The sequence below is a fragment of the Paraburkholderia sediminicola genome, from assembly GCF_046026895.1.
Taxonomy (GTDB): Bacteria; Pseudomonadota; Gammaproteobacteria; order Burkholderiales; family Burkholderiaceae; genus Paraburkholderia; species Paraburkholderia sediminicola_C.
In genome coordinates, this window is sequence record NZ_JAQQEU010000004.1 from 112,507 (window position 1) to 213,722 (window position 101,216).

The following is a 101,216-nucleotide window of genomic DNA, read 5'->3' on the forward strand; positions in this document are numbered from 1 at the left end:
CGGCAGCTATCTGCCGCCCAACCGCGTCACCAATCAGGATCTGGCTGAACGTCTCGCCAGGCAAGGCGTCGAGACGAGCGACGAATGGATCGTGGCGCGCACGGGCATTCACGCGCGCCACTTCGCCGAGCCGGATGTCACGACCAGCGACCTGTCATTGATCGCGGCGCAACGCGCGATCGAAGCGGCGGATATCGACCCGCAGTCCATCGATCTGATCATCGTCGCGACCTCCACGCCGGACTTCGTGTTTCCGAGCACGGCGTGCCTGTTGCAGAACAAGCTCGGCATCAAGAACCACGGCGCTGCGTTCGACGTGCAAGCCGTCTGTTCCGGCTTTGCGTATGCAGTGGCGACGGCGGACAGCTTCATTCGCAGCGGCCAGCATCGCACGGCGCTCGTGATCGGCGCGGAAACCTTCTCGCGCATTCTCGACTTCAACGACCGCACCACCTGCGTGCTGTTCGGCGACGGCGCCGGCGCGGTGATCCTGCAGGCGTCCGAACAACCGGGCGTGCTCGCAAGCGCATTGCACGCGGACGGCAGCCATTCGAACATCCTCTGCACGCCGGGCAACGTGAACGGCGGCGTGGTGGCCGGTAGCGCGTTCCTGCATATGGACGGGCAGGCGGTGTTCAAGCTCGCCGTCAACGTGCTCGAAAAAGTCGCGATCGAGGCGCTCGAAAAGGCCAATCTGAAAGCGGAGCAGATCGACTGGCTGATTCCGCATCAAGCCAACATCCGCATCATGCAAAGCACATGCCGCAAGCTCGGCTTGCCGCAGGAACGCATGGTCGTCACGGTGGGCGAGCACGGCAATACGTCGGCTGCGTCCATTCCGCTCGCATTCGACGTCGCGGTGCGCGACGGCCGCATCAAGCGCGGCCAGAACGTGCTGATCGAAGGCGTCGGCGGCGGCTTCACCTGGGGCGCGTCGGTTATCCGCTACTGATGGCGGCGACGCATCGAGAGGCGCTGCCCGGCAGCGCCCGCGCGCTGGCGTCCTGTCGACGCCGCGCGCCGCCCACATCTGACTAAATCGAATTTGGGGACGATATGAAATTTGCGTTCGTTTTTCCTGGGCAGGGTTCGCAGTCGGTCGGCATGCTCAACGCATTCGCCGATCACGCGATCGTGCGCGAGACGGTTCAGGAAGCGTCCGACGCGCTCAATCAGGACCTCGGCAAGCTGATCGCCGAAGGCCCGGTCGAAGATCTGAACCTCACCACCAATACCCAGCCGGTCATGCTGACCGCGGCCTATGCGATCTATCGCGCGTGGCAGGAGGCAGGCGGACCGAAGCCGGCGCTCGTCGCAGGCCATAGCCTCGGCGAGTACACCGCGCTGGTCGCGGCCGGCGCGCTCGCGTTTCGCGATGCCGTGCCGCTCGTGCGTTTTCGCGCGCAAGCGATGCAGACGGCGGTGCCGGTCGGTGAAGGCGGCATGGCCGCGATTCTCGGCCTCGACGACGACACGGTGCGCGCGGTCTGCGCGGAAGCCTCGGTGGCGGGAGTCGTCGAAGCGGTGAATTTCAATGCGCCAGCGCAAGTCGTGATCGCCGGGCACAAGGCCGCGGTCGAAAAGGCTTGCGAGGTCGCCAAGGCAAAGGGCGCCAAGCGCGCATTGCCGCTGCCGGTGTCGGCGCCGTTCCATTCGTCGCTGCTCAAACCTGCGTCGGATCAGCTGCGCGAGTATCTGGCGAGCGTCGATGTGCAGGTGCCGGCGATTCCGGTCATCAACAATGTCGACGTCGCCGTGGTCAACGAGCCGGCCGCGATCAAGGACGCGCTGGTGCGCCAGGCGGCCGGCGCTGTGCGCTGGGTCGAAAGCGTCCAGGCGATGGCCGCGCAAGGCGTCACGCACGTGATCGAGTGCGGTCCGGGCAAGGTCCTTGCGGGTTTGACCAAGCGCATCGATGGCAACCTGGTCGGCGCGTCGGTACTCGATCCGGCGTCGCTCGAAGAAACGCTGAAGCTCGTGACGGCAGGCTGACGCCTCGTCGTACTGCCGGCGCCGGAAGGCCGGCGCTGAACGGTCGCCTCACGCAACGGCATCAGGAATCAATCAGCCCTCCGAAGGGCATTCGGACTGACAGATGGAAAAGACTCTCGACAAGCAGATCGCAATCGTGACGGGCGCTTCGCGCGGCATCGGCCGTGCGATCGCGATGGAACTGGCGCGTCAGGGCGCGACGGTGATCGGTACCGCGACCAGCGAAAGCGGCGCGACGGCGATCACCGAAGCGTTTAACGCAGCCGGCGTAAACGGCCGGGGCGCGGTGCTCAACGTGAACGACGCGGCTGCGGCAGACGCGCTGATCGATGGCACCGTGAAGGAATTCGGCGCGCTGCACGTGCTGGTGAACAACGCCGGCATCACGCAGGACCAGCTCGCCATGCGCATGAAGGACGACGAATGGGATGCGGTGATCGACACCAATCTCAGGTCGGTGTTCCGTCTGTCGCGCGCGGTTCTGCGTCCGATGATGAAGGCGCGCGGCGGCCGCATCATCAACATCACGTCGGTGGTCGGTTCGTCGGGCAATCCCGGCCAGGCCAACTACGCAGCGGCCAAAGCGGGCGTCGCGGGTATGACGCGCGCGCTCGCACGCGAGATCGGCAGCCGTGGCATTACCGTGAATTGCGTCGCGCCGGGCTTCATCGATACCGACATGACCAAGGGCTTGCCGGCAGAGCAGCAGACCGCGCTGAAAACGCAGATTCCGCTGGGCCGCCTCGGCAGTCCGGAAGATATCGCGCATGCCGTCGCGTTCCTCGCGTCGCCGCAAGCGGGTTATATCACCGGCACGACCTTGCACGTGAACGGCGGAATGTACATGTAGTCACCAAATTCGGTTACTATCCGCGCCTTGACGTGTTTGCAAAAGCGTAAGGCGCATGCCTTGACAGGAACCCGATGCGCTGCTTTTTTGCCGGGTCAAACCTGATAAAATGCGCGCACCTGTATTTTTGAACTTCTTTTCCCTTGGAGGGGTAATGGACAATATCGAACAGCGCGTCAAGAAGATCGTCGCAGAACAACTGGGCGTTGCAGAAGCTGAAATCAAGAACGAAGCTTCGTTCGTGAACGACCTCGGCGCCGACTCGCTCGACACCGTCGAGCTCGTGATGGCCCTCGAAGACGAATTCGGTATGGAAATTCCGGATGAAGAAGCCGAGAAGATCACCACCGTTCAGCAAGCGATCGACTACGCTCGCGCGAACGTCAAGGCCTAAGGTCATTCGCGCCTGCGTTTCTGCGTTGGCGGCGTATGACGCCCTGTCGTGTCGGTTGCCGACGCCAGCAGGGTTGGCGCTTTTTGCCGTGCAGGAGCAAGCGATGTTGACAGCGCAACTTTTCGCGCGATTGCCGACTTAACAGCCACAGGGCACACAGGGCAGATTTCTGTGGCCGCTGTGGCTTTTGCTTTTGTCATCTATGAAAAAGGGGTTACCGTGAGCCGCCGTCGTGTTGTTGTTACAGGCCTGGGGCTGATTTCGCCTGTTGGCAATAATGTTGCCGACGGCTGGGCCAATCTGGTCGCCGGCAAGTCGGGCATTGCCAATATCACGAAGTTCGATGCGACGAACTTCTCGACTCGCTTCGCCGGCGAGGTGAAGGGCTTCAATATCGAGGACTACATCCCCGGTAAGGAAGCGCGCCACATGGATACGTTCATCCACTACGGCGTGGCCGCAGGCATCCAGGCGATGCAGGACAGCGGTCTCGAAGTCACCGACGAGAATTCGGAGCGCATCGGCGTCGTGGTCGGTTCGGGCATCGGCGGTTTGCCGATGATCGAAGTGACGCAAACCGAGTTGCTCAATCGTGGCCCGCGCCGTATTTCGCCGTTCTTCGTGCCGGCGTCGATCATCAACATGATCTCCGGCCATCTGTCGATCAAGTTCGGCATCAAGGGTCCGAATCTCGCTATCGTCACGGCCTGTACCACCGGTCTGCATTGCATCGGCGAGGCTTCGCGCCTGATCGAATACGGCGACGCCGACGTGATGATCGCGGGCGGGGCGGAATCCACCGTGTCGCCGCTCGGTATCGGCGGATTTGCCGCGGCGCGCGCGCTGTCGCAACGCAATGACGATCCGGCTACCGCGAGCCGTCCGTGGGACATTGATCGCGACGGTTTCGTGCTGGGCGAGGGCGCCGGCGTGATGGTGCTCGAAGAGTACGAACATGCGAAGGCGCGCGGCGCGAAGATTTACGCCGAAGTCGGCGGCTATGGGATGAGCGGCGACGCCTATCACATGACCGCTCCGCTGGAAGACGGCGACGGCGCCCGCCGCTGCATGCTGGCCGCGATGAAGAACGCGGGCATCAATTCCGATCAGGTGAATTATCTGAACGCGCACGGCACGTCCACGCCGCTTGGCGACCTGGCGGAAACGACCGGCATCAAGCGCGCTTTCGGCGATCACGCGAAAGACATGGTCGTGAACTCGACCAAGTCGATGACGGGTCACCTGTTGGGCGGCGCGGGCGGTCTGGAGTCGGTGTTCACCGTGCTGGCCGTGCATCATCAGGTGTCGCCGCCGACTATCAACATCTTCAATCAGGATCCGGCCTGCGATCTCGATTACTGCGCGAACACCGCGCGGGAGATGAAGATCGACGTCGCGCTGAAGAACTCGTTCGGGTTCGGCGGCACGAACGGCACGCTGGTCTTCAAGCGCGCCTGATCGCCTGACTGCGGGTGACGCGCCAGTCGACGGCGCCGGCTTTGCCGGCGTTCCACCTTCAGCCGGAAACGTCCGAAAGAGCGACGCAGCGAATCGCGCTGCGTCGCTCTTTCGCCATGCGTGCCGCGGTGCGGATCTTCTTGCTGACGGCAACGTCAACCGCTTATGCCTGTTTCGCGTCGCACCTTGGCGCGTGGCAGGCGCTCCCGTTGACGCTTGCCGTGGCTGCGTCGCTGATGCTTGGCGCGAGGCGGCACGAGCGTGCGCAGCCGGCCGCGCTGAAAATCGGGCAAGACGAGCTGTCGGTGTGGGGACAGGGCGGCAACCTGCTGATGCAGGGACGTATCGCCGGCTGTTCGCAATGGAGCGGCCGCTTGCTGATCCTCGCGGTCCAGCCGGAAGCGGGGGGCGCAAGCACCTTGCTGATTACCGCCGACGCGCTTCCCGCGCCCGTTTTCCGGCAACTTTCGGTGCTGGGCCGACGCGCCGCTGGCGCCTGACTGTAACGACTGTAACCGCTGTTACCGGCGTAACGTGCCCCAATGTTGGGGACGCTACAATGGTGCCCCGCCATGCGCCCTATAGTTAACGGATTTATCAGGTGAGCGAAAAAGAAATTGATCAGGTGCTGGTCGAACGCGTCCAGAAGGGCGACAAGGCCGCGTTCGAGCTTCTGGTCTCCAAGTACCACCGCAAGATTCTCCGGCTGATCTCGCGCCTCGTGCGCGACCCCGCCGAGGTGGAAGACGTCGCGCAGGACGCCTTCATCAAGGCCTACCGTGCGCTGCCTCAGTTTCGCGGGGAATCGGCATTTTATACATGGTTGTACCGAATTGCGGTCAATACCGCAAAGAACTACCTTGCCACCCAAGGCCGGCGCGCGCCGACCTCGACCGAAGCAGATGCTGAAGAAGCTGAAACTTTCTCCGATGCCGACCAACTAAGGGATATCAACACGCCTGAGTCGATGTTGATGAGCAAGCAGATCGCCGAGACGGTCAATGCTGCGATGGCGGTTTTACCGGAAGAGTTGCGCACCGCCATTACTCTTCGTGAAATTGAAGGTTTGAGTTACGAGGAAATCGCTGAGATGATGGGTTGCCCAATCGGCACAGTCAGATCACGAATTTTCCGCGCTCGCGAAGCCATTGCGGCAAAATTGCGTCCGTTGCTTGACACACCTGAAGGCAAGCGCTGGTGAATACCCAGCCGGCCCACGGGGCGCGGGTGCAATATCTGGATTAGTGGTGTCACTATGGGGTATTCGTAAGATGGGGAGCATCATGGGGTCGGTCTCGATGCAATCGCAAGACGGTTCGCGTGGCGAGCGTCTGTCCGCTTTTGTCGACAGTGAGCTGTTCGGCGAAGAGCATCTGAATCTGGACAAGTTTATTTCTGGGCTCGACGGTGACGATCGTGCCGCGTGGTCGCGCTATCACCTGATCGGCGACGCGTTGCGTTCCGACGACCTGGCAATCAGCGCAGCAACGAGCAGCGCGTTCATGAGCGGTTTCGCCGCGCGCCTGGAAAGCGAGCCGCACATGCTCGCGCCCGCCGCCATGCCGGTTGCGCGGCGCTTGCTCGCGTTGCGCCGCCGCGTGGTGCCGGCTTTTGCCGTCGCAGCCGCTGCTGCTACGTTGACGTGGATCGTCGTGCCGCAACTGCAAGGCGTACCGGGCGCGCAGATCGCGTCGCTTCAGACGCGTAGCGATACGGTGCAGCGCATCGCAATGGCGTCGGTGCCGCTGGCAACGGCCCAGCCTATCGCGCAGGACGCGAACATCATCCGCGACGCGAGTCTCGACCAATATCTGGAAGCTCACCAGCAATTCGCGCAACAACCGGTCATGGCGGGCTCGATGCCGGTGATTCGCGCTGCCTCCGTCTCTACGCAGGGCCAATAGTTTGATGCAGACTCTGCGGTTGAATAAAACGACTATCTGGGGGCGGCTGCCGGCATTTCTGTTCTGCGCGGCCGTATTGTTGTCCGCTACACCGCGGGTCTTTGCTCAAACCGCTGATCCGCTCGTCGCCCGTCGGACGGCTGCGGATCTGCTCGATCGCATCCATCAGGCTGCCCAGCAGCAGAACTACGAGGGCGCGTTCGTCTATCAGCGCGGCAACTTCGTTCAGACGTCCCGGATCGCGCATTACTCGACCCGTACGGACGGCGAATTCGAACAGCTCGAAAGCCTCGACGGCAAGCCGCGCAAAATGCTGCGTCATAACGACGACCTCTACACGTTCGTGCCGGAGCGGCGTCTGCTGGTGCTCGAGAAGCGTCAGAATAAAGACGCGTTCCCGGCCCTGCTCGCCGTGAGCGGCGAGCAGGTTCTGTCCGTTTACGAACCCAAACTGCTCGGCGACGACCGCGTCGCGGGTGTCGACAGCCAGGTGATCGAGCTCGATCCGAAAGACGCCTACCGGTTTGCCTATAAGCTTTGGGCCGACAAGAAGACCGGCCTGCTGCTGCGCGCGCAGACACTCGATCCGAGCGGCCAGGTGCTCGAACAGTTGTCGTTTTCGCAGATCCGGATCGGCGTGCCGGTCGACAAGGCTGGCATCGTCAACGGCATTCGTAATACGGCAGGGTGGACTGTCGTGCGTCCGCCGGTCGAGCCGGTCGACATGACCGCGCAAGGCTGGCAGATCGCGCCGACGGTGCCGGGCTTTCACATGATTCGGCAATTGCGCCGGCCGATGGCCGCGCGCGAAGCGGGCCAACCGACCATTCCGGTGGATCAGGCGGTGTTCTCCGACGGCCTCGCGGCCATTTCGGTTTTTGTCGAGCCGGTCGAGAACAACACGCGCAAGGAGGGCTCGGGCAGCAGCGGCGCCACGCACGTGCTCGTCAAGCGGCGGGGCGACTTCTGGATTACCCTGCTTGGTGAAGTGCCCCAGACCACATTGCAGCAATTCGCCGCTGCCATAGAATACAAGGCTCCGAAGTAACCCTCCGAATCCTGAATCCCTCGGCTTGCTACGATATGACGACTCTCTCGGTTCGTAAATTCCTCGCGGCCGCGCTGGTAGCGGCGTGTTTGCCGCTCGCGCCGCACACGGCGTCGGCGGCCCCCGCCGCCAATCTGCCCGACTTCACTGATCTGGTCGACAAGGTCGGACCGGCGGTCGTCAACATTCGCACCACTACGCGCGTGTCGAACAGCGGTCCCCGCGGCGGCCTGCCACCGGGTATGGACGACGGCGACATGTCGGAGTTTTTCCGCCGCTTCTTCGGCATTCCATTGCCGCAGTCGCCGCAATCACCGGGTTCGCCGCGTGGTGGCGACAACGGCGGCGGCAGCGGTGGCAGCCAGGACGCGCCGGATGGCAACGATCCGGAACAGAACAGCGGTGTAGGCTCAGGCTTCATCATCTCGGCAGACGGTTACGTGATGACCAACGCGCACGTCATCGACGACGCTGACACGATCTACGTCACGTTGACCGACAAGCGCGAATTCAAGGCGAAGCTGGTTGGCGTGGACGACCGGACCGACGTCGCGGTGGTGAAGATCAGCGCCGCCAATCTGCCGACCATTACGATCGGCGATTCGAACAAGGTGCGCGTGGGCGAATGGGTGGTCGCGATCGGCTCGCCGTTCGGTCTCGAGAATACGGTGACGGCCGGCATTGTCAGCGCGAAGGGGCGCGATACCGGTGACTATCTGCCGTTCATCCAGACCGACGTGGCCGTCAATCCGGGCAACTCGGGCGGTCCGCTGATCAACATGCAAGGCGAGGTGATCGGCATCAACTCGCAAATCTACAGCCGCACGGGCGGTTTCATGGGCATCTCGTTCGCGATCCCGATCGACGAGGCGATGCGCGTGGCCGATCAGTTGAAGAGTTCCGGCAAGGTGGTGCGCGGCCGGATCGCGGTGGCGATCGGCGAAGTCACCAAAGACGTCGCCGACTCGCTCGGTCTGCCGAAGGCGCAGGGCGCGCTGGTCAGCAGCGTCGAACCGGGCGGTCCGGCGGACAAGGCCGGCGTGCAGCCGGGCGACATCATCCTGAAATTCAACGGCCACTCGGTCGACACGGCAACGGACTTGCCGCGCATGGTCGGCGACACGAAGCCGGGCACCAAGTCGACGATCACGATCTGGCGCAAGGGGCAAACGCACGAGCTGCCAGTCACGATCGCCGAAATGCAGCCGGACAAGACGACCAAGGCGGATCAGAAGAAGCCGCAGCCGCCGAAGCAGCGCGCGACGAATGTGCTGGGCCTCGCCGTCAGCGATCTCCCCGCCGATCAGCTGAAGGCGTTGAAGCTTCACAACGGCGTGCAGGTCGACGCGGCGGACGGTCCGGCGGCGCGTGTCGGACTGCAGAAGGGCGACATCATTCTGCGCGTGGGCGATACGGACGTCGCGAGCGCGAAGCAGTTCGACGATCTGACCTCGCACCTCGATTCGACGAAGATGGTCGCGCTGCTGGTTCGTCGCGGCGAGAATACGCAGTTCGTGCCGATCCGCCCGCGCAGCGTCCAGAAATGACGAAGGCGGCGCCGCTCACGCTCTATGGGCGCGCGTGGTGCCACCTCTGTGAAGACATGCGCGCCGCCCTCGAGCCGTTGCTGGCGGAATTCGGCGCGCAAGTCGACGTGATCGACGTCGACGCCGACCCGCTGGTGGAAGCCCGGTACAACGAACTGGTGCCGGTGCTGGTCTGTGACGGCGTCGAGTTGTGCCACTATCACCTCGACGTAGCGCGGGTCCGTGCCGCGTTAGCCGCACGTGTCGAGGCGGCCTCCCGAGATTGACCGGGACTTCGAGCAGCGCGCCGAACGGCCGCTGTCCACACCGGGTTTCACGCTTCTCCAAAGCCGTCTTTTCTCCCGGCCTTCGCAAGATGCGCCGGGCGGTAGCCTTTTCGGCTAAAATAGATAGGTTTTTCACCTACTTACAAGGCGTGCTCCGCTATTGTCCGAGCGCGCCTTTTTTGCTTGATCGGCACTGAATGGATCATATTCGTAACTTCTCGATCATTGCGCACATCGACCATGGCAAGTCGACGCTCGCCGATCGCATCATCCAGATCTGCGGCGGCTTGTCCGATCGCGAGATGGAAGCCCAGGTGCTCGACTCCATGGATCTCGAGCGCGAGCGCGGCATCACCATCAAGGCTCAAACCGCCGCTCTGACGTATCGCGCCCGCGACGGGCAGGTCTACAACCTGAACATGATCGATACGCCGGGGCACGTCGACTTCTCGTATGAAGTCAGCCGCTCGCTGTCCGCCTGCGAAGGCGCGTTGCTGGTCGTCGACGCGAGCCAGGGCGTGGAGGCGCAGACCGTCGCCAATTGCTACACGGCGATCGAACTCGGCGTCGACGTGATTCCGGTGCTCAACAAGATCGACCTGCCGGCGGCGAATCCCGAGAACGCGATCTCCGAAATCGAAGACGTGATCGGCATCGACGCAACCGATGCAACACGTTGCAGCGCGAAGACCGGCTTGGGCGTTGAAGACGTGCTCGAAGCGCTGGTCGCGAAAGTGCCGCCGCCGAAGGGCGATCCGGAAGCGCCACTGCAGGCGCTGATCATCGACTCGTGGTTCGACAACTACGTCGGCGTCGTGATGCTGGTGCGCATCGTCAACGGCACGCTGCGTCCCAAGGACAAGATCCGCATGATGGCGACCGGCGCGCAGTATCCGGTCGAGCACATCGGCGTGTTCACGCCGAAGTCGAAGAATCTCGAGTCGTTGTCGGCGGGGCAGGTGGGCTTCATCATCGCCGGCATCAAGGAGCTGGCGGCCGCGAAGGTGGGCGACACCGTCACGCAGGTGAACCGTCCGGCCGCGGAACCGCTGCCCGGCTTCAAGGAGGTGAAGCCGCAGGTATTCGCCGGTCTCTACCCGGTCGAAGCAAACCAGTACGACGCGCTGCGCGATTCGCTCGAAAAGCTCAAGCTGAACGACGCGTCGCTGCAATACGAGCCGGAAGTGTCGCAGGCGCTCGGTTTCGGCTTCCGTTGCGGCTTCCTCGGTCTGCTGCATATGGAGATCGTGCAGGAACGTCTCGAACGCGAGTTCGACATGGACCTGATCACCACGGCGCCGACCGTGGTCTACGAAGTCCTGCAGCGCGACGGCACGACCATCATGGTCGAGAATCCGGCCAAGATGCCGGAGCCGTCGAAGATCGAAGAAGTGCGCGAGCCGATCGTCACCGTGAATCTGTACATGCCGCAAGACTACGTCGGCTCGGTGATCACGCTGTGTACACAAAAGCGCGGCACGCAGATCAACATGCAGTATCACGGCCGCCAGGTGCAGCTCACGTATGAAATTCCGATGGGCGAAGTGGTGCTCGACTTCTTCGATCGTCTGAAGTCGATCTCGCGCGGCTATGCGTCGATGGATTACGAGTTCAAGGAATATCGCGCGTCGGACGTCGTGAAGGTCGACATGCTGATCAACGGCGACAAGGTCGATGCGTTGTCGGTCATCGTGCACCGTTCGCAAAGCCAGTATCGCGGCCGCGAAGTGGCGGCAAAAATGCGCGAACTGATTCCGCGCCAGATGTACGACGTGGCGATTCAAGCGACCATCGGCTCGAACATTATTGCGCGCGAGAACATTAAAGCGTTGCGTAAGAACGTGCTGGCAAAATGCTACGGCGGTGACATTTCGCGTAAGAAGAAATTGCTGGAAAAGCAAAAGGCAGGCAAGAAGCGAATGAAGCAGGTGGGCTCGGTCGAGATTCCGCAAGAGGCTTTCCTCGCGATTCTGCGTGTCGAAGACAAATAAGTTGAATAACGGAACGTTATGAATTTTGCGCTGATTCTTTTTGTGCTCGTCATATTGACGGGCGTCGCATGGGTCGCGGACAAACTGGTTTTCCTGCCGAAACGGCGCCGCGCGGCGGAAGCTGCGGTTGCCGAATTCGACCGTCAGCAGGAGCGCATCGGCGAGCGTTTCGCCGACGAAAACGCGGCGCAAACGCGCGCGCGTCTGCGTGACGACAAGCTGCGTCAACCGTGGTGGCTCGAGTATTCGGCGAGCTTTTTTCCGGTGATTCTGGTGGTGTTCGTGGTGCGCTCGTTTGTCGTCGAGCCGTTCAAGATTCCTTCTGGGTCGATGGTGCCCACGCTGCTGGTAGGCGACTTCATCCTCGTCAATAAATTCGAATACGGCATCCGTTTGCCGATTACCAATACGAAGATCACCGAAGGCCGCGCGCCCGCGCGTGGCGACGTGGTGGTGTTCCGTTACCCGAAAGACGAATCGGTCGACTACATCAAGCGCGTGATCGGCGTGCCGGGCGACGTGATCGAGTATCAGGACAAGAAGCTCACGATCAACGGCAAGCCGGTGCCGGAAACGCCGCTGCCCGACTACCTCGACGAAGAACGCCTCGGTTACGCGAAGCAGTTCGAAGAAGATATCGACGGCCGCAAGAACGCGATTCTTAACAATCCCGCCGTGCCGCCGTTCATCGTCGGCGCTGAAGATTTTCCGTATCGGGACAACTGCACGTACAACGCACGCGGCGTGATCTGCAAGGTGCCGCCGGGCAATTTCTTCATGATGGGCGACAACCGCGATAACAGCGCGGATAGCCGTTACTGGGGTTTTGCGCCGGATAGGAATATCGTCGGCCGCGCATTTTTTATCTGGATGAACTTCAGCGATCTCAAACGCATCGGCTCATTCCACTGAGTTTGTCCTCGTCGATCGCCCACCACGCCGCGCAGTTGACCACGCTTCGGTCACGTCAGTCGCGGCGTGTTGTCACGCTACTTTAAGAACCCGCGGTAACGTCGCTTCACCACGCTTTTTCCGCAGGCCGACCCGCGTTTTCGCCGGGTCAGGCGCCCGCGTTATACTCTGCCCATGCCCCTATCTCCGTTGGAAAGCCGTTTGCGCTACGAATTTCGCAATGCGGAATTGTTGCGCCAGGCTTTAACGCACCGTAGTCACAGTTCCACGCATAACGAACGGCTCGAGTTTCTCGGCGACTCCGTTCTGAATTGCGCGGTAGCTGCGCTTTTGTTCCAACGTTTCGGCAAGCTGGACGAGGGCGATCTGTCGCGCGTTCGCGCCAACCTGGTGAAGCAGCAGTCGCTGTACGAAATCGCTCAGGCCCTCAATATTTCGGAAGGCTTGCGGCTGGGGGAAGGCGAGTTGCGCAGCGGCGGCTTCCGCCGGCCCTCGATCCTCGCGGATACGCTTGAAGCGGTGCTGGGTGCAGTGTTCCTCGACGGCGGCTTCGACGCCGCCCAGACGGTCATAAAACGCCTCTACGTGCCGATTCTCGATCACATCGACCCGCGCACGCTGGGCAAGGACGCCAAGACGCTGCTGCAGGAGTATCTGCAGGGGCACAAGATCGCACTGCCCACCTACACGGTCGTCGCCACGCATGGTGCGGCGCACAATCAGCAATTCGAAGTCGAATGCACGGTGCCGAAACTGGACGTGAAGGTGTCGGGTTCCGGCGCGAGCCGCCGCGCGGCCGAGCAGGCGGCCGCCAAGAAGGCGCTCGACGAAGTCATGGCCGCGGCGCCCGCGGTCGTCGCGAAGCCCAAGCGTTCGAAAGGCGCTCGAGCGGCGAAAAACGCCGAGCCGGAGATTGTGCCCGGCGTCACCGGTGTGCAGACTGCGCTGGATTTGCGCAGCCCGGAGCGCAAGCACGAACGCGGTACCGTGCGTGGCGAGCCGCGCGCGGCCGCAGCGGCGGAGTCGGCCGCTGAGAAGGCCGCCGCCGAACGCGCCGGGTCGAGTGCCAGCGGCGCGCCGCTGGCCGTGATTCGCGCCGCGCACGTCGAATACAGCGGGCAGGACAAAGCCGAACGCGCCGAGAAGACCGAGAAATCGGACAAATCGGCTGCGGACAAGCCGTCCGCTCCCGCAAGCGACAAACCCGCCGACAAACCCGCAGCCGACAAACCGTCCGAAGCCAGAACCGAAGCCGCGCCGCACCGCAACGCAGACCGCCAGCGCAGCCGCGAAGCCGCCCCCGGTGCAGCCGGCGTAATCACGCCGGGCGTCCCGGCGCCCACCGAACACGAACCCGGCGTAGCCGACGCGGTGCAAACGCGCGTCGCCGATGCGGGCCATTGATTGCCCTCGGCGCGCGCCATTTCCGCGCGCCGTTCTGAACTTGCCGTAGCCCGAATATGAACGCTCCCACTCCCACTGGTTTCCGCTGCGGCATGGTCGCGATCGTCGGCCGCCCCAACGTCGGCAAATCCACGCTGATGAACGCGCTGGTCGGCCAGAAAGTCAGCATCACGTCGCGCAAGGCGCAGACCACGCGCCATCGCATCACCGGCATTCACACGCTGGAAGACGCGCAGTACATTTTCGTCGACACGCCGGGCTTCCAGACCAAGCACAGCGGCGCGCTGAACCGTTCGCTCAATCGCGCGGTCACATCCACGCTGACCTCGGTCGACGCGATCCTGTTCGTGATCGAGGCCGGCCGCTTCGGCGCCGACGACCAGAAAGTGCTCGACCTGATCCCGCCATCGGTGCCGACGCTGCTGATCGCGAACAAACTCGACCGCGTATCGGACAAGGACTCGCTCTTCCCGTTCATGCAGCAGGTCAGCGCGCTGCGCCAGTTCAACGAGATCGTGCCGCTGTCGGCCAAGCATCCCGACGACATCAAGCGTCTGATGGCGACCGTCAAGCCGTTCCTGCCGGAAGGCGCGCCAATCTACGGCGAAGACGACCTGACCGATCGCAGCGAGCGTTTCCTCGCCGCGGAAATCCTGCGCGAAAAGGTGTTCCGCTGGACCGGCGACGAACTGCCGTACACGAGTACCGTGCTGATCGACAAGTTCGAAACCGAAGGGCGCTTGCGCCGCATTTTCGCGACCATCATGGTCGATCGCGATACGCACAAGGCGATGATCATCGGCCAGAAGGGCGCGAAGCTGAAGCAGATCAGCACCGAAGCGCGCCTCGACATGGAAAAGCTGTTCGATGGGCCGGTCTATCTGGAAACCTTCATCAAGGTGAAGAGCGGCTGGGCCGACAACGAAGCCGGACTTCGTGCGTATGGGTACGAATGACGCGTGGATGACGCTGAATTCCGACGCTGCGCCGGGCGAGCCGGAACCGGCCGCGCCGGCACGCGAGCCGTCCAAACCCGCGCGTGGCGCCAAAAAATCTTCCAGTAAAAGCGCAGAAGGCGCCGAAGGCGAGCCGCGTAAAACACTGGCACGCCGTGCGCCGCGCACTTCCGCTTCCGAATACCGGATCGCGGAACAACCCGCTTTCGTTCTGCATAGCTATCCGTACCGCGAGACCAGTCTGATCATCGACGTGCTGTCGCGCGATCACGGCCGTCTCGCGCTCGTCGCGAAGGGCGCGAAGCGTCCGCACTCCGCGTTGCGCGGGGTGTTGCAGACTTTCCAGCCGCTCGCGCTGTCGTGGTCGGGCAAGTCCGAAGTGCGCACGCTGACCGGCGCCGAATGGGTCGGCGGCATGCTGCCGCTGACCGGCGGCGCGCTGCTCTGCGGCTTCTACGTCAACGAGCTGCTGGTCAAGTTCTGCGCGCGCGAAGACCCGCATCCGCAACTGTTCCACCACTACGTCGTCACGATGACGCGTCTCGCGCACGACGAACCGCCGGTGCAGGTGCTGCGGTCGTTCGAACGCGTGCTGCTGCGCGAAACCGGCTACGCGATGGCGCTCGATCGCACGGTCGCGCGCAAAGCGGTGCTGCCCGAAGGGCGCTACGTGTTCGATCCGGAGCGCGGCGTGCGCGAAGCAGCCGACGACTGGCCCGCGCAATGGCCGGTGGTCGCGGGACAAACCTTGCTCGACATGGAACAGGACGATTACCATCGAGCGCAGACCGTGGCGCAAAGCAAAACGCTGATGCGCTTTCTGCTCAACACCTACCTTGGCGGCACGCCGCTCGCGACGCGCCAGATCCTGATCGACTTGCAGAACTTATGAGCTTCTTTCTTACGTCGCCGACTGTGATTGACCTGGGCGTGAACATCGATCACGTCGCTACGCTGCGCAACGCGCGCGGCACGTCTTACCCCGACCCGATCCGCGCGGCGATGATGGCCGAAGAGGCGGGCGCGGATGTGATCACCCTGCATCTGCGCGAAGACCGCCGCCATATCGTCGACGCCGACGTGCGCAAGCTGCGCCCGCTGTTGAAGACGCGCATGAACCTCGAATGCGCGGTCACGCAGGAGATGCTCGACATCGCCTGTGAAGTGCAGCCGCACGATGTCTGCCTCGTGCCCGAAAAGCGTCAGGAGCTGACGACTGAAGGCGGCCTCGACGTCGCCGGCCAGTTCGGGGCGGTGCGCGCTGCGTGCAAACAGCTCGCCGATGCCAACTCGCGCGTGTCGCTCTTCATCGATCCGGACGAGACCCAGATTCGCGCCGCGCAGGAAGCCGGCGCACCGGTAATCGAACTGCACACGGGCCGTTACGCGGAAGCGCACGATCCCGCCGAACAGCAGCGCGAATACGAGCGCGTGGTACGCGCGGTCGAATTCGGTATGACGCTCGGCGTCAAGGTCAACGCGGGCCACGGGCTGCATTACACCAACGTGCAGCAGATTGCCGCGATCGACGGAATCGTCGAACTGAACATCGGTCATGCGATCGTCGCGCATGCGATCTTCGCCGGCTGGGACAACGCGGTGCGCGAGATGAAGGCGATCATGGTCGCCGCGCGTCTCGGCGCGCGCGCCTGATGCGACCCGAGGCGGCGGACTCGCGCATGGCGATCTACGGCATCGGCACCGACATCGTTCAGGTCAGCCGCGTGGCCGCGGTGATGACACGCACTGGCGGCCGCTTCGCGGAGAAGGTGCTGGGCCCGGACGAACTGCGCGTCTATCACGCGCGCCAGGCCCGCTCGGCGGCGCGCGGCCTGGCATTCCTCGCCACGCGGTTCTCGGCGAAAGAAGCGTTTTCGAAAGCGATCGGCCTCGGCATGCACTGGCCGATGACCTGGCGCGCGTTGCAAACGCTCAACAAGCCGAGCGGCGAGCCGATGGTGGTGGCGTCCGGTGAACTGGCCGACTGGCTCGACGCTCGCGGCATCACGGCGCGCGTCACCATCAGCGACGAGCGCGACTACGCGGTGTCGTTCGTGATCGCGGAGACGGCGCAAGCGGGCGCAACGGACGCGCCGGCCACTGCCGGATAAAAAACACATCGAGCGCGGTCCATGCCGGCCGCATGCTCTTTTGCCCAACGTTTTTTCTAGCGGAATTCGATGAAAACCACTCCCGGACCGGTGATGCTCGACCTGGTCGGCAAAACGCTCGATCACGACGACCGACGCCGCCTTGCCCATCCGATGACCGGCGGCGTGATCCTGTTCGCGCGCCACTACGAGAGCCGCGCGCAGTTGATCGCGCTGACCGAATCGATCCGCGCGGTGCGCAAGGATCTGCTGATCGCCGTCGATCACGAGGGCGGGCGCGTGCAGCGCTTTCGCACCGACGGCTTCACGGTGCTGCCGGCGATGGGCAAGCTCGGCGCGCTATGGGACAGCGACGTGCTGCACGCCACCAAGGTGACGACCGCGGTCGGCTATATCCTCGCGGCGGAATTGCGTGCGTGTGGCATCGACATGAGTTTCACGCCGGTGCTCGATCTGAACTACGGGCAATCGCAGGTGATCGGCGACCGAGCGTTCCATCGCGACCCGCGCGTGGTGACGCTGCTCGCGAAGAGTCTGAACCACGGGCTCGCGCTGGCCGGCATGAGCAATTGCGGCAAGCACTTCCCGGGACACGGCTTCGCACACGCGGACTCGCACGTCGCGATGCCCGTCGACGACCGTTCGCTCGACGACATCCTGCGCGACGACGTAGCGCCGTACGACTGGCTCGGCTTGTCGCTCGGCTCGGTGATTCCCGCGCACGTGATCTATCCGCAAGTCGATGCGAAGCCGGCGGGGTTCTCGCGGTTCTGGCTGCAGGACATCCTGCGCAAGAAACTGCGCTTCGAAGGCGCGATTTTCAGCGACGACCTGTCGATGGAAGCCGCGCGCCAGGGCGGCACGCTGACCGAAGGCGCCACCGCCGCGCTGCAGGCCGGTTGCGACATGGTGCTGATCTGCAATCAGCCGGGCGAAGCGGAGAAGGTGCTGGATGCGCTGCGCTTTACGCCGTCGAAGGAGTCGCGGCGCCGCATCAGGCGGATGCGGCCGCGCGGCAAGGCGCTGAAGTGGAGCAAGCTGGTTGCCGAACCGCAGTATCTGGAAGCGCAGGCGCTGCTGCGCAGCGCGTTCGGATAGGGCGCCGAGGCCGGGCAAAGATGAGGCCGGGCATATATGGCGAGCGGGCAGAATGAAAAACGGCGCCTTGATTAATCAAGGCGCCGTTTTTTTGCGGCCTTCGGTTGGTGAGCCGATCAATCAGACTCAGTTCAACCGCATGCGTTGCAGCTTGTTGTACAGCGTCTTGGGGCTGATTCCCAGCAGCGACGCCGCCCGGTGACGCGTGCCACCGACCGCATCGAGCGTCGCGCGAATCAGCATCTCCTCGACATCCGCGAGCGGCGTGCCGACCGTGACCTGCACGCGGCTGCCGTTCAGATCGCGGCCGTTCGCCGACGCGGCCTCGTCGGCGCGCAACGACTCCAGCACGTCGCCCGACGCCTGATACGCGCGCCGCACGCGGTCCTGCAACTCGCGCACGTTGCCCGGCCACTCGTACGCCAGACACTCGCGCAGGAAGTTCGGTCCAATCTGCTTGGCCACCTCGGACGTGCCGCGCGCGGCCGCCTCGCGTGTCACGTCGTGATTCAATTCGTCGACCACGGCCTGCGCGATCAGCGCCGGATCGTCGCCACGTTCGCGCAGCGGCGGCAGCGTCACCGCAGCCGCTTCGAGACGCAAGGAGAGATCCTGATTCAGACTGCCGTCGGCCACCGCCGCGCGCGCGGACTTGCGGGTCGACGCGACCAGCCGGAAGTCCGTCGCGACCTGATTAGTGCCGCCGACCCGCATGAACGTCTGCGAGTCGAGTGCGCGCAGCAGCGCGTCCTGCTGCGCGCGCGGCAAGTCGGCGATTTCGTCGATGAACAGCGTGCCGCCGCTCGCCTGCTCGAACAGACCCGGCTCGCGCTGCTCGGCGCCGCCGAACGCGCCGCGCTCGTGACCGAACAGCAAACTGTCTAGCGAACGATGCCCGACGACGCTGCCGGCGCCGCGGGACTCGAACGTAACGAACGGACCCTTGCGGCGCCGGCTCATGTCGTGCAGCGTGCGGGCCGCGATCTGCTTGCCGGTGCCGGGTTCGCCGGAAATCAGCACGGCGGCTTCGGTTGGCGCGATATGTTCGATCGTGTCGTACACGTGCTGGATCGCGCCGCTGCGGCCGAGCATCGAGCCGAAGCGTCCGAGTTGCCGCAGCGATGCGCGCAGCGTCTGCACTTCCTCGGTCAGTTCGTATGGACGCGGAATGCGTGCGAGCAGACTGCGCAAACGCGGGATGTTGACCGGCTTGAGCAGGTAGTCCCAGATGCCGTGCCGCAAACCCTCGATGGCGCTCTCGACCGTTGCATTGCCGGTCATCACGATCACAGGCAACGCGCCGCCTGGCGGATGCGCGGGCAAATGCTGCAAGAGGTCGAGCCCGCTGCCGTCCGGCAGATTGAGGTCGACCAGCACGACATCGGGGATGAAGCGCGTCAGCGCTGCCCGGGCCTCGGCAATCGTGGTCGCGGTGTCGACGGAGAAGCCGTCGGCGGCGAGGATGGCGGACAGGCCTGACAGGCTATTGGGATCGTCTTCAACAATCAGGGCGTGTGGCATGGCGAGCGCAATTTTAGATGGATGGATACCCGCTGCGCCGCGCCGCCGCTACCTCGGCTGACGCGCGAAACGGGCGCGATGGCTGGCCGGTACGATCGCTCGGGGAGGCCCGCGTCACAAGGTGGGCGCATGCCATCGCGGCGCACCAGCGGCCGCCTGATTGTTGGCATGAACGTGAGACCTGGCCGGAAAGAAGCCGGGCGCGGCGGGCGGCGAGTCGATTCACGTAGTTCTGGTCCTGTGCTTTGCTGTGACGCGCCCGCTGCGCGCCGTTTCATGACGACAACTCGTCACGGCAACGATGCGCGGGAGGGGCGCCTGTAGTACTTGCATCCGGGCGGTCAGAAATCCCGGTTGCTGTCGAAAAACCGGCGCACTTCGAGTTCCGCCTGTTCGCGGGTTTTGCCGTAGCGTTCCTGGATCAGGCCCGCTAGTTTGTCGGCGCGTCCCTCCGCCTTGGTCAGTTCGTCGTCCGTCAGTTCGCCCCATGCGGTTTTTGCCTTGCCGATCATCTGTTTCCACTTGCCTTCAGCAATGTCGTTATTCATGGCGCATCTCCTGAGTTGAGAAAAATCAGCCGTACGGCATATCTTCAATCAAAGCATGGAATGTGCCACGGACATTTGCCCAAGCTTATCAATGGTTTGTGAACGGCGAAACGGGAGCGCAAGATGGCGAAATGGCAATTTCGAGAATGGCGCCGGTAAAGTTTTCCTTAACCATACACGTCCGCTCCAAAAAGAAAAAGCGCCCAAATTGGGCACTTTCCTTTGCCATTTTTTTCGCGCGGCCGACGTTGCGCCGGCGCGCGTTTTCAGGCTCGCAGGCGCATCAAGCGCGGCTGCGGTACTCGTGCGTACGGGTGTCGATTTCGATCTTGTCGCCGATGTTGCAGAAGAGCGGCACTTGCAGTTCGAAGCCGGTGGTCAGCTTGGCGTTCTTCAACACCTTGCCCGACGACGTATCGCCCTTGACAGCCGGTTCCGTGTAGATGATCTCGCGGACCAGCGTGGTCGGCAGTTCGACCGAGATGGCCTTCTCGTTGTAAAACACGACTTCGCAAGCCATGCCGTCTTCGAGGTAATGAAGGGCGTCGCCCATCATTTCGCTTTCGACTTCGAACTGGTTGTAGTCGGCGTCCATGAACACGTACATCGGGTCGGCGAAGTACGAGTACGTCACTTCCTTGCGCTCCAGCACGACGACGTCGAACTTGTCGTCTGCCTTGTACACGCTTTCCATGCCTGCGCCGGTCAGCAGATTCTTGAACTTCATCTTGACGACGGCGGAGTTACGGCCCGATTTGTTGTATTCGGCCTTTTGCACGACCATTGCGTCTGCGCCGATCATCACGACGTTGCCGGTGCGGAGTTCCTGTGCGGTCTTCATAAAACTGTCCTGTACGAAATAAGTAGCTTCAACTTTTGCTCAACGGCATACGGCGCAAGCGGCTTCGGCGCCTCGCTCACCGCGCGCCGCGCCGCATGGAAGCGGCACCGGGGCTGGAGTGCGAGAGGGCGCGGCCGGCTTGCCGCGGGACCGGCGGAAACAGGCCGCATTGCGCCGCTCTGTGATTTCCGCTATTTCCCGCGATCCGTTACCTGCTTTTTTTACCCTGTGCGGGCGTGTACACGAGTGGCGCCGAGCCACAACATACGTCCCTTTTTTGACATTGGCACCCATCACCCGAAGATTGCGGCGCGTGATGCATGTTTCGATGCCGGATTGGTCAGCGGGCCGACCAGCCGGATTGACCGGGCTCGTTGCTGCGATTCGGGCCGCGCTTGCGTCGTCGGCCGTTGGATAACCGCTTATTTTAACTGAGTTTTTGCGAACACGGCCAGATTTCCGGCGAGGTCGCCCACTTCGGCGAGTTCGCCGGCCCATTCGGCCGCGCGCTCCTTAAGCGCCGCGCAGTGGCGCCGGATTTCGGCCCATTCCGGCTGGCCCGCGCCGTTCCACGCGTGCCAGAAGCGCGCGAGCGCGTCGCGCGCGTCGGCGGGCAGCGTGCGGGCGTAGTGTGCAAGCGCGGCGTCGAGCTTCGGCAGATGAGCGTCGTCGGCTTGCGGATAGATGTGCCAGACGAACGGCTTCGCAGCCCATTGAGCGCGCACGAACGAATCTTCGCCGCGCACGAAATTGATGTCGCTCGCCCACAGCAGCGCGTCGTAGCCGTCCTGCGCGGTGAATGCGAGCGCATGCGCGCGGAGGTTGCCGCGCGTCGCATGCGAGCCCGCGGTAAATGCCGGCAAGCCGAAAAAGCGCGCCACCGCGCCGGAAATGCGGCCTTCCGGCACCAGCAGCACGACCGGTGTGGCGCTGTCGCGCCATTGTTCGAGCAGGCTGTCGACGGCGGGGTTTTCGTAGGCGAACAGCGAGACGACGGTCGCTTCGGCGGACGGCGGCGCGTGGCCGGTGGTTTGCTGCCACCAGGCTTCGCGTGCCGCCGGCGACGCGTCGAAGGCCGCGCGCGCGGCGTCGAGATGCCGCTCCTTCAGGACGCCGCCGGTGCCGGGGCCGAGTCCCGGGAAAAAGAACGTCTTGGTCAGCGCATAGCGCGGATGGGGCGACGGCCGCAGATGAAAATCCGCGACCCAGTCCTCGGCGCTCAGATATTCGAGGTTGAACCAGACCGGCGCGCGCTCGCGCCCGGCCATCGCGGCGACGTAGATCGGCGGCAGTTCGCAGCCGAACGCCTCGATCACGACATCGGCCACTTCGAGCGTGTCGCCCGCATGGGCCGGCTCGCGCCAGTGTTCGACGACGATCCCGCCGACCGTCTGGCGCGCGCGGTCCAGCGCGAGCGACGGGCACAGCTTCTGGAACGCATGCAGATCGTCGACGAACACGCGCACCTGCCAGCCGTGCTCGCTCGCGAGTTGGCGCGCGAGGCGCCAGCACACGCCGATGTCGCCGAAGTTGTCGATCACCGCGCAGAAGATGTCGCAAGCGATCGCGAGGGGGGCAGCGGGCTGTTCGGTGCGGGGGGCAACGGTGGACATGGTGACCTGGATGGCGGTGTCGAACGGTTGGCGCGGCCGCGGTGGTGAACCAGCCCGCGGCGCCGGGACCTCGCAGCGCGGCATCGCGCCGCCGCCCTCGCGCGCGGCCGGAGCGTTGCCGGGTTCGGCACAGCAGGGTTCGAACGCACGCGGAATGTTCTAAACTGGCGATTCTAAAGCCTCGACCACGATTGCGCGCGCCAGTTTCGCCGGGACGCGCGGCACGCGGCGCAAGGCCCCGCGAGACCGTCCCACCCAATCGACCCTGCATGACCGAACCCGAAGCAACCGACACTTTCGAGCCGAAAACAGTGCTCGCCCAACTGCCGCATCTGCCCGGCGTCTATCGTTATTACGATACGCACGGCGCGGTGCTTTACGTGGGCAAGGCGCGCGACCTCAAAAAGCGCGTGTCGAGTTACTTCACGAAGACGCTGCTGTCGCCGCGCATCGCGATGATGGTGACGCGCATCGCGCGCGTCGAGACGACCGTCACGCGTTCGGAGGCCGAGGCGCTGCTGCTCGAAAACAATCTGATCAAGGCGCTCGCGCCGCGCTACAACATCCTGTTTCGCGACGACAAGTCGTATCCGTACCTCAAACTGACCGGTCACAAGTTTCCGCGCATGGCTTATTACCGGGGGGCGGTGGATCGCAAGAATCAATACTTCGGTCCGTTTCCGAGCGCGTGGGCGGTGCGCGAGAGCATCCAGATCCTGCAGCGGGTGTTCCAGTTGCGCACTTGCGAAGATTCCGTGTTCAACAACCGCACGCGGCCCTGTCTGCTGCATCAGATCGGCCGCTGCACGGCGCCGTGCGTGGCGGCCATCAGCGAAGAAGACTATGCGCGGGACGTCGCCAACGCGTCGCGCTTTTTGCTCGGCCGCCAGGGCGAGGTGATGAACGAGCTCGAGCAGAAGATGCACGCGTTCGCGAGCGAGCTGAAATTCGAGCAGGCCGCGGCGGTGCGCAACCAGATGAGTTCGCTGTCGACGGTGCTGCATCAGCAGGCGATCGAAGTCGGCAGCGATAGCGACGTCGACATTCTCGCGGTGGTCGCGCTGGGCGGGCGCGTCTGTGTGAATCTCGCGATGGTGCGCGGCGGCCGGCATCTCGGTGACAAGGCGTATTTCCCCGCCCATGTGGAAAGCGCGTTGACGGCGGATGAAGGCGGTCTGGAAGAGGGCGGCGGCGAAGCGCTGGTCGATGTCGGTGAAAGCGGTGCAAGTCCGGGTTCGGCGGTGGAGCTGGGTGCGAGTGGCGCAGACGAATCGGCCGATGCCGATGCTTCCGACGCGCTCGCGATCGCTCAAGACATGCTATCGGAAGACGAAGAGGCGGAAGAAGCTGAAGATGCGGAGAACGCCGACGCGAACTCCGCCACCTCCGAACCATCGCAGCCGCGCAAAGGGCGCGCATCGAGCGGGATCGAGTCCGAAGTGCTCGAAGCGTTCATTGCCCAGCATTACCTGGGCAATCGCGTGCCGCCGGTGCTGGTGGTCAGCCACGCGCCGGCCACGCGCGAACTGGTCGACGTGCTGACCGAGCAGGCCGGCCACAAAGTGACCGTGCTGCGTCAGCCGCAAGGGCAACGGCGCGCGTGGCTCGCAATGGCCGAGCAGAATGCGCGGCTCGCGCTCGCCCGCCTGCTCTCGGAGCAAGGCTCGCAACAGGCCCGCACGCGCGCGCTCACGGACACGCTCGGCATGGAGTGCGACGACCTCGCGCATCTGCGCATCGAGTGCTTCGACATCAGCCATACGATGGGCGAGGCGACGCAGGCATCGTGCGTGGTGTATCACCATCACAAGATGCAGTCGTCCGAATACCGACGCTACAACATCACGGGCATCACACCCGGCGACGACTACGCGGCGATGCGCCAGGTGCTCACGCGCCGCTACGAGAAGATGGTTGCGCAAGCCGCCGCGAATGCCGCCGACGAAGCCGCCGATTGGCAAAGCGACGCCGCCGCCGATCCGTCGCTCGCGGCGGATGCCGCGCACCCGGCGGCCGCGGGCGGTATTTTGCCGACCATCGTGCTGATCGATGGCGGCAAGGGTCAGGTCGAGATCGCGCGCCAGGTGTTCACGGAGCTGGGCCTCGATACCGGTATGCTGGTCGGCGTCGCGAAGGGTGAGGGCCGCAAGGTGGGTCTCGAAACCCTGATCTTCGCCGACGGCCGCGCGCCGCTCGAACTCGGCAAGGAAAGCGCCGCGCTCATGCTGGTCGCGCAGATTCGCGATGAGGCGCACCGCTTCGCGATCACCGGCATGCGCGCGAAGCGCGGCAAAACCCGCCAGACCTCGCGGCTCGAGGAACTCGAAGGCGTGGGTGCAAAACGGCGTCAACGGCTGCTCGCACGCTTCGGCGGGTTGCGCGGCGTGGTCGCCGCGAGCGTCGAGGATCTGGCGAGCGTCGAAGGGATTTCGCAGGCGCTGGCCGAGCAGATCTATCGGCAGTTGCACTGAACAGGGCGGCGCGGCTCATCGGTCGGGCAGGGGCGGTGAGCGGTCGATGAACGGCGAGCAGGCGGCCGGCACGCGCCCGCTAAAGCACACCCTTGCGGCCCGCGCGCCGCGTTGCTTGTGGCAGGCCTTGTGACACGGCACAATTGCATCTCACTCGTCAGACGCTGCGCCTGCCCATGCCGTTTAATTTCCCGATTTTCCTGACCTGGCTGCGGATCGTCCTGATTCCGCTCGTCGTCGGCGTGTTTTATTTGCCCGACATCATGATGAGCCCCGCGCACCGCAACCTCGCGGCCGCGACGATCTTCATTCTGGCGGCGCTCACCGACTGGTTCGACGGCTATCTGGCCCGCAAGTGGAATCAGACCTCGGCGTTCGGCGCGTTTCTCGATCCGGTCGCCGACAAGCTGATGGTGACGGCGGCGTTGCTGGTGCTCGTGCAGCTCGCGCGGATCGACTCGGCGATTGCGCTGGTGATCGTCGGACGCGAGATCGCGATTTCGGCGCTGCGCGAGTGGATGGCGCAGATCGGCGCGTCGAAGAGTGTCGCGGTGAATTCGCTCGGCAAGTTCAAGACCGTCTGCCAGATGGTGGCGATTCCGATGCTGCTGTTCTACGGACCGTTGCCGTTCGGCGGCGGCGTGGTGGTCGACACGCGCGTGTGGGGCCTGTGGCTGATCTATCTGGCCGCGTTCCTGACGATCTGGTCGATGCTCTACTACATGAAGCTCGCGTGGCCGCAGATCCGCGAGCGCGGCGGCGTCGCGTGATCGTAGTCGACACGCGTCGCGACGGCGTTCGCAAGACCGTGCGAGTGCGCGCGAAGATCGTCGCAGCAGGGCAAGAACTTTTCGTTAAAGACATTCGCAAAAGGGGTTGACACGTTTCAGTCGTTTCTCCATAATCTCGTTTCTCCGATGCACGCAGTTTGAAGCAACGGACGCAATAGCAGAGTAGTTGCGGTCAATAAGGCAGTAGTTAGCAGCACAATGCGGGAGTAGCTCAGTTGGTAGAGCGCAACCTTGCCAAGGTTGAGGTCGCGAGTTCGAGCCTCGTCTCCCGCTCCAGTTTTTGAAGCACCGCGTTGTTTGGCGAAGAGAAGTGCAGCGCGTTGTGAAGCAGGGCAATGCGGGAGTAGCTCAGTTGGTAGAGCGCAACCTTGCCAAGGTTGAGGTCGCGAGTTCGAGCCTCGTCTCCCGCTCCACACATAAGGGGAAGCAGCGCTTCCCTTTTTGTTTGGTGGACCGATCGTTCCGATTGTTCGATTGTCCGCCGGACAAAATCTGCGAGCCTGCAACTAGGTTCCAGTCCGCTTGCGGCGCGATAGCAAAGCGGTTATGCAGCGGCCTGCAAAGCCGTTTAGGCCGGTTCGACTCCGGCTCGCGCCTCCAGTAGTTGAAGTACAGAAAAGCCCCGCCAGTCGGGGCTTTTCGCTTTTCTGGCTCATGGTTTTGCATCTTTCCATCTATGGAAATGTGCCGTCTAAAGTGGTACAAAGCCCTTTCGAACCACTCGATAAAAACGCTAAACCACTCGCATATCGGCTCCTTGGCCGTTTGCGTCAGTTTGCGACGGGCTATGTCCACAAAAAGAATGCGTCCGTCCGGGACGTGGGAATACATCATTCGGCGCAAAGGCATTCTGCCAAAGCCACTTTCCCTGACCTTCGACACAGAGGAGGAGGGCGACGCATACGTCAGGCGTCTAGAGCAGATGCTCGACGCAGGCATACTCCCTGAAGATCTTGTCGCGCGCCGCAGTGATCTGGTGACCGTTGAGGATGCTATTCGCTCATACATGACCAAGGTGTCGCTGCCGGCGTCGGACGTCTCGTTACTCAATGCGCTTGTCGGTCGGTGGACAGGACAACCGCTCACAGGCGTCGACTATCAATGGGTCGAAAGCTGGGTCAAGAGCATGAAGCGTAAAGACGTGATGGCGCCGTCGACCATTCGTCATTACGTTGGTGCGCTGGCTCGATGCTTTGATTGGGTCGTGCGCTCCGGTACACCGTCACTGGCGACCAACCCGCTGCGCCTCCTGCCGAAGCGCTATGCAACGTACACCGACGAAGACTCTGTGGCCGTGCGAGCGCAGGACAAAGCGCCGAGAGAAGATGAGTCGCGTGATCGCAGGCTGCTCACAACCGAAGAGGCGTCAGTGCGGCGAATCCTCGATGGGGAGAAGCCGGAAAACCGTCAACGCGGGCCGGATCTCAACTTCCGGCCGGCGATGGTCTTTCTGTTCGAGCTCGGCCTTGAGTCGGCCATGCGCATGCGGGAGATGTACACGATCGACCTCAGCCAGTTCGACGTCGCGCGCGCGACTGTGTTTCTGGACAAGACGAAGAACGGAAGCAAACGTCAGGTGCCGCTGACGACAGTGGCGATCGCCGCCTTCGAACGGTATCGCAAGCTGGTGATGGCACGTGATGCGGAAATGCGGGGATTCGCTTTTGACAGCGGCCGGCTATTCCCGTGGTGGGACGGCTCGCGAGATAAGAAGGTGCTGGCGGGGATATCGGTGCGCCTGTCAGGGCAGTTCGGACGCATCTTTGATGCTGCAGGTTGCGGGGACTTCAAGTTCCACGATCTGCGCCATGAGGCGACGTCACGGCTTTATGAGCGCACTTCGTTGTCCGATGTCCAGATCGCAAAGATCACGGGACATTCGGACACGAAAGTGCTGATGCGTTACTCAAATCTGCGTGGCAGTGACCTGGCGCTGCGGTTGTGGTGAGTGTCGTCACAGCTATTGATTTGACAAACCAAATGGTCTGGTAGAGTTCGTGAGAAGCGCCATAAATGTGGTCAAGACGAGCGTATTAACTATGCGGAATCGCGTCAATGAAAAAACCTAAAGCGATAGATTTGTTCTGCGGAGCAGGGGGATTAACATTAGGACTGAGGCAGGCTGGCTTCGACGTCGTCGCCGCCGTTGAGCTGGATTCCGTTGCGTGGATGACATATCGGGCGAATCATTCGAGAGTTCACGCAATCAATGACGATATTACGAATATTTCGCCGCGCGGCCTGATGGCTCAACTGGGACTGAAGAAGGGCGAGCTCGACCTTCTTGCTGGCTGTCCGCCCTGTCAAGGGTTTTCGACGCTGCGCACTCGTAACAAGCAATCCGCCGTGTCGGATAAGAGGAACGACCTGATCTTCGAGTTTCTGCGCTTCGTCGAGCAGATGCTCCCAAAAGCCGTGATGATGGAAAATGTCCCGGCGCTGGCAAAAAATGACCGGATCAAAGTGGTACTTGCTCGTCTCCAGACGTTGGGTTATCTCGTGGACGAAAGCACGGTAACTGTGCAAGATGCGTCGGCTTTCGGGGTGCCGCAGCGCCGACGTCGAATGATCATGCTTACGAGCCGGTTGGGGAAGTTGGAACCAGCGAAACGTGTTGCCATGAAGAAAACGGTACGCGAGGTAATTGCGTCGCTTCCAAGGCCTGGGAAGTCGTCGGATCCGCTGCATTCATCGCAGATCCAGCACTCGGAGAAGGTCACGACGCTTATAAAGCACGTACCGAAGGACGGTGGCAGCAGAGCTGATCTTCCTCAGGCGCTCTGGTTGGACTGTCATAAACGGTATCCCGATGGATTTAGGGACGTCTACGGTCGAATGAAGTGGGACGACGTCGCTCCCACGATTACGGGCGGATGCGTCAATCCGTCGAAAGGACGGTTTCTTCACCCCGAGCAAGATCGCGCGATTTCCCTTCGGGAGGCTGCTCTACTGCAGACCTTTCCAGAGAACTACTTCTTCCCTATCGAGATGGGACGAGACCGTGTAGCGCTGATGATCGGGAACGCGTTGCCGCCTGAATTCATTCGCCGCCATGCAAGCACAATTAGAAAACATCTGGACCGAGAGACCAAACATGACTGATAAGACCCTGAAGCTCAATTTTTCTGGCCGCGTCATCGACCACTTGGGTATTCAGATGTATCAAAGCCCGACGGCTGCAATTGCTGAAATGGTGTCGAACGCTTGGGATGCGGACGCGAAGCGGGTGAACGTAGGCCTGCCAAACGAAGATGCGGGTTCAGGCGAGGATTTCGAAATCGTGATCTCCGACAATGGTCATGGCATGACGTTCCAAGAGTGCCAAGATAACTACTTGACGGTCGGTTTCGATCGCCGCGAAGGTGATGCAAAAGCGACCTCTCGAGGCGGACGACCGTTGATGGGCCGCAAAGGTATTGGCAAGTTTGCCGGCTTCGGTATCGCTTCGCAAATCGATGTGCGGACTATCAGCGAGCTAACGGGCGAGTTGACCGCTTTCACTTTGGACTTGGCTGAGATTCGGTCCGGAGGAAAATACATCAACGCCAATGGCCTCAGCATTGTTCCACACACCGTCGAGGGGCCGAACGAAGAAAGGAAGGCTAGTCACGGGACGACGCTCACCTTGCGACGGTTGAAGCTTAACAGGAAGATTTCTGTCGGGCAGTTCATGCGCTCGATGGCGCGTCGTTTCATGGTCAATAACGTCGTGGACGAATTCTCAATCAACGTGAACGAAACGCCGATCCCCGAAGATGAGGATCTTACGGATGTCGAGTATTCGTTCCCGGAAGACTATGAAGAGGATCAAAAGCCGATAAACATGCAGTCCATCGAGGACGGCTGGGGTGTCGAGACGATAGGGTCTGGCCACACGATCCGGTGGCGCATCCTTTTTAAGAAAGACACAATCAAGGAAGAAGGTCTGCAAGGCATTGCAATTTTTGCGCACAAGAAGCTTGCTCAAAAACCGTGCATGTTCAATATTACGGGCGGCTTAACGAGCCAAACCGGGCCGGAATACATGGCCGGTTCGGTTATTGCCAATTTCGTTGACGAGCTGTCGGAAGATGTCATCTCGACCGAGCGGCAGCGACTCAACTGGGAACATGCCGATTTGCGCGCGTTGGAAATATGGGGACAGGCGCGGATCCGTCAACTGTTGGGAATCTGGAAGGAGCGGCGCGGCGCCGAAAAAATGCGCCTACTTAACGAAAAGATCGACGGATTCCGTGACCGGCTCGATAGCCTCGGATACGACTCGAAGACCGTTGAGGCGGCGTTAAAAAGGTTGGCTTCCGTAGAAAAGATCTCGGCAGAGCAGTATCGCGAACTCGGCGGTGCGATCTTGACGGCTTGGGAAGGCGGACGCCTTAAGCACCTCATTCGCGTCATGTCCACGACTGACGAGATGGACGAATCGAGCCTGCTGAAGCTGCTTATCGAAGCAGATACGATTCAGGCTCTCCATACCGCCGAGTCGGTGAAGGCAAAGCTGGAGGCGATTAAGGGGCTGGAAAGACGAATCAACGAGCGACAGATCGAAAATGCAGTCCGGGACTATATCTCCAAGCATCCGTGGTTGATTTCGCCTGAGTGGGAAACCTTCGCCGTTGAAAAGAACGTTCACCACATCGTCCGCGAGGCACACGAAGCGACGAAGAATGCACCTCCACCATCTGGAGAGGAGCCGTTTACCGGACGTGTAGATCTTGTGCTTTCCAGTGGCCATCAGCTGTTGGTAATGGAGTTCATGCGGCCTGGGCTGAAGATTGATCATGACCATGTTGCCCGATTTGAAAACTACATCAATACGATAAGAGAGCGGATCGAGGTCGCGCCGGCGCTGGGTTTCAAGCACGTTTCTGGATACTTGGTGGCCGACAAGTTCCTGTCATCTGACGCGGCAATGGTTCGCAAACTCAAGCGATTGAACGAGGATCAAATGTATCCATTGCAGTGGGTCGACTTGCTCGCGCGTGCAAAGGATCAATGGAAGGAGTTCCTCGACCACTTGGTTGAGCGCGCACCCGAAGATCCGAGGATGATTGCGGTGAAGGCCGATATTGTTAAGGAGGAACTTCTCGAAAGCGTCGAAGCGATTGTGTCTGTGAAATAGTAAGAGTGGCCGATGGACAAGCTGGACAGAACCACGCGAAGTTCATTGATGCGTCGTGTCCGTCGCATAAACACGGGGCCTGAATTGGCTGTCCGTCGGCTGTTATTCTCACAGGGGTATCGTTATCGGCTGCACGGTGTGGCATTGCCGGGGCGGCCGGATATCGTTTTCTCGCGTAGGCGTTGCGTTATCTTTGTCCACGGATGCTTTTGGCACGGTCACGACTGCCCGCGCGGCCGGCCACCAAAGTCAAATGTAGAATTCTGGACGACAAAGCTTGAGCGCAACAGGGAGCGCGACCTGCAGTGCGCCCGCCAATTGGACGAGATGGGATGGCGGGTGCTAGTGGTGTGGCAGTGTGAGTTGGCGGACGTTCCTGCTTTATCCGAGCGTCTGTCGTCGTTCTTGGGTTAGATCTTCGCACGGAAGCGGTGGCAGAATGCGCGGGCGGCGTCCCGGCCGCCGCCTGTCAAGAACTGGAATCTGACGAGCGATTGCCCTTGCGACGCGATCGTCAGTCTCTGGCTCGTGCGCGCCCTGCAGGCGAGCTAGAGACTGCTCCTGCGTTTTCTTCCGGAGGAAGGCGACGACGTCGTCTTCAAGGAATACCCAAGCCCGGCCGATTTTGGCGCCGGGCAGCTCGCCGGTGCCGGCGAGTTTCATCGCCGTGTTGCGGTCGACCTTCAAAAACTCCGCGCACTCAATCAGATCAAACGTTCTCATACGATCATGCTCCCAGCTTGCCGCGCGGCGGCTTGTTGAAACCCTGCCAAAATTTCCATAGCTCGAAAGTTAGTCCGGCTTGCGGCCGGTGCCTGCCCAGCGATGCACCAGTGTTCGTCTAATCGTCGACGCACACTCATCGCGCGGTAGCGCTCGATCCTTCCCGTATCGAGCAGGACGCTGAGCGCGGTCTCGACGGCGGCCTGCGCCGTCGCCAAGGCCGTGATGATCCGTTTCTTCGGCAGAGCACCGTCGCGAGCAAGCAAGCACACGATCTCGGCCTGCAAAGCAACTTGGTCACGTGCCCATTGGCTGTGCCCGTTGACGATCACGGGCACGTATCGTCCGGACCCAATTGATAACCGACCCATATAAATCGTCCTAAAGGTTTTCGCGGGTGCTGCCGACAACCACGGCATGGAAAATAGAAACCCCGATCGAATCCGTCGAGGCAGTCCGCTCGACAAGGAAGCCGAGGCGCTCGGCATCAGCGTAGCGGCTATCCGCAAAGCCCAAGGTAAGTTGAACCCCAGCGACGTTGAAGTCGGTACGCCTGAATTCGGAGCCGTCGAGGAGGCCTTCTTGCGGGACGTGCTTCGCGCATTGGGTGAAGACCCCGACGCCCAGTGGGAACTCGATATTGATGGTCATTGCTGATTGCGCCTTGCTGAGTCCCACGTTGATGGATGCAGCGCGCGATCGAGCTGCATCAATCCCGTTTCGATGGTCAGGCGGGCTTGTTCGGCCCACGTGCGGCACTCCTGTGCCGCTTTGTGCCGGCTATAGCTGCCTACCTCGTCGCGCATGAGGTCGAGCAGTTCGATGTCGGCGCCAAGTGCGATGACCTCAACCAGCTTGCGGATCTCGATGCGAACGGCGTCGATCCGAGCGAGGTTTGCGAGTCGGGAATCCGACTCGCTTTCATTCGTCTGGATAGCTTTTCGCCGCGCGAGCGGCGCTTCGTCTATCTGGATCGCTTTGGCGGGCGTGAGCCCGCTGCTGTTGACGTCGTCATTCGATGCCTGCGCCGGGACGGCGCCAGCGAGGGAAAGCCGTGGGCGCTTGCCCGCCTGTTCCCGCTTACGCGGCAGCGGACGTTGGGTAGAAATGGCCGGGCGAACCATCATTTAGCCACCTCCGCTGCCATTTCCCCGGTCCAGTCGGGATCGGGCGCCGTCCAAAGCTGCTCTAGCCACGCATGCACGCCTGGCATTTCCTTGGCGTTGCGGGTGTTCCACTGATCGAGCTGCTTTCGAAGCGACTGGACCGCAGCGCGGATGGCCTGCCCGCGAGTCGGATACGTCGTGTCAGCACCGCGTAGCTTGCAGGGACCCGATCCAGCGGCGGTGCCGATGGCATAGGACGTCGAGAATATCCATTTACCCAGATCAACCTGTGCAAGGTCGATCTCAACGGGGTGCTTGTTTGTACGCTTGAACAGGGGCGCCTTAAGCGTCTCGCAGTCCGTGTAAACGCCGTGTTCGTTCGGCTTGTGAATTGGATGCTTCGATCGCGTCGTCGAAACCGCATCGAGCAGGTCAGCGTGTGGCGTAAGTGCCGCGTGCACGCCCGCGATCGTACCAGGGGAAAGCTTGCCGAACACGGGATCGTGCAGTACGGACTGCAGAGCCTGCAAAAGTTGCTTTGCTTGCGGGTCCAACGATTTCACCGTGTGCGGCTTTGCAAGCGCCTTCTTTGTAACCTTGGCCTTTCCACCGGCCTTAGCCTGTGCCGCAGCACTCTGAAGCCGTTCAAGCGCCTTATCGCCACCGTGCGTGCGAATCTCGTCAATAGCGAGTGTTGACGAGACAACCTTGTCGCGGACCAGCTTGTGAAGCGCGGCTGGTGCGTTCGCTAGCAGGAGGACGTCGCGAATAGTCTGCTCGGTAATGTTGAGGCGTTTGCAGATTGCGGCATTTGACTCGCCGAGCTCCTGCAACTCGATCACCTTCTCGGCGAGCTGCAACGGCGTGAGCTTTTCGCCGTCATTGTTCGTGATGCCGGCATAAATCAGGTTGACGCGATTAACCGACTTTGCCTCGTCGATCACGATCGGCAAGCGATCGATCATCTTGTCGACGGGCATGCCTTCCAGAATGGCGAGCAACGCAGCATGGTATCGATGCTGGCCTTCGTACACGAAAATCCGGTCTTCACCGCCAACCTTGCGCACGAAGCAGCCGAGCGGTTTCTTTCGATCGTAGCCGTTTGCCTTCATCAGCTCGGCGAGGTGGCGCACGCGATCCTGATCAAGCGGACGGACGTTGTCGCGCGGGTCGTAGTGGATCTGGTCGGGCGGGACGGTCCAAAGGTCAGACGAGCCGCCGCCGGCGGCTTTGACTGCCGCTTTCGTGTTGCCGGTGACGATCATCGCGTCGAGAACGAGTGGGCTTGTCTTAGCCATTGTTGGTCCCTCCCGTCGACGGGATGCCACCAACGTCGGCAAACGTTGCATCTGGTGCGTAGTGAAACAGCGTACCGTCGAACGGAGCGATCGTTGTGCCCGCGAGCCAGTACACGAGGCGCTCGTCGGAGCGTCGGATGGCCTGTCGCACGACCGTAGCGCGCACTAGCATGTGCAGGTCGAGGCGAAGTGCCTGTCGATCGGCGTGGGGCAATGCGGCCTCAACATTGTCGATTGTGAGCGGATCGTGCTGGCTGGCGAAAAGCGCGATCAGGGCTTTGCAGATAGGGGAGAGGTCAGTTGGCATGTTGTCTCCGGAGACGGCCGTACAGGGTGGCGCGCAGGAACGGTCGTGCGAAGCAGAGGGCGCAGAAGAATGCGATGGCCACAACGATGAGCTTGCCGGCGGAAACGCCTGCGAAAAGCCAGAGCACTGTGTCGACGAAGCCAAAGGCAAAGCCGATATGCCGTTGCTGGCCGGCACCCGTGAGAAACCACACGGCGCAGCACGTGGTGATGGCGACGAGGAGGGCGAAGATCACGCGACCTCCTTCGCACTCACGGCTCGTGGCTTGCGCGTTTTCGCTTTGGCGATCGTGCGCTCGGCCAGCGATTCGGCCTGCTTGCGGTGGTTTCTTTTGACGGCCGTCGCGCAGTCGTCCTCGTTAGGGTACGAGATCGATGTGCCGACAACATCGGACCCGTCCAGGATCATGTAAAGCGTGTGGACGCTGCCGGCGAGGGGGCGACGTGCAACAACGTACTTGCCGACCATCACCGGCGTCGTTGCGCGCGGCGCCATCGGGTCGTACTTAACGTATGTGCGCAGGCCGATGGTGTCTCGGCGTGTCGGTTCCTGCGGAACCTGAAGTCTGTGTTTTTGCATGTGGCGTTAATCTGTGTCGCCAGCGGCTAGACGCTTGCCGTCCGGCGTGGGTTGTTCGGATTTCGCGTGCTTCATCCGCAGCTCGGCGCAGTTGACGAGGCAGATTCGCAGCGCAGGGTTCGTGATGGCGGCGACAGGAGAGCCGGCGAGGTGGCGGAGGCGGAATTCCCTGGCGATATCGACATTGGTGACGGGAATCCGGTCTGCCATGTCGCCGCCTAGACGGTGCCGAGGTGGAAGATCACGCCGGGCGTACGGGTGCCCGGCTCCGGCGCGATCAAGGAGGCGATGACCACAAACGCGGCAAATACGAACACGGCACGCCATGCCCATGACTTCTCAAAGTCACTTTGCCGGGAGGGCGCGTGGGCGGAAGGGCGCTCCGCTGGCAGGCCCTGCTCGCGTCGAAGCCACGCTTGGCGGGCCTCGGCGTTCATTTCGATGTTCTTCATAGGGATCTCCGAGTAGCGCGCAGGAATCGCGCGGCGTGGTTCGAAGTATCCTTTGGGGGATATTACGGTGTCAATCCTTAAGAGGATATCTTTTTCCAGAAATGACGCTTTCGTCACGAAAACTGCGACGAAAGATCCTTTGGTTATGCGTTAGAGGATGGTCGAGTCGCGTGCTGACCGTGAGGCGAGTGCCGCAGCAATCAACTGGGCGGCCAGCATGAGTACCGCATCAAGCCACGCGATCTGATTGAAGAAATCGGCAGCCATGAAGCCGATCATGAGGGCTAGGGTGATTCCGATGACGCCTCGCTGGCCGCGACGGGCGGTGGTAGGTGGGGCGCCGTGGGCGCGTACAGCGTCGGTCAGCTGTTGTAGGGCGTCAGCTATTTGGTCCGCGACGTCGGGTTCAATCCCACAGGCGGTCAATTGGATGGTGCCGTCCGGCTTCAGAAGGGCGGATGCGCTGGCGATTGCGCTGTTGCGTGCTTCCCGTTCGGCTAATGACAGCAGATGCTTTCTTATTGACGCCTGGCGGCGGATTCTGTTTATTTCGGTGTCGGTCTGGAGCGAAATTACGTTACTAGATTTACTGAGCTCCTCGCTCTTTTTTCTTGTGATGTGCGTCACGGTCTATGCTCAACGAGTCGTTAGATAATGGTCGTCGAGCAGCGCGCCGTGCGCGCGTCTCCTGTTCTGATGTCGCCTTAACCTTGCCCACGATAGTCACTGTTCCGTCAGCGGCGGCCTGAGTAAATACGAAGTCAGCGAACGACTTGATCTTCTCTTGCTCTGTTTTCGGTAGTCGCGCCAACTTCATTAGGTCTAGATCTAGAGCAGGCTTTTCTTCCGGCTCCGCCAATAGATCGGCGGCAGACACGCCGATCGCATCTGCAATCGCCGCGACGATGCTGATCTGCGTATCCACCTGCCCAGACAGCACGCGTGCTACGGAGCTCTGCGAAATGCCGGCCCGCTTCGAGAGCTTGACCTGCGTGTCGACAAAGGGAATCTCCCGCATGTAGCGCCGGATGTTGTCTGCGAGTACCTCGCGAATTAGTTTCTTTTCCATATCCGAAATGATGCCGAACAGGCAATTCCTTTGCGGGATATGTGGTGCCGCGTTTCCGGTTGCGGAAATATCCTCTAAAGGATATAGTGTCGTCACTTTTGTGCTCCAGAGGTATTCCCATGCGGATACACGAAGAAACAATGCTTGGCACCGTCCTGCGTCGTCTGGACGGCGTAAAAGGCGCCTGGCCTGAAGTCGCCAGGCAAAGCGGCGTGCCCTACCAGACCCTCACGAAGATCGCGTGCCGGATCGTTGCCGATCCACGCGTCTCCACCGTTCAAACCCTGTTCGATTACTTCGCGGGTAGCCCTGAGCAGTCGACGGCGGCCGATAGCACTCACGCGGCGCACTGACGATTTCTTCATAGCGGTTTCGGTCGTTTGGTCATGCTCGCATCGTACGAGCACCAGTGGCCGGTAAACAGTATGAAAAGCCACACATCCAAAGAGAAACGGGGTTCGAATGACCTGCAGATATAGCGGGACCGACTGGCTCGACGTGCTTTACACGTCGGTGCGCAATACGCCTGGGGGCGTGGCTGATGCAGCGTCGTTTCTGGCGAATCGTCGCGGCAAGAGCATCGGCACGGAGTCACTGCGTCTGCGTCTTCGCGGGGAAGGCGAAAACCGCCTCTCGATGGAAATGTTCGAACTGCTGATCGAGTGGATGGAGGAAAAGCGTCAGGCGCAAGCGCGGGACGCAATTCACGCTCTCAACGAACGGTTCGGCTTGAGAGCAAGCGAAGCTGGCGACGCAGAGGATGGCGACGGCATCGATGCGGTCGTTCTCGGTGCGCTGGACCTCGCACGCCAAAGCGGCGTAGTGGCCGGTGAAGTTCACTCGGCCGTCGCTGACGGCAGGATCACTGAACAGGAGGCTGATGCCATAGCGGTCGCAGCGCGCAAACACCAGCGGGGCCTTGATCGTCTGCTCAGGGTGGTTATGCGCATCAGCAAAATCGGACGAGCCTAAGCATGCAGTTCCGGGTCGGAATGGCGTGCTGCAATCAGTACCGCGCTAATGCCGGACTGTGCTGTGACCTCGATCACCAGCTTCATTGCGCGTCAATTGAGCTGGCTCGCCTCGCCGCCCACGCCCCACCTCGGGTAGCCGCATTCCTCTCGACTCTCTTGCCGACCTTTCCGGCCGACATGCTCCTTGTTCGCGCCCGGCAGGTCGGCCATCTGGATGACTTCGTGTTGTCCGCTGCCAGCTATTGCGCAACGCTGCGCACGCGCACCGAGCGCGGGCTTTTCTTTGGCTTCATCGCTGGCTATCTCACCGCACAGCAAATCGAAGTTTTCAAAGCGTCACACGACGCTGAATGGCGTCGGCTTCGTGGCAAATAAAGCAATTACCGGGGGATCCAAAGTGACTTTGTCGAGTACCGCTTCCGCGCTTCGCGCGCGGCATCCGTTCGCGCCCAAATTTGTCGCCTGCGCAGGCCGATTTGCGGCGGGTCGCGCCAGATGGCGTAGCCTTTTCAACGCTGGGTCTGTCCTGATCACGGGTTAAAGCATGGCATCACTTGATCAGATTGCAGCGCAGCTCGCGGCTGCCGGGCACCCCAAGCTTCCCGAAGGTCATCCGCGCGTATCGGACAATGGCAAACCGCACCGCTATGGTCCGGCCAAGAAGTTCTGGTACTCGATCCATCAGGTAGTGCGTAATGGTCAGGTGCTTGGCTACATCGGCGCCTTCGGTCGTTGGGTCGGCGACGATAACGGCGCGCAGACTTTCGAATGGCAGGGCGAGGCGGCAGCACCGGAAGATCTGGCGATCACACGTGCACGTCAGGCTGAGATCGAGCGCGAGGATGAGCGAAAGCGCATTCATGCGGCGAAGATGGCGGCCAATCGAGCCCGGCAGCAGTGGCAACAAGCGTTCGTCGACGGCCAGTCGATCTACCTCGATCGCAAGCAGATCACGCCAGAGGGCGTGCGCTTTGATGCCGAGAGCACGCTGCTTGTGCCCATGTATCAGTATGGTGGCGACGAGCCGCGAATGGTCGGCCTTCAGAAGGTCACGCCCGATGGCGCAAAGCGCTTCAACAAGGGCATGGAAAAGAAGGGCGCTGAGTTTCGCATCGGTGAAATCGGCGTCGACGACCGCATAGCAATGATCGCTGAAGGCTACGCGACTGGCCGCTCGATCCGGATGGCTACGGGCGAACAGATCCCTCTGTCGGTCTGCTTTGACGCAGGCGGAATCCTGCCCGCAGCCCGTGCGCTGCGGGCAGCTTATCCGGACATTCACCTGCTGGTCTGTGCCGACGACGACTGGAAGATCGAGCAGCGCCTGCGGGAACATCTGGCTGCCGACTACGGCTATGAAGGCGAGCTGGTGATCGGTGGCGGCACGGTAGAGATTCAATCGAAGAACACGTCTTACACGCTGCATGCGGAGTACAAGCAGATCAATGGCGGTGTCGAGTACATCGAGCTCGCGGTCTGGAACGACGTCATGCCGGAGCGCACCTGGCGTTTCGAGAACACGGGTCGCAAGCGTGCCGAGGAAGCAGTGGCAGAAGTCGGCAACGCCAGCGTCGTGTTTCCGCGGTTCGCCGCGCGTGGGGACCGCAAGCTGACCGATTACAACGATCTGCATTGCGAGGAAGGCCTGCACATCGTCAAGGCGCAGATTGAGGCTGCGCTGCTCGCGGCGTTGGCTCCTGCTGCGGATGAGATTCCGCCTTTTCCCCACCTGCAGGCCGTCGCGAAACTTGCGGATCCGCTCTACGGCGATGCCGTGGCACTCGTACGTCAGGGCAAGCGCGCGACTGTCTCGGGCGTGCAGCGCGGTCTGCGGATCGGCTATAACCGCGCGGCAGCGTTGATCGAGGCCATGGAGAAGGCAGGCGTCGTTTCGGCGCCGGCCGCGAACGATGTTCGCACGGTAATCGATCCGCATTCGCCTCACCGCGCGACGTCAGCTGACGCGGCCGATGCACACATCGACGCCGAGAACGGTGCATTCACGTGGCGGCAACGCTTGCGGCGGGCTGAGAAGTCGTCAGCGATCCTGCCATCGCTCGACAACGTATTCACCATTCTGTCCAACGATGAAAAGTGGCAAGGCGTTTTCGGCTTCGAGCAGTTCTCGCTGCGCATCATGAAGCTCAAGCCGCCGCCGTTTGAAGGCGGCGAGACCGGCGAGTGGACCGACCGTGACGACGCGCGCTGCGTGCTGTGGCTCGGTCAGACATATTCTTTCAGTCCACGCAGTGACGTCGTCATGGATGCGGCGTTCCTCGTTGCCGATCGCAACCGGTATCACGAAGTGCGGGACTACCTCTCGGCCCTTCAATGGGACAGCGTCCCGCGCTTGCGGTCGTGGCTCACGCGTTACCTGCTGGTGCCCGACAGTGAGTATGTCCAACTGGCCGGCTTCAAGTGGTTGCTCGGCGCTGTCGGGCGCGTCATGCGTCCCGGCTGCAAGATGGACAACGTGCTGATCCTTGAGGGCGTGCAGGACGCCGGCAAGTCGGCGGCGTTCCGGACGCTGTTCGGCCAGCAGTGGTTCACCGACGCGAACATCGTCATTGGCGACAAGGATGCGTTCGCCGTGATGGCCGGCAAGTGGGTGATCGAGCTTGCCGAGCTAGACGCGCTCAGCAAGAGCGATTCATCGAACGCCAAGCGTTTCTTCACCACGGCAGTGGATACGTATCGACCGCCCTACGCGAGGCGGGCGATTGATGTGCCACGTCAAAGCGTCTTTGGCGGCACGGTCAACTTTGACACGTACCTGAAAGATGAATCAGGGAACCGTCGTTACTGGCCGGTTAAAGCTGGCTCACCGCTCGATCTGAAAGGGCTGGCAGACGATCGCGATCAGATCTGGGCGGAAGCCTATCAGACGTATCTCGAATGGGACGCGGCGAACACTGAGGCGGGTGGAACGCTGCCCACGCCGTGGCAAGTCCTGGCAGCTGAAAAGCCGCTGTTCTCCGCCGAGCAGGAAGCCCGCTACGAAGGCGACATCTACGAAACGATGATCGCCCGCCATATCGCCATCCTCGGCGAGGTGACGATGGAGGACATCCTCGGCGACTGCCTGAAGCTTGAGATCGCCAAGTGGACGCCGGCAGAGCAGCGCCGCGTTGGCAAAGCAATGAAGTCCCTCGGCTGGGTACGCAAGCGTAAATCGACCGGCAATCGCGAATGGTATTACACGCCTCCGGATCACGTCGACGCACCGGTTGCCGCGACGCCTGTCGCTTTTGAACAAGCGGAGCACGACGATGACGCACCGCTTTGATGCCAATTTCGTCGCGCCGTTTTGCTTGCTCGCCGCAGGCTGTGGCGCGCGCGTCAGCGTATATCGGCGCGCTACCGATGATATTTCGGCGCGCCGCAAAGCGTCCCATGTCCTGGCGTCCCAAGTGCGTCGCCTCGTATGCGTGCGTGTGATGCGTGCGACGTGCGCGACGTGCAGGCGAGGGTGCGCACGTCGCAGGCGCCCGCGCGCATTCACGACCTTTTTTCATTGGGACATTGGGACATTGGGACGGATAGGAGGTAAGCAGTGATCGACCTGAAAGAGCAAGCCGGTGTCGCGATGAACGTTCGCGGTCAGTTTTCCGATCCGATCGTGGATCCGAAAGTAACTTTGGGCGCGTTGGCGTTCGCTAACGATCTTGGCCGCGCCCTCGTGCGGATGAAATGCGGGCAGGACATTCGACCCGATGCGGTGCGGCGCACGACATTGCTGCTCGCACAGCTGATCCGCCGGTCAGGCAAATTCAATCGCGGAAAATTTACTGGCATTGATGCCGAAGCGATGCGCGAGCGTAAGGCAGGCCAGCGCATCGAGCGCTCGAAGGTTGATATCGTCGAGCGGTTCGCGCTGCGTCTGCTTGTTGAGTGGGTCGACGATCAATGCGTGCGATGCAATGGGCGTGGCGCTATCGGGCGAAATGTGAATCCGTTGCCTGTCTCGTGCGTATGTCCGGACTGCGGAGGGAAGGGCGAACAAGTCACTGAGGAACGCGTGCCGTTCGCCGCACACTCGAACGGTCGCGGCGGGCCAATCGTGTATCGCGAACGGGTTCGATGTGAACGATGTCTTGGTCGTGGTGTGCTGATCACCGTGCCAAAGAAAACCGAAGGGCGACAGATCTGTCCGTGCTGCGGTGGTGATGGGCGAAGGCAGATCGACGAGGCCGCGCGCGCTCATGCGCTCGGCGTGTCACTGCCGGTCTATCGCCGGTCGTGGGTCGATCACTTCAGCGCGATGCTGGCGATAATTGATAAGGTGGACTGGCGAGTCGTAGACACAATGCGCGCACAGCTTCGTCAATGAAACTCTTGCAAACCAAGAATCGATCGAATATATTTCGGCCATCCTTTACCGAGTCACTGGATGAACGGAGCGCCCGCCTACTCGTGGCGCAACCCTTCCCCAGCAGCCACACAGTATTGCGCGAGCGGCGCAACGAACAACATAAACGGCTGCTGGGATTTGCGGGGAGACGTTCGTCCCTGCAAAACAAGATCATCAAAGCCCTGAGTGCGAAAGCCCTCGGGGCTTTGTCTTTTCAGGAGCGTTTATGCATGCAGTCCATAGCCTTCTTCGAGCGTTCGCGCTGCGGTCTTCCATTGTTGATGGCGACACAGGCGGTGCAGCAGCGTCGCCAGCAGTGGCTGGCACAGCAGACGATTCGCCTGCCGACAAACGTGCAGCGTCGGCTACGTCCAACGAGCATCCGTCGCATCAGTGGCTCGATGAGATCGAGACGGAAGTCGGCGCGTGGTTCATTCACAGCACCACGGCGCAGCGTATCCGCTCGCTTGTCGGCAAAGCCCGATCGCATCTGCCCGGTCGCGATGCCACGTAAAGCGCCGACTCCCTGTCGGCACTTCGGTTGCCGCAACGTCGTGACCGAACCGGGCTTCTGTACCGAACACGCTCGCGAACAGACGGGCTGGGTCAGCGACAAGCGACGCGGCAGTCGGCATGCACGCGGCTACGGTGCAGCGTGGGTAAAGCTGCGCGAACTGGTGCTCAAACGCGATGGTGGCCTCTGCCAGCCTTGCCTCCGCGCTCGGCGTGTCACACGTGCGACGCAGGTTGACCACATCAAGCCAAAGGCAGAAGGCGGGACCGACGAGGAATCGAACCAGCAGTCGATCTGCGATGCGTGTCACAAGGCGAAGACGGCACGGGAGAGCGCACGGGCCCGTACGCGTGCGTGATAGCGCTCCGGTACGCCTGCGAAAGTGACTTTGCGCGCGGGGCGTGCCGAGCGCAAGCAAGCGGCGTGGCGGGCGCTACCGAAGGCCGCAATGCCGCTCCCGAAGGTGGTCTAGGCCAGCGAGGCAGGCTGGCCGGGGGGGTGGCCGAAAGTCTGGCGGTCCGCCGGATGGGACCGCGTGTTTAGCCAAATTTTTCTGCGCGCAAGTTATCGAGGGGGGGGTGTCCAAGCGCTCCCTGGCACATATGGGTCAACGTGGTCCGCAACCGGCGCCGGCGGCGCTCAAACTGATTCGCGGCAATCCCGGAAAGCGTCCGATCAACCTGTCGGACGGCGTCAATCCCGAGGTCGCGATTCCCGACGTTCCGCGTCATCTGAACAAGGAGGCGCGCAAGGAGTGGAAGCGCGTGTCTGCGGAGCTCGAGCAGCTCGGGCTGATCAGCCGGCTCGATCGGGCGGCCCTTGCGTTGTACTGTCAGGCATGGGGCCGGCTCGTCGAACTGGAGACCGCTTTCCAGAAGCGGCAGGATCTGCTCGCGGCTGAAGGCAAGACGGCGAGTGAGGCCTTCGTCGATGTGGCACCTTCCGGCTATCGCCAGCAGGCTGTCGAGGTGAGCCTGATTAACTCGCTGCAGGATCAGGTGCACAAGTTCCTGCAAAGCTTCGGGCTGTCGCCGGCGAGCCGCTCACGAGTGACAGCATCGACTAACCAGCTGGCGCTGCCCGGACTGGAACCGGCGAGCAGTGGCTGGGGGCGGTTCGCGAAATGAGCCCAGAGCGCGACGAACCGAACTACGTCGAGATCGCGAACGGCTACATCGACGATGTGCTCTCTGGTCGGATCGTCGCGTGCAAGTGGGTGAAGCTCGCATGTCAGCGCCAGCGTAACGACCTCGCCCGCGCCGGCGCTGGAGACGCAGCTTTTCCGTATCGCTTCGATATCGAAGCGGCGAGTCGCATTTGCAGCTTCGTAGAGCTGCTGCCTCACATCAAGGGCAAGTGGGCACGAACGCGCCAGCGCATCGTGCTCGAACCGTGGCAGATCTTCGTGCTGTCGACTGTCTTCGGCTGGCTGCACGTCGATACCGGGCTTCGCCGCTACCGCCGGGCATACGAGGAGGTCGCCCGCAAGAATGCGAAGTCGACGAAGAGCTGCGGCGTGGCGCTGTACCTGTTCGCCGCTGATGGCGAGCCGGGCGCGGAGGTCTACAGCGCGGCAACGACGCGTGACCAGGCCAAGATCGTTTTCGATGACGCGAAGGCGATGGCATTGCGCGAGCCGGACATGTGCCGGACGCTCGGCATCGAGGTGCTGCAGCATCAGATGCTGGTGCCGGACGATGCGAGCAAGTTCACGCCGCTGTCGGCCGAAGGCAGCACGCTCGATGGCCTGAACGTGCATGGCGGCGTGATTGACGAGCTGCACGCGCACAAGACACGTGCAGTGTTCGATGTGATCGACTCGGCCACCGGCGCTCGCGACCAGTCGTTGCTGTGGATGATTACGACGGCCGGCACAGATCGCACCGGAATCTGCTACGAGCAGCGAACGCACGTGACGAAGATTCTCGGCGGCGTCGTCGAAGACGAGTCGTTCTTCGGGATCATCTTCACGATCGACGATGGCGACGACTGGGCGGATCCGGCATGCTGGCCGAAGGCGAACCCGAACTACGGCGTGTCCGTACTCGCGGACGACATGGAGTCTGCATGCCGCAAGGCGTTGTCGATGCCTAGTGCGGTTGGCAATTTTCTGACCAAGCGGCTCAACGTATGGGTCAACGCCGACAGTGCGTGGATGGATATGCGGGCATGGGACGCCTGTGCGAATCCGGATCTAAGAGTCGAGGAATTCTATGGGCAGCGTTGCTATGCGTCGCTCGATCTTGCGAGCAAGGTCGATATCGCCGCAAAGATCCGGCTTTTTCCGCCTTCAGGTGACCGGCAGAAGTGGGCGATTTTTGGCACGTACTACCTGCCGGAGCGTGCCGTCGAGAACGCACACAACAGCCAGTACGACGGTTGGCGCCGCAGTGGATGGCTGACGGTCACCGATGGTGAGGTGACCGACTTCGATCTGATCGAGGACGGCGTGCGCGAAGACTGCGCGCTTTTCGACGTCGCCGAGGTGCCGTTCGACCCTTTTCAGGCGACGCAGCTGTCGAGTCATCTGCTCGCGGATAACGTTCCGATGGTCGAGATGCGGCCAACCGTGCTGAATTTCAGCGAACCGATGAAGCAGCTCGAGGCGCTCGTGCTCAAAGGTGCGATCGAGCATAGCGGCGATCCGGTGCTCGGCTGGATGATCAGCAACGTCGTGTGCCATCGCGATCAGAAAGACAACATCTATCCGCGTAAAGAGCGGCCTGAGAACAAGATCGACGGCGTCGTCGCGGCCATCATGGCACTCGGACGGGCGATTCTGCCTGGCGAGAGCGACGGGCATTCGGAAACACACGTGGACCTCTAATGTTCAATCCCTTTAAGCGGTGGGCGCAGGCATCGGCCTCGCGCGTCGAGCCGGCGCTCGCTGCTGCGCCGGCGCTAGACGTGCGCAACGACACCGGCGCCGTGACGATGGTCAATTACGAGGAGCTGTCAGACCTTCTCGGGACCGGCACCGGACTCGCGACCGTCAATCCGGATCAGGCGATGCGCACGTCGGCGGTATATGCCTGCGTGCGCCTGCTCGGTGGCGCCGTCGCCTCCATGCGCATGGAGATCTACCGCCGCAACGGCATGGCCCGCGCGCTCGCCGACGATCATCCGCTATGGTGGAAGTTCAACGAAGAGCCCTGCGCGATGATGTCGGCGCCGATGATGTGGGAGTACTTCGTCACTTCGCAGTGCTTCTTCGGCGATGCGTTCGCGCTGCTGATCCGCAATGCGAGAAACCCGACCATCATCGACGAGATCATCCCGCTCGATCCTCGCTCGGTCTGGGTCTGGCTGAAGGATGGGCGGTACTACTACGTCGTGTCGATCCCGATGACCTATGGCGATGAAATGATTCCGGTCGCATTCGACCAGGACGACATCCTGCACTTCACCGGACCCGGCTTCAACCCTCGTACGGGGCGCTCGATGTCAGTGCTGAAGTACGCGGCCAGTCGCGCGGTGCCCATCGCACAGCACGCCGAGGAACTGGCGGACAAGGCCTTCACGAAGGGCAACATGTCCGACATCGTCCTGAGGTTCCCAAAGCAACTTTCGAAGGAACAGCGGGAGGATCTGCGCAATTACTGGGTCAAGAAACACGGTGGCCTCGATAACGTCGGCACGCCGGCCATCCTCGGCGAGGGCGGCGACGTGACGCAATTGCGGATGACGGCCGTCGATGCGCAGCTGCTCGAATCGCGCTCGTTTCAGGTCATCGACATCGCGCGTGCGTTCGGTGTGCCGCCTTTCATGATCGGCGAGACCTCGAAGACGACGAGCTGGGGCTCAGGCGTCTCGGAAATGGGGCGCGGCTTCGTGCTCTATTCGGTGCGGCCGTATCTGAACCGATACGAAGCGGAGATCAATCGCAAGACGTTTCGCAGCGCCCGGTATTACGGCGAATTCGACGTGACGCGTCTCACGCGTGGTGATCCGGCGGCGGAAGCGGCGTACTACCGGCAGGCTGTCGGCGGCTCGCAGGGGCCGGGCTGGATGTCGATCGACGAGGTGCGGTCACGGTTCAACATGCCCCCGCTCGGTGGCGCATGCGCAGGGGTCTATTTTCCAACCGCCCCCGCGTCTGGCGACACCGGCGCAGCAGACGGCAACAAGGGGCCCGCAGGCGGCGACCCATCGCCAAACCCGGATACAACTGATCCTGAGGGGATTCCTGAATGAAAAATAAGATTTTCTCGCTGTTCAACCAGAAAAAGCCGGAGTTTCGGGTCAGTGACGCCGCGGATGGCACCGACATCTACCTGTACGACACGATCGGCGGCTGGTATGGCATCGCCGTGCAGGACGTGATCAAGGAACTGAAAGATGCCAAGGGCGCGGTCAACCTGCGCATCAACTCGCCGGGCGGCGACGCGTTCGATGGCCGGGCGCTGGCGACGGCCATCCAGCAGCACGGCAACGTGACCGCACATATCGACGGCTTGGCTGCGAGCGCCGCGACGTACGTCGCACTCGCAGCGAAAAGCGTCAACATCGCGGACGGCGCTTTCATGATGGTGCACAACGCATGGACGGTCGCAGTCGGCAATGCTGCCGAGCTCGGAGACACGATCGCGATGCTGCAGAAGATTGATGCCAGCATCGCTAGCGACTATGTGGCCAAGACCGGCAAGACCCTTGATGAGGTCAAGGCGTGGATGGATGCCGAAACGTGGTTCACCGCGCAGGAGGCGAAAGATGCCGGCCTCGTCGACAACATCGTTGCGGCCAAGTCTGCTGACAACCGCTGGGATCTCGGCGCCTACCGCAACGCTCCGCGCTCGCTCACTGAGCAGGAACCTGATTATGCGGCGGCCGATCGCGCCCGTCGCGTGCGAATGTTGGAACGCATTGCGTAGGAGTCGCTCCCGCGCATGTCTGGCCGCCAAGAGGCGGCTTTTTTTATGCCCGCGCGTGCGGGCACCTCACTTCGGAGCATTCAATGCCTGTATCAATTCAAGCACTGCGGGAGCGCCGCGTCTCGATGTCCAAAGAGCTGCGCAACCTCGTTGAGAACCACACCGGCTCGGCCTGGGGTGCCGAGCAGCAGATCAAGTACGACGAGCTCGCCCGTGACATCCAAAGCACCGATGCTGAGATCGCGCGTAACCAGCGCGTACTCGATGAGGCGTCGCACGAGTTCGGTCGCGTGCAGAACCGCGCTGATCACAGCGGTCTGTCCACGGACGAGGCGCATGCCAACGTCACGATGGAAAAGTCGATCTTCAACACCTGGCTGCGGGAGGGCCAGGGCGCGTTGAACGAGCAGCAGCGCCAGTACGTCGCGCAGCGCGCAGCAAGCGTGCGTAACGACATGAGCACCGACGTGGCGTCGGGCGGCTATCTGGTGCCGACCGACTTTGCGACGCAGCTGATCGAGGCGCTCAAGGCGTTCGGCGGGATGCGTGCAGTGGCCACCGTGATCGGTACCGGGACCGGCCAGCAGATCCAGTGGCCCACCGTCGACGCGACGGCGCAGGAAGGCGAGATCGTAGGCCAGAACACGCTCGTCGCTGCGCAGGACTTCGCGTTCGGCATGAAGGAAATCAACGCCTACAAGTTCAGCTCGAAGTCAGTCGCCGTGCCGATCGAGCTGCTGCAGGACAGCCGCATCGATCTGGAAGGCTACATCCACACTGCGCTCGCGACACGTATCGCCCGTATCACGGAACGTAAATACATTCTGGGCACGGGAACGAACGAGCCGCAGGGCGCGCTCGTGGCGGCTCCGGTGGGTGCCACGGCAGCGCACGCGACGGACATCCAGTATGACGACCTGGTCGAGCTCGAACACTCTGTCGATCCCGCGTATCGCAGCTCGCCGAAGGTGCGCTGGCAGTTCCACGACCAGACACTGAAGGGACTGAAGAAGCTGAAGGATGGCTATGGTCGCCCGCTGTGGCTGCCGGGCGTCGCCGTGAAAGAGCCCGACACGATCCTCGGCTACCAGTACACGATCAACCAGTACATGCCGGTGGCTGCTGCCAACGCAAAAACGGTTCTGTTCGGGGACTTCACGAACTACCTGATCCGCGACGTGATGCAGGTGATGCTGTTCCGCATGACTGATTCGAACTTCACGATGAAGGGGCAGGTCGGCTTCCTCGCGTTCTATCGCGGTGATGCAGGCAGCATCGATGTGGGCGGTGCGTGGAAGTCGCTGCAGCAGGCTGCTGCGTAATCGCGGCGTATCAGGGGCGGCTCAGGCCGCCCAAAGTCACTTTGGGAGCGTGCAATGGTCCGTGTTATTACGCCACCAGCAGTCACGCCGGTCTCGGTTGATACCGCGAAGGAACATCTGCGCGTCGATGGCACCGACGAAGACAACTTGATCACGTTGCAACTGAAGGCAGCAACGATGCGCGCGGAGAACATCACCGGCCGCGCGCTGATCACGCAGCAACTCGAGGAACGATTCCGCTGCGCCGCCGGTGAGGTCGAGCTCACGCGGTGGCCAGTGCAGTCGGTCCAGTCGGTAACCGTGAATGGCGTCGCCGTCGACGGGTCAACCTACTCATCAGAGCTCGGGGACAACGCCAGGCTTTCCGGCCTGCCTAAAGGTGACGTGGTTGTGACCTATACGGCGGGATTCGGCGACGATGGCGCGACGGTGCCCGAACCGATCCAGCAATGGATTCTGGCGACGGTAGGCACATTCTATGAAAACCGGGAAACGGAGATCGCCGATAACCGTGCCGCCACTGTCAGCCTGTCCTATCTCGACAGTTTGCTCGACAGCTACCGGATCTGGTCGGCGTAAGGAGCGATATGCGCACAGGAAAACTGAACCGCCGGATCACGATCGAGCGCAGGCAGGACAGCAAGAACGGTAGCGGCGGAACGATTTCGGGCTGGATACAGTTCGCCACGCCGTGGGCCGCCATTAACTATCTTTCCGGCATGGAGCGCAACGCGACGCTTCATCAGGGTGGCGAGACAGCGGATGCCCGCACGACGTTCACGATGCGCTATCTGGCTGGGGTCACCGAGACCATGCGCATCCTGTACGGCGGCAAGGCGTTCAACATCCGTTTCATCAATGACGTGCTCGACCGGCACAAGACGTTGATTCTCACCTGCGACACCGGTGCAACGGAGGGTCTGTGATGGCGGCCAGCAACGTTATTTCCGGGCTGCAGGGTTTCAACTCTGCTATTGCCACGCTCAAAGACGACATGCAAAAGAAGGTCGCGTTTTCCGCCGCCTTGATCGGCGCCAACGTGATCAAGCGCGAGGCGAAAGCAATCGCGCTCGCGAAGGGGCTGGAGCAGACCGGCGCGTTGTTGAACAACATCGCCGTCAAGCGCGAAGCGAATCCGCCGCCTGGAGTGGCGCAATTCAACCTAGGCGTGCGGCATGGCCGGGAGCTCGGCAGTAAGGCGAAGGTCGTCTATTCAGTGCGGGCCGACGGCAGCATCAAAAAGACTTACGTCGACGATCCGTTTTACTGGTGGTATCTCGAATTCGGCACGAAGCCGCACGCCGAGGCCGGCGGTCGCGGCCGAAAGCTGGCGTTTGAAGCCGATGGAAAGCCGGTCTTCGCGATGAAGGTCACCAATCCCGGCATTCAGCCGATGCCGTTCATCGGCCCGGCGTTCGAGCATAAGAGCGACGACGCGCTCGCTGCCATGGCGAACCGTGTCGCGCAATTCATTCAGAAAGGGGCGGCATGAACTTGAAGGCCGAGGTGTATGCCGCGCTCGCGGCGATCCTGCCGAACACCCATAACGTCGAACTGCCGCCCAATCCGACGTGGCCGGCGCTTGTCTACACGGTGCATTCGGCCGAGGAGACGGGATGGGTGCTCGGCGGTGGCTACGACCTGCACACCGTGACGGTCGCCATTCTCGGTCGCGACACCGACGAAAACGGTGGGCTGCGCGACCAGATCGTTGAGGCTTTCGAGCAGATGGATGACTTCCTGCTGGTCGAATCCGAAGGCGACAGCGAATACCAGGGCAATGCGGCGGTGTATGCCTACCTGGTGATGATTCAGATGCGAACGACTCGCTCGTAACCCACCAGGCCCGCCGCGCGCGGGCTTATTTCTTAGAGGAACCGTATGTCTAAACTCACACGCAAGACCCTGATTCTGGCGGTCATCGAGACCGTCGTCGGCACCGATGCAGTGCCGACCGCTGCGCTCAATTCAATTCTCGCGCGCAACTGCACGTACACGCCGACCGTAGAGCTGGCGAGCCGCGATGTGATGCGGCCGTACCTCGGGAACAGCGAGCAGCTGCCGGCGGCCATCCACGGCCAGCTCGACTTCGAGATCGAGCTCGCCGGCGCTGGCGTGGCGGGAACGGCGCCCGCGTGGGGTGCACTGATTCAGGCATGCGGATTTTCGGAGACGATCACCGCAGGCGATAACGTCAAGTACGAGCCGATCTCCGACAACCTGCCGACCGTCACGCTGTACTACTACCTCGACGGCCTGTTCCATAAGTTGACGTCGGGCCGCGGCACGGTCGCAATCGACATGACGGCCAAGAGCATTCCGGTGATGAAGTTCAAGTTCACGGGTCTGTACAGCGATGTCGTCGATCAGGCGATGCCGACGGGCGTGGACTACAGCCACTTCCAGAAGCCGCTGGTCGTGAACAAGGTCAACACCCCCAATTGGTCGTTCCAAGGTGTGAGCTCGCCCCTGCAGGCGCTGTCGATCGACGTCGCCAACTCGGTGAATTACCGGAATCTGGTCAAACAGGAATCGGTCGACATCACTGACCGCAAGCCGGCCGGTAGCGCGACGATCCAGCTTGACTCGGTCGCGACAAAAGACTGGTGGGCCGCGGTGCGCGACGCGATTACCGGTCCTCTCACAATCACGCATGGCAAGACCGCCGGCAACATCGTCCAGATCGATGGTCCTGCGGTGCAGGCGACGAACCCGGCATATAGCGACCAGAACGGCACGGCCATGCTCGGCCTGAATCTGACGTTCGTCCCGGTGACCGGCAATGATGAAATCACCATCACGGTGAAGTAAAGCATTCGGTGCGGTGCACACCATAGTTAGCTGCAGCTTTCGGCCCGCGTCACGCGGGTCATCTTTTTTCAGGAAAGACCATGGCATTCAAACTCGCTCAATCGGAAACCTATCAGCAGAAGATCGAAGTCCAGCTCGTCGGAGAGAGCGGCAAGGTGGAAAAGCACGACTTCAAAGTTACTTTCAAGCGCTGCTCCAACGACAGGCTCGAAGATCTGCGCGGCAAGACGGGCAAGGAAGTGCTGCAGGAAGTCGTCACCGGCTGGTCGGGTGTAACCGACGACGATGGTGCCGCGATCCCGTTCAACGAAGAGAACTTCGATGCGCTGCTCCAGATCCCGGCAGCGTCATTTGCGCTGGTGAAAGGTTTCTGGGAAAGCATCGTGGTGGCTCGCGAAAAAAACTGATTGAGGTAGCGCGTCATTGGGCTGGAGATAAGCCCGATGATTTCGCTGCCGACGAATCGGTGGTCGCCGCCCTTGAAGCGGCTGGTGCCCCGCCCGAGGCGATCAATGCGGCGCGTGCGCAGTCGTCGATGGAGCATTGCTATGTGTGGCGCGACAACTGGGAGGTCTTCGAGACCTTCGTCGCGCTGTCGGGGCAGTGGCGGTATCTGGCCAGCCCCATGGGGCCACCTCAGACGCTTGGCCTCGATTACATGCGGGTTGAGTCGTCGCTGCGCCTGATGGGCTTCAGCTCCAAAAAACGCGTGAAGCTGTTCCCTTGGCTTCGGCTGATGGAGGGCGAAGCGCTCGACGTCATCCGTGCGCGGGAAGAAGCGCAGCAGCCCGCCCAGTAGTTGTCCAACGCCCGCCATGCGCGGGCATTTTTACATCCCACGCCTATGCCCTCTCTCGGTTCCCTGATCGCCAAGGTTTCGCTCGACTATGCCGAGTTCGAGCTCGGCGCCGATCGCAGCAGCCAGGCGGCGCTGAAGATGGGCAATGACATCGAGCGTGCCGTCACGCGGGCCATGGGCTCGTACAAAAAAAGCGTCGGCGACATGTCGGCGGCCAATGACGATCTTGGCGCATCAATGGCGCGCGCGTCGGCCGGCGCGGCAGCGCTCGCCGAGTCGGAAGACCAGGCGGCCGCCCGCATCAGGGATATGGTCGCGCGGTCACTGGAAGCCCAACAAGGCTTGCAGCAGGTTGCGTCCGCATCGCAGAGCGCGGCTGACGGCATCGGAGCAGTCGGCGCATCGGCTGATCAGGTCCGCGCGAACGTGGCAGCCCAGACGCAGGCAATGATCGCCGCCCAGCGCGCGACGGTGCTGATGAACGACGAAATGCAGGCGCTGCGCACGACCATGGCGCAGGGCAATGCGACGTTTGCCACGCTCGGCGACCAGTATTCCCGGCTCGACCGCGCAATGGCGACGGGCAAGCTCTCCATGCAGGAATATGACGCTGCGCTCGCCGCACTCGGCAAGGATGAAGATAAGCGCGTCCAGGCACTCAATGCGCTGACATCCAAATATGATCCGCTTGGCTCCGCGACGCGCAAGCTCGCCGCTGATCAGGCGCTGCTCGATGATGCATATAAATCCGGACAGGTGACGACCGCGCAGTATCAGCAGGCGCTCGCCGGCATAAAGGCGGACCAGGCGGTCGTCGAGCTGCGTCGTCTTGCTGATCAGGAAGCGCAGCTTGAGCGTGCATTGAAGTCTGGCACCGTCTCCTCGGCCGACTATAAGAAGGCGCTTGCGGACATTGGCACGAACCGCAGTGCGTTGACGGACGTTGCATCCGCCGCGGACAAGACCGGAAAATCGATGGAAGGCTTCGGCCTGAAAACCGCCGGCGCGCGCAAGGAAGTGGTCGTGCTGGCGCACGAGATGCTCACCGGGAACTGGAGCAACTTCGGCGGTTCGGTCATGGTGTTGGCCGAACGCATGGATCTTATGGAGGTGGCAACGTCCGCCACCGGCCTCGCGATTGCCGCTATCGCTGCTCCGATCATTGCGGTCGGCGCGGCGATGGTGATGGTCTCGCATCAGAACGAGGCAATGAATGATGCCCTGGTGCTGACAGGCAACTATGCTGGCACCACTGTTGACGGACTCCGGTCGATGGCCGAGGCGGCTACGGCCGGCGGGGCTTCGTTCAACACTGCGGCTGATGCAGTGACGCAGCTAGCCGCGACCGGCAGGCTGACGGGCGAAGAGATCTCGGGTCTCGGACAGACGACCGCTGACGTAGCTACCTATACCAGCATGTCGGTCAAGCAGATGGTCGACGAGTTCACGAAGCTGGCTGAAGATCCAGTCAAGGCGTCGGTCAAGCTCAATGATACGTATCACTATCTGACCGCGTCGACGTACGATCAGATCGTCGCGCTTGAGAAGCAGGGCGACGCAACGGGCGCGGCGCAAATTGCTGTCGAGACGTTCTCGAAAGCGATGGATGACCGCACGAAGGACATCGCGGCAAACGAAGGCACCATTCTTCAGGGGTGGCGCGATATTAAGAACATGATCAATGGCGCAATTGAAGCTGTTGGCATGTTCGGCGCGACAGCCACGCCGGGGCAGGTGGTCGGGCAGTTGCAGGCGCGGAAGGCCGCATGGACGCCGAACGGCACATGGAGTGCTGACGACGAAGCAGAACTGCAGAAGGCTATCGCGGCATACGAAAAAGCGAAAAAGGACGCGCACGACAAGGCTGTTAAAGACCGGCAAGAGCAGGAAGTGATCGACGCGAAGCACTCGTATGACACTTGGAACAGCCAGTTCGCGACGCCTGCCGAAAAGCGCGCGAAGGAAATCCAGACCTACATTGATACGATCGCCACGCCGCTCAATTTGAGCGCAGATCAGCAGCTTGCTGACGAGCAGAAGATCAACGATAAATACAAGGACAAGAAGACAAGTTCGTCGCGCAGCGCTGGCCTGATCGACAAGACGCAGCTTCAGGGCGAAGTGCAGGCCATCAAGGATTCGCTTGATCAGGAGCTGTCTTACGTCAAGAGCGCCCAGACGCAGCTCGACGCGCTGTACAAGTCGGGTGGAATCGGCGAGAACGCTTATTACAGCCAGACGCGCGACAACATCGTGAAGACCGCGTCAGAGCGCGCCAAAGCGTTCGACGACGAGGCGGCCATCCTTGCCAAGGGGCTGACCAACCACAAGCTCAACGCGGCTCAGCACGCGACGCTCCAGAAGCAGATCGACGATCTGCACGCCAAGTCGGCGGCGGCTATCGAGAGCGGCATGCTCGGTATCGCTGACTCAGCGGGGAAGGAGCAGGCTGCGATTGACAAGGTCAACCAGTCGTTCCTCGACTCGATCGATAAGCAGACGGCCGCAGCAGAGCAGCAGGATCAGACGCTTCAGGACCAGATCGATACGTTCGGCATGACGAAGGCCGCAATCGACAACCTGAGGGCCGCACGGGCCGACGAGGCAGTCGCCACGATGGAGGCGGATCGAGCCGAGCGGCTGCGGAATGACGATATGGCCGATACGAAGGTCATTGACGCGCGCATCGAGAAGGAGAAGCAGCTTGCCGCGGCGCTGCACGGTGTCGCCAGCGACCAGACCAAGCTCGACGACGACCAGCAGTTGAAGAAGCAGCAGGATGACGTTGTTAAGTCGTGGCAGAGCACGATTGACGGCATCGGCACGGACTTCCATAACGGCTTCCTGCAAATGCTGACGAACGGCAAGAACGGATGGGACAGCTTCACTAAGTCGCTGGTAAACACCTTTGAAACGACGGTTGTGAACGAGCTTTATAAGGCGTTCGCGCAGAAGTGGGTGATTAACGTCGTTGCGAATATTGCGGGCCTAGTTGGCGGCAGTGACATCCAAAACCAGATCCTGCAGAACAACGGCATGGCGTCGAGCGCTCTGGGCGGCATGAACAACCTGTCAACCGGATATAGCGCGCTCACTAAGGGCTATGGCTATCTGCAAGGTCTATTGGGTGTTGGCTACGGCTCGGCCGGCTCTGCCATCGGTGGCGCTGCGGGCGCGTTCGGTGCGAGTACGGCTGGCGCGTTCGGCGCACTGTCGACGACGGGCGGCGCAGCAGCGGCAGCAGCAGAGTCCGGCGCCCTGAGCAGCAGTGCGGCGCTTGGCGGCCTGTACGGCAGCACGACCGCAGGCGTCGGCGCAGCAGCCTCCGGCATCGGCGGCGGATCGGCTGCTGCATCCAGTGGCGCGGCCGGCGCGGGATTGACCGGCGCCGCCTCGTCGATGGGTTGGGTTCCTGTCGTCGGCTGGATTCTGGCCGGCATGGCGCTCGACGCGAAGATGATGGGGCAGGGATGGAACCCTGACAACGGCTCGATTAGTGGCGTCGGAAAGGGAATCGGCTCGGCCTCGCTAGCTTCGTACGATTTAGCCAAGGCAGTCGGCATTCCGTCAGGTATCGCAAATATTCTGACTGGGGCGTCGACGATCTCGCGACTATTCGGTCGCAAAGACCCGACAGTAGACAGTGCCGGCGTCGAGGGGACTGTCACGGTCGCCAATGGCTTTCAGGGTCAAGATTTCGCCGACTGGACGGCGAAGGGTGGCCTGTTCCGCAGTGATGCGCACGGCACCCAACATTCGCCGGCAACGCAAGAGCAGATCGACCTGATTAACGGGACTGTCGTTGGCACGGTGGCGGTGGTCAATCAGCTCGGCAATGCCATCGGTGGCATCGATGGCCTGCAGGGCAAGTTGTCCGCATTCAATTACAGCATCCGCAACGACTGGCGCGATCAGACGAACATCACAAAGTCACTGACTGACCTGTCGAATAACCTTGTCGATCAGCTTGTTCCTCTCGACAAGTATCAGCAGACCGGCGAGACGCTGACGCAGACTGCGGTTCGGCTGACTGGTGTGTTCACGGCCACTAATACGCTCGCGGACATGCTCGGCAAGACCATGACGCAGGCATTCGGCGCGGTCGGACTTGCTGGAGCCGATGCGCGTCTAAATCTGATCGCCGCAGCCGGCGGTATCGACAATTTCAAATCGGAGGTGTCGGCCTACTTCTCGGCTTACTACAGCAGTTCAGAGCAGCTGAAGAGTGCACAGGACCAGATGGCGGCGTCGTTCTCGTCTCTTGGTCTTGCGATGCCGCAGTCGAAGGATGCGTTCCGCGCGCTGGTTGGGTCGCTCGATCTGACGACAGCCGCAGGGCAAAGCGCATTCGCCACGATGATGGCGCTGGCCCCTTCGTTCGATCAGTTGTCACAGGCGATGCAGAAGGCTGCTGATGCAGAGCAGTCGCTCTGGAACCAGTATTTCAGCGCGGTCTATACGCCAGCGCAGCAACTGGCGATGAATACCAAGCAGTTGAAGGATCAGTTCGACGCGCTTGGTGTGGCAATGCCGAAGACGAACGCGGATTTTCAGGCGCTCGTCGAGAACATCGACCCGTCGTCCGCTGCGGCGAAGCAGTTGCAGGACTCGCTGCTCGCCCTCGCGCCTGCCTTCGGTCAGGTCATGTCGGCAGCAGATCAGGCGGCACAGGCGGCGCAGCAGGCGGCTGATCAGGCGGCACAGGCGGCAGCCCAGACCCTGCAAACGGCACTGAGCAATGTCCAGACGGCATACAGCAGCCAGGTCCAAGCGATCAACGCGAACATCACGTCGATCTCCAACTTCGTCACCTCGCTGACGAACCTGAAGCAGTCGCTGTCGCTTGGGTCTTTGTCGACGCTTTCGCCGCAGGACAAGTATCTCGCCGAAAAGCAACTTTTCGATACGACTTCGGCGAAGGCCGCGGCCGGCGATGCGACGGCGCAGGGCAACCTGCCGCAGGTGGCGCAAGACTTTCTCACGGCATCGCAGGCATACAACGCAAGTTCGCAAGCATATGTCGACGATTACAACGCGGTGCAGAAGTCGCTCGATGCCAACATCGCCACCGCGCAACAGCAGTTAAGCGCCGCACAGCAGCAGCTCAATGCTACGAACCAGATGGTGCAGGGGATCCTCAACCTGAACTCGACGGCTATGTCGCTATCTGACGCGCTCAAGGCGTACTTCGCAGCCGGCGGAACAACGTCGGCGGCGGCAGGCGCTGCTGCGGCGAATACGTATGGCGGTGCGGCTGGTGGAAATCTAAATCGCTCCCAAGTAGAGGCGACGGCCGTCAATGGCCTGATCCCATACAGCGCCGCAAACCCGTATGGCCCGATGGGTGGTTATTCGGTTGCCGACTGGCAGGCGTCTAACTCAGCCGGCGTCTCGGACGCGACCAAGGCCGCGCTTGGCATGACGCAGGGTCCAGACGGCACATACGGCTGGTACGCGAACGGCTCGCACGCTGGCGGTCTGGATAGCGTGCCGTTCGATGGCTACCGCGCCGAGCTTCACAAGGGTGAGGCGGTGGTGACGTCGGCGAACAACCAGAAGTTGTCGCAGATGCTGAACATCGACTGGTCGCGCTTTGAAAATAGCGACCAGGCTGCGCTCGTCAACGAGGTAAAGGCGCTGCGGGCGGAAGTTGCTGCGGCGCGCGAGGAGCGAAAGCAAATCGCGGCCTTGATGCTCCAACAGGGTCAGCAGCAGCACGCCGAGAACCGCGCCGACATGAGCAAGCAGACGCGGCATCTGCAAAACACCAGCGACAACACCGGGAAAATCGCCAACAAACGATGACCATAGCCATTGATGTGACTGGCTACCGGCTCTCGGACGGCACGTTGCAGACCCTTCGTTTCTCCGACGACGGGTTTATGACGTTGCCGTCCGATACGCCGGCAAACGCCTATTACGAGCCGCGCCTAAGCGCCCCTCCGCACTTTGCGCGGTCCCTCTTTAACACCGCGCTCGCCAGCTTCGGGGCGTCACAGAATACGCCGGGCGACATCGTTCTTGAGAACAGCGACGGCGGGATTGACTACCTGCTGACCGACTACGCTTTCGACGGGCGACCGTTCACCATGCGCGTCGGCACGCTCGGCACGCCGTTCAGCACATGGACGGTGACGGCATCAGGCACGCTGAGCGACGTGAAGGTGAGCAACACGACGACGATTAGCCTTGTCGTCAATGACCGGCTCAAGACGCTCGCGCTCACGCAGCAGCGTCCTACCTATGGCGGCACCAACGTCCTTCCGAATGGCGTTGATGGCACGGCCAATGACCTCGCGGGCCAGTACAAGCCGCGCGTGTATGGCTCGGTGCTGAACATTGCTCCGAAGTGCGTCAACACGTCGAACCTGATCTATCAGGCATCCGATCAGTCGAACTGCTCAATCACCGCGGTCTATGACAACGGCGTGCTGCTCACGCAGGATTCGGACTACCCCGACCTTGCAACGCTGCAATCGACGCAGCCAGCGTCGGGGCATTATCGGCGCTTCCAAGGCTATTTCCGGCTCGGTGAAAGCCCCGCGTCGCAAGTCACGTGCGATGCCACGAGCGGCACCACGGCAGCGGCCAGCATCATGCAGCAGATCGCGCTTGACGCTGGCTTCACGTCTGCCGACATCAGCGCCGCCGATGTGACTGCGCTCAACGCGCTCACCTCTGCGCCGTGTGGCGTTTGGGCGGACGGGCAGGTGACGAGCCAAGCGCTGATGGATGCCATCGCGGGCAGCATCGGCGCTTACTACTCGTTCGACCGGTTTGGCACCTTGCGTATGGGGCGCGTGACGGCGCCGACCGGCTCGCCCGTCGTGACCTTCGATGATGTCGTGCTCGAGCAGGTCAACATCAAAGAGGCGGGCATCCCGGCGTATCAGGTAACGATCAACTACGCGAAGAACTACACCGTGCAGAATCAGCCGGCGGGCAGCGTGACTGTCGACCGGCGCACATGGATCTCGCAGGCGTCGCGCAGCCAGGTAGCGACGAGTGCAGCAGTGCAGACCGCGTGGCCGTCGGCGACCGCGCTGTCGTTCGATACCGCGCTCATCAGCGCATCAGACGCGCTTGCAGAGGCGAATCGGCGGCTCGCGCTGTTCAGTCGCCGGATGCTGATGACCGAAGACATCGACCTGTCGCAACTCGGCACGCTCGACCTCGGCAGCGTGGTCGGCTTCTCGTATCCGCGCTATGGCCTGCCGTCGAAGCTGATGGTGGTCGTCGGCGTGGACGCGGGCGCAGACACGCATCTCGCAACACTCACGCTATGGGGGTGACGTGGCAAACGTCCTACTGGCATATCCGAACCTGACGGACGGCTCAACGCTGTCGGGTGGCAGTTGGCAGGCTCCGCTCACGAACCTGCAAGACCGGCGTCTCGCGCGCGTGGCGCGCACAACGGACTGCACCACGCCGAACACACAGTTCGCCATCGACCTCGGCAAGGATCGCAAGCTGCAAGTGATCTCGCTCATCAGCCACAACATGAGCACGCAAGGGCAGTGGCGTGTGCTGATGGGCGACGATCCGACCTTCGCGGCGAACAAGTACGACTCAGGCTGGATGGTCGCTTGGCCGGTCGTCTATCCGTTCGGCACGCTCGAATGGGAAGACGACAACTGGTGGGAGGGCACGATCTCGCAGGACGACCGCGCAGGCTATCCCGGCATTCTGCTCAACCTGCTGCCGTCGATCACGCTCGCGCGCTACGTTCAGGTGCTGTTCAGCGACGCAAATAACCTGGCGGGCTATCTGCAGTTCGGTCGCCTGTTCCTGTCGCCTGGCTGGCAGCCGGCGAACAATATGTCGTACGGCGCTTCGTTCAACTGGGAGACTGACACCAAGGTCGCCCGCTCGCTCGGCAGCGTGCCGTATTTCGACCGCAAGGCGCCGCGCCGCGTCGACAAGTTCACGCTCGGATTCCTCAGCGACGCGGAGGCAAAGGCCATCGTGTTCGAGATGCAGCGCAAGCTCGGCGTCGATGGCGAGGTGCTCGTCGCGTGGGATCCGGCTGACCCGATGAATCTGATTCGCCAGTCCTTCGTCGGGCGCATACGCGCGCTAAACCCGATCGCCACCGTGTTTCTGAACAACAACAGCAACGCATTCGAAATTGAGGAAACATCCTGATGACGAACCAAGTTACTTTTTCGGCCAACGTCGGCGGCGATGGCTCGACCGTCTCAGACGACAGCAGCGCGACCACGGGCCTCGGCAATGGCGGCTTTCGCACGCGGCTTGTGCCTATGTTCACGCAGATCATCGCTATTGCCAACTGGATTCTTGGCAAGGCAAACGCGGCGGCAACAAGCGCGACCAATGCGGCCACGTCCGAGACGAACGCAGGCACCTCAGCAAGCAATGCGAGCACTTCAGCGGCGGCTGCGGCTGGATACGCCGCAGCGTTGACCGCCACGAGCACGACCGCGCTGGCGATCGGTACGGGCGCGAAGACGTTCACAACGCAAACGGGCAAGCAATTCGCCGCCGGACAGTTCGTTTCGATCGTCAGCAATGGCACGCCAGCGAACTATATGCACGGGCAGGTGACGTCGTATAGCGGTACGTCGCTCGTCGTGAATGTCCTGGATGTCGGCGGCTCCGGCAGTCAGTCCGATTGGAATATTTCAATCTCCGGGACACAGGGGGCTACTGGCCCCGCCGCAGTGCTGTCGGGCACTGCATCAGGTGCGATCGATGAGATAAAAGGCGCGAACATCGCATCGGCGGCGACGGTCAATCTTGAGGCGGCGACCGGGAATCTTGTCCACATCACCGGCACGACGACCATCACCGCGATCACGCTCAACTCTGGTGCAGAGCGCACCGTCGTGTTCGATGGCGCGCTCACGCTCACCCACAACGGCACGTCTCTGATTCTTCCGGGCGGCACCAACATTACGACCGCACCCGGCGACTCAATGCGGGTTCGCGGAGACGGTGCAGGCAATGTACGCGTTGTTTCCTACACGGCTGCGAGCGGATTGCCTTTAGTGGCACCTCCTGCTTCGGCGCTCCCATACATCCACGTTAGAGAGCAACAGCCCAACGGAACATCGGGTGGCGGCTCGGTAGGCGCGGCTCAGCAGACGCGCGTCTTAAATACCGTCGCTACAAACACGATCACCGGTGCATCGCTCGGATCGAACCTTATAACGCTTCCTGCAGGAACGTATCGAGTGCAGGCGAGCGCTCCGGCCTACCAAGCGAGTGTGCATCAAGCGTCTTTATACAATGCGACGGATTCGTCCGTATTAGTCGTCGGAACCAGCGAAATGTCTGTAGGAGGAAATAACGTTCAAACGCGGTCCTGGGTTGTTGGCTCATTTACATTGTCTGCCGCCAAATCGGTTTCGATCCGACACTACACAGGGATTGCGTCAAGCCTTGGAAATCCCGCATCCGATGGCCTCGGCGAAGTCTACACAGAAGTTGAAATCACGAAGGTGGCCTAATGCGATACCTCACATACAACGGAAACGGTCCGTTCACCGGCGCGTACATTCAAGACCTGTTGCCCGAGCACGAAGCGAATCACATCGAGGTCGATGAGGCTACGTATCTCAACTGGTGCGACCTGAGCTATCAGGATGGCGCGATTGTGCCGACGCCAGGGCCTAGCGCGGCGCAGTTGCTGGCGAACGCCAAGGCGTCGCAGACGGCCATCGTGTCGGCAGCTTGTCAGCAAGCCATCATCGCGGGCTTCACGTCGTCGGCACTCGGCGCCGCGCACACGTACCCCGCCAAGCCGACCGATCAGCAGAACTTGAACGCATCGGTCGTCGCGTCGATCCTTCCCGGCGTCGCTGCGGATTGGACGACGCCATTCTGGTGCGCTGACGGCTCGGGCGCATGGGCCTACGTGCCGCACACGGCGGCGCAGATTCAGCAAGTGGGCACGGACGGGAAGGCGGCGATCCTCGCATGCCTGACGAAGAATCAGCAGCTTGCCGAGCAGATCGACGCATGCACGACGGTCGACGCTATTCGCGCTATCACCTAGAGCTAACCATGAAAGTTGCTTTTTACAAGGGAACGCGGCCCGGCCTGTCAGGCATCGTCAATCGCCTGATCCGCTGGTGGACGAATAGCCCGTACTCGCATTGCGAACTCGTTGTCGCGCCAATCGACGGCACTTATCTGTGTGCGTCGTCGTCGTTCGAAGACAAAGGCGTGCGCTTCGTCGTGACGGCTCTCGATCCCGCACGATGGGACATCGTCGAATTCGTGACCGATACTGTCTCCGAGAAAGCGGCGGTCGAGTGGTTCAACGATCACCTCGGCGAGCCGTACGACCTCGCGGCCGTGCTCGGCTTCGTGTGGCGACGAGGGCATCGGGCGCGGCATTGGGATTGTTCGGAATCGATTGGTGCGGCACTGGGCATTCCGGAGTCGTGGCGCTTCGATCCGGCCACTCTTCATGCCGCTCTGTCGGCCGTCGCCAGTGATGTCCCATTCGAGACGACAATGCCGGCCGCAGCGGCCGCCTGACTCCCGCAAAACCTCACCTGTAACAAGACCGACCCGCCCCGCAGCAATGCTGGGCGGGTTTTTTTACAGCCGTCCGTCGAGGCGGCATTTTTTCGGGGGTTGCATGTCATCAGGCGATCTGTCGCAAGAGGAAGTTAAAGAGGCGCTGAAAGAGGGACTAACGGAGTGGCTTGACAAGCAGTTCGCGACGCTCGGGAAGTGGACGTTGGGCGGCGTTGCATCACTGTGTCTCGCTGCGTTGGCATACGCATTCCTGCAAACAAAGGGGTTCAGCAAGTGAGCAGCTTTGACGACGCATTTGACGCGCTCATCGGCAACGAGGGCGGCTATTCGAACAATCCAGCGGATCCGGGCGGCGAAACCATGTGGGGCGTCACGGCGCGCGTCGCACGTGCGGCTGGCTACACGGGACCGATGAAGGACTTGCCGCGCGACACGGCGAAGGCGATCGCAAAAAAGCTCTATTGGGATCCGCTGCGGCTCGACGAGCTGGACGCGCGCGTGGCCTTCCAGATTTTCGACGCGAACTACAACGGCGGCCATCCGGTGATCTGGATGCAGGGCGCTGCTGGCGCGAAGGTCGACGGGCTGATTGGGCCAGCAACCATTGCGGCCGTGCAGGCCACCGATCCGCTGCGGTTCATGCTGCGCTGGAACGCGCTGCGTCTGCGCTATTTCACATCTCTGCGGACCTGGCTCAGCTTTGGCAAAGGCTGGGTCAACCGTATCGCAAACAACCTCATAAAAGGAGCCGCATGATGCCGCTTATCCCTATCGCAATGGCGCTCGCACAGTTCGCGCCGATGATCGCCGGCTGGCTCGGCGGCTCGAAGGCCGAGGACGTCGCCGGCAAGGTGGTCGGCATCGCCCAGGCCGTGACGGGGCAGTCGGCGCCCGACGCTGCGCTCGCCGCGATTCAGGCTGACCCGACTCTCTCCATGCAGTTCCAGAAAGCGGTGCTCGATCAGCAGGAACATATTGCGCAGATCGCGGCAGACGTTACGAAGGCCGAACTGGCCGCCGACACCGCCGATACGCAGGCCGTGAATACGACCATGCAGGTCGAGGCGAGGGCAGATCACTGGCCGACTTACGCGTGGCGGCCGTTCGTCGGATTCTGTTTCGGGCTTCTCGGACTGGCGGCTGGCGGTACGGTCGCTGGAGCCTACCTAGGCGTGATGTTCCTGCATGCCGACGCGGCCATCCTGGCGCAGATTCCGGGCATGCTCGGTGCCGAGGCGGCGGTGATGGCCACGATGGCGCCAGTCCTCGGCATCGCGTCGTACTTTCGCGGGAAGATGCAAAGCGACCCGCGCGTGCCGAGCGACAACCGCGGGTAAGGTTCGCCGTCCCGAGCCTCGTTCCAGCGGCTGCGGACGGCGTTGCAGAAGTAGCGGGCGACGACCAGCGCGAGATCGACAAGCTGGTCGGCTTGAAACGGTACGTCAGGATGCTGCAGGAGCAGGGTTATATCGAGCAGGCAGCGACGAAGTAGGACGCAGGGAGGGCTACTCGACGTTGCTGAGTTGATTGATTGGGATCCACTGTTCAGTTTGGCCCTTCGGCGATACGCGCGCCCAGCCATCCCGATACCCGTATGCGCTGACTTTCACCCCCGCGACAGAGTTCGACAGTCGCGGCGCAGAGTAGCTTGGCGCAGAGTAAGTTCCGCCCACGAAGCCCGATGTCACGATCATTTGCCATGGGTTATCGTTTTCGCTTGTCGCGAGCCGTTTTGCCGCCGCGATTTGCTGCGGGGTGGCATCCGGTTGCGCGCGCGCAGCCTCTGTCGGTTTCCCGATCTTGTTGATGGCATCTTGGGCGGCGTTTGTCTTGTCCTGCGCATACTCCCAGATCGTCGAGAGTGCTGTGCTCAGCGGCGCGCCCTTCTGAAATCCGAACATGTCTGCGCGTTGCAGTGGCACCTTGTATCGCAGGACGATGTCGACAGTGCCGGCCAACGCCGCTGGTTGTGCGTCCGGAAAACCAATTCGATTGTTCTCGTACGAATAGAATCGGTTGTCCAGCTGCCAATAGGTCGCAGCGTCCGTGTAAGCGTCTAGCGCGTCAGCCAGCAACATTGCCGCGTCTTTCTCTTCCGGCAACTGTGCGACGGCCTTGAACTGATCGAGCGCGATTGCGAACGGCGGGATGTACGACTGGTATTGCAGAAATGACGTGCCTGAGTTTGCAACGCTCTGGACTGCGCGTGACGCCTCAAGCGCCTTGGCGATGCGCGCCTGCGCGGCCTCCTTCGCTGTCGGCAGAGGCGCGACGGGCGCTTCTGCTGCCGGCTTCGGCGAAACGGCTTTGATGGCCGATTCCAGGCATTTATCGCGGTCGGCTTGCCGCTTCAGCGACTGGCACGCCTGCACGAGTTGCGCGGCGGTCGTCTCCGACGCGAGTGCATGGCCGGATAGGACGAGCGCGCATGCAATAGCTATTCGCTTCATTCTTGTTCCCACGAGTTGGTCTCGCGGGCGAGCCTAGCTCCATTCCGGTTCGCCAGCTGTGACCGGGCGCACTTTTTTGTCAATCATCGGGTACCGGCCGCACCAAAGTCACTTTGACCGTGCTTCGCTGTACGGGAAAAAGACAGGGCGACCGGGAGCATGTTCGCGCATGCTCCCGGCCGCCTTTCCACTGAATAGACCAGTGAATTAGCCAAGGCCCTGACACCTACCGGTAGGCGGGCCGAATTCTAACGCATAACCAGAAAAGGCAATTCCATCTATGGCAACTCCCATCGTCCCCTGGATCGGCGGCAAGCGCCGCCTTGCGGACCATCTCATTCCGCGTTTTCCGGTGCACGAGTGCTATGTCGAGGTTTTCGCGGGTGGCGCCGCGTTGTATTTCATGCGCCCGCCAGCCAAGGTCGAGGTCATCAACGACATCAATGGCGAGCTGGTGAATCTGTATCGAGTCGTCCAGCACCACCTTGAGGAATTTGTACGCCAGTTCAAGTGGGCGCTTACAAGCCGGCAGGTGTTCAAGTGGTTGCAGGATACTGTTCCGGAAACGCTCACCGACATCCAGCGCGCGGCCCGCTTCTACTACCTGCAGCAGAACTGCTTCGGCGGGAAGGTCGAGGGCCAGTCGTTCGGTACCGCTACGACTGCGGCGCCGGGGCTGAACCTGCTTCGCCTCGAGGAGACGCTGTCGGCCGCTCACCTGCGGCTCTGCGGTTCTTTCGTTGAGAATCTGGACTGGAAGGTATGCATCGACAAGTACGACCGGCCGCACACCTTGTTCTATCTGGATCCGCCCTACTGGGAGACCGAAGGCTATGGGGTGCCGTTTCCGTACGCCGAATATGTCGCGATGGCGGCCCGGCTGCGAGCGCTAAAGGGCAAGGCGATCGTAAGTCTGAATGATCACCCTGACATCCGGCGAGCGTTTGAGGGTTTTCACATTGAGACAGTGGACATCAAGTACACCGTGGGCGGGGGCGGTAAGGAGGCGGCCCGCAAGGAAGTGATTATTTTCAGTTGGGATGATGCGGCGCAGCCGGCGGGGCTTTTCTAGGGCGCTGTGTCGTCAGTCAGAAATAGCAGTGCCTGGGTGCGTGCAACCTATTCCCTGTGTCCGCGCCGACGTCGCGCATCGGCCTCGAATTTGACGGCGTCCGGGTTGCGAGCGTATTCCCGGACGTTTCTAGGTACGGCATCGTGCTTCGGCGTGTCGTCGATCGCGCCGACGCGCAGAACTTCCTGGGCAAGTCGTATTCGGAGCTCCATGATCGGTGATTCGCGGGCAATGAGGCTGCGGTCAACCTCTTTCGCAAGCCGGACGGCCGCGTCCGCTTCGCCGCGAAGACGCAACAGCACCATTCGTAAATACTGCACTTCCAGAATCAACCGCTCGACGTCGCCTTCGCCGCGATGGTCTCGCCACCAATTGCGCAATTCGGCGAGGGTAGGGGGTTCGAACTCAGGAAGTTTCACGATCGGCCTCTCAAAATACTGTGTAAACATACAGTATTTTTCCGACCGCAACATGCTCCTCAATTTGCTGCTATCCAGTGACAAGGTGATTTTGCGCGCGCTACACTTCGCAAGTGATTGTCTCGATCCGTCCGGAGAAAAACAAGTGAAACTCCCCGACGTTCCCCCCGAAATAACGAAAAAGCTGCTCGAAATTCTCGTAAAACTTGTTGAGTTCGGATGGAAAGGCCGTACAGAGGGGAAGGCGAAACGGAAGGCCGAAGCCGAGGCATCGATCGCGTTAAGCGAGGCGATACGGGAGATGCTCAGCGAGCGTCCGAACGTAGCGAAAGCCGAGCGCAAGTTCGCAGTCGCTAGCCAGGTGGAGAACCTAGAGGGTCTGGACTCCGCGAGGAAAATTCTGAAGAAAATTAAAGCGCTGGAAGCGGAGACTGAGGAGAAGGAAGCGCCGACTAGGAAGATCCATTTTCATAGGGCCAAGAGGCGCCATGTTCAACGGACCAAGGCGAAGAAGGCACCTGCTAAAAAGGCCAAGAAGGCACCTGCTAAAAAGGCCAAGAAGGCGACCGTCAAGAAGGCCCCTGCTCCCAGACCTGCCGGCTAAGAGTACCGCAGCCGTCTAGGCGTTTTGGGTCACATAACTTCGTGTGTCGAGTGGTTAAATTGTGTGGTCAATTCATATAACGCATTGAATTAAAAAGAAAGATGACGGCCTGCAAAGCCGTTTAGGCCGGTTCGACTCCGGCTCGCGCCTCCAGTAGTTGATGTAAAGAAAAGCCCCGACTTGTCGGGGCTTTTCTTTTTTCCGCGGCGCTTTTGTCGATCCAAGCGCGAGCGGTGCGCAGCGTTTCGCGACGAGGTTGAAGCGCTGTCCCATCGATTCGCTTCGTCGCTCGCGCACTTCGATACGCCTCTCATTGCGAGGCGATCGCTGTGCGCGATCGCTCGTCGGTAACTCAAAAGAAAGGGACTATGGTTTTTCAAGGGCTCTGTTTCGCCATGTTTAATTCCGTTTCGACTTGATTCTTATCGGGGTGCGAAACGAGCGCTATACGACCGAACTGGAGTCGTTTAAAAGGAGCGCTGAATAATCGGTCTGACTGCGACGCGAGCGGACACGGATTGGCCGCGTTCCTATGGCTGATCCGCGGCAGGGGTGGATAGTCCGCGTCACTCACGACGGATGCGGCGCACAATGCCTGGTTAGCGTTGCATCAGGCGAACCGGACGGAACTGTATTATTCGCCGATCGTCTTTCCACCGTCCGACGCGCTCTCGATCTCGCGCCCGACTAATCCGATCGCACGACTGCGCGCGCATTTTGCGCGTGAATGCCCGTTCATCCCGAGGCCGCATGTATCTACAACTCACCGGCACCCGTGTGCGCCTGCTCGGCTCGATGCATCTGTTTCCCTCGACGAGCCGCAGAACGCCGCCATGGGTGGGCGAAGCTTATGACTGGGCCGAAGCGCTGGTCTTCGAATCCGATCCGCCGACCATCCTGCCGTTTCTGAAGGCGGACGCGCGACACGGCGCCGCCCAACTTCTGCCGTTGCTGCCGGCTGATGCATGGAGCCAGCTACAGGCAGTGTGGCCCGTCGAAGGCGCATTGGCGCCGCTCGACGAACTGCGCCCGTGGGCGGCGCTGATCGTTGCGCCGACGCTGTTTCACCAGGTCGTCGAAGGCGTCGAGCCGCGCATGCTGCGCTCCGCGATCGCGCAAGCCAAGCCCTTTAGCTATCTGGAGACCGCGCACGACGTCGCGGCGGCGCTCGAAACGATTCCACTGGAAGCGGTCGGCGCGGCGCTCGGCTTGCTGATGGCCGATCGCGAGGAGCCGCAGCGCACGCTGGAGCGGATGCACGACGCCTGGCTGGAGGGCGATCTGCAAGCGGTCCAGCGGATCGCGGTCGACTCGCCGATGTTCAATCTGCCGGGCATCCGTCACGCCATTCTCGATGCGCGCAATCGCGTATGGGCCGCGCGTTTGAAGGAACGGCTCGACGTGCGCGAGCGGACGCTGGTGGTCGTCGGCGCGCTGCACCTGTGCGGCCCGGGCAATTTGATCGAGTGTCTCGCCCATCCTGTCGAAGCGGTTTTCTGAGCGCGCGGCGGCCCGGTAGTCGGCTTGCCGGCGCAAAGCAGCTTCGCGGCATCGCACACGGCGGCCCCGCACGTGGCATGGCTCAAGGTCGTGGCGCACGGCATAATTGCGCATCGTCGCCCGCCATGTGGCACCTCTTTTCTGAACGCACCTGATGACCGCTTCGCAATCAATTGCCGCCATGCGGCTTGCACAACTCGAATGGCGCTGGAAAACCTTCGCGGACCTTACGAATATCGAAGTCTATGAGATGCTGGCCGCGCGCAGTGCGGTGTTCGTCGTCGAGCAGAACTGCGTGTACGGCGATATCGACGGGCTCGACATGCAAGCCTGGCATCTGCTGGCCTATGGCGCTGGCGTCGGCGCAGCGCCGCCGCCGCTGGCGGCTTATCTGCGCGTGCTGCTGCCCGATGCCGAGGATACCGACGTGCGCATCGGCCGCGTACTGACCACGGCGGAGTTCCGCGGCATCAAATTGGGCAACGCCATGCTCGAACGCTCGGTCGCCCATATTCGCGCACAGTGGCCCGGTACGCCGATCCGTTTGCACGCGCAGGCGCATCTGCAAGGCTTCTATGGCGCGTTCGGCTTCGCGCCGGTCTCGGAGATTCACGACGAGGACGGCATCCCGCACGTGTGGATGCGTTCGGCCTGAGTTTGTCGTAAGGCGCCGGCGCCGGCGCGTTTCGCGTCGAGCGCTGCGCTTCAAACGGCCAGCTTCAAACGGCCAGCTTCAGCGCTGCCCGCGCGCGCCGGCTGCCGGCGCGCCATGCGCCACGCCCCGCGCCGTCGTGGCACGCCGTTCGGCGCGCAATCGCCCGCGTGCCGACAGCCGCATCCAGTGACGCAGCGCGATCAGCGCGCCGACCACGCTCATCATCGAACCCGGAATCCACAGCAACAGTCCGCCGATCTGCTGATCGCGCATCGGGCTGAGCCACGTGAACGCGCGGCCGCAAATCGAATAGATGGGATACAGCTCGTGCGTCGTGAAAAAGATAAACGCGCCGAGGACGATCTGCGGCGGAATCGCGGCGATCACCACCAGCACGCGCTTGCCCGGCGACAAACGCGCGGGCGGCGCCGGCCGCGGATCGAGCACGAGCCACCAGAACAACAGGCCGTCGATCGCCATGCTCCAGTTCATCACGCGATAGAGCCGCCAGTCGAGCATCGCGACGAAATGGATCGGCGACAGCAACCAGAAGTAAATCAGCCCGACGAACAGCGTGACCGCGACGACCGGATGCATCACCACGTCGAGCAGCTTGCGCACCACCGGCGTCTGTAGCGCGGGCCGCACGAAGCGCTGCCGCCACGTGAACGGAATGCCGGCGCGCAGCGCCGCGCCCGGATACGACAGCGCGATGAAGAACGGCCCCAGGTGATGGAGCACCAGATGCTGCAAGCGATGCATGAAGAACTCATGCTCGAAGAAATAATCGAGCCGGGTGTGCAGCACCACGTACAGCGCCACCAGCCCGAACCAGAAGGAAATGCGCCGCGCGAGCGACAGCTTCGCGCGTCGCGCGCCGCGCGCGAACAGGATCGCCGGCACCAGCAGCGCGATCACGACGGTCGGCGAGAATTCCCAGGGATCGAGCCAGTAGAGCAGATTCATGGCTGCACGTTATTTGGTCTGGGCCGGCGACTTGACCACGAACGGCGTGTCGAGCGTTTCACCGTCGGAGAACTTCAGCGTCAGATGCACGGTGTCGCCCGGCGCGACCTTGTGCTTCGCGTCTTCGAGCATCACGTGATAGCCGCCGGGTGCGATCGACACCTGGCCGTGCGCGGGCACCGTCAGCTTGTCGACCATCACCATCTTCTGCGACGAACCGTTCGAGACGGTTTGATGCAGCATCGCGTCGCCGTAGTCGTTGCTCGAAATATCGACGAGGTCGACGGGCTTGTCGCTCGCGTTCACGAGGGTGGCGTAGCCGGCGGCGGGCAGGTTGTTCGGCAGCCAGCGGACCCATGCGTCCTTGACGCTGATCGCGCTGGGGCCGGCCGCCTGCGCGGCCGCGGCGAAACCGAACGAAAGGGCGAGCGCGCAGCTCAATGAAGCGAACGTTTTGATCTTGATCGACATGAATGGACTCGGGAAAGGTCAGGAACGGTCATCAATGATACGGCGCAGGTCTTGCGCGATCGTATCGGGCGTGTCGTGATCGGTGGCCAGCAGGCGCGCGTGGCCCTGGCTGTCGAACACGTAGACGGCGGAACTGTGAGTGACTTCGTAGTTGCCGTTGGGGTCGCGTTTCTCCATCTGATAGGCAACGCGGTAACGTTTGGCGAGCGACTCGATCTGCCGGTCGCTGCCGGTCAGGCCTTCGGCATGCTGCGCGTCGAACGCGCCGACATAGTCGTGCAACGCCCGCGGTGTGTCGCGCGCGGGATCGACGGTGATAAACAGGATGCGCACTTTTTGCGCGTCGGGGCCGAGCTTGCCGAGCACCTGGATGAGCCGGCCCATCGTTTCGGGACACACATCCGGACAGTGCGTATAGCCGAAGTAGACGAGCGCCGTGCGTCCCTTGAACGAATCGCCGTTGACGGGGCGGCCATCATCGCCGGTCAGCGTGAAGTCGAGATCCGGCAGGTGGCCGGTCACACTGGTCAGCTGCCACGGTTGCGCGCGAGGTGTGCAAGCGGCCAGCGCGGTCAGCGCACTTATCGTCACCGTCAGCGCGAACCGGCGCACGAGCTGGCTCACGGGTTGGCCCGCGAATCGGCCCATGCAGCGAGGCCCGCACGGTGCAGCGGATTTCGGCAGCGGGTCACGGGATGAGATGAGCGGGAACAAAGGAGGGTTCAATGATCCGATTGAAGAGCGGCGCATGGGATAGGCAATGGCGGGCACTGGCCGCCAGTCAACAGCCTTGCCGGATTTCCTGATTCTCGTATGGCGCGAGGCGCGCCATAGTGTGCAAATATGGGCTCACGGCGGGGCGTCTGCGTGGCTGCGACTGTAGCGCAAAATCGCCGGCGGCGTCGCGCAACGCCCGTGGCGCACGGTTTGCGAGGCAATTTGACGCAGTCCGGTGAAGGCTCGCTGAAGCCGGATTGTTCTCTTTTTGAATGCGATCGTCGCAAGGCAGGGCGCGCGGCGCCCGGCGGGCCGGGCACCACGGCTTACTTCCTCGAAAAATTGACGGATGCGCGGTAAGATGCGCACACTTTTCCAGCCGCAGAAGGCTGAAAGGCGAACCCAGTGATGCAAGCACTTCCAGCTGTTCTGTCTCCGAGCGAGACGGCATTTTTCTTCGATTTCGACGGCACGCTCGTCGAACTCGCACCCACGCCGGACGGCGTGCTGGTGCAACCGCGCGTGATCGATCTGCTGAGCGAATTGCGCAACCTGACGAACGGCGCGCTGGCGATCGTGTCGGGCCGCGGCATCGACAGCATCGACGCTTTCCTCGGCATGCCCGATCTGCCGATTGCCGGTTTGCACGGCGCCGAGCGGCGCGACGCGAACGGCGACACGCAGCGCATCGGCTTTCATGACGAGCGGCTTCTGCGCATGGAGCAGGTGCTCGCGCAGGTCGTCAACGAACACCCCGGCATGCTGCTGGAGATCAAGGGCGCGGCGCTCGCGCTGCACTACCGCAATGCGCCGGACCGCGAGCCGGTCGCGCGTGAAGCCACCCAGCGGCTGGTGACCGACTATCCCGGCTCGTATGTGCTGCAGCCCGGCAAGATGGTCTACGAAATCAAGCCGAAGGACGTCGACAAGGGCCGCGCGATGCGCGCGTTCCTCGACGAGCCGCCGTTCGTCGGACGCAAGCCGGTGTTTGCCGGCGACGATCTGACGGACGAGAAAGGCTTTGCCGTCGTCAACGAGCGCGGCGGGCTGTCGATCAAGGTCGGCGCGGGCGAGACCATGGCGCATACCCGCGTCGACTCCGTGCCAGCGCTGCTCGACTGGCTGGAATCCATCGTCGCGGCGGCGCGCGCAGCATGAACACCGTGCCGCATCGCTTGACGCTAACCACGCACTGCATCGGGAATCGCGCTTCATGAGCCGACTGATCATCGTATCGAACCGGGTTGCGCCCATCTCGGAGGGCGGTCCGGCGGCGGGCGGTCTGGCGGTCGGCGTGTACGACGCGCTGAAGGAAACCGGCGGCATGTGGTTCGGCTGGAGCGGCGATGTGCTCAGTTCGGGCCAGCCGCAGATCAAGGTCGAGGAACGCGGTCCGGTGACTTTCGCGACCGTCGCGCTGATGCGCCGCGATTACGACCAGTATTACCGCGGCTTCTCGAACGCCACGCTGTGGCCGGCGTTCCACTATCGCGCCGACTTGCTGCAATACGACCGGCACGATTTCGAGGGTTACTGCCGCGTCAATGCGTGGCTCGCGCAACAACTCGTGCCGCTGCTGCGCGAAGACGACGTGATCTGGGTTCACGACTATCACCTGATTCCGTTCGCGCAGGCGCTGCGCGCGGCCGGCGTGAAGAATCGCATCGGCTTCTTTCTGCATATTCCGTTTCCGGCGTCGCAGGTGCTGCTCGCGGTGCCGCCGCATCGCGAGTTGGTCGAAGCGCTGTGTTCGTTCGATCTGCTCGGCTTCCAGACGGCGCCCGATCTGCGCGCGTTCTGCGATTACATCGTCAATGAAGCGGCGGGCACGCTCGACGCAGCGGCCCGTGGCCCGCTGACCGTCCACGCGTTCGGCCGCACCTTGCGCGCGGCGGCGTATCCGATCGGCGTCTATCCGGACGAGATTGCCGAACTCGCGAAAGCGGGCGAGCGCGGCAAGCCGGTGCGCACGATGAAGGCGACGCTGCATTCGCGCAAGCTGATCATGAGCGTGGACCGGCTCGATTATTCGAAGGGGCTGGTCGAACGTTTCCGCGCGTTCGAGCGGCTGCTCGAACATGCCGCCGCACAGCGCAACAAGGTGTCGTTCCTGCAGATCGCGCCGCCGACGCGCGCCGACATGCACGCGTACCAGGACATCCGCTTGCAGCTCGAAGGCGAGTCGGGGCGCATCAACGGACGCTTCGCCGAACTGGACTGGACGCCGATCCTCTACATCCACAAGCAGTACGAGCGCTCGGTGCTGGCCGCGCTGTTTCGCACCGCGCACGTCGGCTACGTCACGCCCTTGCGCGACGGGATGAACCTCGTCGCCAAGGAGTATGTGTCCGCGCAGGACCCGGACAATCCCGGCGTGCTGGTGCTGTCGCGCTTCGCCGGCGCGGCGCAGGAACTGGAAGGCGCGCTGATCGTCAATCCGGTCGACATCGACGGGATGGCCGAGGCGCTTGCTGAAGCGCTCGCCATGCCGCTTGCGGAGCGTCAGGCGCGCTATCGCGACATGATGGTGCAGCTGCGCGAGAACAACGTCTCCGTGTGGCGCGATAACTTCATGCGCGATTTGCAGAGCGTGGAGAGCGCGAAGGCCAGCGGGAGCAGGAAGGTGCGGGCAGGCTCGGGTAAGCAGACGATGCGTGAGAGTCTGACGGAGTAGGGGCCGTCGAGGTCGCTGCTACGCTGTCGCCGGCCCGTCTGCTTCGGGACATCTGGAAAACGAAAAAGCCGCTCACGAGAGCGGCTTTCCTCATGGGCGCACAACTTCGCGTGGCGCGTCGTTCAGACCACGTGCTGTTCGTCGACCTTCTTGCCGCCGATGTGCAGCGTGGTGCCCTTGCCGTACTGTTTCGAGAGCAGGTCGCGATACAGGCCCGGACGCTGGCGCAACACTTCCGGGCTGCCGTCGTCGATGACCTTGCCTGCGCTCATCACGATGATCCGGTCGAAATTATTCAGCGTCGATAGCCGGTGCGCGATCGCGATCACGGTGCGGCCGACCATCAGCCGGTCGAGCGCCTTCTGAATCGCCTCTTCCGATGCGCTGTCGAGCGCGGACGTGGCTTCGTCGAGCAGCAGGATCGGCGCGTTCTTCAGGATCGCGCGCGCAATGGCGATCCGCTGACGCTGGCCGCCGGACAGCTTCACACCGCGGTCGCCGACGATCGTGTCGAAACCTTCCGGCATCGCTTCGATAAAGTCCAAGCAACGCGCTTCGCGCGCGGCCGTGATCACTTCTTCGCGGCTCGCTTCGGGGCGGCCGTAAGCGATGTTCTCGTACACCGTGCGATGGAACAGCGAGATGTCTTGCGGCACCACCGCGATCGTATGGCGCAGGCTGTCCTGAGTGATCGACGCGATGTCCTGGCCGTCGATCTTGATCGCGCCCCCCTGCGTCTCGTAGAAGCGCTGCAGCAGCGCCAGCACGGTGGATTTGCCCGCGCCCGACTTGCCGATCAGGCCGACGCGCTGGCCGGGTTCGATATGCAGATCGAAGTGATCGAGAATCGGCCGGCGGCGCGGATAGGCGAAGGTCACGCCTTCGAAATCGACCCGGCCGCCTTGCGGCACGAGTTCGGTCGCGCCATCGCGGTCCGGCATGCCGTGCGGTTCCAGCAGCGTGCGGACCGCTTCCGCGAGCCGCGCCACATGCTGCGTGACGTCGACGAGCGCGACGGCCAGATCGCGTGTGCCGTGCAGAATCGTGAAGCCGAGCGAGCTGACGAGCACGATGTCGCCGGAGGTCGCCTTGCCCTGGTCCCACAGCCACAGCGCCCAGCCGAGCAGGCCCGCCGAGAGCAGCGCGGTGATCACCGCGTGCAGCAGCCGCAGTTTTTCCAGATACAGCAGGCTCTGCTGGCGCGCGTCCATCTCGGCCTTGACCGTCGCACCGAACCGTTGCTGTTCGCGAAAAGTCATGCCGAACGCGCGCACGAGGCCCATGTTGCTGATCACGTCGACCAGCTCGCCGTCCACCGACGCCGCCTTGGTAGCGAAATGATGATGGCGCGCGGAGCCTCGCCCCGCGAGTTTGTACAGCACGACCGACAGGATCGCTGAACACAGCATCAAGCCGCCCGCCATCAGCGGATTCACCGCGACGATCATGACGATTGCGCCGAGCACGGCGATGCATGGCGGCAGTACATTCCAGGCAGTGGTGTTCTCGGCCGTGTAGACCGCGTTCGAGGTCGCCGTGATCCGGCTCGCGAGCATGCCGGGCTGTTTCTCGGAAAAGTAGGTCGGCGAATGCCCGCTCAGATACTTGAACAGGTCGCGGCGCAGGTCGCCTGTCACGGCAACGAAGGTGTGCGCGGCGACCCAGCCGCCGACCCGCCACAGCATGTTGTCGGCGGCAATCAGGCCGACGAGGATGGCGAATGCCCCCCACAACGGACCGGGATGATGCCGGCCTTCGCCGAGCACGTCGATCAGATGTTTGATCGCGTATTGCGAAGCGAGCGCACAGCCCACGGCCGCAAACACGCTGCACAGCACGGTCGCATGCGCGAGCGGATGGCGGCGGATAAAGCGGAAGAGAAACGCAAGCGGCCGGTGCGCATAGCTCGCGAGCTTTGCGTCTTGGGCGTTACGCTGGGCGATGGTTAAGTGTTCCAATTGATCGTGAGGTCGAGGTGTTTCGGGTTGTGCATGCAAAGCGCGGGCCCATGCAACATGGGTTCGCCGCGAAGCCGATGCTTCGCATTGTAAACATGCAAAAGCGATTGCGCCCTGTGTATCCGGACGTTGACGCGACTGATTTCGCGATAGACCTCCGCGACCTTCACTTGCTCGACCCGCCCTCGGGCAAGTGGTTCACGCAGGACGCGGATAATTTCGGGATATAATTACAGATTGCATTCAACCGCACTGCGGCAATTCTTCAACGCTTGCCGGCAAAGTTGACGCGCGAGCTTACAGATGTCAGTTTGACGGCCACCGCTGCAAGCCAGTTTCCACTGTAGAACTAGCTTATAAAACAAGGGTTTGCAAAGTGTTTCGCGTTTGTAACAACGTAAAGACTTTGAAATGTTGTGGTGCAGCGAGCACGCCGGCACCGATAATGCATGCCTTGCATAGGCCCGCGGAAATATTTGACAGTTGTCAACGCAGATGTTGCATATGCGTTTACTCGCACATGCGCAGGCGGCGAACAACAGTCTGGGCTCATACCCCAAGCGATCCATCGCAGGATTTCTCGAAAGAATCAGGCCCGCGCCGGCATGTCCGGCCAGACTGCCCTGGCGAGCAAAGCGAGTCGCTTTTACCCAACGCAGTACTTTTGCCTGATTTTTTACTAGGAGTTCTTCATTATGCGAATCGCTCAAATCGCTCCGTTGCACGAGGCGGTTCCTCCCAAGCTGTATGGTGGTACGGAACGCGTGGTGTCCTATCTGACCGAAGCGCTGGTCGAACAAGGCCACGACGTCACACTCTTCGCGAGCGGCGATTCGCAGACCTCCGCCAAACTCGAAGCATTCTGGCCGCAGGCGTTGCGTCTGGACCCGACGATCCGCGACGTGATGGCGCCGCACATGCTGCTGCTCGAAGAAGTGCGCCGCCGCGCGGACGAGTTCGACGTGCTGCATTTCCACATCGACTACTACCCGTTCTCGCTGTTCGCGCGCCAGCCGGTGCCCTTCGTGACGACGCTGCACGGCCGTCTCGATCTGCCGGAACTGCAGCCGATCTTCAAGACGTTCAGCGACGTGCCGGTTGTGTCGATTTCGGACAACCAGCGCATTCCGCTGCCGCAGGCGAACTTCCTGCAAACCGTTTATCACGGTCTGCCGGAAAACCTGCTCACGCCGATCAAGGATGTCGAGCCGGGCTATCTCGCCTTCCTCGGCCGCATTTCGCCGGAAAAGCGTCTGGACACCGCGATTCGCATCGCCCAGCAAGCCGGCATGAAGATCAAGGTCGCCGCCAAGCTCGACAAGGCTGACCGCGCGTACTACGAGGAAGTCATCAAGCCGCTGATGTCGCTGCCGCATGTCGAATACATCGGCGAAATCAGCGAGGCCGAAAAGACCGAGTTCCTCGGCAACGCGCACGCGCTGCTGTTCCCGATCGACTGGCCGGAGCCCTTCGGTCTGGTGATGATCGAGGCGATGGCTTGCGGTACGCCGGTGATCGCGTTCAATCGCGGTTCGGTGCCGGAAGTGATCGAAAACGGCGTGTCGGGCTTCGTCGTCGAAGACGAAATCAGCGCGGTTGCCGCTGTGAAGCGTCTGCACACGCTGCCGCGCGCCAACGTGCGTAAGGCGTTCGAGTCGCGCTTCTCGTCGAAGGTCATGGCGAAGAACTACGTCGCCACCTACGAAGAACTGCTGCGTCAGAAGCACCGCACGGTGCTGCGCGAAGTCAACGCGAGCTGATTGGCCTCTGATTGCAAGGGTCGGGCAGACAAGCCGGCTGAAAGGGCGCTTTCGGGCGCCGGCTAGCGCCGCCAGCAACGCCCCGTGAGCCTCCGCTCACGGGGCGTTGTTGCTTGCGCGCCGCGTTTTTTGCGCAGCGTGGCCGAAAGTGTGGAATTCCGCCAGTCAAGAATCGGCCACTCTCGGTAATATCCCTATAATGGCCGTGCCGCAAATTTGGCTGCGGCGCCGCCGACGACAGGAGGATGCCTTGGCGAGAACGAAAGAGACGCGTGCGAACGCCGCGCCTGGCGCCGGAACGATTTTCGCGTTGCGCGCCATCGGTCTCGTGCTGGTCGCTCGCTGGCTTTTCTCGATGGCACAGATGGACCTGGGCGCCGCGCTCTCGGCGATGGTGTCCTCGCCGTGGGCGTGCATCAACCTGGTATTCCTGTTCCTGCTGATTTTCCTGCCCGGCGCGCGCGCCGTGGCCGAGCGCCCATTTCATCCGCTGCCGCAATGGCTGCGGCAGGCGCTGCGTCTGTTTGCGTTTCTCGGTCTGGTGTTTGCGCTCTGGTCAGTCGGCGCGTTTGTGGCGAGCGCCGGTTGGCGGCGCGCCGCGCAGGCCGTGGCGGCTACCAATGGCTGGCTGCTGGCCGCGCCGGCCCTGTACGCGGCCGTCATGTGGATCTGCCGGCCGCGTCCGCTGTGGCGAACCAACATCGCCGCGCGGCGTTTTGCGATCGGCCGCTATGCGGTGGCGCTCGATCCGGCCACGCGCACCGTGATCGTATGGGCCGAGCGCCGCAAGGTCGGCCAATACGATGCGCGTGAATTGTCGGTGCGCTGGGCGGCCGGGCAGGATGTCCGCGCCACGCCGGCGCCCACTCCCGCGATCGCCTTCGGTGCGGCGGGCGAGCACGGGGCCCCGGCTTTGCCGATGGGATCGGGCGCGGCGCCAGCGCTCGTACACGGCGTGTTGGGCCGCCGTCCGAAAGTCGAGTTGCTGTGGGATTCGCCGGCTGCGGCGGGCCACAACCGGCAAACCGTATTCAGCGCGACCCTGACGACCGAAGGCGACCGGGTTGCCGCCCGCGCACTTGACACAACGCTGCGGCAAGTCTGAAGCCGCAAGCTTTGTGCATTCGACCACACCGCGTGGCCGTTGAACACGTCGTATCTCGAGCCTTACCCGATAATGAAGTCATGACGCGCGGCCATTGAACGCGGGCGAGTGGGACCTACGTCGATCGTGTCGCGTCTTTCGCAGGAGTCGCTATGCTGGTTCGCTGGTTGCTTGCCGCCCTTCATCTGCTCGCTTACGGTTTTGCGCTCGCGTCGATTCTGCGGCGCACGTGGGCGCTGCGCCGCGCGTCCGTGCCCGCCGCGCTGCGCTCCGTGTTTCGCGCGGATACCGGGTGGGGCATTTCCGCACTGGTGTTGATCGTCACCGGCTTGATGCGCGTCTTCGGCGGTTATGAGAAGGGCGCCGACTACTACCTCCACGAGCCGTTCTTTCACGTCAAGATGACGCTGCTCGTGTTGATTCTGATCCTCGAAGTCCCAACCATGCTCGAGCTGATGCGCTGGCGCGCGTCGATTCGCAAGGGCGTCGTGCCGAATCTGAAAAAGGCGCGTTCATATGCGCGCTATAGCGTGATCCAGACTGTGTTGCTCGTGCTGATGGTGTTCGCGGCGACGGGTATGGCGCGTGGCATCGGGTTGCCGGCCGGCGTGGTGTAGTTGGACGCCTCGGGCGGTCAAAGCGAAGTTCCTGAGGACGCTCACGGTTCCGTGCGTGTGACGCGCGCCGGCAGGAAAGGCGCAACGAGCGCGCGCAACGCCGGCAGAGCGCGCGTTCAAGCGGCGCTCCACCTGACATCCAACACGTTCGCTGCGCTTTATTTTCCCAGCAGCAAGCTCGCGTCGTCCACGCGATCCGCCTTGCTGCCGGTGCTTTCGCGCAGCAACTCCGGCTGCTCGCCGAAGCCCTTGATCAACTCCAGCGCCTGACGCTCGAACAGGCGCCGATACAGGCCGTTCTCGCGCCGGATCAGCGCGTCGTGGCTGCCTTCCTCGATCACCTTGCCCTTGTCCAGCACCAGCAATCGGTCCAGCGCGCGCACGGTGGACAGACGGTGCGCCACCACCAGGGTCGTGCGTCCCACCATCAGCCGCTCCATCGCTTGCTGGATCAGCACTTCGCTTTCGCTGTCGAGGCTCGACGTGGCTTCGTCCAGAATCAGGATCGGGGCGTCGGCAAGGAATGCCCGCGCGATCGCTACCCGCTGACGCTCGCCGCCCGAGAGCTTGACGCCGCGTTCGCCCACCAGGGTGTCATACCCGTTGGGCAGCGCCGCAATGAAGCCGTGCGCGCTCGCGAGCCGCGCAGCGCGCTCGATCTCGGCGCGGCTCGCACCCGGCCGCGCATAGGCGATGTTCTCGGCCAAAGAGCGGTGAAACAGCACCGGCTCCTGCTGAACGATGGCGATCTGGCTGCGCAAGGACGCTTGCCGCACCTGCGCGATGTCCTGGCCGTCGATGGTGATCCGGCCGCCCGAAACGTCGTAGAGACGCTGGATCAGCTTGATGAAGGTCGTCTTGCCCGAACCCGAATGCCCGACCAGCCCGACGCGCTCTCCCGGCGCGATGCGCAGGGAGAAGTTGTCGTAGAGCGGCCGGTCGTGCCCGCCATAGTGGAACGTGACGTGCTCGAAACGGATTTCGCCCTGGCCGATAGCGATCGGGCCCGCGCCGGGATGATCCTCGATACCGAGCGGCTGCGCCTCCAGCGACACCAGTTCCTCCATGTCGTTGACCGAGCGTTGCAGATTGCGGATGTGCATGCCGACATCGCGCAGATAGCCCTGCAACATGAAGAACATCGTCAGCGCGAAGGTGATGTCGCCGACGCTCGCCTGGCCGCGCGCCCATAGCGCCAGCGCCACGCCGAGAATGGCGGCCTGGATCGCCACCAGCATGCCGCCTTGCACGCCGCCGTTGACGGTGCCGCGCACCCACGTGCGGCGCGTGCGGTGCGCCCACTTGCCGATCACGCGCTCGAGCAGCGTTTCCTCGCGTTCCTCGGCGCCGAAGGCCTTCACCACGCCGTTGCAGCTGACCGCGTCGGCGAGCGCGCCGCCCATGCGCGTGTCCCATGCGTTCGCAAGGCGCGCGGCCGGCGCGACAAAGCCGAGCGAGATGGTCACGGTCACGGCGATGTACAGCACCGAGCCGACGCCGACCACCGCGCCCATCATCGGCCAGCGCCAGCCGAGCAGCGCTGTCGCGCCGGTCAGCATCGCCAGCGACGGCAGCAGCGCGATCAGCAGTGTGTCGTTGAGCAGATCGAGCGCCCACATCCCGCGCGTGATCTTGCGCACCGTGGAGCCGGCAAAGCTGTTGGCGTGCCAGTCGGTCGAAAAGCGCTGCACGCGATGAAACGCATTCGCCGCGATCTTGCTCATCATCTTCAGCGTGAGCCTGATGATGTTGAAGTACACGCCCTGGCGAAGCAGCGTGGCGCCGAGGCCGAGCGCGGCCAGCACGCAGAACGCCGTGAGCGCCGCCTGCCACGCGGTGTGATCGGCGGCCGGGCCGGATGCGATCGCATCGACGAGGCGGCCGGCGAACATCGGCGTGAGCACGTCCGCGAGGGCCGAGCACAGCGCCAGGGCAGCGATGGCGACGATCCGCCACGGCTGTTGCGCCCAGTGACGGAAGGTGAAGCCGAGGACATCCCTGAAGGCCTGTCCGCGAAAGTCGAGTTTTTTGTTAGCCATTTGCGGCGACCCGGCTACGCGTGAGCGCACCGAGGTTCCGGTCAGAAGCGAAAGGACGAGACAGTCGAAGCGTGCCGGAATACGGCCGGCAATGGGACTACGGACTGTCGTGGATTTGGGCGGCACGCTCGTGAGAGCAGGGTCCGCCTGAGCGACAACCTGACGACTTTAAGGTCGGGCCCGCGGTCGCGGGACCATGCGAGGGAGAGCGGTATGCACTGCGAACATGTGACGCCTCCCTGTGGTCGAGTGAGTGGAGAAGATGGCCGGAGCGAATGCCCAGAGAGGCGACTATAGCAGCCGTGCCTGGCGCTCGCAATCAAACCCAAAAACGAAACCAAAACGGAAAAGGGCTTACGCATTGCTGCGTAAGCCCTTTAATCTTCGGTGATCGACACACCAAATTCTGGTGGGTAGTACTGGGATCGAACCAGTGACCCCTGCCGTGTGAAGGCAGTGCTCTACCGCTGAGCTAACCACCCGAAGAGAGCCGAATTATGTCAGGGATTTTCGGGCTCGTCTAGTCATTTTTAAGTAGCTTGCTCATCCGCGGTCGTCGCTGGGGCGACGCGCCATACACTGGTGCCTTTGATCGCCTTGTCGAGGCCGTCGAGCAGGGCCTCGTGCGCGGCGACTTCGTCGTCGGACGCGGCGATCACGATCAGATCCAGCGAGTCGAGCGCGACGCGCGGCGCGTGCGCGTGGCCACGCGCATGCGATTCGCCGAGCATGTCGATGACGAGGCTTTCCTGGCCGCGCGTCATCGCCAGGTAGACTTCGGCGAGCAGTTCCGAGTCGAGCAGCGCGCCGTGCAGCGTGCGGTGCGCGTTGCTGATGCCGAAGCGGTCGCACAGCGCATCGAGCGAATTGCGCTTGCCCGGGAACATTTGTTTCGCGCGCGCGAGCGTGTCGATGATCTCGCCGCAATGGCTGCTCACCGGCGGCAAGCCCAGTAAGGCGAACTCGGCGTCGAGAAAGCCGATATCGAACGGCGCGTTGTGAATGATCAGGTCCGCGCCCTGGATGAAGTCGCGAAACTGGTCGGCGATTTCGCCGAACTTCGGCTTGTCGCTGAGAAATTCCGTGGTCAAGCCGTGCACGGCCAGCGCGCCCGGATCGCTATCGCGTTCCGGGTTGATGTAGAAGTGCAGGTTGTTGCCAGTGAGCCGGCGGTTCACCAGCTCGACACAGCCGAGTTCGAGAATCCGGTCGCCGGTACGGGCATTCAGGCCGGTGGTTTCGGTATCGAGGATGAGTTGACGCATGGGGTGTTAGCTTGCCTCAGAGAATTGCAGCGAAAAGAACAGCGCGGAAACGACGCGGGACCGGCGCGCAGCGCGTGCCGCGCGCAATGCGGCGGCCCTCAGACTTGCGCGAGCGATGCGACGCCCCGGTTGGCTAACTGATCGGCGCGCTCGTTTTCCGGATGCCCGTTGTGCCCGCGCACCCAGCGCCATTCGATTTCGTGCTGCGCGACGAGCGCGTCGAGCCGCTTCCACAGGTCGGCGTTCTTCACCGGCTGTTTGGCGGCGGTGATCCAGCCTTTCGTCTTCCAGCCGTGAATCCACTCGCTGATGCCTTTCTGCACGTACTGCGAGTCGGTGTGCACGACCGCCTTGCAGGGGCGCTTCAGTGCCTCGAGCGCGGCGATCACGCCCATCAGCTCCATGCGATTGTTGGTCGTGTTGGCTTCGCCGCCGAACAGTTCTTTTTCCTGGTCGCCGAAGCGCAGCAGCGCGCCCCAGCCGCCGGGGCCGGGATTGCCCTTGCAGGCGCCGTCGGTATAAATGTCGATGAGATCGGGAGTCATTGAGTGTGGTTGCGAGTGTTCGGGGTGGCGGCGGGCGCGAGGCCCGGGGCGAGCACGGGTTTCTTCACTTTCAGCGGACCGACGAGGCGCATGCCGCGCACCCGCTTGATCGCCTTGATCATGTAGGTGGCGCCGAAAATCGGCCACCAGCGGTCGCCGGCGGCTTCCATGAAACCATAGCGGGAGAGCCATTGCTCGCTGCCGAGCGGCGGACGGTAGCAGCCGAAGCGTCCGCGTTCAAGGTCGAAGCCCAGCAGCTTGATCCAGTCCTTCAGGCGCGTGAACGCGATCAGGTCGACCGCCGCGGGTACGAACGGCCGACCGGTCATCTTGCCGACCGACTGCCGCGCACCCCAAAGCGACAGCGAGTTGAAGCCGAGAATGATCAGCTGGCCTTCGGGCATCAGCACGCGCTCGGCCTCGCGCAGCAGCCGGTGCGGGTCGCTCGTGAATTCCAGCGTGTGCGGCATCACGATCAGATCGACGCTCTGCGCTTCGAACGGCAGGTCCAGCAGGTCGCACCAGAGCGCGCTGCGGCCGGCCGGCGCAGGCAGGCTCGCCGGGGTGCTTTGTGCTGCGCCGCGGCCCGGCCCGGCGCTCCCGTTGCGATTGCCGCCTTGCGCCGCGCCGCGCGGAAACTCGTAGGGCGCGCTGGCTCCGCTGGCGGCATCGAGCACGAGGCCCCGGCACGGCATGCGGTTTTCGCGCAACGCATCGAGCTGCGGCAGGCCGAGTTGCAGCGCATGATAGCCGAACACGTCCGACACCACGCGGTCGAGCTGGGTCTGTTCCCAGTCGAGCACGTAGCGTCCAGGCGGTGAGCCGGTCCAGGCGGGCCAGTCTATAATCGCTCGGTCAGTCATATCAAAGAATGCGTCGCCTATGAATGCGCTCGAGTACGTACCGGTCCCGGCGTTTGAAGACAATTACATCTGGGTCGTTTCCGACGGACACCACGCGGTGGTCGTCGATCCGGGTGAGGCAGCCCCCGTGCGTGCCTATCTGGCAAAACGCGGATGGCGGCTGAGCGCTATTTTACTCACGCACCATCATCAAGACCACGTCGGCGGGGTGGCCGATCTGCTGAACGGCCAGGCCGTGCCGGTCTACGGCCCCGCCGGTGAAGCGATCGAGCATCTCACGCATCGTCTCAAAAATGGCGATCACGTGACGATTGCGGTGCCCGCACTCGAATTCAGCGTGCTCGACGTACCGGGTCACACGAGCGGACACATCGCGTATTTTCAGGCGGGCGACCCGCGCGGCACGCCGCACGTCTTTTGCGGCGACACGCTGTTCGCGTGCGGCTGCGGCCGGCTGTTCGAAGGCACGCCGCGGCAGATGCTCGCGTCGCTGGACGCGCTTGCCGCGTTGCCCGGTGCGACCGAAGTGCATTGCGCGCACGAGTACACGTTGTCGAATATCCGCTTCGCGCTCGCCTGCGAGCCGGACAACGCCGAACTGCAAGCCTGGCGCGACAAGGCGAGCGAGCTCCGGGCGCGTCATGTGCCCACGCTGCCCACCACCATCGCGCACGAACGCGCGGTGAATCCATTCCTGCGCGCAGCCAGTCCGGCGGTGCAGGCGAGCTTGCAGGAGCAGCTGCACGAAAAGGTATCCGACCGCTTGACAGCCTTTACATTGATGCGCGAATGGAAGAACCGCTTCCGTTAATTCGGACCGCATTAGCTCTCTTCACGCGAAGAATCGGAAAAATTCGCCAAGCCCAAGATTTCCTTGATTTTTTTCCACATTTTCCGATTGACGTAAACGTTGCCGTTTCGTACTATCGGCTGCAAATTCCAGCCCTTGTGGAAGCCGAGACGTTCATGCGATTTATCTTAAGTGCGTTATTGGTCCTGACACTCGCCGCTTGCGCGAGTCAAGGACCGACAACGGGCAGTTCCACCACCGCAACCAATCCCGCCACCCAGCAAGCCGTAGCCGACGCCCTTCGCAAGACAGCCACCGCCAAAGAAACGATCAACGTAGACCAGGGTTCGGTCAGTCAGCTCACCAGCGCGGACGCCGATCTGTGGGGCCGTATTCGCCGTGGATTCCAGATGCCGGACCTGCAAACCGACCTCGTCGACATGCAGGTCAGCTGGTACGCGCAGCGTCCCGATTACGTGCAGCGCATGACCGAACGCTCGCAGAAGTACCTGTATCACATCGTCGAGGAGCTCGAGGCGCGCCATATGCCGACCGAGCTCGCCTTGCTGCCGTTCATCGAGTCCGCATATAGCCCGCAGGCGCTGTCGGTCGCGAAGGCCGCCGGCATGTGGCAGTTCATGCCGGGCACCGGGCGCACCTACAACCTCAAGCAGAACATGTGGCAGGACGAGCGCCGCGATGTGCTGGCCTCGACCAGCGCCGCGCTCGACTATCTGTCGCGTCTGCATGACATGTTCGGCGACTGGCAGTTGGCGCTGGCGGCGTACAACTGGGGTGAAGGCAACGTGCAGCGGGCGATCGCGCGCAACGAAGCGGCGGGTCTGCCCACCGACTACCTGAGCCTGCGCATGCCGAACGAGACGCGCAACTACGTGCCCAAGCTGCAGGCGGTCAAGAACATCGTGATGAACCCGCAAATCTACGGGCTCACCTTGCCGTCGATCCCGAACCATCCGTATTTCGTCACGGTGACCACCTCGCACGACATCGACGTGGAAATGGCCGCCAGGCTCGCGAATCTGTCCACCGACGAATTCCGCTCGTTGAACCCGTCGTTCAGGAAGCCCGTGATTCTCGGCGCGACGCAGCCGCAGATCCTGCTGCCGTTCGACAACGCCAGCGCGTTCGAGCGCAATCTGAAAGCGTTTTCCGGCTCGCTGTCGTCGTGGACCACGTACACGGTCGACCAACGCGCGACGCCGGCGGCGATCGCACAGAAGATCGGCGTCGACGCCGACACGCTGATGGAAGTGAACAAGATTCCGGTCGGCATGCGTCTGAAGCCCGGCTCGACGATCGTGGTGCCGCGCGGTTCGGACGACGACGAAGACATCAGCGCCGACGTTGCCGAAAGCGCGGTGCTGGCGATCGAGCCGGACGTCCCCGATACCCGCAAGATGCTGATCCGCGTGCGCCGCAATCAGACGATGGCGGCCGTCGCGGTCCGTTACGGCGTGTCGGTCGGCCAGTTGAAGGCGTGGAACCACACGCATCGCGACAACGTTTCGCGCGGCCAGGTGATCGTACTGCACGTGCCGGTCGGCAAGGCGGTGCCGAGCGAGCCGGGTCCCGAGCGGATCGCGACCGACGTGCAAGGCGGCGGCGTCGAGAAGATCGGCACCCGCGTCGCGGACACGCATAGCGAATCGCGCTACGATAAAAAGAACGGTCGTGGCCGGTCGGCCGTAGTAAAAGTCTCCGAGCCGGTAGGGAAGGTCAGCAAGCCGACTGCATCGAGCGCCAGCAAGGGCAAGGTGACGAAAGTGTCGGCTTCCACGTCCAGCAAGGCGTCGAAGGCTGCGGCAGAGAGCCGCCCAAAGACCGCGGCTAGCGCGAAGAAGGGTAAGTAGACCAATAGCGGCTCCCACGGTAGTGACCACTTGCGCTGCGGGGGCAGCGCATGGATTGCGCTCCGATCACGCACCGTGTTTTTTTCAACGCCGTCACCTGTGGTGACGGCGTTTTTCATGTGCGGATCGTTTCGGGCGACACGGACGTATTTCCTTTATCTTTTGTGCTTTGGCCACGTCGGCCTCCTAACGCAAAGCTTATGTCGTCGACCCAACTGCGCGTCTTTTTGCTGTTTTCCGCGGGCTATTTCGTTTCCTACGTGTTTCGCGGCGTCAACCTCGGCTTCGCGCCGTTCATCACGCACGATCTCGGCTTGTCGGCCGCCGATCTGGGCTTGCTGACCAGCCTGTATTTCCTCGGTTTCGCGGGCGCGCAGATTCCCGCTGGCGTGTTGCTCGATCACTTCGGCGCGCGGCGCATAACGGCCGCCACGTTGTTGTTCGCCGCGCTGGGCATCTGGGTGTTCGGCGCCGCGCAGAGCCTCGGTGTGATGATGATCGGGCGCCTGCTGATCGGGGTGGGCGTGTCGGTGTGCCTGGGCGCCGCATTCAAGGCGCTGGCGCAGCACTTTGCGAGCGCGCGCCTGCCGTTGATGAACGGGCTCGTGATGGCGATCGGCGGATTCGGCGGCGTGATGGTCGGCTCGCCGCTCACGTGGGTGCTAGGTTTCGCCAGCTGGCGCGCGGTCTGCGTCGGCCTGGGTCTGCTGACCGTGGTGGTCGCGCTCGCGCAGTGGATGCTCGCGCCCGACACGAAGGAAACTCACCGCCAGGCGAGCCTCGGCGGGCAGTTCAAGGGTACTTTGCAGATTCTGCGCAGTGCGGCGTTCTGGAGAATCGCGTCGTTCTCAGTCGTGACGCAAGGTGTTTTTTATGCGATGCAGTCGTTGTGGGTCGGCGCGTGGTTGCGCGACGTACAGGGTTTCGAGCCGCGCGAAGCGGCCGCGCTGGTGTCGATTCTCGGCTTCGCGATGATGGCCGGCTGCGTCGGTTTCGGCGCGGCGGCGCGTAGTCTGGAGCGGCGCGGCATCTCGCTATATGCGTTTTGCGGAATCGGCATGGCGTTGTATGTGCTGACCCAGTTACTGATCTTGTTCCGGGCGCCGCTGCCCGCGGGACTCTTGTGGGCGGCGTATGGCATTTTCGGCGGGACCGGCATTCTCAGTTACGCGGTGATGGCCCGGCATTTTCCGGCACAGATGATCGGCCGGGTGAACACCACGCTGACGCTGATCATTTTCCTGCTGATATTCGGCTTCCAGATCGGCGTTGGCGCGGTGTTGTCCCACTGGCCCGCGAGCGGCGGGCATTATCCGCCGGCCGCGCATCTGAGCGCGTGGGGAATTCTGGTGACCCTGCAGGTGTTGAGCGCGATCTGGTACATGTTGCCGAGCCGCAAGACATCTCGCGCGGGCGAAGTGCGCGCCGAGCAAGAGGCCTGAGCGCCGCGCGCGGCGGGTCCCCCACGCCGCCGCCGATTTGCGGGCGCAGGGCCGGATCGCCACGCGCAAATTCTTCGTCCGGCTCCGAAGGCAGCGCGAGCAAGGCTTGGAGCGCGCCGCAAGGCCGCCCTGCCAAGCCGGCGCGCTATCTCGGATTTGGAGGGAAGGGCGGTTTCAGGCTATAATTTGAAGGTTTGAGCTTATCAACCCGCACCCTAGCGCCTACCTCTCCCATACCGTTCATCCGCCGCGCGCCATTGGCGAAGCAAGAAGGGCCCGCACCCAGCCGATCCGTCCACACAATGGGCACATTGGACACGTCGCGCGTCCCTTGCAACGTCAACAGCAGGTCGCGAGCGAGTCTGCGCGCGCATCCCGTGGATGTGTTTCGCTGCGGCTCGCAGTCGGATAGGCTGGTCGGCAACAGGGTGTTCCCCCAAGGAGTCTCCCGTGTTGCCGTCATTTTCTCCCGCTCTGCTCGCGCTCGCCGACGGCACGGTCTTTCGTGGTTACTCGATCGGCGCCCCCGGGCATACCATCGGCGAAGTCGTGTTCAACACCGCTATCACCGGCTATCAGGAAATCCTGACTGACCCGAGCTACGCGCGTCAGATCGTGACCCTCACGTATCCGCATATCGGCAACGTCGGCGTGAACGCCGAAGACGTCGAAGCTACGAAAGTCCATGCCGCCGGTCTGATCATTCGCGATCTGCCGGTTCTCGCGTCGAACTTCCGCATGGAGCTTACGCTCCCGCAATACCTCCAGGACGAAGGCGTGGTCGCCATCGCCGGCCTCGACACCCGCATGCTGACCCGCGTGCTGCGCGACAAGGGCGCGCAGAACGGCGCAATCCTGGCCGGCTCGGACGACGAAGCCAAGGCCATCGAACTCGCACGCTCGTTCCCGGGCCTCTCGGGCATGGACCTCGCGAAGGTGGTGTCGACGAAGGAAACCTACGAGTGGACCCAGACCGAATGGCGTCTGGGCACCGGCTACGGCGAGCAGAATGCGCCGAAGTACCGCGTGGTGGCGTTCGACTATGGCGTGAAGTACAACATCCTGCGCATGCTGGCCGAGCGCGGCTGCCACGTCACCGTGCTGCCGGCGCAGGCAAGCGCGGCCGATGCGCTGGCGCTCAACCCGGACGGCATCTTCCTGTCGAACGGCCCGGGCGATCCGGAACCGTGCGACTACGCTATCGCGGCGACCAAAGAACTGATCGAGCGCGGCATTCCGACCTTCGGCATCTGTCTCGGCCACCAGATCATGGGCCTCGCGGTTGGCGCCAGGACCATGAAGATGAAGACGGGCCACCACGGCGCGAACCATCCGGTGAAGGATCTGGACGATGGCCGCGTGGTGATCACGTCGCAGAACCACGGCTTCGCGGTCGACGCCGACACGTTGCCGGCCAACGCCCGCGCCACCCACGTTTCGCTGTTCGACGGCACGCTGCAAGGCTTCGCGCTGACCGACAAGCCGGCGTTCTGCTTCCAGGGGCACCCGGAAGCGTCGCCTGGTCCGCACGACATCGCCTATCTGTTCGACCGCTTCACCGCGTTGATGGACGCGCAGAAGAGCGGCAAGAGCGCAGCGGCTTAAGGCTGGCACAGCGGCTCGGTGCCGCGGGCTTGCCTCCAAGGCGGCCCGGCGGCATGCGACTCGCCACGCGATCGGCGTACCCGGCAGACTGGGCGCCCGAAGGCGAGCCGCACGGAACCGGCCCAAGCAAAGCGCGCGCAACGCAATCATGGCGCGCGCCGACGGAAAGAATTCAGGAATACATTAGCGAGAGCGTTATGCCCAAGCGGACAGACATCAAGAGCATCCTCATCATCGGCGCGGGTCCGATCATCATCGGCCAGGCGTGCGAGTTCGACTACTCGGGCGCGCAGGCATGCAAGGCGCTGCGTGAGGAAGGCTACAAGGTCATTCTCGTCAACAGCAATCCGGCGACGATCATGACCGACCCGAACACGGCCGACGTGACCTACATCGAGCCGATCACGTGGGAAGTGGTCGAGCGCATCATCGCGAAGGAGCGCCCGGACGCGATCCTGCCGACGATGGGCGGCCAGACCGCGCTGAACTGCGCGCTCGATCTGCACGCGCACGGCGTGCTGGAGAAGTACAAGGTCGAGCTGATCGGTGCGTCGCCGGAAGCGATCGACAAGGCGGAAGACCGCCAGAAGTTCAAGGACGCGATGACCAAAATCGGCCTCGGCTCGGCCAAGTCGGGCACCGCGCATTCGATGGAAGAAGCGCTGCAGGTGCAGGCGAAGATCGCCGGGGAAACCGGCAGCGGCGGCTATCCGGTTGTGATCCGTCCGTCGTTCACGCTCGGCGGGTCGGGCGGCGGCATCGCGTACAACCGCGACGAATTCGAAGAGATCTGCAAGCGCGGCCTCGACCTGTCGCCCACGCGCGAGCTGCTGATCGAAGAGTCGCTGTTGGGCTGGAAAGAGTACGAGATGGAAGTGGTCCGCGATACGAAGGACAACTGCATCATCGTGTGCTCGATCGAAAACCTGGACCCGATGGGCATCCACACCGGCGACTCGATCACCGTCGCGCCGGCGCAAACGCTGACCGACAAGGAATACCAGATCCTGCGTAACGCGTCGCTCGCGGTGCTGCGCGAAATCGGCGTCGATACCGGCGGCTCGAACGTGCAGTTCTCGATCAATCCGAAAGACGGCCGGATGATCGTGATCGAAATGAATCCGCGCGTGTCGCGCTCGTCGGCGCTCGCGTCGAAGGCGACCGGCTTTCCGATCGCCAAGGTCGCGGCCAAGCTGGCAGTCGGCTACACGCTCGACGAACTGAAGAACGAAATCACCGGCGGCCAGACCCCGGCATCGTTCGAACCGACGATCGACTACGTCGTCACCAAGATTCCGCGTTTCGCGTTCGAGAAATTCCGCGAAGCCGATTCGCGCCTGACCACGCAGATGAAGTCGGTCGGCGAAGTGATGGCGATTGGCCGCACCTTCCAGGAGTCGTTCCAGAAGGCGCTGCGCGGTCTCGAAGTCGGCGTCGACGGTCTGGACGAAAAGACCGATAACCGCGACGAAATCATCCGCGAGATCGGCGAAGCCGGTCCGGACCGCATCTGGTACGTCGGCGACGCGTTCCGTGTCGGCATGACGGCCGCAGAGATCTTCGAAGAGACCTCGATCGATCCGTGGTTCCTCGCGCAGATCGAACAGATCATCCTGAAGGAAAAGGCGCTGGCCGGCCGCACGCTCGCGAGTCTCTCGAAGGAAGAGTTGAAGTATCTGAAGCAAAGCGGCTTCTCGGACCGGCGTCTCGCGAAACTGCTCGGCGCGAAGCCGGCGGACGTACGCGCGCGCCGTATCGAGTTGAACGTGCGCCCGGTGTACAAGCGCGTGGACACCTGCGCGGCCGAGTTCGCCACCAAAACCGCGTACATGTACTCCACGTACGAGGAAGAGTGCGAGGCGAACCCGACCAGCAACAAGAAGATCATGGTGCTGGGCGGCGGCCCGAACCGGATCGGCCAGGGCATCGAGTTCGACTACTGCTGCGTGCATGCCGCGCTCGCGATGCGCGAAGACGGCTATGAGACGATCATGGTCAACTGCAACCCCGAAACCGTTTCGACTGACTACGACACGTCCGATCGTCTGTATTTCGAATCGCTGACGCTCGAAGACGTGCTCGAAATCGTCGACAAGGAAAAGCCGGTCGGCGTGATCGTGCAATACGGCGGTCAGACGCCGCTGAAGCTTGCGCTCGATCTCGAAGCGAACGGTGTGCCGATCGTCGGCACGTCGCCGGACATGATCGACGCCGCCGAAGACCGTGAGCGTTTCCAGAAGCTGCTGCAGAACCTCGGCCTGCGTCAGCCGCCGAACCGCACCGCGCGCGCCGAAGACGAAGCGCTCAAGCTCGCCGACGAGATCGGCTACCCGCTGGTGGTGCGTCCGTCATACGTGCTCGGCGGCCGCGCGATGGAAATCGTTCACGAGCCGCGCGACCTCGAGCGCTATATGCGCGAGGCCGTGAAGGTGTCGAACGATTCGCCGGTGCTGCTCGACCGCTTCCTGAACGACGCGATCGAGTGCGACGTGGATTGCATCTCGGATGGCGAAGCCGTGTTTATCGGCGGCGTGATGGAGCACATCGAACAGGCGGGCGTGCACTCGGGCGACTCGGCCTGCTCGCTGCCGCCGTACTCGCTGTCGAAGGAAACCGTGGCTGAGCTCAAGCGCCAGACGGGCGCAATGGCGAAGGCGCTGAACGTGGTGGGTCTGATGAACGTGCAGTTCGCGATTCAGCAGGTTCCGCAGGCTGACGGCTCGAAAGAAGACGTCATCTACGTGCTCGAAGTGAATCCGCGCGCGTCGCGCACGGTGCCGTACGTGTCGAAGGCGACCAGCCTGCCGCTCGCGAAGATCGCGGCGCGCGCGATGGTCGGCCAGACGCTCGCGCAACAAGGCGTGACGAGGGAAATCGAGCCGCCGTACTTCAGCGTGAAGGAAGCAGTGTTCCCGTTCGTCAAGTTCCCGGCGGTCGACCCGGTGCTCGGACCGGAAATGCGTTCGACCGGTGAAGTGATGGGCGTGGGCCAGACCTTCGGCGAGGCGCTCTTCAAGTCGCAACTCGCGGCGGGTTCGCGCCTGCCGGAGTCGGGCACGGTGCTGTTGACCGTGATGGACGCCGACAAGCCGAAGGCCGTCGAAGTCGCGCGCATGCTGCACGAACTCGGCTATCCGATCGTCGCGACCAAGGGCACGGCTGCCGCGATCGAAGCGGCCGGCGTGCCGGTGAAGGTGGTCAACAAGGTGAAGGATGGCCGTCCACACATCGTCGACATGATCAAGAACGGCGAGATCGCGCTGGTCTTCACGACCGTCGACGAAACGCGCGCAGCGATCGCCGATTCGCGTTCGATTCGCATGAGCGCGCAGGCGAACAAGGTCACGTACTACACGACGATGTCCGGCGCGCGGGCCGCGGTGGAGGGTCTGCGTTATCTGAAGAACCTGGAAGTCTATGATTTACAAGGGCTCCACGCTCGCCTAAACTAAGGCTTCGAATATCTGTCCAAGATGTAAGTGCCGCGGTTAAGCGGCGTTCCGCAGGAGCTGGGGCCCGGGTTATGCGCCGTGGCGCTGGTTCCTGCGGGATGCACTTAACCGCGGTGATTTTTTTTACGGCCGTTTTTTGCCTCTAGAGTTGTTTATGAGCACTATTCCATTGACTAAGCGCGGCGCAGACATGTTGCGCGATGAATTGCAGCGTCTGAAATCGGTTGAACGTCCGGCCGTGATCAACTCGATCGCGGAAGCGCGTGCGCAGGGCGACCTGTCGGAAAACGCGGAATACGACGCGGCGAAGGAAAAACAGGGCTTCATCGAAGGCCGGATTGCCGAGATCGAATCGAAGCTGGCCGGCGCGCAGGTGATCGACCCGTCGAAGGTGGATGCAGACGGTCGCGTGGTGTTTGGCGCGACGCTGGAACTGGAAGACCTGGAGTCGGGTGCGTCGGTCAAATATCAGATCGTCGGCGACGACGAAGCCGACATCGACCACGGTCTGATCTCGATCAGCTCGCCGATCGCGCGCGCCTTGATCGGCAAGTCGGAAGGCGACGTTGCATCGGTGCAGGCACCGGGCGGCGTGCGCGAGTACGAGATCATCGCGGTTAGCTACATCTGAGGGTGACAAGGTGTCGCAAATGCCGCATCGGGTTTTCCGTCTTTTGACGGTGGTGTGGGTCGGTAGTCTGCTGACTATCGGCTATGCCGTCGCGCCCGTGCTATTCACGTCGCTCGACCGGATGACGGCGGGTGCCGTCGCGGCGCAGCTGTTTCGCGTGCAGGGCATCCTGGGTGTGGTGTGCGGCGTTTTGCTGCTCGGTCTGGCCAACCTGCTGATTCGCCGCGGCAGCGAGGCTTATCGCCGGTTGCGCTGGCTGATCGCCGGCATGCTGGTGTGCGTGCTGGTGGGTTACTTCGCGCTGCAGCCGTTCATGAATGCAATGCGCGTGGCCGCGCTCGAAGCGGGCAGCGATGTCGGGCATTCGGTCTATGCGACGCGCTTCGGCATCTTGCACGGCGTGTCGAGTCTGTTTTATCTGGTCGAAAGCCTGCTGGGCCTCGGGCTCGTGTGGATGCTGCCTGCGGGGTCCGATGTTGTGGCGACGGAGCGCGGCGCTCGCGGTGCCGCGGAGAAGATGGCGAGCTGAGGCGCTGGAGTCGAACGGCTTCTGTTTTCTTTTCCCCCGCCTTTCCGCTTTCAGCCGACTTGGTTAAGCGCCTCCACGGGCATTCAGCCTCTCGTTTCAAGCCGGCCTTTTGCCAAGGTGCGGACTTCTTCGCCGCACGTCCCCGTCATTCGCTTACTTCGACGATTGATGCGAGCGCTTTGCGCTGGTTTGGCGCTTCTTCGCGCGCTTGATGTTGCCGCCTTGCGTGACGCGTTCATTGCCGCGCACCACGACCGCTTTAGCCTTCGGCTTGCGCATCGGAATTTCGCTGGGTTTCACGACCTTAACGACGCGCGGTGCGCGGCCCTTGCCCGGCTTGGCTTCAACGGCCGCTTCGCGGGCGCTCGGCAGTGCGCCACGCTTCGTTTTCACCCCCGGTTGGGCCGCTTCCGGCTTCCAGATCACCAGCAGCTTGCCGATGTGCTGGATCGGCGCGGCATTCAGGGTGTCGCAGATCTGTTCGTAAATTGCGATGCGCCCTTCGCGATCGTCGCCGAACACGCGAATCTTGATGAGCTGATGAGCGCCAAGGTGGACCTTGATCTCGGAGAGCACAGCGTCGGTCAAGCCTTCGGCGCCGACGAGCACGACCGGTTTGAGCGCATGTGCCTGGGAGCGCAACTCGGCGCGTTGGTCGGAAGAGACTTTGAGGGCTGGCATGGAAAGTGGGAGACTCGACTAAAATGGCGGCACCTGCGTTCCCGAACGATTTGCTCGATCGGGTGATTCAACAGGGCGGCGCGTCAGAACAACAGAATCGCGGATGACCGTCAGTTTGGCGGTGGCCGCGCGAATTAACCGCGTATTATCCCCTAAAGCGCGACACCACGCAGCAAGAGTTCAATCATTAATGGCAAAAAACAAGTTCAACACCGCATGGCTGCATGACCACATCAACGACCCGTACGTGAAAATGGCGCAGCGGGAGGGCTATCGCGCCCGCGCGGCCTATAAGCTCAAGGAGATCGACGAGCAGGACAAGCTGATCCGTCCTGGGCAGGTCATCGTCGACCTCGGCTCCACGCCGGGCAGCTGGAGCCAGTACGCGCGTAACAAGCTCGCCAAGGGTTCGCAGCGTGACGCCGAGCGCGAAGGCGGGATCGACGGTACGATCATCGCGTTGGACATCCTTCCGATGGAACCGGTGGCCGACGTCCACTTCATTCAAGGCGATTTCCGCGAGGACTCGGTGGTGGGCCAACTGGAAGAATTGGTCGGAGAACGCCAGGTCGACCTTGTAATTTCTGATATGGCGCCCAACCTGTCGGGAGTGGCGGTGGCGGATGCCGCGCGAATCGAGCATTTATGCGATCTCGCGCTGGAATTCTCACAAACTCACCTGAGACCGGATGGTGCCCTTTTAGTCAAATGTTTCCACGGCAGTGGCTACAGCCAGATTGTCGAAAAGTTCAAGCGTCAGTTCAAGGTGGTGGCGGCCCGTAAGCCTAAGGCTTCGCGGGATAAATCGTCAGAAACGTTTATTTTGGGTAAGCATCTCAAGCGCCCCGCGTAGGGCCGCTGCAAGACGGTTCCGCATCTGCCGATAAAGTGTTCATGGCGCCGGAAATTGGTGCTTTAATAGCCGGCTACGCTATTTATGTGGTAGTGAAACGTTATGGCAGGGGTCTGCGGACTGGATTAGAATGCTTTCGTGGTGCCGCAAGGCAAATGTAGGCGCCCGACTAAGTGAAGGAGTGGTGCTTTGAACAACAATATGTTTTCGAAGGCAGCAGTGTGGTTGGTCATCGCACTGGTGCTATTTACGGTGTTCAAGCAGTTCGACAAGCCCCGTGTCCAGGAAGGCGTGTCCTATTCGCAGTTCATGGACGACGCGAAGAACGGCAAAGTCAAGAACGTCATTGTCCAGGGGCGGAACCTCACGGTCACTCCAGCAGACGGCCAGAAATACCAGATCGTGTCGCCCGGCGACATCTGGATGGTGGGCGATCTGATGAAGTATGGCGTACAGGTGAGCGGCAAGGCTGACGACGAACCGAATGCGCTGGTCTCCGCGCTGTACTACCTTGGGCCGACGATTCTGATCATCGGCTTCTGGTTCTACATGATGCGACAGATGCAGGGAGGCGGCAAAGGCGGAGCGTTCTCGTTCGGCAAATCGCGCGCGCGCCTGATCGACGAGAACAACAACGCGATCAATTTCACCGACGTCGCCGGTTGCGACGAAGCGAAGGAGGAAGTGTCCGAACTGGTCGACTTCCTGCGCGATCCGCAGAAATTCCAGAAGCTGGGTGGCCGTATTCCGCGCGGCGTGTTGCTGGTCGGGCCGCCGGGAACAGGTAAGACGTTGCTGGCACGCGCTATCGCCGGCGAAGCGAAAGTGCCGTTCTTCAGCATCTCGGGGTCGGACTTCGTCGAAATGTTCGTCGGTGTCGGCGCGGCTCGCGTTCGCGATATGTTCGAGCAGGCGAAGAAGCATGCACCGTGCATCGTGTTCATCGACGAAATCGACGCGGTCGGTCGTCATCGCGGCGCCGGTATGGGCGGCGGTAACGATGAACGTGAACAGACGCTGAATCAGATGCTGGTCGAGATGGACGGCTTCGAAGCGAACTCGGGTGTGATCGTGATCGCTGCAACGAACCGTTCGGACGTGCTCGACAAGGCGCTGCTGCGCCCGGGCCGCTTCGATCGCCAGGTGTACGTCGGTCTGCCGGACATCCGCGGCCGCGAACACATCATGAAGGTTCACCTGCGCAAGGTGCCGATCTCGAACGACGTCGACGCGGCAGTGATCGCACGCGGCACGCCGGGTTTCTCGGGCGCCGATCTCGCGAACCTGGTCAACGAAGCTGCGTTGTTCGCGGCTCGCCGCGGCAAGCGCATCGTCGAAATGACGGATTTCGAAGACGCAAAGGACAAGATCTTCATGGGTCCGGAGCGCAAGTCGGCCGTGATTCGCGAAGAGTCGAAGCGCGCCACGGCGTACCATGAGTCGGGCCATGCGGTGATCGCGAAATTGCTGCCGAAGGCCGATCCGGTGCACAAGGTCACGATCATCCCGCGCGGCCGTGCGCTGGGCGTCACGTGGCAATTGCCGGAGCACGACAACGAAACGTATTCGAAGGACTATCTGCTGGATCGTCTCGCGATCCTGTTCGGTGGCCGGGTCGCCGAAGAGTTGTTCCTGAACCTGATCAGCACGGGTGCGTCGGACGACTTCAACAAGGCGACGCAAACGGCTCGCGCAATGGTGGCTCGCTTCGGCATGACGGATGCGCTCGGGCCGATGGTCTACGTCGACGATGAAAACGACGCAACGCCGTTTGGCCGTGGCTTCACGCGCACCATTTCGGAAGCGACGCAGCAGAAGGTCGACGCGGAAATCCGCCGCGTGTTGGACGAGCAATACAACCTCGCGAAGCGTCTGCTTGAAGAAAACCGCGACAAGGTCGAAGCGATGACCGCCGCACTGATGGAGTGGGAAACGATCGACGCCGATCAGATCAACGACATCATGGCTGGCCGTCCGCCGCGTTCGCCGAAGAGCTCGCCGCCGTCGGCAAGCGACGCCTCGTCGGGCGGCAGCCCGGGCACCGAGGTCAAGCCTGGCAGCGCGACTGCGCCGGCCTGATAGGCGATCAGTAGAAAGTGCGGGCCGGTGTGCTTCACACCGGCCCGTTTGCATTTATCCGTGTTATGTGAAGCATCGTTACGTGTCGAAAGCCGCTCTCTCTTCTCTTGCCATCCCGGCGCCGCTTCAATGCGGCCGCTTCAAGCTGACCTTTGAACGCCCATTGGTCATGGGTATCCTGAACATCACGCCTGATTCGTTTTCCGATGGCGGCAAATTCGCGACGCGCGACGACGCGCTGCGCCAGGCCGAGCGCATGATCGCCGAAGGTGCGGACATCATCGACATCGGCGGCGAATCGACTCGGCCGGGGGCGCCGCCGGTGCCGCTCGACGAAGAACTGGAGCGCGTGATTCCACTGATCGAGCAACTGCGCGGGGTGAACGTGCCGTTGTCGGTGGATACGTACAAGCCGGAGGTGATGCGTCACGCATTGAGTGCGGGCGCCGATCTGATCAACGACATCTGGGGCTTCCGGATGCCCGGCGCGATCGACGCGGTCCGCGCTAGCACATGTGGTTTGTGTGTGATGCATATGCTGGGCGAGCCGCAGACCATGCAGCTCGGCGAGCCGGCCTATGAGGATGTGGTGAGCGAGGTTCGCCATTTTCTCGAAGAGCGGGTAGCCACGCTGCAGCAAGCAGGAATTGCGCGCGAGCGTATAAGCGTCGACCCGGGTTTCGGCTTCGGCAAGGCGGTGGTCGAGCACAACTATGCGTTGCTGGCGCATTTATCGGACACCGCGCCACAGGCCGTGCCGCCGTACCCGATTCTCGCGGGGATGTCCCGCAAGTCGATGGTCGGCGCGGTGGTCGGGCGTCCGCCCGCGGAGCGCGTCGCCGGCAGCATCGCCGCGGCTGTGTGCGCGGCCGAACGGGGCGCGGCGATTCTGCGGGTGCACGATGTCGCGCAAACGGTAGACTCGTTGAAAATATGGGCAACTACGCGCGACGCGGCGTATCACAGCCGCGCGCGATTGAACCCAAAGCAAGGGAGCTAGTAAAACATGGCACGTCGTTACTTCGGAACGGACGGGATTCGGGGCAAGGTCGGTGAAGGGCCTATTACGCCGGAGTTTGTGCTGCGGCTGGGTTATGCGGCCGGCAAGGTGCTCGCGGGCGCGGATCGTCGGACCAGATCGAGCGCCCGGCCCACGGTGCTGATCGGTAAAGACACGCGGGTGTCGGGCTACATGCTCGAAGCCGCTCTCGAGTCGGGCTTTTCGGCGGCCGGCGTGGACGTGATGCTGGCCGGCCCGATGCCGACTCCCGGCATCGCCTACCTGACGCGCGCGCTGCGGCTTGCCGCGGGCGTGGTCATCAGCGCATCGCACAACCCGTACTACGACAACGGCATCAAATTCTTCTCCGCCGACGGCAATAAGCTGCCGGACGAGGTCGAAGCGCAGATCGAAGAGCAGCTCGATCTGCCGCTCGCCTGCGCGGCGTCCGAGCAGCTCGGCAAGGCGCGGCGCCTCGACGATGCGGCCGGCCGCTATATCGAGTTCTGCAAGAGCACGTTCCCGGCTGCGTTCGACCTGCGCGGGATGAAGCTGGTCGTCGATTGCGCGCACGGCGCCGCGTACGACATCGCGCCGCACGTGTTCCACGAACTCGGCGCCGAGGTGATCCCGATCGGCGTGGCGCCGAACGGCTTCAATATCAACGACGGCGTGGGCGCCACCGCGCCCGACGCGCTGGTGCGCGCGGTGTGCGCGAATCACGCGGATCTCGGCATTGCGCTCGACGGCGACGCCGACCGTCTGCAGGTAGTCGACGCGGCCGGCCGTCTGTACAACGGCGACGAGCTGCTGTACGTGCTGGTGAGGGACCGCATCGCGACCGCGGGCAAGGTGGACGGCGCGGTCGGTACCTTGATGACCAATATGGCGGTTGAAGTCGCGCTGCAGGAGGTGGGCGTGAAGTTCGTCCGCGCGGCGGTGGGCGACCGCTATGTCCTCGAGCAGCTGCGCGAACACGGCTGGCAACTCGGGGCCGAAGGCTCGGGCCATATCCTCTCGCTCGATCGCCATTCAACCGGCGACGGCATCGTCTCCGCGCTGCTGGTGCTGGCGGCGATGCAGCGCAGCGGCAAATCGCTCGCCGAGTTGCTCAACGGCGTCACGCTGTTCCCGCAGAAGCTGATCAACGTGCGGATGAAGCCAGATGCGGACTGGAAGGGCAGCGACACGATCCGTCGCGCGATCGGCAACGCGGAGGATGCCTTGAACGGCCGCGGCCGCGTGCTGATCCGGGCGTCCGGCACCGAGCCGGTATTGCGCGTGATGGTCGAGGCGGAGAACGTCGACGACGCGGTTCATTATTCGGAAGCGATTGCCGACGCGGTGAAGCAGGCCACCACGTAAGGCGCGCTGTTTCACGGTCTCTTTTGCGCAGCGGCGGGACGAGAGGGTGTCGTCCCGCCGCTTGCCTGTTCACCCTCACTTCGAACCGGTGCAGCGCGCCGAATCCGCCAGCCCGGCGGTCTTTTTCCACCATATTCCATTCCTGTGGACGCGCTCTCACGTGCACACGCAAACGTTCGCGCCCCATCTTTTTCGCCTAATCTCAAGAACGTAACGGCCCCGCTCGCCAGGCCGTCGATTCGTTCGCGCCAGCGACCCTTTCAGTCGGTAATCGAACTGTCACATGTGATTCATGATCAGTCACGTTACTGTCACAAAGAGACCCTAAGCTTCGCGGTGTTCGTGTTACTCGCTCACACCGCTCACACCCTGGAGGTCTCATGAAATTGATGCAAACCGTGTTCGCTGGCGTCGCTGGCGCGCTTTTCGCAATCGCAGCGCAAGCAGCAGACATCACCGGCGCGGGCAGCACCTTCGCAGCACCGATCTACACGAAATGGGCCGACTCCTATCAGAAGTCCGGCGGCGGCAAGGTGAATTATCAAGGTATCGGTTCGTCGGGCGGCGTGAAGCAGATCGTCGCGAAGACCGTCGATTTCGCGGGCTCCGATGCTCCGATGAAAGACGACGAACTCGCCAAGGAAGGCCTGTTCCAGTTCCCGACGGTGGTCGGCGGCGTGGTGCCGGTCGTCAACGTGCCGGGCGTGAAGCCGGCTGA

Annotated in this window: 99 protein-coding genes and 4 tRNA genes (1 of these 103 running past the window's edge); 75 read left to right on the top strand and 28 right to left on the bottom strand. The window is 62.3% G+C overall.

Going from position 1 to position 101,216, the window contains the following annotated elements; translation table 11 throughout:
- From PQR02_RS04570 to nagZ, 19 genes are all read left to right on the top strand, one after another.
- Nucleotides 1-952 carry the 3' portion of a beta-ketoacyl-ACP synthase III gene (locus PQR02_RS04570; protein WP_408226101.1) on the top strand. Its footprint begins 38 nt before the window's first position, so 952 of the gene's 990 nt are visible here — the last part of the coding sequence; its start codon lies beyond the left edge, outside the window; the stop codon is at nucleotides 950-952.
- Nucleotides 953-1,056: 104 nt separating this feature from the next.
- Nucleotides 1,057-1,992, top strand: coding sequence for an ACP S-malonyltransferase (gene fabD / locus PQR02_RS04575; RefSeq protein ID WP_408226104.1), 936 nt, complete (start codon nucleotides 1,057-1,059; stop codon nucleotides 1,990-1,992).
- Between the two features lie 103 nt (nucleotides 1,993-2,095).
- On the top strand, nucleotides 2,096-2,842 hold the full coding sequence (fabG, locus tag PQR02_RS04580; RefSeq protein ID WP_408226107.1) for a 3-oxoacyl-ACP reductase FabG: 747 nt from the start codon (nucleotides 2,096-2,098) through the stop codon (nucleotides 2,840-2,842).
- 154 nt (nucleotides 2,843-2,996) lie between these two features.
- On the top strand, nucleotides 2,997-3,236 hold the full coding sequence (gene acpP / locus PQR02_RS04585) for an acyl carrier protein (protein WP_004197638.1): 240 nt from the start codon (nucleotides 2,997-2,999) through the stop codon (nucleotides 3,234-3,236).
- Between the two features lie 219 nt (nucleotides 3,237-3,455).
- Complete coding sequence (gene fabF, locus PQR02_RS04590; protein ID WP_408226110.1) at nucleotides 3,456-4,694, top strand: beta-ketoacyl-ACP synthase II; 1,239 nt, start codon at nucleotides 3,456-3,458, stop codon at nucleotides 4,692-4,694.
- A gap of 209 nt (nucleotides 4,695-4,903) precedes the next feature.
- The gene (locus tag PQR02_RS04595) at nucleotides 4,904-5,194 is read left to right on the top strand and encodes a hypothetical protein (protein ID WP_408226113.1); all 291 of its coding nucleotides are present in this window, start codon (nucleotides 4,904-4,906) and stop codon (nucleotides 5,192-5,194) included.
- 101 nt (nucleotides 5,195-5,295) lie between these two features.
- Nucleotides 5,296-5,895 (top strand): RNA polymerase sigma factor RpoE, encoded by a 600-nt coding sequence (gene rpoE / locus PQR02_RS04600; protein ID WP_006051939.1) that lies wholly within the window; start codon nucleotides 5,296-5,298, stop codon nucleotides 5,893-5,895.
- Between the two features lie 82 nt (nucleotides 5,896-5,977).
- The gene (locus PQR02_RS04605; protein WP_408226116.1) at nucleotides 5,978-6,598 is read left to right on the top strand and encodes a sigma-E factor negative regulatory protein; all 621 of its coding nucleotides are present in this window, start codon (nucleotides 5,978-5,980) and stop codon (nucleotides 6,596-6,598) included.
- A gap of 4 nt (nucleotides 6,599-6,602) precedes the next feature.
- Nucleotides 6,603-7,646 (top strand): MucB/RseB C-terminal domain-containing protein, encoded by a 1,044-nt coding sequence (locus tag PQR02_RS04610; protein WP_408226119.1) that lies wholly within the window; start codon nucleotides 6,603-6,605, stop codon nucleotides 7,644-7,646.
- A gap of 35 nt (nucleotides 7,647-7,681) precedes the next feature.
- Complete coding sequence (locus PQR02_RS04615) at nucleotides 7,682-9,193, top strand: DegQ family serine endoprotease (RefSeq protein WP_408226122.1); 1,512 nt, start codon at nucleotides 7,682-7,684, stop codon at nucleotides 9,191-9,193.
- On the top strand, nucleotides 9,190-9,459 hold the full coding sequence (locus PQR02_RS04620) for a glutaredoxin family protein (RefSeq protein WP_408226125.1): 270 nt from the start codon (nucleotides 9,190-9,192) through the stop codon (nucleotides 9,457-9,459). Before PQR02_RS04615 ends, PQR02_RS04620 begins: the two co-directional genes overlap by 4 nt.
- A 197-nt stretch (nucleotides 9,460-9,656) precedes the next feature.
- The gene (lepA, locus tag PQR02_RS04625) at nucleotides 9,657-11,450 is read left to right on the top strand and encodes a translation elongation factor 4 (RefSeq protein ID WP_408226128.1); all 1,794 of its coding nucleotides are present in this window, start codon (nucleotides 9,657-9,659) and stop codon (nucleotides 11,448-11,450) included.
- An 18-nt stretch (nucleotides 11,451-11,468) separates the two neighbouring features.
- Entirely contained in the window at nucleotides 11,469-12,362 is an 894-nt protein-coding gene (lepB, locus tag PQR02_RS04630; protein WP_408226131.1) for a signal peptidase I, read from the top strand.
- A 174-nt stretch (nucleotides 12,363-12,536) separates the two neighbouring features.
- A complete protein-coding gene (gene rnc, locus PQR02_RS04635) occupies nucleotides 12,537-13,766 on the top strand; it encodes a ribonuclease III (RefSeq protein ID WP_408226134.1) in 1,230 nt (409 codons plus the stop codon).
- Nucleotides 13,767-13,822: 56 nt separating this feature from the next.
- Nucleotides 13,823-14,722, top strand: coding sequence for a GTPase Era (gene era / locus PQR02_RS04640; RefSeq protein WP_149674151.1), 900 nt, complete (start codon nucleotides 13,823-13,825; stop codon nucleotides 14,720-14,722).
- Nucleotides 14,709-15,614 (top strand): DNA repair protein RecO, encoded by a 906-nt coding sequence (gene recO / locus PQR02_RS04645; RefSeq protein WP_408226138.1) that lies wholly within the window; start codon nucleotides 14,709-14,711, stop codon nucleotides 15,612-15,614. The genes era and recO overlap by 14 nt, the downstream gene beginning before the upstream one ends.
- On the top strand, nucleotides 15,611-16,375 hold the full coding sequence (gene pdxJ / locus PQR02_RS04650) for a pyridoxine 5'-phosphate synthase (protein ID WP_408226141.1): 765 nt from the start codon (nucleotides 15,611-15,613) through the stop codon (nucleotides 16,373-16,375). Before recO ends, pdxJ begins: the two co-directional genes overlap by 4 nt.
- A 26-nt stretch (nucleotides 16,376-16,401) precedes the next feature.
- Entirely contained in the window at nucleotides 16,402-16,833 is a 432-nt protein-coding gene (gene acpS, locus PQR02_RS04655) for a holo-ACP synthase (protein WP_408226144.1), read from the top strand.
- A gap of 69 nt (nucleotides 16,834-16,902) precedes the next feature.
- Nucleotides 16,903-17,931, top strand: a complete 1,029-nt coding sequence (nagZ, locus tag PQR02_RS04660) for a beta-N-acetylhexosaminidase (protein WP_408226147.1) — start codon at nucleotides 16,903-16,905, stop codon at nucleotides 17,929-17,931.
- Between the two features lie 126 nt (nucleotides 17,932-18,057).
- Here the strand turns inward: nagZ and PQR02_RS04665 are convergent, their stop codons facing one another.
- The 4 genes from PQR02_RS04665 to earP all read right to left on the bottom strand — a co-directional run bounded on the left by PQR02_RS04665 (nucleotide 18,058) and on the right by earP (nucleotide 22,454).
- Entirely contained in the window at nucleotides 18,058-19,452 is a 1,395-nt protein-coding gene (locus PQR02_RS04665; protein ID WP_408226150.1) for a sigma-54-dependent transcriptional regulator, read from the bottom strand.
- 341 nt (nucleotides 19,453-19,793) lie between these two features.
- Nucleotides 19,794-20,000: a CsbD family protein gene (locus tag PQR02_RS04670; protein WP_408226153.1), complete on the bottom strand. Its 207-nt coding sequence runs from the start codon at nucleotides 19,998-20,000 to the stop codon at nucleotides 19,794-19,796.
- Nucleotides 20,001-20,283: 283 nt separating this feature from the next.
- Nucleotides 20,284-20,841 (bottom strand): elongation factor P, encoded by a 558-nt coding sequence (gene efp / locus PQR02_RS04675; RefSeq protein WP_042322091.1) that lies wholly within the window; start codon nucleotides 20,839-20,841, stop codon nucleotides 20,284-20,286.
- Nucleotides 20,842-21,263: 422 nt separating this feature from the next.
- Complete coding sequence (gene earP, locus PQR02_RS04680) at nucleotides 21,264-22,454, bottom strand: elongation factor P maturation arginine rhamnosyltransferase EarP (RefSeq protein ID WP_408226156.1); 1,191 nt, start codon at nucleotides 22,452-22,454, stop codon at nucleotides 21,264-21,266.
- Nucleotides 22,455-22,723: 269 nt separating this feature from the next.
- Here earP and uvrC point away from each other — a divergent pair, with 269 nt between their 5' ends.
- The 9 genes from uvrC to PQR02_RS04725 all read left to right on the top strand — a co-directional run bounded on the left by uvrC (nucleotide 22,724) and on the right by PQR02_RS04725 (nucleotide 31,249).
- Nucleotides 22,724-24,925 (top strand): excinuclease ABC subunit UvrC, encoded by a 2,202-nt coding sequence (gene uvrC / locus PQR02_RS04685; protein ID WP_408226159.1) that lies wholly within the window; start codon nucleotides 22,724-22,726, stop codon nucleotides 24,923-24,925.
- A gap of 176 nt (nucleotides 24,926-25,101) precedes the next feature.
- A complete protein-coding gene (pgsA, locus tag PQR02_RS04690; protein WP_408226162.1) occupies nucleotides 25,102-25,695 on the top strand; it encodes a CDP-diacylglycerol--glycerol-3-phosphate 3-phosphatidyltransferase in 594 nt (197 codons plus the stop codon).
- Between the two features lie 221 nt (nucleotides 25,696-25,916).
- A tRNA-Gly gene (locus PQR02_RS04695) sits at nucleotides 25,917-25,992 on the top strand.
- Between the two features lie 61 nt (nucleotides 25,993-26,053).
- Nucleotides 26,054-26,129: transfer RNA gene (locus PQR02_RS04700), tRNA-Gly, on the top strand.
- 113 nt (nucleotides 26,130-26,242) lie between these two features.
- Nucleotides 26,243-26,316: transfer RNA gene (locus PQR02_RS04705), tRNA-Cys, on the top strand.
- 187 nt (nucleotides 26,317-26,503) lie between these two features.
- Nucleotides 26,504-27,664, top strand: coding sequence for a site-specific integrase (locus tag PQR02_RS04710; RefSeq protein WP_408226164.1), 1,161 nt, complete (start codon nucleotides 26,504-26,506; stop codon nucleotides 27,662-27,664).
- A gap of 107 nt (nucleotides 27,665-27,771) precedes the next feature.
- A complete protein-coding gene (locus PQR02_RS04715) occupies nucleotides 27,772-28,818 on the top strand; it encodes a DNA cytosine methyltransferase (RefSeq protein WP_408226166.1) in 1,047 nt (348 codons plus the stop codon).
- A complete protein-coding gene (locus PQR02_RS04720; RefSeq protein WP_408226169.1) occupies nucleotides 28,811-30,835 on the top strand; it encodes an ATP-binding protein in 2,025 nt (674 codons plus the stop codon). The genes PQR02_RS04715 and PQR02_RS04720 overlap by 8 nt, the downstream gene beginning before the upstream one ends.
- A 12-nt stretch (nucleotides 30,836-30,847) precedes the next feature.
- Entirely contained in the window at nucleotides 30,848-31,249 is a 402-nt protein-coding gene (locus tag PQR02_RS04725) for a very short patch repair endonuclease (protein WP_408226172.1), read from the top strand.
- On the opposite strand, the gene PQR02_RS04730 is transcribed toward PQR02_RS04725, so the two are convergent.
- From PQR02_RS04730 to PQR02_RS04785, 12 genes are all read right to left on the bottom strand, one after another.
- Nucleotides 31,217-31,558, bottom strand: a complete 342-nt coding sequence (locus PQR02_RS04730; RefSeq protein WP_408226175.1) for a helix-turn-helix domain-containing protein — start codon at nucleotides 31,556-31,558, stop codon at nucleotides 31,217-31,219. The two genes, PQR02_RS04725 and PQR02_RS04730, sit on opposite strands and share 33 nt — an antisense overlap.
- Nucleotides 31,555-31,896, bottom strand: a complete 342-nt coding sequence (locus PQR02_RS04735) for a hypothetical protein (RefSeq protein ID WP_408226178.1) — start codon at nucleotides 31,894-31,896, stop codon at nucleotides 31,555-31,557. The genes PQR02_RS04730 and PQR02_RS04735 overlap by 4 nt, the downstream gene beginning before the upstream one ends.
- A gap of 43 nt (nucleotides 31,897-31,939) precedes the next feature.
- Nucleotides 31,940-32,209, bottom strand: a complete 270-nt coding sequence (locus PQR02_RS04740; protein WP_408226181.1) for a hypothetical protein — start codon at nucleotides 32,207-32,209, stop codon at nucleotides 31,940-31,942.
- Nucleotides 32,206-32,685, bottom strand: a complete 480-nt coding sequence (locus tag PQR02_RS04745) for a hypothetical protein (RefSeq protein WP_408226184.1) — start codon at nucleotides 32,683-32,685, stop codon at nucleotides 32,206-32,208. The genes PQR02_RS04740 and PQR02_RS04745 overlap by 4 nt, the downstream gene beginning before the upstream one ends.
- Nucleotides 32,682-33,962 (bottom strand): ParB/RepB/Spo0J family partition protein, encoded by a 1,281-nt coding sequence (locus PQR02_RS04750; protein ID WP_408226187.1) that lies wholly within the window; start codon nucleotides 33,960-33,962, stop codon nucleotides 32,682-32,684. The genes PQR02_RS04745 and PQR02_RS04750 overlap by 4 nt, the downstream gene beginning before the upstream one ends.
- On the bottom strand, nucleotides 33,955-34,269 hold the full coding sequence (locus PQR02_RS04755) for a hypothetical protein (RefSeq protein ID WP_408226190.1): 315 nt from the start codon (nucleotides 34,267-34,269) through the stop codon (nucleotides 33,955-33,957). Before PQR02_RS04755 ends, PQR02_RS04750 begins: the two co-directional genes overlap by 8 nt.
- The gene (locus PQR02_RS04760; protein WP_408226193.1) at nucleotides 34,259-34,504 is read right to left on the bottom strand and encodes a hypothetical protein; all 246 of its coding nucleotides are present in this window, start codon (nucleotides 34,502-34,504) and stop codon (nucleotides 34,259-34,261) included. The genes PQR02_RS04755 and PQR02_RS04760 overlap by 11 nt, the downstream gene beginning before the upstream one ends.
- On the bottom strand, nucleotides 34,501-34,848 hold the full coding sequence (locus PQR02_RS04765; RefSeq protein ID WP_408226196.1) for a beta-hexosaminidase: 348 nt from the start codon (nucleotides 34,846-34,848) through the stop codon (nucleotides 34,501-34,503). The genes PQR02_RS04760 and PQR02_RS04765 overlap by 4 nt, the downstream gene beginning before the upstream one ends.
- A gap of 6 nt (nucleotides 34,849-34,854) precedes the next feature.
- On the bottom strand, nucleotides 34,855-35,058 hold the full coding sequence (locus tag PQR02_RS04770; protein ID WP_408226199.1) for a hypothetical protein: 204 nt from the start codon (nucleotides 35,056-35,058) through the stop codon (nucleotides 34,855-34,857).
- Between the two features lie 8 nt (nucleotides 35,059-35,066).
- The gene (locus tag PQR02_RS04775; protein WP_408226202.1) at nucleotides 35,067-35,300 is read right to left on the bottom strand and encodes a hypothetical protein; all 234 of its coding nucleotides are present in this window, start codon (nucleotides 35,298-35,300) and stop codon (nucleotides 35,067-35,069) included.
- A 150-nt stretch (nucleotides 35,301-35,450) separates the two neighbouring features.
- The gene (locus PQR02_RS04780; RefSeq protein WP_408226205.1) at nucleotides 35,451-35,927 is read right to left on the bottom strand and encodes a hypothetical protein; all 477 of its coding nucleotides are present in this window, start codon (nucleotides 35,925-35,927) and stop codon (nucleotides 35,451-35,453) included.
- Entirely contained in the window at nucleotides 35,887-36,465 is a 579-nt protein-coding gene (locus tag PQR02_RS04785) for a helix-turn-helix domain-containing protein (protein ID WP_408226208.1), read from the bottom strand. The genes PQR02_RS04780 and PQR02_RS04785 overlap by 41 nt, the downstream gene beginning before the upstream one ends.
- Nucleotides 36,466-36,509: 44 nt before the next feature.
- Here PQR02_RS04785 and PQR02_RS04790 point away from each other — a divergent pair, with 44 nt between their 5' ends.
- The 26 genes from PQR02_RS04790 to PQR02_RS04915 all read left to right on the top strand — a co-directional run bounded on the left by PQR02_RS04790 (nucleotide 36,510) and on the right by PQR02_RS04915 (nucleotide 63,857).
- Entirely contained in the window at nucleotides 36,510-36,722 is a 213-nt protein-coding gene (locus tag PQR02_RS04790; RefSeq protein WP_408226211.1) for a hypothetical protein, read from the top strand.
- Nucleotides 36,723-36,831: 109 nt separating this feature from the next.
- The gene (locus PQR02_RS04795) at nucleotides 36,832-37,341 is read left to right on the top strand and encodes a phage regulatory CII family protein (protein WP_408226214.1); all 510 of its coding nucleotides are present in this window, start codon (nucleotides 36,832-36,834) and stop codon (nucleotides 37,339-37,341) included.
- A 2-nt stretch (nucleotides 37,342-37,343) separates the two neighbouring features.
- On the top strand, nucleotides 37,344-37,718 hold the full coding sequence (locus PQR02_RS04800) for a hypothetical protein (RefSeq protein WP_408226217.1): 375 nt from the start codon (nucleotides 37,344-37,346) through the stop codon (nucleotides 37,716-37,718).
- A gap of 169 nt (nucleotides 37,719-37,887) precedes the next feature.
- Nucleotides 37,888-40,629, top strand: coding sequence for a VapE domain-containing protein (locus PQR02_RS04805; protein WP_408226220.1), 2,742 nt, complete (start codon nucleotides 37,888-37,890; stop codon nucleotides 40,627-40,629).
- A 267-nt stretch (nucleotides 40,630-40,896) separates the two neighbouring features.
- Complete coding sequence (locus PQR02_RS04810) at nucleotides 40,897-41,673, top strand: hypothetical protein (RefSeq protein ID WP_408226223.1); 777 nt, start codon at nucleotides 40,897-40,899, stop codon at nucleotides 41,671-41,673.
- An 83-nt stretch (nucleotides 41,674-41,756) separates the two neighbouring features.
- Nucleotides 41,757-42,566, top strand: coding sequence for an HNH endonuclease (locus PQR02_RS04815; RefSeq protein WP_408226226.1), 810 nt, complete (start codon nucleotides 41,757-41,759; stop codon nucleotides 42,564-42,566).
- A 220-nt stretch (nucleotides 42,567-42,786) separates the two neighbouring features.
- Nucleotides 42,787-43,335 carry a phage terminase small subunit P27 family gene (locus PQR02_RS04820; RefSeq protein ID WP_408226229.1) on the top strand — a complete coding sequence of 183 codons (549 nt, stop codon included), beginning with the start codon at nucleotides 42,787-42,789 and terminating at the stop codon, nucleotides 43,333-43,335.
- Nucleotides 43,332-45,035 (top strand): terminase large subunit, encoded by a 1,704-nt coding sequence (locus PQR02_RS04825; RefSeq protein WP_408226234.1) that lies wholly within the window; start codon nucleotides 43,332-43,334, stop codon nucleotides 45,033-45,035. The genes PQR02_RS04820 and PQR02_RS04825 overlap by 4 nt, the downstream gene beginning before the upstream one ends.
- Nucleotides 45,035-46,402, top strand: coding sequence for a phage portal protein (locus tag PQR02_RS04830; RefSeq protein ID WP_408226236.1), 1,368 nt, complete (start codon nucleotides 45,035-45,037; stop codon nucleotides 46,400-46,402). Before PQR02_RS04825 ends, PQR02_RS04830 begins: the two co-directional genes overlap by 1 nt.
- On the top strand, nucleotides 46,399-47,079 hold the full coding sequence (locus PQR02_RS04835; RefSeq protein WP_408226239.1) for a head maturation protease, ClpP-related: 681 nt from the start codon (nucleotides 46,399-46,401) through the stop codon (nucleotides 47,077-47,079). Before PQR02_RS04830 ends, PQR02_RS04835 begins: the two co-directional genes overlap by 4 nt.
- An 83-nt stretch (nucleotides 47,080-47,162) precedes the next feature.
- Nucleotides 47,163-48,401: a phage major capsid protein gene (locus PQR02_RS04840; protein ID WP_408226242.1), complete on the top strand. Its 1,239-nt coding sequence runs from the start codon at nucleotides 47,163-47,165 to the stop codon at nucleotides 48,399-48,401.
- A 54-nt stretch (nucleotides 48,402-48,455) separates the two neighbouring features.
- A complete protein-coding gene (locus tag PQR02_RS04845) occupies nucleotides 48,456-48,980 on the top strand; it encodes a head-tail connector protein (RefSeq protein ID WP_408226245.1) in 525 nt (174 codons plus the stop codon).
- 8 nt (nucleotides 48,981-48,988) lie between these two features.
- A complete protein-coding gene (locus PQR02_RS04850; protein WP_408226248.1) occupies nucleotides 48,989-49,327 on the top strand; it encodes a phage head closure protein in 339 nt (112 codons plus the stop codon).
- Nucleotides 49,327-49,893, top strand: a complete 567-nt coding sequence (locus tag PQR02_RS04855; protein WP_408226251.1) for an HK97-gp10 family putative phage morphogenesis protein — start codon at nucleotides 49,327-49,329, stop codon at nucleotides 49,891-49,893. Before PQR02_RS04850 ends, PQR02_RS04855 begins: the two co-directional genes overlap by 1 nt.
- The gene (locus PQR02_RS04860; RefSeq protein ID WP_128584146.1) at nucleotides 49,890-50,237 is read left to right on the top strand and encodes a hypothetical protein; all 348 of its coding nucleotides are present in this window, start codon (nucleotides 49,890-49,892) and stop codon (nucleotides 50,235-50,237) included. Before PQR02_RS04855 ends, PQR02_RS04860 begins: the two co-directional genes overlap by 4 nt.
- A gap of 45 nt (nucleotides 50,238-50,282) precedes the next feature.
- Nucleotides 50,283-51,212: a phage tail tube protein gene (locus PQR02_RS04865; protein WP_408226254.1), complete on the top strand. Its 930-nt coding sequence runs from the start codon at nucleotides 50,283-50,285 to the stop codon at nucleotides 51,210-51,212.
- 80 nt (nucleotides 51,213-51,292) lie between these two features.
- Entirely contained in the window at nucleotides 51,293-51,619 is a 327-nt protein-coding gene (locus PQR02_RS04870) for a phage tail assembly chaperone (protein WP_408226257.1), read from the top strand.
- A gap of 59 nt (nucleotides 51,620-51,678) precedes the next feature.
- Nucleotides 51,679-52,011 carry a DUF1799 domain-containing protein gene (locus PQR02_RS04875; RefSeq protein WP_408226260.1) on the top strand — a complete coding sequence of 111 codons (333 nt, stop codon included), beginning with the start codon at nucleotides 51,679-51,681 and terminating at the stop codon, nucleotides 52,009-52,011.
- Nucleotides 52,012-57,816 (top strand): phage tail length tape measure family protein, encoded by a 5,805-nt coding sequence (locus PQR02_RS04880; protein ID WP_408226263.1) that lies wholly within the window; start codon nucleotides 52,012-52,014, stop codon nucleotides 57,814-57,816. It abuts the gene before it with no gap.
- Nucleotides 57,813-59,303 carry a hypothetical protein gene (locus PQR02_RS04885; RefSeq protein ID WP_408226266.1) on the top strand — a complete coding sequence of 497 codons (1,491 nt, stop codon included), beginning with the start codon at nucleotides 57,813-57,815 and terminating at the stop codon, nucleotides 59,301-59,303. Before PQR02_RS04880 ends, PQR02_RS04885 begins: the two co-directional genes overlap by 4 nt.
- A 1-nt stretch (nucleotide 59,304) precedes the next feature.
- Nucleotides 59,305-60,156 carry a hypothetical protein gene (locus PQR02_RS04890; protein ID WP_408226269.1) on the top strand — a complete coding sequence of 284 codons (852 nt, stop codon included), beginning with the start codon at nucleotides 59,305-59,307 and terminating at the stop codon, nucleotides 60,154-60,156.
- On the top strand, nucleotides 60,156-61,481 hold the full coding sequence (locus PQR02_RS04895; RefSeq protein WP_408226272.1) for a hypothetical protein: 1,326 nt from the start codon (nucleotides 60,156-60,158) through the stop codon (nucleotides 61,479-61,481). Before PQR02_RS04890 ends, PQR02_RS04895 begins: the two co-directional genes overlap by 1 nt.
- Complete coding sequence (locus PQR02_RS04900) at nucleotides 61,481-62,029, top strand: DUF4376 domain-containing protein (RefSeq protein WP_408226275.1); 549 nt, start codon at nucleotides 61,481-61,483, stop codon at nucleotides 62,027-62,029. The genes PQR02_RS04895 and PQR02_RS04900 overlap by 1 nt, the downstream gene beginning before the upstream one ends.
- An 8-nt stretch (nucleotides 62,030-62,037) precedes the next feature.
- The gene (locus tag PQR02_RS04905) at nucleotides 62,038-62,517 is read left to right on the top strand and encodes a hypothetical protein (protein WP_408226278.1); all 480 of its coding nucleotides are present in this window, start codon (nucleotides 62,038-62,040) and stop codon (nucleotides 62,515-62,517) included.
- A gap of 276 nt (nucleotides 62,518-62,793) precedes the next feature.
- Nucleotides 62,794-63,276, top strand: coding sequence for a glycoside hydrolase family 108 protein (locus tag PQR02_RS04910; RefSeq protein ID WP_408226281.1), 483 nt, complete (start codon nucleotides 62,794-62,796; stop codon nucleotides 63,274-63,276).
- Nucleotides 63,276-63,857: a hypothetical protein gene (locus PQR02_RS04915; RefSeq protein ID WP_408226284.1), complete on the top strand. Its 582-nt coding sequence runs from the start codon at nucleotides 63,276-63,278 to the stop codon at nucleotides 63,855-63,857. The genes PQR02_RS04910 and PQR02_RS04915 overlap by 1 nt, the downstream gene beginning before the upstream one ends.
- 168 nt (nucleotides 63,858-64,025) lie before the next feature.
- Here the strand turns inward: PQR02_RS04915 and PQR02_RS04920 are convergent, their stop codons facing one another.
- Complete coding sequence (locus PQR02_RS04920; RefSeq protein ID WP_408226287.1) at nucleotides 64,026-64,892, bottom strand: hypothetical protein; 867 nt, start codon at nucleotides 64,890-64,892, stop codon at nucleotides 64,026-64,028.
- Nucleotides 64,893-65,250: 358 nt separating this feature from the next.
- Here PQR02_RS04920 and PQR02_RS04925 point away from each other — a divergent pair, with 358 nt between their 5' ends.
- The gene (locus PQR02_RS04925; RefSeq protein WP_408226290.1) at nucleotides 65,251-66,042 is read left to right on the top strand and encodes a DNA adenine methylase; all 792 of its coding nucleotides are present in this window, start codon (nucleotides 65,251-65,253) and stop codon (nucleotides 66,040-66,042) included.
- A gap of 47 nt (nucleotides 66,043-66,089) precedes the next feature.
- On the opposite strand, the gene PQR02_RS04930 is transcribed toward PQR02_RS04925, so the two are convergent.
- Nucleotides 66,090-66,461, bottom strand: a complete 372-nt coding sequence (locus tag PQR02_RS04930; protein WP_408226293.1) for a hypothetical protein — start codon at nucleotides 66,459-66,461, stop codon at nucleotides 66,090-66,092.
- A gap of 145 nt (nucleotides 66,462-66,606) precedes the next feature.
- On the opposite strand from PQR02_RS04930, the gene PQR02_RS04935 reads away from it, so the two are divergent.
- The 3 genes from PQR02_RS04935 to PQR02_RS04945 all read left to right on the top strand — a co-directional run bounded on the left by PQR02_RS04935 (nucleotide 66,607) and on the right by PQR02_RS04945 (nucleotide 69,220).
- Nucleotides 66,607-67,065 carry a hypothetical protein gene (locus tag PQR02_RS04935; protein WP_408226296.1) on the top strand — a complete coding sequence of 153 codons (459 nt, stop codon included), beginning with the start codon at nucleotides 66,607-66,609 and terminating at the stop codon, nucleotides 67,063-67,065.
- Nucleotides 67,066-67,815: 750 nt separating this feature from the next.
- Nucleotides 67,816-68,565, top strand: coding sequence for a TraB/GumN family protein (locus PQR02_RS04940; protein WP_408226299.1), 750 nt, complete (start codon nucleotides 67,816-67,818; stop codon nucleotides 68,563-68,565).
- Nucleotides 68,566-68,719: 154 nt separating this feature from the next.
- Nucleotides 68,720-69,220, top strand: a complete 501-nt coding sequence (locus PQR02_RS04945; RefSeq protein ID WP_408226302.1) for a GNAT family N-acetyltransferase — start codon at nucleotides 68,720-68,722, stop codon at nucleotides 69,218-69,220.
- Nucleotides 69,221-69,298: 78 nt separating this feature from the next.
- Here PQR02_RS04945 and PQR02_RS04950 read toward each other — a convergent pair whose 3' ends face one another.
- From PQR02_RS04950 to PQR02_RS04960, 3 genes are read right to left on the bottom strand one after another with little or no spacing between them, the layout of a single operon-like run.
- The gene (locus PQR02_RS04950) at nucleotides 69,299-70,186 is read right to left on the bottom strand and encodes a cytochrome c oxidase assembly protein (RefSeq protein WP_408226305.1); all 888 of its coding nucleotides are present in this window, start codon (nucleotides 70,184-70,186) and stop codon (nucleotides 69,299-69,301) included.
- Nucleotides 70,187-70,195: 9 nt separating this feature from the next.
- Nucleotides 70,196-70,657 (bottom strand): copper chaperone PCu(A)C, encoded by a 462-nt coding sequence (locus PQR02_RS04955; protein WP_408226308.1) that lies wholly within the window; start codon nucleotides 70,655-70,657, stop codon nucleotides 70,196-70,198.
- An 18-nt stretch (nucleotides 70,658-70,675) separates the two neighbouring features.
- A complete protein-coding gene (locus PQR02_RS04960) occupies nucleotides 70,676-71,305 on the bottom strand; it encodes an SCO family protein (RefSeq protein ID WP_408226311.1) in 630 nt (209 codons plus the stop codon).
- Between the two features lie 477 nt (nucleotides 71,306-71,782).
- Between PQR02_RS04960 and otsB the strand changes: the two genes are divergently transcribed.
- Together otsB and otsA are read left to right on the top strand one after the other, a co-directional pair.
- Nucleotides 71,783-72,532 (top strand): trehalose-phosphatase, encoded by a 750-nt coding sequence (gene otsB, locus PQR02_RS04965; protein ID WP_408226314.1) that lies wholly within the window; start codon nucleotides 71,783-71,785, stop codon nucleotides 72,530-72,532.
- A 55-nt stretch (nucleotides 72,533-72,587) separates the two neighbouring features.
- A complete protein-coding gene (otsA, locus tag PQR02_RS04970; protein ID WP_408226317.1) occupies nucleotides 72,588-74,048 on the top strand; it encodes an alpha,alpha-trehalose-phosphate synthase (UDP-forming) in 1,461 nt (486 codons plus the stop codon).
- A 122-nt stretch (nucleotides 74,049-74,170) separates the two neighbouring features.
- Here the strand turns inward: otsA and PQR02_RS04975 are convergent, their stop codons facing one another.
- Complete coding sequence (locus PQR02_RS04975) at nucleotides 74,171-76,006, bottom strand: ABC transporter ATP-binding protein (RefSeq protein ID WP_408226320.1); 1,836 nt, start codon at nucleotides 76,004-76,006, stop codon at nucleotides 74,171-74,173.
- Between the two features lie 695 nt (nucleotides 76,007-76,701).
- Between PQR02_RS04975 and PQR02_RS04980 the strand changes: the two genes are divergently transcribed.
- The 3 genes from PQR02_RS04980 to PQR02_RS04990 all read left to right on the top strand — a co-directional run bounded on the left by PQR02_RS04980 (nucleotide 76,702) and on the right by PQR02_RS04990 (nucleotide 79,488).
- Nucleotides 76,702-77,766, top strand: coding sequence for a glycosyltransferase family 4 protein (locus PQR02_RS04980; RefSeq protein WP_408226323.1), 1,065 nt, complete (start codon nucleotides 76,702-76,704; stop codon nucleotides 77,764-77,766).
- 250 nt (nucleotides 77,767-78,016) lie between these two features.
- On the top strand, nucleotides 78,017-78,871 hold the full coding sequence (locus PQR02_RS04985) for a hypothetical protein (RefSeq protein WP_408226326.1): 855 nt from the start codon (nucleotides 78,017-78,019) through the stop codon (nucleotides 78,869-78,871).
- 152 nt (nucleotides 78,872-79,023) lie between these two features.
- On the top strand, nucleotides 79,024-79,488 hold the full coding sequence (locus tag PQR02_RS04990; RefSeq protein ID WP_408226329.1) for a DUF2214 family protein: 465 nt from the start codon (nucleotides 79,024-79,026) through the stop codon (nucleotides 79,486-79,488).
- Between the two features lie 158 nt (nucleotides 79,489-79,646).
- Here the strand turns inward: PQR02_RS04990 and PQR02_RS04995 are convergent, their stop codons facing one another.
- The 5 genes from PQR02_RS04995 to PQR02_RS05015 form a co-directional block, all read right to left on the bottom strand.
- Nucleotides 79,647-81,527, bottom strand: coding sequence for an ABC transporter ATP-binding protein (locus PQR02_RS04995; protein WP_408226332.1), 1,881 nt, complete (start codon nucleotides 81,525-81,527; stop codon nucleotides 79,647-79,649).
- A 407-nt stretch (nucleotides 81,528-81,934) separates the two neighbouring features.
- Nucleotides 81,935-82,009: transfer RNA gene (locus tag PQR02_RS05000), tRNA-Val, on the bottom strand.
- 48 nt (nucleotides 82,010-82,057) lie between these two features.
- Nucleotides 82,058-82,792 carry a DNA polymerase III subunit epsilon gene (gene dnaQ / locus PQR02_RS05005; RefSeq protein ID WP_408226335.1) on the bottom strand — a complete coding sequence of 245 codons (735 nt, stop codon included), beginning with the start codon at nucleotides 82,790-82,792 and terminating at the stop codon, nucleotides 82,058-82,060.
- 98 nt (nucleotides 82,793-82,890) lie between these two features.
- Entirely contained in the window at nucleotides 82,891-83,337 is a 447-nt protein-coding gene (gene rnhA / locus PQR02_RS05010; protein WP_408226338.1) for a ribonuclease HI, read from the bottom strand.
- Nucleotides 83,334-84,200 carry a class I SAM-dependent methyltransferase gene (locus tag PQR02_RS05015; RefSeq protein ID WP_408226341.1) on the bottom strand — a complete coding sequence of 289 codons (867 nt, stop codon included), beginning with the start codon at nucleotides 84,198-84,200 and terminating at the stop codon, nucleotides 83,334-83,336. Before PQR02_RS05015 ends, rnhA begins: the two co-directional genes overlap by 4 nt.
- A 19-nt stretch (nucleotides 84,201-84,219) precedes the next feature.
- On the opposite strand from PQR02_RS05015, the gene gloB reads away from it, so the two are divergent.
- The 7 genes from gloB (at nucleotide 84,220) to PQR02_RS05050 (ending at nucleotide 94,520) form a co-directional block, all read left to right on the top strand.
- The gene (gloB, locus tag PQR02_RS05020; RefSeq protein WP_408226344.1) at nucleotides 84,220-85,011 is read left to right on the top strand and encodes a hydroxyacylglutathione hydrolase; all 792 of its coding nucleotides are present in this window, start codon (nucleotides 84,220-84,222) and stop codon (nucleotides 85,009-85,011) included.
- Nucleotides 85,012-85,166: 155 nt separating this feature from the next.
- On the top strand, nucleotides 85,167-86,861 hold the full coding sequence (locus PQR02_RS05025) for a transglycosylase SLT domain-containing protein (RefSeq protein WP_408226347.1): 1,695 nt from the start codon (nucleotides 85,167-85,169) through the stop codon (nucleotides 86,859-86,861).
- Between the two features lie 200 nt (nucleotides 86,862-87,061).
- A complete protein-coding gene (locus tag PQR02_RS05030; protein ID WP_408226350.1) occupies nucleotides 87,062-88,303 on the top strand; it encodes an MFS transporter in 1,242 nt (413 codons plus the stop codon).
- Nucleotides 88,304-88,753: 450 nt separating this feature from the next.
- Nucleotides 88,754-89,908 carry a glutamine-hydrolyzing carbamoyl-phosphate synthase small subunit gene (gene carA, locus PQR02_RS05035; RefSeq protein ID WP_408226353.1) on the top strand — a complete coding sequence of 385 codons (1,155 nt, stop codon included), beginning with the start codon at nucleotides 88,754-88,756 and terminating at the stop codon, nucleotides 89,906-89,908.
- 197 nt (nucleotides 89,909-90,105) lie between these two features.
- On the top strand, nucleotides 90,106-93,360 hold the full coding sequence (carB, locus tag PQR02_RS05040) for a carbamoyl-phosphate synthase large subunit (RefSeq protein WP_408226356.1): 3,255 nt from the start codon (nucleotides 90,106-90,108) through the stop codon (nucleotides 93,358-93,360).
- Nucleotides 93,361-93,514: 154 nt separating this feature from the next.
- Nucleotides 93,515-93,991 (top strand): transcription elongation factor GreA, encoded by a 477-nt coding sequence (gene greA, locus PQR02_RS05045; protein ID WP_408226359.1) that lies wholly within the window; start codon nucleotides 93,515-93,517, stop codon nucleotides 93,989-93,991.
- A 19-nt stretch (nucleotides 93,992-94,010) separates the two neighbouring features.
- Nucleotides 94,011-94,520, top strand: a complete 510-nt coding sequence (locus PQR02_RS05050) for a DUF4149 domain-containing protein (RefSeq protein WP_408226362.1) — start codon at nucleotides 94,011-94,013, stop codon at nucleotides 94,518-94,520.
- Nucleotides 94,521-94,673: 153 nt separating this feature from the next.
- Here the strand turns inward: PQR02_RS05050 and PQR02_RS05055 are convergent, their stop codons facing one another.
- A complete protein-coding gene (locus PQR02_RS05055) occupies nucleotides 94,674-95,201 on the bottom strand; it encodes a YhbY family RNA-binding protein (protein ID WP_408226365.1) in 528 nt (175 codons plus the stop codon).
- Nucleotides 95,202-95,391: 190 nt separating this feature from the next.
- Between PQR02_RS05055 and PQR02_RS05060 the strand changes: the two genes are divergently transcribed.
- The 5 genes from PQR02_RS05060 to PQR02_RS05080 all read left to right on the top strand — a co-directional run.
- Nucleotides 95,392-96,054, top strand: coding sequence for an RlmE family RNA methyltransferase (locus PQR02_RS05060; RefSeq protein ID WP_408226387.1), 663 nt, complete (start codon nucleotides 95,392-95,394; stop codon nucleotides 96,052-96,054).
- 189 nt (nucleotides 96,055-96,243) lie between these two features.
- Nucleotides 96,244-98,133 carry an ATP-dependent zinc metalloprotease FtsH gene (ftsH, locus tag PQR02_RS05065; protein WP_027804124.1) on the top strand — a complete coding sequence of 630 codons (1,890 nt, stop codon included), beginning with the start codon at nucleotides 96,244-96,246 and terminating at the stop codon, nucleotides 98,131-98,133.
- Nucleotides 98,134-98,215: 82 nt separating this feature from the next.
- Complete coding sequence (gene folP / locus PQR02_RS05070) at nucleotides 98,216-99,133, top strand: dihydropteroate synthase (protein ID WP_408226369.1); 918 nt, start codon at nucleotides 98,216-98,218, stop codon at nucleotides 99,131-99,133.
- 6 nt (nucleotides 99,134-99,139) lie between these two features.
- Nucleotides 99,140-100,498 carry a phosphoglucosamine mutase gene (glmM, locus tag PQR02_RS05075; protein ID WP_408226372.1) on the top strand — a complete coding sequence of 453 codons (1,359 nt, stop codon included), beginning with the start codon at nucleotides 99,140-99,142 and terminating at the stop codon, nucleotides 100,496-100,498.
- Between the two features lie 380 nt (nucleotides 100,499-100,878).
- Nucleotides 100,879-101,216: substrate-binding domain-containing protein (locus PQR02_RS05080; RefSeq protein ID WP_408226375.1), on the top strand; the 338-nt coding region annotated here is incomplete at its 3' end.

What these genes read in the sequence shown, in the direction of transcription:
- pgsA (WP_408226162.1), top strand. Translation starts at nt 25,102, where the DNA reads ATGCCGTTTAATTTCCCGATTTTCCTGACCTGGCTGCGGATCGTCCTG.
- PQR02_RS04955 (WP_408226308.1), bottom strand. Translation starts at nt 70,657, where the DNA reads ATGTCGATCAAGATCAAAACGTTCGCTTCATTGAGCTGCGCGCTCGCC.
- PQR02_RS04845 (WP_408226245.1), top strand. Translation starts at nt 48,456, where the DNA reads ATGGTCCGTGTTATTACGCCACCAGCAGTCACGCCGGTCTCGGTTGAT.
- PQR02_RS04830 (WP_408226236.1), top strand. Translation starts at nt 45,035, where the DNA reads ATGTTCAATCCCTTTAAGCGGTGGGCGCAGGCATCGGCCTCGCGCGTC.
- fabG (WP_408226107.1), top strand. Translation starts at nt 2,096, where the DNA reads ATGGAAAAGACTCTCGACAAGCAGATCGCAATCGTGACGGGCGCTTCG.
- otsB (WP_408226314.1), top strand. Translation starts at nt 71,783, where the DNA reads ATGCAAGCACTTCCAGCTGTTCTGTCTCCGAGCGAGACGGCATTTTTC.
- PQR02_RS04720 (WP_408226169.1), top strand. Translation starts at nt 28,811, where the DNA reads ATGACTGATAAGACCCTGAAGCTCAATTTTTCTGGCCGCGTCATCGAC.
- PQR02_RS04670 (WP_408226153.1), bottom strand. Translation starts at nt 20,000, where the DNA reads ATGAATAACGACATTGCTGAAGGCAAGTGGAAACAGATGATCGGCAAG.
- PQR02_RS04605 (WP_408226116.1), top strand. Translation starts at nt 5,978, where the DNA reads ATGGGGTCGGTCTCGATGCAATCGCAAGACGGTTCGCGTGGCGAGCGT.
- PQR02_RS04795 (WP_408226214.1), top strand. Translation starts at nt 36,832, where the DNA reads ATGACCTGCAGATATAGCGGGACCGACTGGCTCGACGTGCTTTACACG.
- PQR02_RS05060 (WP_408226387.1), top strand. Translation starts at nt 95,392, where the DNA reads ATGGCAAAAAACAAGTTCAACACCGCATGGCTGCATGACCACATCAAC.
- carB (WP_408226356.1), top strand. Translation starts at nt 90,106, where the DNA reads ATGCCCAAGCGGACAGACATCAAGAGCATCCTCATCATCGGCGCGGGT.
- PQR02_RS04950 (WP_408226305.1), bottom strand. Translation starts at nt 70,186, where the DNA reads ATGAATCTGCTCTACTGGCTCGATCCCTGGGAATTCTCGCCGACCGTC.
- PQR02_RS04835 (WP_408226239.1), top strand. Translation starts at nt 46,399, where the DNA reads ATGAAAAATAAGATTTTCTCGCTGTTCAACCAGAAAAAGCCGGAGTTT.
- acpS (WP_408226144.1), top strand. Translation starts at nt 16,402, where the DNA reads ATGGCGATCTACGGCATCGGCACCGACATCGTTCAGGTCAGCCGCGTG.
- PQR02_RS04860 (WP_128584146.1), top strand. Translation starts at nt 49,890, where the DNA reads ATGAACTTGAAGGCCGAGGTGTATGCCGCGCTCGCGGCGATCCTGCCG.
- PQR02_RS04715 (WP_408226166.1), top strand. Translation starts at nt 27,772, where the DNA reads ATGAAAAAACCTAAAGCGATAGATTTGTTCTGCGGAGCAGGGGGATTA.
- greA (WP_408226359.1), top strand. Translation starts at nt 93,515, where the DNA reads ATGAGCACTATTCCATTGACTAAGCGCGGCGCAGACATGTTGCGCGAT.
- PQR02_RS04770 (WP_408226199.1), bottom strand. Translation starts at nt 35,058, where the DNA reads ATGGCAGACCGGATTCCCGTCACCAATGTCGATATCGCCAGGGAATTC.
- efp (WP_042322091.1), bottom strand. Translation starts at nt 20,841, where the DNA reads ATGAAGACCGCACAGGAACTCCGCACCGGCAACGTCGTGATGATCGGC.
- PQR02_RS04960 (WP_408226311.1), bottom strand. Translation starts at nt 71,305, where the DNA reads ATGGGCCGATTCGCGGGCCAACCCGTGAGCCAGCTCGTGCGCCGGTTC.
- PQR02_RS04840 (WP_408226242.1), top strand. Translation starts at nt 47,163, where the DNA reads ATGCCTGTATCAATTCAAGCACTGCGGGAGCGCCGCGTCTCGATGTCC.
- PQR02_RS04925 (WP_408226290.1), top strand. Translation starts at nt 65,251, where the DNA reads ATGGCAACTCCCATCGTCCCCTGGATCGGCGGCAAGCGCCGCCTTGCG.
- uvrC (WP_408226159.1), top strand. Translation starts at nt 22,724, where the DNA reads ATGACCGAACCCGAAGCAACCGACACTTTCGAGCCGAAAACAGTGCTC.
- gloB (WP_408226344.1), top strand. Translation starts at nt 84,220, where the DNA reads ATGAATGCGCTCGAGTACGTACCGGTCCCGGCGTTTGAAGACAATTAC.
- dnaQ (WP_408226335.1), bottom strand. Translation starts at nt 82,792, where the DNA reads ATGCGTCAACTCATCCTCGATACCGAAACCACCGGCCTGAATGCCCGT.
- PQR02_RS04755 (WP_408226190.1), bottom strand. Translation starts at nt 34,269, where the DNA reads ATGCCAACTGACCTCTCCCCTATCTGCAAAGCCCTGATCGCGCTTTTC.
- lepA (WP_408226128.1), top strand. Translation starts at nt 9,657, where the DNA reads ATGGATCATATTCGTAACTTCTCGATCATTGCGCACATCGACCATGGC.
- otsA (WP_408226317.1), top strand. Translation starts at nt 72,588, where the DNA reads ATGAGCCGACTGATCATCGTATCGAACCGGGTTGCGCCCATCTCGGAG.
- PQR02_RS04895 (WP_408226272.1), top strand. Translation starts at nt 60,156, where the DNA reads ATGACGAACCAAGTTACTTTTTCGGCCAACGTCGGCGGCGATGGCTCG.
- rnc (WP_408226134.1), top strand. Translation starts at nt 12,537, where the DNA reads ATGCCCCTATCTCCGTTGGAAAGCCGTTTGCGCTACGAATTTCGCAAT.
- earP (WP_408226156.1), bottom strand. Translation starts at nt 22,454, where the DNA reads ATGTCCACCGTTGCCCCCCGCACCGAACAGCCCGCTGCCCCCCTCGCG.
- PQR02_RS04800 (WP_408226217.1), top strand. Translation starts at nt 37,344, where the DNA reads ATGCAGTTCCGGGTCGGAATGGCGTGCTGCAATCAGTACCGCGCTAAT.
- PQR02_RS04855 (WP_408226251.1), top strand. Translation starts at nt 49,327, where the DNA reads ATGGCGGCCAGCAACGTTATTTCCGGGCTGCAGGGTTTCAACTCTGCT.
- PQR02_RS04710 (WP_408226164.1), top strand. Translation starts at nt 26,504, where the DNA reads ATGTCCACAAAAAGAATGCGTCCGTCCGGGACGTGGGAATACATCATT.
- PQR02_RS04610 (WP_408226119.1), top strand. Translation starts at nt 6,603, where the DNA reads ATGCAGACTCTGCGGTTGAATAAAACGACTATCTGGGGGCGGCTGCCG.
- pdxJ (WP_408226141.1), top strand. Translation starts at nt 15,611, where the DNA reads ATGAGCTTCTTTCTTACGTCGCCGACTGTGATTGACCTGGGCGTGAAC.
- PQR02_RS04825 (WP_408226234.1), top strand. Translation starts at nt 43,332, where the DNA reads ATGAGCCCAGAGCGCGACGAACCGAACTACGTCGAGATCGCGAACGGC.
- rnhA (WP_408226338.1), bottom strand. Translation starts at nt 83,337, where the DNA reads ATGACTCCCGATCTCATCGACATTTATACCGACGGCGCCTGCAAGGGC.
- PQR02_RS04870 (WP_408226257.1), top strand. Translation starts at nt 51,293, where the DNA reads ATGGCATTCAAACTCGCTCAATCGGAAACCTATCAGCAGAAGATCGAA.
- PQR02_RS04885 (WP_408226266.1), top strand. Translation starts at nt 57,813, where the DNA reads ATGACCATAGCCATTGATGTGACTGGCTACCGGCTCTCGGACGGCACG.
- PQR02_RS04900 (WP_408226275.1), top strand. Translation starts at nt 61,481, where the DNA reads ATGCGATACCTCACATACAACGGAAACGGTCCGTTCACCGGCGCGTAC.
- PQR02_RS04805 (WP_408226220.1), top strand. Translation starts at nt 37,888, where the DNA reads ATGGCATCACTTGATCAGATTGCAGCGCAGCTCGCGGCTGCCGGGCAC.
- fabD (WP_408226104.1), top strand. Translation starts at nt 1,057, where the DNA reads ATGAAATTTGCGTTCGTTTTTCCTGGGCAGGGTTCGCAGTCGGTCGGC.
- PQR02_RS04995 (WP_408226332.1), bottom strand. Translation starts at nt 81,527, where the DNA reads ATGGCTAACAAAAAACTCGACTTTCGCGGACAGGCCTTCAGGGATGTC.
- PQR02_RS05015 (WP_408226341.1), bottom strand. Translation starts at nt 84,200, where the DNA reads ATGACTGACCGAGCGATTATAGACTGGCCCGCCTGGACCGGCTCACCG.
- glmM (WP_408226372.1), top strand. Translation starts at nt 99,140, where the DNA reads ATGGCACGTCGTTACTTCGGAACGGACGGGATTCGGGGCAAGGTCGGT.
- PQR02_RS04790 (WP_408226211.1), top strand. Translation starts at nt 36,510, where the DNA reads ATGCTTGGCACCGTCCTGCGTCGTCTGGACGGCGTAAAAGGCGCCTGG.
- PQR02_RS04865 (WP_408226254.1), top strand. Translation starts at nt 50,283, where the DNA reads ATGTCTAAACTCACACGCAAGACCCTGATTCTGGCGGTCATCGAGACC.
- PQR02_RS04620 (WP_408226125.1), top strand. Translation starts at nt 9,190, where the DNA reads ATGACGAAGGCGGCGCCGCTCACGCTCTATGGGCGCGCGTGGTGCCAC.
- PQR02_RS04750 (WP_408226187.1), bottom strand. Translation starts at nt 33,962, where the DNA reads ATGGCTAAGACAAGCCCACTCGTTCTCGACGCGATGATCGTCACCGGC.
- PQR02_RS04730 (WP_408226175.1), bottom strand. Translation starts at nt 31,558, where the DNA reads ATGAGAACGTTTGATCTGATTGAGTGCGCGGAGTTTTTGAAGGTCGAC.
- PQR02_RS04905 (WP_408226278.1), top strand. Translation starts at nt 62,038, where the DNA reads ATGAAAGTTGCTTTTTACAAGGGAACGCGGCCCGGCCTGTCAGGCATC.
- PQR02_RS04940 (WP_408226299.1), top strand. Translation starts at nt 67,816, where the DNA reads ATGTATCTACAACTCACCGGCACCCGTGTGCGCCTGCTCGGCTCGATG.
- PQR02_RS04725 (WP_408226172.1), top strand. Translation starts at nt 30,848, where the DNA reads ATGGACAAGCTGGACAGAACCACGCGAAGTTCATTGATGCGTCGTGTC.
- PQR02_RS04945 (WP_408226302.1), top strand. Translation starts at nt 68,720, where the DNA reads ATGACCGCTTCGCAATCAATTGCCGCCATGCGGCTTGCACAACTCGAA.
- PQR02_RS05025 (WP_408226347.1), top strand. Translation starts at nt 85,167, where the DNA reads ATGCGATTTATCTTAAGTGCGTTATTGGTCCTGACACTCGCCGCTTGC.
- nagZ (WP_408226147.1), top strand. Translation starts at nt 16,903, where the DNA reads ATGAAAACCACTCCCGGACCGGTGATGCTCGACCTGGTCGGCAAAACG.
- PQR02_RS04850 (WP_408226248.1), top strand. Translation starts at nt 48,989, where the DNA reads ATGCGCACAGGAAAACTGAACCGCCGGATCACGATCGAGCGCAGGCAG.
- era (WP_149674151.1), top strand. Translation starts at nt 13,823, where the DNA reads ATGAACGCTCCCACTCCCACTGGTTTCCGCTGCGGCATGGTCGCGATC.
- lepB (WP_408226131.1), top strand. Translation starts at nt 11,469, where the DNA reads ATGAATTTTGCGCTGATTCTTTTTGTGCTCGTCATATTGACGGGCGTC.
- PQR02_RS04665 (WP_408226150.1), bottom strand. Translation starts at nt 19,452, where the DNA reads ATGCCACACGCCCTGATTGTTGAAGACGATCCCAATAGCCTGTCAGGC.
- PQR02_RS04765 (WP_408226196.1), bottom strand. Translation starts at nt 34,848, where the DNA reads ATGCAAAAACACAGACTTCAGGTTCCGCAGGAACCGACACGCCGAGAC.
- PQR02_RS04775 (WP_408226202.1), bottom strand. Translation starts at nt 35,300, where the DNA reads ATGAAGAACATCGAAATGAACGCCGAGGCCCGCCAAGCGTGGCTTCGA.
- PQR02_RS04615 (WP_408226122.1), top strand. Translation starts at nt 7,682, where the DNA reads ATGACGACTCTCTCGGTTCGTAAATTCCTCGCGGCCGCGCTGGTAGCG.
- PQR02_RS04980 (WP_408226323.1), top strand. Translation starts at nt 76,702, where the DNA reads ATGCGAATCGCTCAAATCGCTCCGTTGCACGAGGCGGTTCCTCCCAAG.
- PQR02_RS04915 (WP_408226284.1), top strand. Translation starts at nt 63,276, where the DNA reads ATGCCGCTTATCCCTATCGCAATGGCGCTCGCACAGTTCGCGCCGATG.
- PQR02_RS05030 (WP_408226350.1), top strand. Translation starts at nt 87,062, where the DNA reads ATGTCGTCGACCCAACTGCGCGTCTTTTTGCTGTTTTCCGCGGGCTAT.
- PQR02_RS05050 (WP_408226362.1), top strand. Translation starts at nt 94,011, where the DNA reads ATGCCGCATCGGGTTTTCCGTCTTTTGACGGTGGTGTGGGTCGGTAGT.
- PQR02_RS04745 (WP_408226184.1), bottom strand. Translation starts at nt 32,685, where the DNA reads ATGATGGTTCGCCCGGCCATTTCTACCCAACGTCCGCTGCCGCGTAAG.
- PQR02_RS04990 (WP_408226329.1), top strand. Translation starts at nt 79,024, where the DNA reads ATGCTGGTTCGCTGGTTGCTTGCCGCCCTTCATCTGCTCGCTTACGGT.
- PQR02_RS05055 (WP_408226365.1), bottom strand. Translation starts at nt 95,201, where the DNA reads ATGCCAGCCCTCAAAGTCTCTTCCGACCAACGCGCCGAGTTGCGCTCC.
- recO (WP_408226138.1), top strand. Translation starts at nt 14,709, where the DNA reads ATGGGTACGAATGACGCGTGGATGACGCTGAATTCCGACGCTGCGCCG.
- acpP (WP_004197638.1), top strand. Translation starts at nt 2,997, where the DNA reads ATGGACAATATCGAACAGCGCGTCAAGAAGATCGTCGCAGAACAACTG.
- PQR02_RS04740 (WP_408226181.1), bottom strand. Translation starts at nt 32,209, where the DNA reads ATGACCATCAATATCGAGTTCCCACTGGGCGTCGGGGTCTTCACCCAA.